At 59.7% G+C, this 114,641-nt stretch carries 97 protein-coding genes, 10 tRNA genes, 3 rRNA genes and 2 pseudogenes (2 of these 112 only partly in view); 49 read left to right on the top strand and 63 right to left on the bottom strand.

The genetic code is table 11. The features are described from left to right. On the bottom strand, positions 1-18 hold the 5' portion of the coding sequence (locus tag IH404_RS10390; RefSeq protein ID WP_005786648.1) for a hypothetical protein. Its footprint begins 741 nt before the window's first position; 18 of the gene's 759 nt are visible here — the first part of the coding sequence; it begins with the start codon at positions 16-18; its stop codon lies off the left edge, out of view. 369 nt (positions 19-387) lie between these two features. On the opposite strand from IH404_RS10390, the gene IH404_RS10395 reads away from it, so the two are divergent. The 4 genes from IH404_RS10395 to IH404_RS10410 all read left to right on the top strand — a co-directional run bounded on the left by IH404_RS10395 (position 388) and on the right by IH404_RS10410 (position 802). Next, positions 388-463 (top strand) — tRNA-Glu (locus tag IH404_RS10395). 3 nt (positions 464-466) lie between these two features. Next, positions 467-542 (top strand) — tRNA-Gly (locus tag IH404_RS10400). A 105-nt stretch (positions 543-647) separates the two neighbouring features. Then, a tRNA-Glu gene (locus IH404_RS10405) sits at positions 648-723 on the top strand. Between the two features lie 3 nt (positions 724-726). Then, positions 727-802: transfer RNA gene (locus tag IH404_RS10410), tRNA-Gly, on the top strand. Between the two features lie 78 nt (positions 803-880). Here the strand turns inward: IH404_RS10410 and IH404_RS10415 are convergent. Further along, positions 881-1,672: a helix-turn-helix transcriptional regulator gene (locus IH404_RS10415; protein ID WP_194440373.1), complete on the bottom strand. Its 792-nt coding sequence runs from the start codon at positions 1,670-1,672 to the stop codon at positions 881-883. A 136-nt stretch (positions 1,673-1,808) separates the two neighbouring features. On the opposite strand from IH404_RS10415, the gene IH404_RS10420 reads away from it, so the two are divergent. Together IH404_RS10420 and IH404_RS10425 are read left to right on the top strand one after the other, a co-directional pair. Then, positions 1,809-2,912 carry a polyamine ABC transporter substrate-binding protein gene (locus IH404_RS10420; RefSeq protein WP_005786653.1) on the top strand — a complete coding sequence of 368 codons (1,104 nt, stop codon included), beginning with the start codon at positions 1,809-1,811 and terminating at the stop codon, positions 2,910-2,912. Between the two features lie 48 nt (positions 2,913-2,960). Next, a complete protein-coding gene (locus tag IH404_RS10425) occupies positions 2,961-3,248 on the top strand; it encodes a hypothetical protein (protein ID WP_005786654.1) in 288 nt (95 codons plus the stop codon). 60 nt (positions 3,249-3,308) lie between these two features. Here IH404_RS10425 and IH404_RS10430 read toward each other — a convergent pair whose 3' ends face one another. Next, positions 3,309-5,489 (bottom strand): hypothetical protein, encoded by a 2,181-nt coding sequence (locus tag IH404_RS10430; protein ID WP_194440374.1) that lies wholly within the window; start codon positions 5,487-5,489, stop codon positions 3,309-3,311. Positions 5,490-5,602: 113 nt separating this feature from the next. Next, the gene (locus tag IH404_RS10435) at positions 5,603-7,093 is read right to left on the bottom strand and encodes a PLP-dependent aminotransferase family protein (RefSeq protein WP_005786658.1); all 1,491 of its coding nucleotides are present in this window, start codon (positions 7,091-7,093) and stop codon (positions 5,603-5,605) included. A gap of 78 nt (positions 7,094-7,171) precedes the next feature. Between IH404_RS10435 and IH404_RS10440 the strand changes: the two genes are divergently transcribed. Beyond that, a complete protein-coding gene (locus IH404_RS10440) occupies positions 7,172-8,833 on the top strand; it encodes a M24 family metallopeptidase (RefSeq protein ID WP_194440375.1) in 1,662 nt (553 codons plus the stop codon). A gap of 177 nt (positions 8,834-9,010) precedes the next feature. Here IH404_RS10440 and IH404_RS10445 read toward each other — a convergent pair whose 3' ends face one another. The 6 genes from IH404_RS10445 to IH404_RS10470 form a co-directional block, all read right to left on the bottom strand. Beyond that, on the bottom strand, positions 9,011-10,750 hold the full coding sequence (locus tag IH404_RS10445) for a dipeptidase (protein WP_194440376.1): 1,740 nt from the start codon (positions 10,748-10,750) through the stop codon (positions 9,011-9,013). 95 nt (positions 10,751-10,845) lie between these two features. Continuing rightward, entirely contained in the window at positions 10,846-12,063 is a 1,218-nt protein-coding gene (locus tag IH404_RS10450; protein WP_194440377.1) for a phospholipase D-like domain-containing protein, read from the bottom strand. A gap of 56 nt (positions 12,064-12,119) precedes the next feature. Continuing rightward, positions 12,120-12,767, bottom strand: a complete 648-nt coding sequence (locus IH404_RS10455) for a MotA/TolQ/ExbB proton channel family protein (RefSeq protein ID WP_194440378.1) — start codon at positions 12,765-12,767, stop codon at positions 12,120-12,122. Positions 12,768-12,791: 24 nt separating this feature from the next. Continuing rightward, on the bottom strand, positions 12,792-15,077 hold the full coding sequence (locus IH404_RS10460) for a TonB-dependent receptor (protein ID WP_194440379.1): 2,286 nt from the start codon (positions 15,075-15,077) through the stop codon (positions 12,792-12,794). A 24-nt stretch (positions 15,078-15,101) separates the two neighbouring features. After that, complete coding sequence (locus tag IH404_RS10465; protein ID WP_005786668.1) at positions 15,102-15,833, bottom strand: energy transducer TonB; 732 nt, start codon at positions 15,831-15,833, stop codon at positions 15,102-15,104. Positions 15,834-15,835: 2 nt separating this feature from the next. Beyond that, a complete protein-coding gene (locus tag IH404_RS10470) occupies positions 15,836-16,243 on the bottom strand; it encodes a biopolymer transporter ExbD (RefSeq protein WP_005786670.1) in 408 nt (135 codons plus the stop codon). 190 nt (positions 16,244-16,433) lie between these two features. On the opposite strand from IH404_RS10470, the gene IH404_RS10475 reads away from it, so the two are divergent. Both IH404_RS10475 and IH404_RS10480 read left to right on the top strand, forming a co-directional pair. Continuing rightward, positions 16,434-16,988, top strand: coding sequence for a GNAT family protein (locus IH404_RS10475; protein WP_005786672.1), 555 nt, complete (start codon positions 16,434-16,436; stop codon positions 16,986-16,988). Continuing rightward, positions 16,985-18,559 carry an alkaline phosphatase D family protein gene (locus IH404_RS10480; protein WP_194440380.1) on the top strand — a complete coding sequence of 525 codons (1,575 nt, stop codon included), beginning with the start codon at positions 16,985-16,987 and terminating at the stop codon, positions 18,557-18,559. Before IH404_RS10475 ends, IH404_RS10480 begins: the two co-directional genes overlap by 4 nt. 65 nt (positions 18,560-18,624) lie before the next feature. On the opposite strand, the gene IH404_RS10485 is transcribed toward IH404_RS10480, so the two are convergent. Next, positions 18,625-19,305: an alanyl-tRNA editing protein gene (locus IH404_RS10485; RefSeq protein WP_194440381.1), complete on the bottom strand. Its 681-nt coding sequence runs from the start codon at positions 19,303-19,305 to the stop codon at positions 18,625-18,627. A gap of 89 nt (positions 19,306-19,394) precedes the next feature. Between IH404_RS10485 and IH404_RS10490 the strand changes: the two genes are divergently transcribed. Beyond that, on the top strand, positions 19,395-20,342 hold the full coding sequence (locus IH404_RS10490) for a LysR family transcriptional regulator (protein WP_194440382.1): 948 nt from the start codon (positions 19,395-19,397) through the stop codon (positions 20,340-20,342). A gap of 86 nt (positions 20,343-20,428) precedes the next feature. On the opposite strand, the gene IH404_RS10495 is transcribed toward IH404_RS10490, so the two are convergent. Both IH404_RS10495 and IH404_RS10500 read right to left on the bottom strand, forming a co-directional pair. Next, entirely contained in the window at positions 20,429-20,836 is a 408-nt protein-coding gene (locus IH404_RS10495) for a PA2817 family protein (protein WP_003190109.1), read from the bottom strand. A 75-nt stretch (positions 20,837-20,911) separates the two neighbouring features. Beyond that, on the bottom strand, positions 20,912-23,359 hold the full coding sequence (locus IH404_RS10500; protein ID WP_005786682.1) for an acyl-CoA dehydrogenase: 2,448 nt from the start codon (positions 23,357-23,359) through the stop codon (positions 20,912-20,914). 191 nt (positions 23,360-23,550) lie between these two features. Between IH404_RS10500 and IH404_RS10505 the strand changes: the two genes are divergently transcribed. From IH404_RS10505 to IH404_RS10520, 4 genes are all read left to right on the top strand, one after another. Further along, complete coding sequence (locus IH404_RS10505) at positions 23,551-24,210, top strand: transglutaminase family protein (RefSeq protein WP_005786684.1); 660 nt, start codon at positions 23,551-23,553, stop codon at positions 24,208-24,210. A gap of 56 nt (positions 24,211-24,266) precedes the next feature. Next, entirely contained in the window at positions 24,267-24,884 is a 618-nt protein-coding gene (locus IH404_RS10510) for a glutathione S-transferase (protein WP_005786686.1), read from the top strand. Positions 24,885-25,019: 135 nt separating this feature from the next. Then, positions 25,020-25,952 (top strand): ABC transporter ATP-binding protein, encoded by a 933-nt coding sequence (locus IH404_RS10515; RefSeq protein WP_005786687.1) that lies wholly within the window; start codon positions 25,020-25,022, stop codon positions 25,950-25,952. Further along, positions 25,949-26,728 (top strand): ABC transporter permease, encoded by a 780-nt coding sequence (locus IH404_RS10520; protein WP_005786689.1) that lies wholly within the window; start codon positions 25,949-25,951, stop codon positions 26,726-26,728. The genes IH404_RS10515 and IH404_RS10520 overlap by 4 nt, the downstream gene beginning before the upstream one ends. An 81-nt stretch (positions 26,729-26,809) precedes the next feature. Here the strand turns inward: IH404_RS10520 and IH404_RS10525 are convergent, their stop codons facing one another. Next, positions 26,810-27,349, bottom strand: a complete 540-nt coding sequence (locus IH404_RS10525; protein ID WP_032877039.1) for a TetR/AcrR family transcriptional regulator — start codon at positions 27,347-27,349, stop codon at positions 26,810-26,812. A gap of 91 nt (positions 27,350-27,440) precedes the next feature. On the opposite strand from IH404_RS10525, the gene IH404_RS10530 reads away from it, so the two are divergent. The 3 genes from IH404_RS10530 (at position 27,441) to IH404_RS10540 (ending at position 31,822) form a co-directional block, all read left to right on the top strand. Further along, positions 27,441-28,628 (top strand): MFS transporter, encoded by a 1,188-nt coding sequence (locus tag IH404_RS10530; protein ID WP_194440383.1) that lies wholly within the window; start codon positions 27,441-27,443, stop codon positions 28,626-28,628. A 111-nt stretch (positions 28,629-28,739) separates the two neighbouring features. Beyond that, on the top strand, positions 28,740-29,888 hold the full coding sequence (locus IH404_RS10535; protein ID WP_194440384.1) for a TDT family transporter: 1,149 nt from the start codon (positions 28,740-28,742) through the stop codon (positions 29,886-29,888). A gap of 59 nt (positions 29,889-29,947) precedes the next feature. Next, on the top strand, positions 29,948-31,822 hold the full coding sequence (locus IH404_RS10540) for an MFS transporter (RefSeq protein ID WP_194440385.1): 1,875 nt from the start codon (positions 29,948-29,950) through the stop codon (positions 31,820-31,822). A 107-nt stretch (positions 31,823-31,929) separates the two neighbouring features. Here the strand turns inward: IH404_RS10540 and sugE are convergent, their stop codons facing one another. The 3 genes from sugE to rdgC all read right to left on the bottom strand — a co-directional run bounded on the left by sugE (position 31,930) and on the right by rdgC (position 34,335). After that, entirely contained in the window at positions 31,930-32,244 is a 315-nt protein-coding gene (gene sugE / locus IH404_RS10545; RefSeq protein ID WP_010211634.1) for a quaternary ammonium compound efflux SMR transporter SugE, read from the bottom strand. A 112-nt stretch (positions 32,245-32,356) separates the two neighbouring features. After that, a complete protein-coding gene (locus IH404_RS10550) occupies positions 32,357-33,316 on the bottom strand; it encodes a bile acid:sodium symporter family protein (RefSeq protein WP_005786701.1) in 960 nt (319 codons plus the stop codon). Positions 33,317-33,414: 98 nt separating this feature from the next. After that, positions 33,415-34,335, bottom strand: a complete 921-nt coding sequence (gene rdgC / locus IH404_RS10555; RefSeq protein ID WP_005786703.1) for a recombination-associated protein RdgC — start codon at positions 34,333-34,335, stop codon at positions 33,415-33,417. A gap of 159 nt (positions 34,336-34,494) precedes the next feature. Between rdgC and IH404_RS10560 the strand changes: the two genes are divergently transcribed. From IH404_RS10560 to IH404_RS10575, 4 genes are all read left to right on the top strand, one after another. Further along, positions 34,495-34,570: transfer RNA gene (locus IH404_RS10560), tRNA-Val, on the top strand. A gap of 19 nt (positions 34,571-34,589) precedes the next feature. Continuing rightward, positions 34,590-34,666: transfer RNA gene (locus IH404_RS10565), tRNA-Asp, on the top strand. Positions 34,667-34,842: 176 nt separating this feature from the next. Next, positions 34,843-34,918: transfer RNA gene (locus IH404_RS10570), tRNA-Val, on the top strand. 19 nt (positions 34,919-34,937) lie between these two features. After that, positions 34,938-35,014, top strand: a tRNA-Asp gene (locus tag IH404_RS10575). Positions 35,015-35,103: 89 nt separating this feature from the next. Here IH404_RS10575 and IH404_RS10580 read toward each other — a convergent pair. After that, positions 35,104-36,237 (bottom strand): catalase family protein, encoded by a 1,134-nt coding sequence (locus IH404_RS10580; RefSeq protein ID WP_005786705.1) that lies wholly within the window; start codon positions 36,235-36,237, stop codon positions 35,104-35,106. Between the two features lie 29 nt (positions 36,238-36,266). Continuing rightward, complete coding sequence (locus IH404_RS10585; RefSeq protein WP_005786707.1) at positions 36,267-38,075, bottom strand: di-heme-cytochrome C peroxidase; 1,809 nt, start codon at positions 38,073-38,075, stop codon at positions 36,267-36,269. A gap of 247 nt (positions 38,076-38,322) precedes the next feature. On the opposite strand from IH404_RS10585, the gene IH404_RS10590 reads away from it, so the two are divergent. The 4 genes from IH404_RS10590 to IH404_RS10605 all read left to right on the top strand — a co-directional run bounded on the left by IH404_RS10590 (position 38,323) and on the right by IH404_RS10605 (position 40,614). Continuing rightward, a complete protein-coding gene (locus IH404_RS10590) occupies positions 38,323-39,063 on the top strand; it encodes an FKBP-type peptidyl-prolyl cis-trans isomerase (RefSeq protein WP_005786709.1) in 741 nt (246 codons plus the stop codon). 291 nt (positions 39,064-39,354) lie between these two features. Continuing rightward, positions 39,355-39,810 (top strand): DUF1232 domain-containing protein, encoded by a 456-nt coding sequence (locus IH404_RS10595; RefSeq protein ID WP_005786711.1) that lies wholly within the window; start codon positions 39,355-39,357, stop codon positions 39,808-39,810. A gap of 97 nt (positions 39,811-39,907) precedes the next feature. Then, a complete protein-coding gene (locus IH404_RS10600) occupies positions 39,908-40,246 on the top strand; it encodes a helix-turn-helix transcriptional regulator (RefSeq protein ID WP_005786712.1) in 339 nt (112 codons plus the stop codon). Then, positions 40,243-40,614, top strand: coding sequence for a hypothetical protein (locus IH404_RS10605; protein ID WP_101268243.1), 372 nt, complete (start codon positions 40,243-40,245; stop codon positions 40,612-40,614). The genes IH404_RS10600 and IH404_RS10605 overlap by 4 nt, the downstream gene beginning before the upstream one ends. Here the strand turns inward: IH404_RS10605 and IH404_RS10610 are convergent. The 8 genes and pseudogenes from IH404_RS10610 to IH404_RS10645 form a co-directional block, all read right to left on the bottom strand. After that, positions 40,611-41,651: pseudogene (locus IH404_RS10610) on the bottom strand (GGDEF domain-containing protein); the annotation flags it as partial. The gene IH404_RS10605 and the pseudogene IH404_RS10610 overlap by 4 nt on opposite strands. Positions 41,652-41,831: 180 nt before the next feature. Beyond that, on the bottom strand, positions 41,832-43,913 hold the full coding sequence (locus IH404_RS10615) for a carboxy terminal-processing peptidase (RefSeq protein ID WP_228309648.1): 2,082 nt from the start codon (positions 43,911-43,913) through the stop codon (positions 41,832-41,834). Positions 43,914-44,274: 361 nt separating this feature from the next. Further along, positions 44,275-44,928 carry an HAD family hydrolase gene (locus IH404_RS10620; RefSeq protein WP_103735456.1) on the bottom strand — a complete coding sequence of 218 codons (654 nt, stop codon included), beginning with the start codon at positions 44,926-44,928 and terminating at the stop codon, positions 44,275-44,277. Between the two features lie 33 nt (positions 44,929-44,961). Then, the gene (locus IH404_RS10625; protein WP_194440386.1) at positions 44,962-45,951 is read right to left on the bottom strand and encodes an ABC transporter ATP-binding protein; all 990 of its coding nucleotides are present in this window, start codon (positions 45,949-45,951) and stop codon (positions 44,962-44,964) included. Continuing rightward, on the bottom strand, positions 45,948-46,748 hold the full coding sequence (locus IH404_RS10630; RefSeq protein ID WP_032876990.1) for an ABC transporter permease: 801 nt from the start codon (positions 46,746-46,748) through the stop codon (positions 45,948-45,950). The genes IH404_RS10625 and IH404_RS10630 overlap by 4 nt, the downstream gene beginning before the upstream one ends. Further along, positions 46,735-47,571: an ABC transporter permease subunit gene (locus IH404_RS10635; protein WP_194440666.1), complete on the bottom strand. Its 837-nt coding sequence runs from the start codon at positions 47,569-47,571 to the stop codon at positions 46,735-46,737. Before IH404_RS10635 ends, IH404_RS10630 begins: the two co-directional genes overlap by 14 nt. 5 nt (positions 47,572-47,576) lie before the next feature. Next, entirely contained in the window at positions 47,577-48,383 is an 807-nt protein-coding gene (locus tag IH404_RS10640) for an alkaline phosphatase family protein (protein WP_005786725.1), read from the bottom strand. A gap of 177 nt (positions 48,384-48,560) precedes the next feature. Beyond that, on the bottom strand, positions 48,561-49,637 hold the full coding sequence (locus IH404_RS10645) for an ABC transporter substrate-binding protein (RefSeq protein ID WP_005786727.1): 1,077 nt from the start codon (positions 49,635-49,637) through the stop codon (positions 48,561-48,563). A 351-nt stretch (positions 49,638-49,988) separates the two neighbouring features. Here IH404_RS10645 and IH404_RS10650 point away from each other — a divergent pair, with 351 nt between their 5' ends. Next, positions 49,989-50,714, top strand: a complete 726-nt coding sequence (locus IH404_RS10650; RefSeq protein WP_005786728.1) for a UTRA domain-containing protein — start codon at positions 49,989-49,991, stop codon at positions 50,712-50,714. Here IH404_RS10650 and IH404_RS10655 read toward each other — a convergent pair. Genes IH404_RS10655 through IH404_RS10690 form a run of 8 tightly spaced genes read right to left on the bottom strand, consistent with a single transcriptional unit; the run spans position 50,695 to position 56,848 of the window. Continuing rightward, on the bottom strand, positions 50,695-51,657 hold the full coding sequence (locus tag IH404_RS10655; protein WP_005786730.1) for a zinc ABC transporter substrate-binding protein: 963 nt from the start codon (positions 51,655-51,657) through the stop codon (positions 50,695-50,697). The genes IH404_RS10650 and IH404_RS10655 overlap by 20 nt on opposite strands. Next, positions 51,657-52,556 (bottom strand): metal ABC transporter permease, encoded by a 900-nt coding sequence (locus tag IH404_RS10660; RefSeq protein WP_005786732.1) that lies wholly within the window; start codon positions 52,554-52,556, stop codon positions 51,657-51,659. The genes IH404_RS10655 and IH404_RS10660 overlap by 1 nt, the downstream gene beginning before the upstream one ends. After that, positions 52,553-53,299, bottom strand: a complete 747-nt coding sequence (locus IH404_RS10665) for a metal ABC transporter ATP-binding protein (protein ID WP_005786733.1) — start codon at positions 53,297-53,299, stop codon at positions 52,553-52,555. Before IH404_RS10665 ends, IH404_RS10660 begins: the two co-directional genes overlap by 4 nt. Then, on the bottom strand, positions 53,296-54,216 hold the full coding sequence (locus IH404_RS10670) for a metal ABC transporter substrate-binding protein (RefSeq protein WP_005786735.1): 921 nt from the start codon (positions 54,214-54,216) through the stop codon (positions 53,296-53,298). Before IH404_RS10670 ends, IH404_RS10665 begins: the two co-directional genes overlap by 4 nt. A 19-nt stretch (positions 54,217-54,235) precedes the next feature. Next, complete coding sequence (locus IH404_RS10675) at positions 54,236-54,796, bottom strand: DUF6162 family protein (RefSeq protein WP_005786737.1); 561 nt, start codon at positions 54,794-54,796, stop codon at positions 54,236-54,238. Then, positions 54,793-55,116, bottom strand: a complete 324-nt coding sequence (locus IH404_RS10680; protein WP_005786738.1) for a hypothetical protein — start codon at positions 55,114-55,116, stop codon at positions 54,793-54,795. Before IH404_RS10680 ends, IH404_RS10675 begins: the two co-directional genes overlap by 4 nt. After that, positions 55,113-55,649, bottom strand: a complete 537-nt coding sequence (locus tag IH404_RS10685; RefSeq protein WP_005786740.1) for a hypothetical protein — start codon at positions 55,647-55,649, stop codon at positions 55,113-55,115. Before IH404_RS10685 ends, IH404_RS10680 begins: the two co-directional genes overlap by 4 nt. Further along, positions 55,646-56,848 carry a PepSY domain-containing protein gene (locus tag IH404_RS10690; protein WP_005786742.1) on the bottom strand — a complete coding sequence of 401 codons (1,203 nt, stop codon included), beginning with the start codon at positions 56,846-56,848 and terminating at the stop codon, positions 55,646-55,648. Before IH404_RS10690 ends, IH404_RS10685 begins: the two co-directional genes overlap by 4 nt. Before the next feature lie 781 nt (positions 56,849-57,629). Here IH404_RS10690 and IH404_RS10695 point away from each other — a divergent pair. From IH404_RS10695 to IH404_RS10710, 4 genes are read left to right on the top strand one after another with little or no spacing between them, the layout of a single operon-like run. Continuing rightward, positions 57,630-58,766: a radical SAM protein gene (locus IH404_RS10695; protein ID WP_236648024.1), complete on the top strand. Its 1,137-nt coding sequence runs from the start codon at positions 57,630-57,632 to the stop codon at positions 58,764-58,766. Then, positions 58,763-60,130 carry an ATP-grasp domain-containing protein gene (locus tag IH404_RS10700; protein WP_194440387.1) on the top strand — a complete coding sequence of 456 codons (1,368 nt, stop codon included), beginning with the start codon at positions 58,763-58,765 and terminating at the stop codon, positions 60,128-60,130. The genes IH404_RS10695 and IH404_RS10700 overlap by 4 nt, the downstream gene beginning before the upstream one ends. Positions 60,131-60,134: 4 nt before the next feature. Then, entirely contained in the window at positions 60,135-60,851 is a 717-nt protein-coding gene (locus IH404_RS10705; protein WP_005786749.1) for a 2OG-Fe dioxygenase family protein, read from the top strand. After that, a complete protein-coding gene (locus IH404_RS10710) occupies positions 60,848-62,080 on the top strand; it encodes an MFS transporter (protein ID WP_005786751.1) in 1,233 nt (410 codons plus the stop codon). The genes IH404_RS10705 and IH404_RS10710 overlap by 4 nt, the downstream gene beginning before the upstream one ends. Positions 62,081-62,186: 106 nt before the next feature. Here the strand turns inward: IH404_RS10710 and IH404_RS10715 are convergent, their stop codons facing one another. Beyond that, on the bottom strand, positions 62,187-62,645 hold the full coding sequence (locus IH404_RS10715; protein ID WP_005786753.1) for a VOC family protein: 459 nt from the start codon (positions 62,643-62,645) through the stop codon (positions 62,187-62,189). Positions 62,646-62,719: 74 nt separating this feature from the next. After that, positions 62,720-63,175 carry a redox-sensitive transcriptional activator SoxR gene (gene soxR / locus IH404_RS10720; protein WP_005786755.1) on the bottom strand — a complete coding sequence of 152 codons (456 nt, stop codon included), beginning with the start codon at positions 63,173-63,175 and terminating at the stop codon, positions 62,720-62,722. 100 nt (positions 63,176-63,275) lie between these two features. Between soxR and IH404_RS10725 the strand changes: the two genes are divergently transcribed. Further along, a complete protein-coding gene (locus IH404_RS10725; RefSeq protein ID WP_005786757.1) occupies positions 63,276-63,641 on the top strand; it encodes an antibiotic biosynthesis monooxygenase in 366 nt (121 codons plus the stop codon). Here IH404_RS10725 and IH404_RS10730 read toward each other — a convergent pair. Further along, the gene (locus IH404_RS10730) at positions 63,630-64,733 is read right to left on the bottom strand and encodes a sigma-54 dependent transcriptional regulator (protein ID WP_005786759.1); all 1,104 of its coding nucleotides are present in this window, start codon (positions 64,731-64,733) and stop codon (positions 63,630-63,632) included. The two genes, IH404_RS10725 and IH404_RS10730, sit on opposite strands and share 12 nt — an antisense overlap. Positions 64,734-65,220: 487 nt before the next feature. On the opposite strand from IH404_RS10730, the gene IH404_RS10735 reads away from it, so the two are divergent. The 3 genes from IH404_RS10735 to IH404_RS10745 all read left to right on the top strand — a co-directional run bounded on the left by IH404_RS10735 (position 65,221) and on the right by IH404_RS10745 (position 68,741). Continuing rightward, the gene (locus IH404_RS10735) at positions 65,221-65,490 is read left to right on the top strand and encodes a hypothetical protein (RefSeq protein ID WP_005786761.1); all 270 of its coding nucleotides are present in this window, start codon (positions 65,221-65,223) and stop codon (positions 65,488-65,490) included. 232 nt (positions 65,491-65,722) lie between these two features. After that, a complete protein-coding gene (locus IH404_RS10740) occupies positions 65,723-66,883 on the top strand; it encodes an aminotransferase class V-fold PLP-dependent enzyme (protein ID WP_194440388.1) in 1,161 nt (386 codons plus the stop codon). Between the two features lie 49 nt (positions 66,884-66,932). Next, a complete protein-coding gene (locus tag IH404_RS10745; protein WP_005786764.1) occupies positions 66,933-68,741 on the top strand; it encodes an aminopeptidase P family protein in 1,809 nt (602 codons plus the stop codon). Positions 68,742-68,778: 37 nt separating this feature from the next. Here the strand turns inward: IH404_RS10745 and IH404_RS10750 are convergent, their stop codons facing one another. The 4 genes from IH404_RS10750 to rhtA all read right to left on the bottom strand — a co-directional run bounded on the left by IH404_RS10750 (position 68,779) and on the right by rhtA (position 71,576). After that, positions 68,779-69,369, bottom strand: a complete 591-nt coding sequence (locus IH404_RS10750; RefSeq protein ID WP_005786766.1) for a 2-hydroxychromene-2-carboxylate isomerase — start codon at positions 69,367-69,369, stop codon at positions 68,779-68,781. A gap of 35 nt (positions 69,370-69,404) precedes the next feature. Continuing rightward, positions 69,405-70,136 carry an SDR family oxidoreductase gene (locus tag IH404_RS10755; protein ID WP_005786768.1) on the bottom strand — a complete coding sequence of 244 codons (732 nt, stop codon included), beginning with the start codon at positions 70,134-70,136 and terminating at the stop codon, positions 69,405-69,407. A 108-nt stretch (positions 70,137-70,244) separates the two neighbouring features. After that, positions 70,245-70,526: a hypothetical protein gene (locus tag IH404_RS10760; RefSeq protein WP_003190182.1), complete on the bottom strand. Its 282-nt coding sequence runs from the start codon at positions 70,524-70,526 to the stop codon at positions 70,245-70,247. 162 nt (positions 70,527-70,688) lie between these two features. Continuing rightward, positions 70,689-71,576: a threonine/homoserine exporter RhtA gene (gene rhtA, locus IH404_RS10765; protein WP_194440389.1), complete on the bottom strand. Its 888-nt coding sequence runs from the start codon at positions 71,574-71,576 to the stop codon at positions 70,689-70,691. Positions 71,577-72,217: 641 nt separating this feature from the next. Between rhtA and IH404_RS10770 the strand changes: the two genes are divergently transcribed. The 6 genes from IH404_RS10770 (at position 72,218) to mrdA (ending at position 79,563) form a co-directional block, all read left to right on the top strand. Further along, positions 72,218-73,754 (top strand): 16S ribosomal RNA (locus IH404_RS10770). A 124-nt stretch (positions 73,755-73,878) separates the two neighbouring features. After that, positions 73,879-73,955, top strand: a tRNA-Ile gene (locus IH404_RS10775). Positions 73,956-73,965: 10 nt separating this feature from the next. After that, positions 73,966-74,041, top strand: a tRNA-Ala gene (locus IH404_RS10780). 247 nt (positions 74,042-74,288) lie between these two features. After that, positions 74,289-77,180 (top strand): 23S ribosomal RNA (locus tag IH404_RS10785). A 156-nt stretch (positions 77,181-77,336) separates the two neighbouring features. Beyond that, positions 77,337-77,452, top strand: a 5S ribosomal RNA gene (rrf, locus tag IH404_RS10790). The 16S, 23S and 5S rRNA genes sit together here with 2 tRNA genes alongside, the layout of an rRNA operon. A gap of 218 nt (positions 77,453-77,670) precedes the next feature. Beyond that, on the top strand, positions 77,671-79,563 hold the full coding sequence (mrdA, locus tag IH404_RS10795; RefSeq protein WP_005786773.1) for a penicillin-binding protein 2: 1,893 nt from the start codon (positions 77,671-77,673) through the stop codon (positions 79,561-79,563). Between the two features lies 1 nt (position 79,564). On the opposite strand, the gene IH404_RS10800 is transcribed toward mrdA, so the two are convergent. Continuing rightward, complete coding sequence (locus tag IH404_RS10800; RefSeq protein WP_005786775.1) at positions 79,565-79,966, bottom strand: GFA family protein; 402 nt, start codon at positions 79,964-79,966, stop codon at positions 79,565-79,567. Positions 79,967-80,065: 99 nt separating this feature from the next. Here IH404_RS10800 and IH404_RS10805 point away from each other — a divergent pair, with 99 nt between their 5' ends. Beyond that, the gene (locus tag IH404_RS10805) at positions 80,066-80,533 is read left to right on the top strand and encodes an SRPBCC family protein (protein WP_194440390.1); all 468 of its coding nucleotides are present in this window, start codon (positions 80,066-80,068) and stop codon (positions 80,531-80,533) included. 43 nt (positions 80,534-80,576) lie between these two features. On the opposite strand, the gene IH404_RS10810 is transcribed toward IH404_RS10805, so the two are convergent. After that, positions 80,577-82,790, bottom strand: a complete 2,214-nt coding sequence (locus IH404_RS10810; protein ID WP_005786778.1) for a TonB-dependent siderophore receptor — start codon at positions 82,788-82,790, stop codon at positions 80,577-80,579. Between the two features lie 212 nt (positions 82,791-83,002). On the opposite strand from IH404_RS10810, the gene IH404_RS10815 reads away from it, so the two are divergent. The 3 genes from IH404_RS10815 (at position 83,003) to IH404_RS10825 (ending at position 86,767) form a co-directional block, all read left to right on the top strand. Next, on the top strand, positions 83,003-85,360 hold the full coding sequence (locus IH404_RS10815) for a DNA polymerase II (protein WP_194440391.1): 2,358 nt from the start codon (positions 83,003-83,005) through the stop codon (positions 85,358-85,360). A gap of 49 nt (positions 85,361-85,409) precedes the next feature. Further along, entirely contained in the window at positions 85,410-86,042 is a 633-nt protein-coding gene (locus IH404_RS10820; protein ID WP_194440392.1) for a glutathione S-transferase, read from the top strand. A gap of 152 nt (positions 86,043-86,194) precedes the next feature. Further along, positions 86,195-86,767 carry a DUF4174 domain-containing protein gene (locus IH404_RS10825; RefSeq protein ID WP_005786783.1) on the top strand — a complete coding sequence of 191 codons (573 nt, stop codon included), beginning with the start codon at positions 86,195-86,197 and terminating at the stop codon, positions 86,765-86,767. Between the two features lie 59 nt (positions 86,768-86,826). Here IH404_RS10825 and IH404_RS10830 read toward each other — a convergent pair whose 3' ends face one another. The 15 genes from IH404_RS10830 to IH404_RS10900 form a co-directional block, all read right to left on the bottom strand. Further along, positions 86,827-88,233: a lipid II flippase MurJ gene (locus IH404_RS10830; protein WP_194440393.1), complete on the bottom strand. Its 1,407-nt coding sequence runs from the start codon at positions 88,231-88,233 to the stop codon at positions 86,827-86,829. Then, positions 88,233-89,054: an acyltransferase gene (locus IH404_RS10835; protein WP_005786788.1), complete on the bottom strand. Its 822-nt coding sequence runs from the start codon at positions 89,052-89,054 to the stop codon at positions 88,233-88,235. Before IH404_RS10835 ends, IH404_RS10830 begins: the two co-directional genes overlap by 1 nt. Continuing rightward, entirely contained in the window at positions 89,051-90,454 is a 1,404-nt protein-coding gene (locus IH404_RS10840; protein ID WP_005786790.1) for an O-antigen ligase family protein, read from the bottom strand. The genes IH404_RS10835 and IH404_RS10840 overlap by 4 nt, the downstream gene beginning before the upstream one ends. Further along, complete coding sequence (locus tag IH404_RS10845) at positions 90,454-91,557, bottom strand: glycosyltransferase family 1 protein (protein WP_005786792.1); 1,104 nt, start codon at positions 91,555-91,557, stop codon at positions 90,454-90,456. The genes IH404_RS10840 and IH404_RS10845 overlap by 1 nt, the downstream gene beginning before the upstream one ends. Next, positions 91,548-92,762, bottom strand: coding sequence for a glycosyltransferase family 4 protein (locus IH404_RS10850; protein WP_005786794.1), 1,215 nt, complete (start codon positions 92,760-92,762; stop codon positions 91,548-91,550). Before IH404_RS10850 ends, IH404_RS10845 begins: the two co-directional genes overlap by 10 nt. Before the next feature lie 22 nt (positions 92,763-92,784). After that, entirely contained in the window at positions 92,785-94,125 is a 1,341-nt protein-coding gene (locus IH404_RS10855; RefSeq protein WP_194440394.1) for a beta-xylosidase, read from the bottom strand. Continuing rightward, entirely contained in the window at positions 94,122-95,303 is a 1,182-nt protein-coding gene (locus IH404_RS10860; protein WP_194440395.1) for a glycosyltransferase, read from the bottom strand. The genes IH404_RS10855 and IH404_RS10860 overlap by 4 nt, the downstream gene beginning before the upstream one ends. Next, on the bottom strand, positions 95,303-97,282 hold the full coding sequence (locus IH404_RS10865; protein WP_005786801.1) for an exopolysaccharide transport family protein: 1,980 nt from the start codon (positions 97,280-97,282) through the stop codon (positions 95,303-95,305). Before IH404_RS10865 ends, IH404_RS10860 begins: the two co-directional genes overlap by 1 nt. A gap of 70 nt (positions 97,283-97,352) precedes the next feature. Continuing rightward, positions 97,353-98,180 carry a polysaccharide biosynthesis/export family protein gene (locus IH404_RS10870; protein WP_005786802.1) on the bottom strand — a complete coding sequence of 276 codons (828 nt, stop codon included), beginning with the start codon at positions 98,178-98,180 and terminating at the stop codon, positions 97,353-97,355. A 6-nt stretch (positions 98,181-98,186) separates the two neighbouring features. Continuing rightward, positions 98,187-99,098 (bottom strand): glycosyltransferase, encoded by a 912-nt coding sequence (locus IH404_RS10875; protein WP_194440396.1) that lies wholly within the window; start codon positions 99,096-99,098, stop codon positions 98,187-98,189. Next, entirely contained in the window at positions 99,098-100,558 is a 1,461-nt protein-coding gene (locus tag IH404_RS10880) for a mannose-1-phosphate guanylyltransferase/mannose-6-phosphate isomerase (RefSeq protein WP_005786806.1), read from the bottom strand. Before IH404_RS10880 ends, IH404_RS10875 begins: the two co-directional genes overlap by 1 nt. Continuing rightward, a complete protein-coding gene (locus tag IH404_RS10885; protein ID WP_032876885.1) occupies positions 100,558-101,997 on the bottom strand; it encodes an undecaprenyl-phosphate glucose phosphotransferase in 1,440 nt (479 codons plus the stop codon). Before IH404_RS10885 ends, IH404_RS10880 begins: the two co-directional genes overlap by 1 nt. A gap of 433 nt (positions 101,998-102,430) precedes the next feature. Beyond that, positions 102,431-104,917: a TonB-dependent receptor gene (locus IH404_RS10890; RefSeq protein WP_005786810.1), complete on the bottom strand. Its 2,487-nt coding sequence runs from the start codon at positions 104,915-104,917 to the stop codon at positions 102,431-102,433. 105 nt (positions 104,918-105,022) lie between these two features. Beyond that, on the bottom strand, positions 105,023-105,973 hold the full coding sequence (locus tag IH404_RS10895; RefSeq protein WP_194440397.1) for a FecR domain-containing protein: 951 nt from the start codon (positions 105,971-105,973) through the stop codon (positions 105,023-105,025). Then, positions 105,960-106,475 carry a sigma-70 family RNA polymerase sigma factor gene (locus tag IH404_RS10900; RefSeq protein ID WP_032876877.1) on the bottom strand — a complete coding sequence of 172 codons (516 nt, stop codon included), beginning with the start codon at positions 106,473-106,475 and terminating at the stop codon, positions 105,960-105,962. The genes IH404_RS10895 and IH404_RS10900 overlap by 14 nt, the downstream gene beginning before the upstream one ends. A 131-nt stretch (positions 106,476-106,606) precedes the next feature. Between IH404_RS10900 and IH404_RS10905 the strand changes: the two are divergent. After that, positions 106,607-106,777 (top strand): annotated as a pseudogene (locus tag IH404_RS10905) (LysE family translocator); the annotation flags it as partial. Between the two features lie 952 nt (positions 106,778-107,729). Here IH404_RS10905 and inhA read toward each other — a convergent pair. After that, positions 107,730-108,410: an isonitrile hydratase gene (inhA, locus tag IH404_RS10910; protein ID WP_005786816.1), complete on the bottom strand. Its 681-nt coding sequence runs from the start codon at positions 108,408-108,410 to the stop codon at positions 107,730-107,732. Between the two features lie 88 nt (positions 108,411-108,498). Between inhA and IH404_RS10915 the strand changes: the two genes are divergently transcribed. Then, complete coding sequence (locus IH404_RS10915; protein ID WP_194440398.1) at positions 108,499-109,467, top strand: helix-turn-helix domain-containing protein; 969 nt, start codon at positions 108,499-108,501, stop codon at positions 109,465-109,467. On the opposite strand, the gene IH404_RS10920 is transcribed toward IH404_RS10915, so the two are convergent. From IH404_RS10920 to IH404_RS10930, 3 genes are read right to left on the bottom strand one after another with little or no spacing between them, the layout of a single operon-like run. Next, entirely contained in the window at positions 109,453-110,364 is a 912-nt protein-coding gene (locus tag IH404_RS10920; RefSeq protein WP_194440399.1) for an alpha/beta hydrolase, read from the bottom strand. The two genes, IH404_RS10915 and IH404_RS10920, sit on opposite strands and share 15 nt — an antisense overlap. Then, positions 110,352-112,178: a glycoside hydrolase family 15 protein gene (locus IH404_RS10925; protein WP_005786821.1), complete on the bottom strand. Its 1,827-nt coding sequence runs from the start codon at positions 112,176-112,178 to the stop codon at positions 110,352-110,354. The genes IH404_RS10920 and IH404_RS10925 overlap by 13 nt, the downstream gene beginning before the upstream one ends. Then, positions 112,171-112,971, bottom strand: a complete 801-nt coding sequence (locus IH404_RS10930) for a glucose 1-dehydrogenase (RefSeq protein ID WP_005786823.1) — start codon at positions 112,969-112,971, stop codon at positions 112,171-112,173. Before IH404_RS10930 ends, IH404_RS10925 begins: the two co-directional genes overlap by 8 nt. Before the next feature lie 198 nt (positions 112,972-113,169). Here IH404_RS10930 and IH404_RS10935 point away from each other — a divergent pair, with 198 nt between their 5' ends. The 3 genes from IH404_RS10935 to IH404_RS10945 form a co-directional block, all read left to right on the top strand. After that, a complete protein-coding gene (locus tag IH404_RS10935; protein ID WP_087945280.1) occupies positions 113,170-113,544 on the top strand; it encodes a cytochrome c in 375 nt (124 codons plus the stop codon). A 98-nt stretch (positions 113,545-113,642) separates the two neighbouring features. Continuing rightward, entirely contained in the window at positions 113,643-114,140 is a 498-nt protein-coding gene (locus IH404_RS10940; protein ID WP_005786827.1) for a sigma-70 family RNA polymerase sigma factor, read from the top strand. 26 nt (positions 114,141-114,166) lie between these two features. Further along, positions 114,167-114,641, top strand: the 5' portion of a protein-coding gene (locus IH404_RS10945; protein ID WP_194440400.1) for a FecR domain-containing protein. 476 nt of this gene lie beyond the right edge of the window; the window shows 475 of its 951 coding nt (coding positions 1-475); its start codon is at positions 114,167-114,169; its stop codon lies off the right edge, out of view.

Here is a 114,641-nt window from a genome sequence, read left to right on the forward strand (position 1 = left end):
TACCAGCAGGGTGATCATGAGTGGTGTCACCGGTGTGACCTCTTTATAGGGTTTGCTGTGGAGTGTAGTGACTGAGGCATCCGGCGGATAGGACCGATCGACCAGTTGCCCGGGTAGTTTCTTCTATATAGGTAAGCGCTTCCGAATGGGTGCACATTGCCATCATTTGCCCAGGCAGACTATAACGCCTTGTTGAACGCCAGAATATAGGCGCCAAGGCTCCAGCGGCGACAATGCCCGCACGGGCCGGCAAACCATGGCGAAGTCATTGATTTAAATAAATTTATCCTTGGGGGTTGACGACCTTTCAATCCATCCATAGAATGCGCGCCACTTACAGCGTAAAGCACACAGCGAAACGCGGTAGGGAGTGAATGTTGTACGTGTGTCCCCTTCGTCTAGTGGCCTAGGACACCGCCCTTTCACGGCGGTAACAGGGGTTCGAGTCCCCTAGGGGACGCCATATGCGGGAATAGCTCAGTTGGTAGAGCACGACCTTGCCAAGGTCGGGGTCGCGAGTTCGAGTCTCGTTTCCCGCTCCAATTTACAAGCAGTGTGGCCCTCGGGCGGCATTGAGTGAAACCAGGACCAAGTCTTCGGACGAGGCCTCTGGGCACTGAAATACACACCATGTGTTTCAGTAGCGTGTCCCCTTCGTCTAGTGGCCTAGGACACCGCCCTTTCACGGCGGTAACAGGGGTTCGAGTCCCCTAGGGGACGCCATTTGCGGGAATAGCTCAGTTGGTAGAGCACGACCTTGCCAAGGTCGGGGTCGCGAGTTCGAGTCTCGTTTCCCGCTCCATATTTAACGAAAACGCCGATCAGCAATGATCGGCGTTTTTGTTTGTGCTGAATTTGGCCCGATACGGTTTTGCCGCGTTCAAATGGCCGCATGGGCTTGCGGCCTTGGCATAAAAAACCGGGCAAACAGTTCGGACTGCGATTTTATATTGAGCTTGTTGTAGAGGTTGCGGCGGTGGACTTTGATGGTTTCAGTCGACAGCGCCAGCTTCCCGGCGATTTCCTTGTTGGAAAAACCGCTGAGCAGCAACTTCAGCACGTCTTTCTCGCGTGCTGTTATTTGTGTGTCCAACTGGGTCAGCGCCTCAGTCCATGAGGCCGGTTCGGCGAAGTTCTTTTGCGGGTCAATTTCAAAGCACATGCGTTGATGCATCATTGCCGTCACCCATGGCTTGATCATGTCCAGTAGCGTGACTTGCGCCTGGGTGAAGCGCACGTTACTGCCGAACGACATGCACAGGGTTCTGTCGGCATCGAGTTGCACGTTGTACTGCGCCTCATCGACCGAGATGTATTGCGCGAAATATTGCTGGTAGTACTCGGTTTCAAGAAAGTGTTCCGGCGCAATATCGAGCAGATGGAAGAACCCGCTCTGCGGGTTTTCCCGATTAGCGATATAAAACGGGTCCAGCAGGTAAAGACCTTTCACATACCGATGAATAAAGGCATCCACTTCTTCGCTGTCTGCCACCTCCGGCAGGCTGATCACCCGCACGGCGTGATCGCTGAAAACCAGCACAACCCAGTTGTCTATCTGCACATATTCATTCAATACGCGAATCAATGAGCTCCAGAACTCTGGTCGATCAAGCTGCATGATCAGTTTGCCAACCGATCGGTGCCAAGCCAGGTTGTGAAGGTCAAGCGACATGTTCTACCCCTTTAGGGTTAGGGATTTGCAGGCCAGGGCTAAGTACTTGTAGGTATTTACTATTCGACAACGCCCGGTATATTCACCCCGAGCTTACGATAGCCATGAAGGCGCTTCGGGTAACAGGGATAGTCATATGAGTCGATCACACTTGCGAGCTATTTTTTTAGCCTCGCTGCTTGGCGCCGCCATCAGCACGCCGGCCAGCGCCGCGCAATCTTCGGTGTATCTGTATAACTGGTTCGGGTTTCTCGAGCCGCAAACCCCGAAGGAGTTCCAGCAGGAAAGCGGGATCAAGCTGCATATGGATGCCTTCGACAGCGCCGAAACCATGCAGAGCAAAGTCATGGCCGGGCGCACCGGTTATGACCTGGTCGTGGCTACTTCCAATGTGCTGCCCGGCCTGATCAAGGCGGGGGTGTTGCAAGAGCTGGACCGCTCGCAACTGAGTAATCTGTCGCATATCGATCCCGATATCCTGTCTCTGCTGGCGGTCAATGACCCCGGCAATCGCTACGCCGTACCCTACGTCTGGGGCACCACCGGCATTGGCTACGATGTGGACAAGGTCAAGGCCGCCCTGGGTGATGACGCCCCGGTGGACAGCTGGGACCTGATCTTCAAAGAAGAAAATATCAGCAAGCTCAAGGCCTGTGGCGTGGCCATGCTCGATTCGCCCAGCGAAATCATTTCGATCGCCTTGCACTACCTGGGGCTGCCCAGCAACAGTACCAACCCTTTGGACTACCAGAAGGCCCAGGCCCTGTTGCTAAAAATCCGTCCCTACGTGCTCTATTTCGATTCCTCGCGAATCGACACCGATTTGGCTGACGGCAATATTTGCGCAGTTGTAGGCTGGGCCAATGGTGCGCTGGCTGCGCAGGCGATCAATGAAAAATCCAACAGCGGACGCAAGATTGCCTACAGCCTGCCTCGAGAAGGCGCATTGGTCTGGTCTGAAAACTGGGTACTGCTCAAAGACGCTCGACACCCCAAGGCCGCGCTGGAGTTCATTAATTACATGCTGCGCCCCCAGGTGATTGCCAAGACTTCCAACTACATGCTCTATCCCAACGCCAATAAAGATGCCACGCAGTTCGTCGAGCAGAAGTTGCGCGATAACCCGTGGATTTATCCCGATAAAAAGACCATGGCCACGCTGGTTCCGCTTGAGCCGTTGCCGTTGAAGGCGGAGCGTATTCGCACCCGGGTCTGGACCAAGGTCAAGAGCGGTACGTGAGTGTAGGCCTATTGGGCGGTTGACCCAGGGGCCGGGGAGGGCAACAGCATGCGCCAAGGCGGTGATCAGTGCTATTTGGAGTCAGACGACTACAAAGCGTACAAAGAGATTGAAGAGCAGATCGGCCTCTGCACGCCGGAACAAGCCTGGGCCATGTATTACGTCTCGACGGGCATGGTGCGAGAAAACATCACCCTGGCGGTGATGGAGCACATCGGCAGGGGGAATCGCGCCTTGTTGCTTGAATTCCCCGACCTGGTACGGGTCAGGGGCCGAGACTATGAGCCCGGAGCACTCGCGTCCAACTGGCCTTTGTTGCGCAGGCATCGTGGATAACTCCCTGCGCAGTGGATTGCGGCAGCGCAGCCAGCCGGGCCGCCGCCGACAACAACGACGTCAAAGTGACTCATCGAGGTGTCGCCAGGGTTCCCCGTCCCGGCGGATAAGCAGCGCGTCCTGGCTCATATACAGTTCGATCTCTTGCTCTATTTCCACATGACGAAGTTTGAAGTCGTGCGCTGGGGTGCTGATCGCGCCGTGTTTGTAAAGCCTGTAGTACGCCACCTCGCCTTCCAGTCGCAAACCGGCCTCTTGCTGTGCGACTTCGAAAGCTTCGTCCGGTAATTGCACCTGAAAAAACGACAGCAGCGGCCAGCGTTTTCGTTGCTCGGTGTCTGAGCCCGCACCGACTGCTTGATATGCGCGGCGCATGCCCAGGACGCGCTGATGGTACTGCTTGGTGCTGGTCTGCCCGGTCGCGGCCAGTGAGATCCGGCCATCCAGCGCGGCCTGGGTGTAGTCGCCGTATTCATAAGCCTGGTATTGAACCAGCGTGCGCCCCTCCAGTTCGATCAGTGAGGGGCCGCTACGCCCATCCCAGGCAGGCTGGTCTAGCAGGCCGATTTCGTTGTCAGTCAGCGGGATGACCGTAGCAGAGACATTGCGCGGTTCGAACGTACGGGTTGAATCAGGCGCCACCCCTGGCCAGTACGAACCCAGCGCAGCACAGATGCGTGCATCTTCCGTGAACGGGCTGGCCAACTGATAGCCACACAGCATATTGGTGAATGGGGCATCTACCAAGCCACGGCCGACTTCCCAGCCAGGCCCGAAGACCCCGCTGGCGAAATCCGGCAGCCAGGATTGTCGCTGGGCATAGGCCGCCGGATGTCCGGGGCTTGGAGTCGTGGACGTTTGGGGGTGCGAGACGATCGCAGTGGCGCCGCGGTCTTCAGCGGAAAAATAACCTCCCCTGAGCGACTGATTGATGAAAAAACGCACATCGGACAGTGGGTTGACTCGCGTGTGCCATACCTGCGGACAGGGTGGGGTAGGGCAAGGAAAAACCTGCGGGTCGCTGGACCATTGCTTGAGTTCCCGTTGTCCACACAACGGGTAAAAATCCGGTGCTCCGATAATCGAATAGGCGGCGATGCTCTGCAGTTGCAGTGCTGGACAGAGTGCGCGCACCCAGCCATCGGCCATTGCGTCCTGATAGTGCAGGGCTCGGTAGCCTCCGGCCTTGACGATGGCATCGACATCCTCACGTTGATTCAGGTCTTCAATCGAGCCGTCGTCACGCACATGATGGCGCCCATGCACCAGGCCGCCGGTGCCCGGGGGCATCATGAAGGACAGCGGACGACCTTGGTAGTGAGCCAGCTGCACCAGCCGCTCCTTGGCGTCGGGCACCAGCAAGCCAGGTGCAAAGCCATCGATATCCGCCCAATGACATAACCCCTCGGTAATGACGAAAGGTGCGTTGAGAATGTCAGGCTCTTGCCAACCGGTATTGCGAAAGCGTCTGTGGATTTGACCGATCTTTTCATTGACCTGGTGATTGACCAACTGAACGCTCAGGTCCATCCCCGCCACGCACTCATCGCCATCGAATACCTTATGCAAGGGCACCCAGAACTCAAGATCATGGTCGATGGATTGAGCATTCATCGGGCCGAACCGCTCGGGCTGACCCACATGCCGTGCCGCTATGAACGCGCCGTAGCGCGCCGGGATAACGCGCATCTGATTGGGCTGGTCCTCGACAAAGGGCAAAAAGCCCCTGCGTTGCGGGTCATACAGCGCTGGCGCCGTACCGACCCGGGCGATTCCGGTGCGGGAAAAGCACAGGTCGGCCTGGCGCCCATGCACGGTCTCGGGGCGGGGGCGGTATTCATAGGCAAACACGGCAATCGCCAGCTCTGCATCACCGGCGGCCAGTTGCAAAACCTCCATGCTGGGAGGATTGGCACCGTAGACATAATTAAGGATGTGTTCGGTTTCAGCAGGGGTAGGGAAGGCTGTGAGTGTACTGCCGTTGATTCCGAGGTTCACATTCGGCGAGGCGAATGCATGAAACAGCAGGCTGGCGGCTGGGTGCCCAGGCTCAACGCCACGTATGCCATCGGCCGAAAAGTCCTCAAAGCCGGGCTGGGTACGATCGATGAGCAGGGGTTTGGCGAGTTCATCGCGCAGGGTTGTCGAGGTTATGTCCAAGCCATGGTGCAGCAACAGATCACGCCAGCCGGTGGGAGCCAGGCGTGTGCAGGCGCGTTCGACAGCGTTGATCAGCGACATCCCGAGTGCTCCGACAGGTTCAGAGGCCAAGGTACGTTAAAGGGGGCGGTGTGGTAACTGACCGAACGGCTAGGTAAGCGGGAAAGGAACCGTTGCACCGGGCCATCACGCGTTCAGCGCCTATCTATCGCTTTCATAGCCTGGGCCAGCCGTTGTGTTGCGTGATGGATCTCATCCCGGTCCAGGGAGGCAAAGCCCAGGCGCAGGGCGTTTTCCGCTTGGTCGTCGGGTGAAAACTGACGACCGCTGCGTACCACCAGCCCATGCTCCAGGGCGGTGTGCACCAAGCGATCCACGTTCACGCTATCCTCGAAACGTACCCAGAGCGCCAAGCCACCTTCGGGCTCGCGCACCTGTATGCGCTCACCGAATGCCTGGTCCAGACATTCGCGCAACACGGTCCGGCGCGCCAGGTACTCTTTGGAGACGCGGCGCAGGTGTTTTTTCAACTCACCGTGATTGATCAAGTCCGCCAGCATGGTCTGTGCGACCGCATCGGCGTCGCCCAGCATCAGTGCGGCATTGCGCTGCAGGGCTTCAATCACCTGCGTGGGGGCCACGATGTAACTGCAACGAAACGTCGAGCCCAGCACCTTGGATAACGAGCCGATATAGATCACATGGCGCTGGGCACGGTCACTGGCCAGCGGCAGGTAAGGGCGGCCGCTGAAGTGATATTCGTGGTCGTAGTCTTCTTCGATCACGCAAAAGTCATGTTGCGCGGCCAATGCCAGCAAGTGTTGTCGACGTGCGGCATGCAGGCTCACGGTGGTGGGAAATTGGTGGTGGGGCGTGAGGTAGATCATGCGCACGTTATGCTCGCGGCATAAGCGCTCGACCTGGTCGGTGCGGCAACCTTCATCGTCGATGTCGACCGTGACCAACTGCGCGCCGAGCTTGCGGAAAATTTCCCACGCCGGCGGGTAGCTCAAACGCTCCACCAGTACCACGTCGCCAGGCTTGATCAGCAGGCTGGCGCTCAGATACAGGGACATCTGCGTGCCTTGGGTCAGGCAAATATTCTCGGCAGTCACTGTCAGCCCGCGGTTATTGCGCAGCATCTCGGCCAGGGCGCAGCGCAACTGATAGCCGGTGCCCTCACTGCCGTAGCGCACCGTGTTGGAGGCAAAGCTGTTGCGCAGCGCATGGCGATAGTAGCGATGCAAAACGGCCTGGGGCAGCAGGCGATGGTCGCTGGTGCCATTGTCGAAGAACAGCGCACTGTGCCGATGCTGAAGCGCGACCACCTGGGCGTTATGGGTGAAATACGGTACCACCGGCTGGTCCAGCAGCAGTGGGGCGAAAGACGGTTGCGCCGCACAGGGCAGGGGCTTTGGGGCCAATTGCGCATTGACGAATGTGCCACGGCGCGGCTCGCTGATCAGCCAGCCTTTGGTCATCGCTTCCTCATAAGCCAGGATCACTGTCTTGCGGTTGACGTCGAGCAGTTGTGCCATCTCTCGTGTGCCCGGCAGCAACGTCCCTGGCGGCAGGCGCCCTTCGACAATCGCGGTGACCAAGCCTTCGGCAATCTTGCGATAGGACGCCTGGCGGGTGTCTTCGTCGAGTTTGAGCAGGGGGTGCCATTTACGCAACTGGACCATCTGAAGTATCCAAATCTGGAGGTTTTAATGGTCCTAGTCTAGCGTAACAATCCAGGCCTCACTTACCCCGAGGTCTTTATGAACACACGCCATGTCATCGAACTGTCTCCCTCGGGAAAAACCTTGGAGATCGGCGACGAACTGTTGCTCGACGCCATGCTTGCCAGCGGCCTGGCTGTGCCGTTCTCGTGCCGCCGTGGTGCGTGCGGCTCGTGCAAGGTGGTGGTCGCCGCAGGTGAGTACCGGGCCAAGCGCCTGGCGCCGGATGCGCCGGCGCCGTGTTACCCCCTGGCCGCCAATGAAATGTTGCTTTGCCAGAGCCATGCCTGCACCGACATGCGCCTGGAGATTCCCGGCTGGTCCCTGGATACACCTGCGTTGGTCGTTGGCGCTCAGGTCATTGGCAAGCGCGCGCTCGGGCCCGATGTCATTGAGTTGATACTCAAGCCCGATACACTTTTGAAGGTGCGAGCTGGTCAATACCTCAAGTTCTACCTGGCAGACGGCGACACGCGTTGCTTCTCGGTTGCCAACCTGCCAGCCGAGAACGAGGGGCGTTTGGTCTTCCAGGTTCGTCGGGTGAGCGGCGGATACTTTTCCGAAGGCGTTCTGGATGGCTTGGTCGTGGGGGCGCGCATGCAATTGGAAGGACCGTTTGGCGCCTGCACCTGGCAGGACGATGACGCAGCGCCCGTCGTGCTGTTTGCCACGGGTACCGGTTACGCGGGCATCAAGCCGATCCTGTTGACCGCGCTCAAACGTAATGTCCAGGTGACGTTGTATTGGGGCGGCGCGCAGTCAACCGACTTTTATGACGGCGCCTTTCTGGATGAATCGATGCTTGAGCACCCCCGTTTTCGCTGGCACTCGGTGCGATCATCCGAGGGGCGGGTGCAGGAGGTTGCATTGAGCCACGGGCATCATTGGGAGGCGGCGCAGGTCTATGCGTGTGGTAACGGCACCATGCTTAGCCAGGTGCGTGCCCATTGCGTCGAGGCGGGGTTGCCGAGCCATCGGTTTGTCGCGGAGGCGTTTGTCGCCAGTGGCCGGTCAAGCGCGCAAACGGTGTTGCTGTCGTTCGACCCGATCTGGGAAAAAGTCGGCCCACGGTATTCCCTGGACGGCATGTTGGCGGCGCGAGAAAAATCCATACGCGCCCTGGCGGCCATCGCCAGCCGGTTGACGGTCGGCATGACCACCGGCGAAGCCCTGGAGATGGCCGCCCAGCAACTCACGGCCATGGGCGCCTCGCACACCTGGCATCCGACCTACATTCGCTTTGGCCCCGACACCATCCGGCCCTCCCGCGAGGGTGTTGATCGTCAGCGCAAACTGCGTGCCAGCGATATCGTCGTGGTCGACCTGGGTCCGGTATGGGACGGCTATGAAGGGGACTACGGCGACACGTTCATCTTCGGTGAGTTACCGCTGCATCTGGCGTGCAGGACTGCGCTGCATGAGGTGTTCGATGAGACCCGCCAAGCGTGGCTGCGTGGGCTGACCGGGCGCGAGCTCTACGACTTCGCCGAACAGAGCGCCGTGTCGAAAGGCTGGAGGCTGGCACGCAATCTGGCGGGGCATCGCCTTGCGGATTTCCCCCATGCCTTGTTCGAAAGCAAGGAGTTGGCTGACCTGGAGATCCCACCGAGCGAAATGGCCTGGGTGCTGGAGATCCAGTTGTGCCATCCCACTGAGCCAGTGGGTGGGTTCTTTGAAGACATGCTGATGTTGCAAGCCTGAAGAGCCTGCCATTGCTGCCGAGAAGTGCGCTTGTCGCGATGAACCGAGATCAACCCAGCACTGCCGATCTCCTGTGGGAGCTGTCGAGCTTCAGCGAGGCTGCGAAAACGGTGGTTCAGGCGATGAAAATGTTGCCTGTGCCGCCGCCATCGCAGCCTCGCTTGGGTTTCACATGGGTCAGAGCTTCGGCAACTGCCCGACGCGGCCCATCATTTCAGTGACGATCTGCAGGTCCAGCAGGAACTGCTCAACCGTTTTGAACTCACTGTCGGTGTGCCCGGTGTACTTCTCTTCCGGACGGGCCAGGCCAAATTGCACCCCATTGGGCAAGTCGTGCACCGAGGTTGCACCGGCCGAGGTGCCGAACTTGTGCGGCATGCCCAGGTTTTCCGTGGCGACCGCCAGCAAGGCTTTGACCCACTCACCTTCAGGGTTGCGGTACATCGGTGTATCCAGCGAATAGGCGAAGCTCACGTTGACCTTGGCTTGCTGGTTCCAGGCATTCAGTTTCTGTTCGATCTGTGCCTTGAGTGCCTCCGGGGTTTTACCCTTCGGCGCCCGCAGGTTCACCGCCAGCTTGAAGGCTTTGTCATCCAGGCCGACAAAGGTCGGCGAGGTGGTCAGCGGCCCCATGAAGTCATCGGCGAAGCCCACGCCCAATTTGCCGCCCAGGTAATCCAGGCCCCAGTTGTCGGCTGCATAACGCGCCGCATCAGTGATGTGATTGTGCTTGAGGGCAATCTTGCCGTCCACGCCGTGGATCAGTTCCAGCATACGAGCCACCGGGTTGACCCCGGTTTCGGGTTCGGAGGAGTGGGCGGATACGCCGGTGACAGTGAGTTTGACGTCCTTGCCATCGACCTTGGCGCTGACCTGGAAATTGCCGCCGTTGCGCTTGGCATAGTCATTACCGGCCTGCTGCAGGCTGGCCGCTAACTCAGCAGGCTTATCGCTGACCAGCGTGGCCACCGAAACCGATGGAATCTGGTTGGTGGCCTTGCCGCCGGTCATTGCGATGATTTCTGCGCCTGTGCCTTCACCTTTGCGCACCGGAAAGGTCGCCATAACGGTTCCCGAGCCTTTCTCTGCGATCACCACCGGGTAGCCGCCATCCAGCGCCAGGTTGTATTGCGGCACCGGGTTGCGTTCGAAGTAGTAGGGAATCGCGTCACCGGCGGTTTCTTCGGTGGTGTCCACCAGCAGCTTGAACGTACGCACCAGCGGCAGTTTTTCTTCCTTGATCACCTTCATGGCATACATCGCCACGACGATGCCGTTCTTGTCATCTTCGGTCCCACGGCCATACATGCGATCGCCGATCAGCGTGACCTTGAATGGGTCGAGCTTGGTGCCGTCTTGCAGCACCCAGTTTTCCGGCGTGACCGGCACCACATCGGCATGGGCATGTACGCCGACGACTTCATCACCGCTGCCTTCCAGGGAGATCTCGTACACACGGTTATCGACGTTACGGAAGTTCAGGTTGAAAGATTTGGCCAGGGCCTGGATCTTGTCGGCGATCTTGAGGAATTCCGGGTTTTTGTACTGTGGCAGCCCGTCTACGTTGAAGGTCGGAATCTCCACCAGTTCGCGCAAGGTTTCCAGGGCAGCCTTGCCGTACTTCACACGGGTGTAGATACCGAGCAGCCGATTGATTTCGTTCTGCTGCTCGGCGTTCAGGGTTTTGTTGTCGAGAAAGGCGCTGATAGCCGGGCCGACGTCAGCCGATTTACCCAGCTCGCCCTTGGCGAGGTTGCCGAGGAAACTGCGGAAATCGGTGACCGATGTCTCGCTGAAGCTCTTCACAATCGCCGCGCTTTGGTCTGCGCTGATGTTGGCGAAAGCGGGGGTGGAGAGGGCCGAAAGGCTAGCCGCGAACAGGGTGGCAACGGCCAATTGCTTGAGTGGAAAGTGCATTGTTTAAGGCATTCCTTTGCAGGTAGTGAGTAGGGTGTTTCTGACAGGTAAGTCGGAAACATTTCCACACACTACCACTACTCAGGTGCCCAAGGTCAATGCTGGCCAGGATGGGGCTCAGGGTATTCATCCGTCACGCTCAAGGCTCTGGCGTAGGGCCCGTCCCACAGTTGCTCATGCAATTGCCCTACACGGCTGGCCATCGCTTCACTGCGCATCACCACCTCCAGATTGCGCGAGTTATCCAGGTAACCGCCCAACCAGTTGCTGGTGCCGATCCACGCCACTTGCCCGTCGATCTCCATGGTCTTGCTGTGGATCACTCGCGCATAAGGGATAAAGCCTTGCCTGGCTTCGGGCAGGGTGACGATCTTGATTTCGACGTTGGGCAATACCGCCAGGCTCTTGAGGTAGGGCAGTTCCAGCTTGTCGGTGTTCCAGTTGGACACCATCAGTTTGATCGACACCCCGCGGGCAGCAGCGGCACGCACGGCGTTGTCGATCACCGCGTAGTACGGGCGGGTTCGATCAGGCCCGTAGGACAGTGGCGCGTAATCGAGCAATTGCACACGCACTTCTTTTTTGGCTTCGCTTAGCAGGCGTGGCAGTTCCAGCTGTGAGTCGCCTACGCCTGGCGGGTTGTAGCGTTGCGGGCTGGCCACCAGGTAGTTGCCGGTGCGTGCGGGCGCCTGGCCGGTGGCCGGCAGCGGCACCGGTTGTTTATCGGCGAGCGCGGCCTGGGCTTGCCAGTCTTGATCGAAGATCGCCTGCACCTGGCCTACGATGGCTGCGTCACTGATACGCAGCCCGGTTTCGTGGATATGTTCCAGGGAGCGCCAGTCGAAATTCTGGCTGCCGATAAACGCCTGCTTGCCATCCACCAGCAGGTATTTGGCATGGATGATGCCGCCGCTCAGTTGCCCGTAGGGCAGCACCCGCAAGGTCAGGTTGGGGATCGCACGCAGGCGTTCCAGGGTGGCAGCTTCTGACAGCCTGATGCCTTTTTCTTCCAGCAAAAAACGAATTTTCACGCCGCGCTTGCCGGCAGCCTCAAGGCGTTCGATGACCGTGTCCATCACCGAGCCGGGATGGTCGACGGCGTAGAACTGGCCGATATCAATGCGGCTCTTCGCACTGTCGAACAGCTCGATCCATACCGGGCCGGTCTGGCGCAGATCGGCGGTGCCCAGGGCGGTATCCACCGGCACGGTGTGCACCAGCTCAAACCCCGGAATGGAAAAGTCCGCCTGGGCCAGCGGGCTGAACAACACGCCGGCGAGGCTGGCGATACGCAACTTCATCGAAAGGGACATAGGCGTCTCATCGGACAAAACAAAGGGGCGGGCGTATTACGCGCCCGCCCGACGGGTCACGCTGTGCGGCTGTGCAGGGAGGTCGGTACAAGGTGCGGCACTTCGCCTTGTACGCGGGCTCCGCTGGCCGCGCGGATCAACAGGATCTTCAACTGGTCGTTGATGCGTTCCAGGCTGTCCTGGAAAAAGTTGTGGAACACCACGCAGAACAGCGCGATGGCGATACCCAGGCCGGTGGCGAACAAGGCCGTGCCGATACCACCGGAAATCTGCCCTGGGTCGGAAACACCCGCCGTGGCCAGTGCCTTGAAGGTGTCGATAATGCCGAGGATGGTACCCAGCAAACCCAGCAGCGGGGCGGCGGTGGTAATGGTCTCGATGATCCACAGGCTGCGGGCCAGCGGGGCACGGGTCTTGAGGTATTGGGTGTCGATTTCGTCGTCCAGGTCCTTGCGTGAACCGTTGGAGGCTTTCTGCGCCAGCACCGGCAGGATCATGTTCAGCGGCAGGCTGTCGCGACGGCTCAGGTTTTCCGGCAGGTCACGCTCGCTGTGCACGGGGGCGTCGAGGGCGTCGATCAACGCCCGAGCCTGGCGGCGCACGTAGGCAAAGTAGATGCCGCGTTCGATGGCGATGAAGATCGCAATGGCCATCGCCGCGTACATCACATAGAAGGTGACGTCGTGGAGCAGGTTCATATCCATGCTGGTGTTCCTCTTGGGTCAGTCTTAGAAATTCGCTTCCAGCGAAACCGTTACGGTGCGGTCCAGGCCAACGATGTAGGCCGGGTCGCCATCGCGAAAACCGCTATAGCTGGCCGCGTTGGTCTTGGTGGTGTACACGCCGTCCAGGTACTTCTTGTCGAACAGGTTGTCGACGTTCAGGCGCAGGGTCGCGTCCTTGACGACTTTCTTGTCCACCGGCAGGTAGATACCGGCGCCAAGGTTGAACACGGTGCGTCCGGAAATGGCTTCGTCGTTGGTCAGGTCGCCATAGAGCTTGCTGGTGTACTTGCCGCCGAAGGTGCCGTAGAAGCGCCCGTCGTCGTAACCAACGTTGGCCGCCAGCATGTTCTTGGGCACGTTGGCGAACTGCTTGCCGCTGGTGGGCAGCACGATGGGCTTGCCGGCGTTGTAGACGGTCATGTCGTCTTGCTGCTCGGCCTTGGTGTAGGTGTAGGAGGTGTAGTAGTTGAAGTGGTGGGGCAGTTGGCCGCTCCATTCCAGCTCCAGGCCTTTGTTGGTCACGGCACCGACGTTGATGTCGGCGGCGTCGCCGTTGATGTCTTTGGATGAGACCTGGCGGTTCTTGAAGTCCATGTAGAACAGGGTGGCGGCCAGGGTCATGTCGTCGCCGCTGTAGCGCCAGCCCAGTTCATGGTTCCAGCTGGTTTCCGGCTCGAGGTTGATCGAATCAACGCCCTTGTCGTAGAGCGCATAGTTCTGCGGTACGCGCATGTTTCGCGACAGGCTGTAGAACAGTTGGTCGCGCTCGTCCAGTTGGTATTTGAGGCCGACATTGGGCAGCAGTTTGTTATAGGTCTGGTTGCGTTTTTCCGGACGCTCGTTGAGGCTGCCGTGGTTGGTACCGTCCCGCTCGACGTTCATGTAGGCAAGGCCGGCGATGAAGGTCCAGTCCGGGTTGATGTACCAGGTGTCCTGGGCCCAGACCTTTTGCGCCGGGGTCACGGTGAAGCGGTCGCGCCCCTGGACCTGATTGCCGTTGGCATCGACGATGGCGCTGTTGGAATCCGGCCAGGTGTCCACCGGCTTGCCGTTGCTCTTTAGGGGAATGAACGGCTGGGTCTGGCTCTGGCGTGCGCGCTCGTACCAGTAGCCGAATTGCAGGCTGTGGTCGCCCAGGTCCCAGGTCAGTTTGGTGGTGATGCCCGGCCGCCAGGTTTGCGTGCGAGAAGGGCGGTAGTACACGCCGCTGTTCGGTGTGCCATCGGCGTTGTACTGGGCGGCGGTGGGTAGGTTGCCGAGGTCGAACACGCCACCCTGGTTGGAGCCACGGTTGAGTGCGTAGGCGGACGAGCCGACGCCGCTGCCGTTGCCCCAGTAGTAATACGGGATCACCGACAGCGCCAGGTTGTCGGCCAGTTTGAACTGGGTGTTGAGCACGGCGGTGAAGGTCTGGAACGGGTTCTGCGCCAGGGCGTAGTAGCTGTTGTATTTGCCGTTGCTGCCCACGCTCGGCGTGGCCGGGTAGGGATCGTACTTGCGGCCGTTCTGCTGGAACTGCGCCTTGGTCAACTGGCTATAACTGTTGTTGTCCTGCTCGTGGTACTTGAGGATCAGGTTGGCGGTGTTGCCGTTGCCGGCGTCGAAGAAGCTGTTCCACTCCACCTTGTCTGCACGCACCGCGCCTGAGCCACGCCACATTTCCCCTTCGGTATGGGACACCGACAACCAGTTGCTAAGACCGTTGATTTCACCGGTATTGAGGCGGGCGAAGGTCTTGCGCGTGGCGTTGCTGCCGACCACCTGTTTGACGAACGCGCCGGTTTCCTTGGTCGGGCGAATGGTCACGATGCCGATGTTGCCGCCGCTGGAACCGATGTGCGGGCCATCGGCCTCCGACGCGCCCTGGGTGACGAAGATCTGGTCGATGTTTTCCGGGTCGCCCAGCAGGTTGGAGTACAGCGCGTAGTTACCGGAGTCGTTGATCGGCATGCCGTCCACCGACATGCCCACCTGGTCGGAGTTCATGCCGCGCATGGTGAAGCGAAAACCCGAGAGGCCGGTGTTGTCTTCACTGGAGATGTTCAAGCCCGGGGTGTACTTGAGCTTATCGATGGCATTGCCCGTTGCTGCCTGCTTGTCCAGTGCTTCCTTGGTCACCGTGGAGCGGCCCTTGATGCTTTCTTCCGGGACCATGTAACCGCCCCCTGCGCTCGCCTTGCCTTGTACCCCAATGGTGCCGACATCACTGTCGCTGGTCTCTGCCATGACCAGTCCCTGGCTCATGCTGGTCGCGGCAACGAGTGCCAGATGAATGCGGGTGAACTTCATCACTGTCGTCCTGATGTCGGGTGCTTATTGCACGCTGTAGTTGAAGGTGGCGGTGAAGCGCTGCTCATTGCGGCCCCCGAAGGCTTGTTCGGGGAACGGCTTGACTTGCTTGATGCGACGCAAGCTGTTGGTGGCGGCCCGGTTGAGCAACATGCTTGAGGCCTGAGTCTGCAAGCCGGAATCGAGCACACGGCCCTGGCGGTCCACCAGCAACCACACCACCACCTCGCCGCTGGGGCGTTCGAGCGACGCCTGGCGCCCGGTGGGGTACTGCTTGTAGGTGTCCAACTCGTTGCGTAAGCCTTTGAGGTAACCGCCTTCCAGGGCCTGGCCATCGACCTTCGGTGGCGCCGGTGGGGCGGGCGTCGGTGCCGTTTGGGCGACGGCGGCCGGGGCTGGCTTGGCGGCCACCGGTGGCGGCGTTGGCGCGGGCTTGGCGACCACGGGCGCCGGCTTGGGCACAGGTTTTGGCTTAGGTTTGGGTTTGGGTTCGGGTTTAGGCAGCGGCTTGGGCGGTGGCGGTGGCGCCGGCGCGGCCTCTTCCTCTTCTATTACCGGCGGTGGCGGTTCTTGTTCCACCACCGGTTCCGGTATGACTTCCGGTTCCGGCTCGACCAAGGCCAATTCGACCGCCGACTCGTCATACACCGGCTCGACCTTCAAGGTCTGGGACTGGATACCCAGTGCAATCAGCACCAGGGCGATCAGGGCCGGGACACTGCCCAGCAGCTGACGCGCACGAAACAGAACGTACATGATCAAGACTTACGCGTAGCAATGGACACGGAGGTGAAGCCACCCAGGCGCAGGGTGTCCATCACTTCCACCAGGCGCGAAACCTCTACGCCTTTGTCGCTGTTGACGATGATCGTCGACTTGGTGTCGGGCTTCTCGGCCGCCTTCAAGGCCGGCACCAGGGCATCCACCGTCAGGTCCTTGCCGTCCAGTTGCAACTGGCCTTCCAGGCCCAGGGTGAGGATGAATTTGTTTTGCGGTTTGAGCTGCTGCGAGCTGCTGGCGCTGGGCAATTGGGTCTTCATGCCGAGCGCGGGAATCACGTTCAGGCTCACCAGTACGAAAAACACCAGCAGGAACATCATCACGTCGATCATCGGGATCAGTTCGATGTGCGCCTTGCGTTTCTTGGGTTCGTCCCAGGTTCTCATTCCGTTACCCCGTTATTGAATTAGGGGCAACACGCTAGCAAGCAAAAATGACCGAATGGTTAACTTTAATTGACGGTTTAAAGGCTCTAGGACGGGTCTTTCAGAAAACTTACCGGTCAGTTTCGGCACGTAATGAAACTGACACTCGGGGCGTACATGCTTGAGAAATTTATCTTGAGAACCAGCGTCCATGGACACAGCATTGCCTCAATTGACTACCCCGCGGATGCTGTTGCGAGCATTGGAAATGCACCAGGCCCAGTTGCTTTTCACGCTCGCCAACGGCCCGAAAATTGCTGACAACACGGCAAATATTCCATCGCCCTACACTCTGGAAACCGCCGAGGATTTTATTGCAGGGATTGCCGATAAATACCGCACTGGTGAACTGCTGAACCTGGGGATGCATGTGCTGGGCACACACGAGTTGATTGGCATGGTCAGCCTGCGCATCAATGCTCGGCATCACTATGGGCACTTGGGTGGCTGGGTGGCGGCGCACTGCCGTAACCAGGGGTATGCGGCAGAAGCGGCAAGCGCGGTGATGGACTTCGGCTTCGGCGAGCTGGGGTTGCAGCGCGTGGGCAGCCAGTGCTTTGGTCGCAACAAGGAATCGGCGCGGGTCATGGAAAAGATCGGCCTGCGCTATGAAGGCTGCATGCGCCAGGCGTTTCTAAAGAACGGCGTGTATGAGGATTTGCTCGGGTTTGCCACCGTACGTGACGACTGGGAGCGCTGTCTGTGAGCGGCGGGGTAGACCACGACCGGCGCCGGATACTTGGCGGGCTGGCGGTCGCTACCGCGTTTTCGATCCTCAGCCCGTTTGCGCGCAGTGCCGGGGTGGATTATCCGTTCACCCTCGGCGTGGCTTCCGGCGACCCGTTGCCGGATGGCTTTGTGATATGGACGCGCCTGGCGCCGTTGTTCAACGCCGCGGATGGCCGTGGCGGCCTGAGTCGCTCAGTGCCAGTGCGTTGGCGGGTGGCCAGCGATGCGGCGATGACGCGTATTGTGAGGCAGGGGGAGGTGCTGGCGACGCAGCGTTTCGCTCACGCAGTGCATGTCGAAGTGGCAGGGCTGGCGGCGGACCGACCCTATTGGTACCAGTTTGAAGGGCTTGGTGCGCAGAGCGCGGTGGGCCAGTCGCGCACGACGCCAGCGCCGCACGCCATGGCCTCGGCCCGGTTGGGGTTTGTCTCTTGTTCGCACTGGGAACGCGGCTATTTCAGCGCCTACCGACACCTCGCCGCGGAGCAGCCCGACCTGGTGTTTTTCCTCGGCGACTATATTTACGACAGCTCCTACGCGGCGGATTCTGGCAAGGTTTTTCGTTCTCACGGCAGTGGCAATGCGCGAAGCCTGAGCGACTATCGCAACCGCTACGCGTTGTACAAGACCGATCCGGACCTGCAAGCCCTGCACGCCGCCGCACCCAGCGTGGCGACCTGGGACGATCATGAAGTGCAGAATGACTATGCCAACCGCTGGTCCCAGGATCCCAAGGTTGCGGTGGCGCAGTTTCTCCAGCAACGGGCGGCGGCTTACCAGGCGTTTTACGAACACATGCCCTTGCGCGCCAGTAGCGTGCCCAAGGGCGCGGACATGCGTATTTATCGACGTCTGGACTACGGCCGGCTTGTACGTTTCCATGTGCTCGACGGGCGTCAGTACCGTTCCGAGCAACCGTGCATCGCAGCCAATGGCAGCCACCAGGGGCATGTTGTCACCACCCCTTGCAGCAACTTGCGCGACCCCGCCCGCACGTTGCTCGGCTGGCAACAAGAAGCCTGGCTGGACCAGGGTTTTGCCCAGTCGAAGGCGCAATGGAATGTGATCGCCCAGGATTTGCTGGTGGCGCCGCTGATCCAGCGCGATCTCACCAACCACAAGCCGGGGCGCTGGACCGATGGGTGGGATGGCTACATGGCTAACCGCTCACGGATGCTGGCGTCGATTGTGCGCAATCGCGTGAAGAACCCGGTGTTCTGGGGCGGGGACATTCATTCGTTCTGGGCCACTGACCTGCATGCGAACGCCGACAACCCGGACTCGGCGGTGGTTGCCACCGAGTTCGTTGGTTCGTCGGTGACCTCCGACGGCCCGCCCTATGACGCGTTCATGAAGATCATGCCGCTTAACCCCCATGTGAAGTTCTTCGACAGCCGCCAGCGTGGGTATGTGTCGGTGGAGTTGGCGGCCGACAGCATGTTGACGAATTTTCGGGCGATCAGTGACCCGCGTGACCCGGCGGCGACGGTGTCGACGTTGAAGTCGTTCGTGGTCGAGCCGGGCAGGGCTGGAGCGATTGCCGTCTAGCCTATTTCTCTGTGGCGCATCGGTCCACTGTGGGAGGGGGCTTGCTCCCGATAACGGTGGATCAGTTACAGGTAAGCTGACTGACACCCCGCTATCGGGAGCAAGCCCCCTCCCACATTAGTTTCAATTTCATAGCGCACCGACAATGCGCCCTTTTTCTCCGATAGCGCCAGGATCGTCACCTGGCCCAGCTCGCTCAACGCTTGCACATGAGTGCCGCCACAGGCGTAAGCCGGCAATTCACCGAAGCCGACTTCGCGGGTGCCTTCATCCAGCGTCATATGCCGTGGATAGTCAGCGGCGATCCACTGGTTGACCCATTGCTGGAGCGTTTGCGCATCCATGTCTTGCGCGCTTTGGCCACGGATAAAGGTGATCTTGCCTTCGCCTGGCCAGTGGTGGGCCTTGATCGGCATCCAGCCCAGACGTTCGCCGGCGTTGCCGATCAAATGGCCCGCCGAATGCAGGCGGCTGTGCAAGGCGCGACGCTGTGCGTCGACTCGTGCAATGGCCGGTCCAGGTTCCAGAGGTCTGTCGACGTAATGCACCACCTGTTCGGCTTCCTGCACGACCCGCAGTACCTGGCTATCGCCGAGCCAGCCGGTGTCGAACGGCTGGCCGCCGCCTTGGGGATGAAAAATCGTCGACTGCGCAATCACGGCGAATTGCTCTTCATGCGGGGTGCAACTGAGCACTTCCAGCTCGGCTGTCAGGTGGTCATGGGTAAAAAACAGGCGCTCGGTCATGGTCTACATCCGCATCAGGGTTCTGTGGGCAGTATAAATAGTGCGCAGATGAGTGATAATCCGCTCAATTATCAATGGACCTGTGCGTCATGAGCATCAATCTTCCTTTGCCGTTGTTGGGTGAAATGGCGATTTTCGTCAAGGTCGTGGAAGCCGGCAGCTTCTCTGAAGCGGCGCGGCAACTGAGCGTTTCACCTTCGGCTGTAAGCCGCAGCATTTCACGCCTGGAGCAGGCCCTGGCCACGCGCTTGCTGCAACGCACCACGCGCAAATTGCGCCTGAGCGAGGGCGGTGAAGAGGTGTTCAAGCGTTGCCAGGAGATGGTCAACGCGGCGCGCTCTGTGATGGAAATCAGTGGCCAGTTCAACCATGAAGCCGAGGGCCTGGTGCGGGTCAGCGTGCCCAAGGCCGTGGGGCGGTTCGTGGTGCATCCGCATATGCCGGAATTTCTGCGGCGCTACCCCAAGGTGGATGTGCAATTGATCCTTGAAGATCGGCATGTGGATCTGATCGACGACAATGTCGACTTGAGCATTCGTATCACTGACAGTCCACCTCCCGGCCTGGTCGGGCGCCAGCTATTGCCCATCGAACACCTGCTGTGCGCGACGCCGCAGTACCTGGCCGAGCATGGCACCCCATGCCATCCCCACGATTTGCTTGAACACAGTTGCATCTACCTGGGGGAAACCCCGGGCGATTCGCGTTGGAAATTTCGCCAGGCCGGCAAGGCGGTGACGGTTGGCGTACGCGGGCGTTATGCAGCGAACCACACTGGGGTGCGGTTGGATGCGGTATTGCAGCATGTGGGGATTGGCAGCTTGCCGTATTTCACGGCGCGGCATGCCATGGAGGCGGGGCAGTTGGTGCAGGTGTTGCCGGGGTGGGATTTTATTGCCTCGTACCATGGCGAGGCGTGGTTGCTGCATTCGCCGACGCGGTACCTGCCGCCGAAGTTGCGGGTCTTTATCGATTATCTGGTGGAATGCATGGCCAAGGAGCCAAAGCTAAATGTGGGAGGGGCTTGCCCCCGGTAGCGCTCTGTCAGTCACCCTTACGTTGACTGACCCACTGCTATCGGGGGCAAGCCCCCTCCCACATTTGAATCTCAGTGCTTGAAAAGTCAGTGCTTGCTCTGGTCCTGGGGCATGGCCAGCAGTTGCTTTTCCTGGTTCCAGTCGAACGGTTCGTCGTTCTGTTCGGCCTCATAGCGACGTTCTTCCAGGGCCTGGTACAGGTCCAGTTCTTCGTCGGGCATGAAGTGCAGGCAGTCGCCGCCAAAGAACCACAGCAGGTCGCGTGGCACCAAGTGTGCGATTTGCGGGTAGCGCAGGATGACCTGGCTCATCAGGTCCTGGCCCAGGTACTGGCTTTCGATCGGATCGATCGGCAACAGGGCGCGCAGTTCGTCGAAACGCTCCAGGAACAGCGAGTGGCTTTCCTCGGGTACCTGTTCGGCTTCGCCGACGGCAACCAGGATGCTGCGCAAGTGGTCGAGCAAGACGAGATGATCGGCAACGACGTTGGACACGAGATAAGTCCTCTAAAGCAAAAACGGGCGCGAGAGTATATGCCTCTCGCGCCCGTTTTTATATGACCGCCGGTATCAGCGGACTTTACCCTCAGCCTGCATCAGCTCTTCCTTGCTGAAATCATCCACGTCGATCACCTTGCGCCGTGCCGCTTCGGCATCGCGCAGGGTTTGCGCTTCACCCGGTTGCAGCACGCCGGCGTGCAGCGCGGCATCGATGGCAGACTCACCGGCAGTCGGTTTGACCTGCCCGCTTTTAAGCGCGGTATGCAGTTTTTTCTGCAACGGATGGCTGGCGCCGAGCAAATCGTAGGCATGTTGCAGGGCGCCTACTGGATCTTCCGCCGCTTGCGGGCGGTAGCACCCGGCCAGCAGTTCTTCCAGGGTCGGGTCGCCCTTGGCCCGACCGATCACCGCCGCCACTTCGGCATCCAGCGCATCGGACGGCCCGGTATGCCGACGCCCGAACGGGAATACGATTACCCGCAGCAGGCAGCCGAGTACCTTGTTCGGGAAGTTGCTCAGCAGTTCATCCAGTGCGCGTTCCGATTCACCCAGGCTCTCTTCCATGGCCCAGGCAAACAGCGGCTCCAGATGGTCTGGCGAATCCAGGTCGTGATAACGCTTGAGCGCTGCGGACGCCAGGTACATATGGCTCAGTACATCACCCAGGCGGGCGGACAAGCGTTCGCGGCGCTTGAGCTCACCACCCAGCAGCATCATGCTCAGGTCGGCCAGCAGGGCAAATGCAGCCGCCTGGCGGTTCAGGGCACGGAAGTAGCCCTGGCTCAAACGGTTGCCGGGGGCTTTTTCGAAATGGCCGAAGCCCAGGTTCAGCACCAGGGTGCTGGCGGCGTTGCTCACGGCAAAACCGATGTGTTGCATCAGCAGGCCGTCGAACTCTTTCAACGCCTGGTCATGGTCTTCGCGACCGGCCAGGGCCATTTCCTTGAGCACGAAAGGATGGCAGCGAATTGCACCCTGGCCGAAGATCATCAGGTTGCGCGAGAGAATATTCGCGCCTTCCACGGTGATGAAGATCGGCGCACCTTGCCAGCTGCGGCCCAGGTAGTTGTTAGGGCCCATGATGATGCCCTTGCCACCGTGCACATCCATGGCGTGGCTGATGCACTCGCGGCCACGCTCGGTGAGGTGATATTTGAGGATCGCCGACAACACCGAGGGCTTCTCCCCCAGGTCAACGGCATTGGCGGTGAGCATACGCGCGCTGTCCATCAGCCAGGCATTGCCGCCGATGCGCGCCAGGGCTTCCTGGATACCTTCGAAGGCTGACAGTGGCACATTGAACTGCTCGCGCACCTGCGCGTATTGCCCGGTCACCAGGCTGGTGAACTTGGCGGCGCCGGTGCCGACGGCAGGCAGGGAGATCGAACGGCCGACCGACAGGCAGTTCATCAGCATCATCCAGCCTTTGCCGAGCATCTCCTGGCCACCGATCAGGTATTCCAGGGGAATGAACACGTCCTTGCCGGAGTTGGGGCCGTTCATGAAGGCGGCGCCAAGCGGCAGGTGACGACGGCCTATTTCTACGCCGGGCGTATCGGTTGGAATCAGCGCGAGGCTGATGCCCAGGTCTTCTTCTTCGCCCAGCAAGTGGTCCGGGTCGTGGGCCTTGAACGCCAGGCCGAGCAAGGTCGCGACCGGGCCGAGGGTGATGTAGCGTTTTTCCCAGTTCAGACGCAGGCCGAGGGTTTCCTTGCCTTGCCATTCGCCTTTGCAGATCACCCCGGTGTCGGGCATGGCGCCTGCATCGGAACCGGCCAGCGGGCCGGTGAGGGCAAAGCACGGGATGTCGTCGCCACGCGCCAGGCGCGGCAGGTAGTGGTTGCGTTGTTCTTCGGTGCCGTAGTGCAGCAGCAACTCGGCCGGGCCCAGGGAATTGGGGACCATCACGGTGGACGCAAGGTCACCGCTGCGGGTCGCAAGCTTCATCGCAACCTGAGAGTGCGCATAGGCAGAGAAGCCCTTGCCGCCATACTCCTTGGGAATGATCAGGGCGAAGAATCCGTGGGTCTTGATGTGCTCCCAGGCCGCTGGCGGCAGGTCCATGGCTTGACCGATCTCCCAGTCGCTGACCATGGCGCAGAGTTCTTCGGTGGGGCCGTCGATGAACGCCTGTTCTTCTTCGGTCAATTGAACCTTGGGGTAGGCCAGCAATTTATCCCAGTCGGGGCGCCCGCTGAACAGTTCGCCGTCCCACCAGACGGTGCCGGCATCGATCGCATCGCGTTCGGTCTCGGACATCGGTGGCAGTACTTTCTGAAACCAGCTGAACAGCGGCTTGGTGAAGTATTGGCGGCGCAGGTCAGGCAGCAGCAACGGCGCGGCCACCACGGCGATGAGCACCCAGAAGATCAGCAGCAGCCAGCCCGGCGCGTGGCTCCAGGCGCCCATCGCCAGCAGGTAGACGGCGACCACGCCCAGGGCGGGAAGGGGGGCAGTTCGGCGGTGTGCCAGGTAGGCAATGCCGACCACCAGCACCAGTATCCACAACAACAGCATATGCAATCCTCCGTGAAACCAGGGGCGAAACCACCAGGGAGCTTAGTCCGCATCCGAACAAGCCGGGTGATCAGGGTGTTACAAGTTGTACTGGGGATACCCATCAGCAGGCGCCGACATTTGGCGTAATCGTCGTTATCTCTGTGGCAGGCCTGTCGTTAAACTCCAGGCTCACTTCGGAGATCAAGCTTATGAATGCGTACTTGAGTCCCAGCCGCTTCATCGATAGTGACCACCCTGCGGTGGTGGAGTTCGCCGAAAAACATCGCGGAACCCGCACGGATTTAAGTGACCAGGCAGTCAGTCTTTATTACGCCGTACGTGAGGCGATTCGCTACAACCCCTACACCTTCAGCCGCGACCCCAATACATTGAATGCCAGCTTCGCCCTGGCTGCCGGCGAAAGTTATTGCGTGCCCAAGGCCACCTTGCTGGCCGCCTGCGCCCGTCACTGTGGCATCCCCGCGCGCATTGGCTTGGCAGACGTGCGCAACCACCTGTCCACACCGCGCCTGCTTGCCCTGCTCAAAAGTGACGTGTTCGCCATGCACGGTTATACCGAGCTGTACCTGAACGGTCGCTGGGTCAAAGCGACTCCGGCGTTCAATCAGCAACTGTGCGACGTGTTTGATGTGCCGCCACTGGAATTCGATGGCTTGCATGACAGTGTCTTCCACGCGTTCAATCGCCAGGGCCGTCGCTCAATGGAATATGTGGTGGATCACGGGCAATTTGCTGACGTCCCCGAGGCATTCTTTTTCGCGCATATCCGCCAGTGTTACCCGCACTTGTTTGCCGACAATGCGCCGACCCTGCTGGGCGATCTGCAGGGCGATTTAAGCCGTGGCTGATCCGGCGTATGCTGCTGCCTTCATCCAGCCAAGTTCATCCACAATAAGGCGCGGTCATGCTGAAAATCTGGGGTCGTAAAAATTCATCAAACGTCAGGAAAGCACTGTGGTGCGCCGAGGAGCTCGGCCTGGACTATGAGGCAATTGATGCGGGCGGGGCTTTTGGTGTGGTCGACACCCCGCAATACCGGGCGCTGAACCCCAATGGCCGGGTGCCGATGATCGAAGATGGCGATTTTGTGCTGTGGGAATCCAACACCATCGTGCGCTACCTGTGCGCCAAACAGGCATCGGACTTCTACCCCAGCGACCTGCAAGCCCGGGCCAATGCCGAAAAGTGGATGGACTGGACCACCTCCACGCTCGCCGACCCGTTCAAGGCGGTGTTCTGGGGGATCGTGCGCACCCCGGCTGACAGGCAAAACTGGGACAGTATCAATGCCGGGCGCCAAGCCTGTATCGACGCGCTCAAAACCGTCGACCAGGCCCTTGCCGAGCAACCCTACCTGTCCGGTCAGGCGTTCGGCATGGGTGATATCCCTCTGGGTTGCTTCATCTATGCCTGGTTCGAGATGCCCATCGAGCGGCCGGCCATGCCCCATCTGGAGGCCTGGTACCAGCGCCTGCAACAGCGCCCGGCGTATCGCAAAGCGGTGATGACCGCGTTGACTTAATACACACTATTAATACGGGTGACTGTACTTGTGCGGCATGGGCAAGCACCATGCCTGCATTGCATCGCCGGTTGAACTACCTGCGCTGCGCCCTCATCTATTCTTTCTATTCCCTTCTTTGGTGCGTATTCCGATATGAGTTCCGCTCTGTCCATCCGGCAGCTAACCAAAACCTACGGCAACGGTTTCCAGGCCCTGAGTGGTATCGATCTGGACGTCGCCGAAGGTGATTTCTTCGCCTTGCTCGGCCCCAACGGCGCCGGCAAATCCACCACCATCGGCATTCTCTCCACCCTGGTCAACAAGACCAGCGGCACGGTGAACATCTTCGGCCACGACCTGGACAAGTCCCCGGCGGCGCTCAAGCGCTCCATCGGTGTGGTGCCCCAGGAATTCAATTTCAACCAGTTCGAAAAGACCTTCGACATTGTCGTGACCCAGGCCGGCTATTACGGCATCCCGGCGAAAATCGCCAAGGAACGCGCCGAGCAGTACCTGACCCAACTGGGCCTGTGGGACAAGCGCGATGTGCCTTCGCGCTCGCTGTCCGGTGGCATGAAGCGGCGTCTGATGATCGCCCGTGCGCTGGTGCATGAGCCGCGCCTGCTGATCCTCGACGAACCCACTGCAGGTGTAGACATCGAACTGCGTCGCTCGATGTGGGCCTTCCTCACCGAGCTGAACGAGAAGGGCATCACCATCATCCTCACCACCCATTACCTGGAAGAGGCTGAGCAGTTGTGCCGCAACATCGGCATCATCGACCACGGCACCATTGTCGAGAACACCAGCATGCGCAACCTGCTGGGCCAGTTGCATGTGGAAACCTTCCTGCTCGACCTGAAGAACAATCTGTCGGTGGCGCCGCACCTGCTGGGTTACCCAAGCCGCCTGGTAGATAGCCACACCCTGGAGGTGCAGGTGGACAAAGCCATGGGCATCACCGCGCTGTTCACCCAGTTGGCGACTCAGAACATCGAAGTGTTGAGCCTGCGTAACAAAACCAATCGCCTTGAGGAGTTGTTTGTGTCCCTGGTGGAGAAAAATCTGGCGAAGGTGGCGGTATGAGTTCCGAACTGCAACCCAACCTTGTCGCGCTGCAAACTATCGTTTATCGCGAAGTGAAACGCTTTACCCGGATCTGGCCGCAGACCCTGCTGCCGCCGGCGATCACCATGGTTCTGTATTTCGTGATCTTCGGTAACCTGATTGGCCGGCAGATTGGCGACATGGGCGGTTTCACCTACATGGAGTACATCGTGCCGGGCCTGATCATGATGTCGGTGATCACCAACTCCTACGGCAACGTGGTCTCCAGTTTCTTCGGCAGCAAGTTTCAGCGTTCCATCGAAGAACTGATGGTCTCGCCGGTGTCACCGCACACCATCCTGATCGGCTATACGCTGGGCGGTGTGCTGCGTGGCCTGATGGTCGGGGTGATCGTGACGTTGCTGTCACTGTTCTTTACCCACCTGCAAGTGCATCACCTTGGGGTCACCATTCTGGTGGTGGTGCTCACGGCGACGATTTTCTCGCTGCTGGGCTTTATCAACGCCGTGTTCGCGCGCAACTTCGATGATATTTCGATCATCCCGACGTTCGTGCTGACGCCGCTGACCTACCTGGGCGGGGTGTTCTATTCCATTACCTTGCTGCCGCCGTTCTGGCAGACCGTGTCGCTGGCCAACCCGGTGCTGCATATGGTCAACGCCTTCCGCTACGGCATTCTGGGGGTTTCGGATATCAAGATCAGCGTAGCGATCACCTTTATGATCGTGGCGACCGTGGTGCTGTATATCGGTTGTGCGCGGCTGCTGGTGAGTGGGCGCGGGATGCGTACATAAGTACTGAGCTTAATGCAGTAAAAATGTGGGAGGGGCGGTGCGACGATTCGACTTGCTCCCACATTTGGTTTGTGTAGGTTTTTAGTTTTTCAGGGCCAGCTCTATCAGGGCATGCAGTTCTTCAACCGCCAAAGGCTGGGCCGAAAACAGAATACGAAACACCGTCGGCGCCGCGAGCAGGTTGATCAGCCGGTCCACGCTCGGTGGCGCTGATAGCGGATAGCGATCAACCATCACCTGTAACTGCCCGCTCAGGATGCTCACGCAATACCCCGGCGTCGGGCTGCTTTGCACGTCGCGCATCATATTGCGGCCTACGTCCGAACTCATCTCATCCAGGTATTGCTCGGCCCAGGCTTGCAGGTCGCCGCGCAGGCTACCGGTGTTGGCCGGTTCGGTATCGGGGCGCATACGTGCCAGGGCGACGTCGGCGAGCAGTACTGACAGGTCGCCCCAGCGCCGGTAAATGGTCGACGGCGTGACGCCGGCGCACGCCGCAATCATTGGCACGGTGACACCGGAACGCTCATGGGTTTCCAGCAATTGGCGCACCGCCCTGTGGACGGATTCTTGTACCCGGGCACTACGGCCCCCCGGGCGGAGGCCTTCTTTGATTGCCATGGCTAAAACCTTAACACAAAGAATTTGCTTTAAGCGCCAGCGAGTAGCACACTCCACAAAAGCAAAATATTAGCTTTAGCGGAGCGTGCCCATGATCAGCGTCATTTCACAGCGGTCCAGCCTGACGTTCCTCGTGATCACAGTGTTGACCTTTCTCGCCGCCTCCAGCGCGCCGACGCCGTTGTACCAGGTGTATCAGGACAACCTGCATTTTTCGGCCGCGATGCTGACGGCTATCTTTGGCGTCTATGCCCTAAGCCTGTTGGCGGCACTGCTGACGGTGGGCTCGCTTTCCGATTACCTGGGGCGCAAGCCGGTGATCTTTGCCGCGTTGCTGCTGAATATCGTGGCGATGCTGCTGTTTATCAACGCGGACAGTACGGCCTATCTGCTCGCTGCCCGTGCATTACAGGGTTTTGCGACCGGTACTGCCACAGCGGTGCTGAGTGCGACGCTGCTCGATACTGACCGGGTGCGCGGCCCGATGCTCAACAGCCTTGCGCCGATGCTGGGCATGGCCAGTGGCGGGCTGGGCAGCGGTCTGCTGGTGGAGTACGCGCCACGGCCGACGCAATTGATCTATCTCACTCTGCTGGGTTTGATGGTGCTGCAGGCCGTGTATGTCTGGCGGTTGTCCGAAACGGTCAGTCGTATACCGGGGGCCTTGAAGTCCCTGGCGCCCACCCTGCATGTGCCACCGCAAGCGCGCCGGGCCTTGTGGTTGGCGATGCCGTTGAATGTGGCGGTATGGGCGCTGGGTGGGTTCTTTTCTTCTTTGGCGCCTTCGCTGGTGCGGGTCGCCACCGGGTCGACCTCGCATTTGATCGGCGGGGGGCTGGTTGCGGTGGTCACGTTAAGTGGCGCGGTCATGATCTACAGCCTGCGCAACCGTGCGGCTGACAAGGTCATGCGCCTGTCGGCGGCCCTGCTGGCCGTCGGCATGGGGCTGTTGCTGGTTGCCGTGCAGACGGCCAGCCTGTGGTTGTTCTTTGTCGCCAGTGTGATCGCCGGCTTTGGTTTCGGCGGCGGCTTTATGGGCAGCGTGCGCAGTATCGTCGGGTTGGCGTTGCCCCATGAGCGCGCGGGGTTGATGTCGGCATTCTACGTACTGAGCTACCTGGCATTCTGCGTACCGGCGTTGGTGGCGGGCAATCTGAGCCGGGAGTTTGGCCTCGTCGTCACCACCGATGGCTACGCTGCGGTCCTCATCCTGTTGGCGTTGGGCGCTCTAGGCGGGCAGTTGTGGCAGGGCTCTGCGCGGAGCAGGGCAGCTGCGTAGGCAAGGCAAATATCTATAAAGTAGATAACAGTTAGAGATATTACCCGTTATATAGATATTCATTCAGGTTCTACCATGGCCTCAACCTCATGCGAGGAAGAGGATCAAATCATGACCTGTTCGACCACCCACTGTTTCAAACCTTTCAGCCACCTGACCCGTCTCCGGGAAGTGATTCGCCAGTTCACCCCGAACTGGTTTGCCGCCACCATGGGCACCGGGGTGCTGGCACTGGCCCTGGCTCAGTTGCCGGTCACTGTGCCAGGCTTGCACGCTGTCGCTGAAGGCCTGTGGATGTTCACCATCGGCCTGTTCGTGTTGTTCAGCGTGTTGTATGCCGCCCGTTGGGTGATGTTTTTCCACGAGGCGCGGCGCATTTTCGGGCACTCCACGGTTTCGATGTTCTTCGGCACCATCCCCATGGGGCTGGCGACCATTCTCAACGGATTGCTGTTGTTCGGCCTGCCACGTTGGGGCAGTGATGTCATCCCGTTGGCCGAAGCCCTGTGGTGGCTGGACGTGGTCATGGCCCTTGCCTGCGGCGTACTCATCCCGTTCATGATGTTCACACGCCAGGAGCACAGCATCGACCAGATGACCGCCGTCTGGCTGTTGCCCGTGGTGGCGGCCGAAGTGGCGGCGGCCAGCGGCGGCTTGCTCGCGCCGCACCTGGCCGATGCCCATTCGCAACTGGTGATGCTGGTGACCAGCTACGTACTGTGGGCGTTTTCCCTGCCGGTGGCGTTCAGCATCCTGACCATCCTGATGCTGCGCATGGCTTTGCATAAGTTGCCCCACGCCAATATGGCGGCGTCGAGCTGGTTGGCGCTGGGGCCGATTGGTACCGGTGCCTTGGGCATGTTGCTGTTGGGGGGCGATGCGCCGGCGATCTTCGCCGCCAATAGCCTGGAGAATGTTGGTGAAATGGCCCATGGCCTGGGCCTGATTGCAGGTATCACCCTATGGGGTTTTGGCCTGTGGTGGATGTTGATCGCCGTGCTGATCACCCTGCGTTACCTGCGCGCCGGAATCCCGTTCAACCTCGGCTGGTGGGGCTTTACTTTCCCGTTGGGGGTGTATGCCCTGGCCACGCTGAAACTGGCGAACGTGTTGCATTTGGGGTTCTTCAGCATCTTTGGCAGTGCGCTGGTGGTGGCGTTGGCGTTGATGTGGCTGATCGTGGCCAAGCGCACCGTGCAGGGGGCTTATAAAGGCGAGCTTTTTGTTTCGCCCTGCATTGCAGGACTAGCGAATAAGTAAGCAGGATTAGGTAAAGTCGTGGCCTGATAAATAAAGGCCACGCAGGAACACGGACGACGATGAGCCATCCTTCCCAATTCACCTTGCTGCGCACGCGGCGTTTCTTGCCGTTTTTCATCACCCAGTTGCTGGGCGCGTTCAACGACAACATCTTCAAGCAATCGCTGATCCTGGCCATCCTTTACAAGCTCAGCATCGAGGGCGACCGCTCCATTTGGGTCAACCTGTGCGCCTTGTTGTTTATCCTGCCGTTCTTCCTGTTCTCGGCGTTGGCCGGGCAGTTTGGCGAGAAATTCAACAAGGACGCGTTGATCCGTGCGATCAAGATCGGCGAGATCGTGATCATGGCCGTCGGCGCGGCGGGCTTTCTGACCAATCATCTTGAATTGATGCTGTTGGCGCTGTTTGCCATGGGCACCCACTCGGCGCTGTTCGGACCGGTCAAATACTCGATCATGCCCCAGGCATTGCACGACGATGAACTGGTCGGCGGTAACGGCCTGGTGGAAATGGGCACGTTCCTGGCGATCCTGGCCGGCACCATTGGCGCCGGGGTCATGATGTCTTCCATCCATTACGCGCCGGTGGTGGCGGTGGCGATTGTCGGCGTGGCGGTGCTGGGCTACCTCGCCAGCCGCAGCATCCCGCGCGCGGCGGCTTCGACGCCGCAACTGCGCCTGGACTGGAATATCTTCACCCAGTCCTGGGCGACGTTGCGCATGGGCCTGGGGCAGACGCCGGCGGTGTCGCGCTCCATTGTCGGCAACTCGTGGTTCTGGTTTGTCGGTGCGATCTATCTCACGCAAATCCCGGCGTACGCCAAGGAGTGGTTGTACGGCGATGAAACCGTGGTGACCCTGATCCTCACCGTGTTCTCCGTGGGCATCGCCCTGGGCTCGATGCTCTGCGAAAAGCTTTCCGGGCGTAAGGTGGAAATCGGCCTGGTGCCGTTCGGCTCGTTTGGCCTAACGGTGTTCGGCCTGCTCCTGTGGTGGCACTCCGGCGGCTTCCCGCAGAATGTCCAGGCCAACGATTGGCTCGCGGTGCTCAGCTACGGCCAGGCCTGGTGGGTGTTGTTCGATATCCTCGGCCTGGGCGTGTTCGGTGGCTTCTATATTGTACCGCTGTATGCGCTGATCCAATCGCGCACCGCCGAGAACGAACGGGCACGGGTCATCGCGGCCAACAACATTCTCAACGCATTGTTCATGGTGGTCTCGGCCATCGTTTCGATCCTGCTGTTGAGCGTGGCCAAGCTGTCGATCCCCGAGTTGTTCCTGGTGGTTTCGCTGCTCAATATTGCGGTCAACACCTACATCTTCAGGATCGTCCCCGAATTCACCATGCGCTTCATGATCTGGCTGCTCAGCCATTCCATGTACCGCGTGGAACATCGCAACCTGGAGGCCATTCCGGATGAAGGAGCGGCGTTGCTGGTGTGTAACCATGTGTCGTTTGTCGATGCGCTGTTGATCGGCGGCGCGGTGCGTCGGCCGATTCGCTTTGTCATGTACTACAAGATCTACCGTTTGCCGGTACTCAACTTTATCTTCCGCACCGCCGGGGCGATTCCGATTGCCGGGCGCCATGAGGATATGCAGATCTACGAACAGGCGTTCTCGCGGATCGCCCAGTATCTGAAGGAAGGTGAGTTGGTGTGCATCTTCCCGGAAGGCAAGCTGACGGCCGATGGCGAGATCAATGAATTTCGTGGTGGGGTGACGCGCATTCTGGAGGAGACACCGGTGCCGGTGATTCCGATGGCGTTGCAGGGGCTGTGGGGGAGTTTCTTCAGTCGCGATCCGCACAAGGGCTTCTTCCATCGGATCTGGTCGCGGGTGGTGTTGGTGGCGGGTGAGCCGATTGCTGTGGAGGCGGCAACGCCAGTGCAGTTGCAGGCAGTAGTGGGTGGTTTGCGGGGGAGTGTCAGGTAGTTTTCCGTTGTTTGTCAGGGCCTCATCGCAGGCAAGCCAGCTCCCACCTTTTGAATTGTGAATACAGTCAAATGTGGGAGCTGGCTTGCCTGCGATAGCGTAGTGGCTTAAGTGGAAATCTTGAGCCCGATGAGCCCGCAAATAATCAACGCCACACTCGCCAACCGAAACAACGCCATGGACTCCCCAAACAGGATGATCCCGGCAATCACGGTGCCCACGGCACCGACGCCGGTCCAGATCGCATAGGCGGTGCCCAGCGGCAGCTCTTTCATGGCCAGCCCCAGCAACCCAAGGCTGACGGCCATGGCGGCAATCGTCAGGGCGGTGGGCAGTGGCTTGCTGAAACCGTCGGTGTATTTCAAGCCGACGGCCCAGCCAACTTCAAACAACCCGGCAAAAAACAGAATGATCCAGGACATGATGACCTCGCTTCTACAAAGTGGGGTCGTCCCCTGGTTAGCGCCTGATAGCGTCGCGAGGTCGTCCTCGCGAAGCTTGCTAGAGTGCCGAAAACGGCTCAGGCGATCAAGCTTACGGGGCGGTTTCCAGGGCGCGACGGTCTTCCTTTTCGCTCATGCGGCGGAAATACGTCGACAGCAATGCGCCGGAAATATTGTGCCAGACACTGAACAACGCACTGGGAACCGCCGCCAGCGGCGAAAAGTGCGCACTGGCCAGCGCGGCACCCAGCCCGGAGTTTTGCATACCGACTTCCAGCGCCAACGACTTGCGTTGCGCCAGCGGCAACTTGAACAAGCGCCCGGTGAAGTAGCCCAGCAGGTAACCGAAGCTGTTGTGCAGCATCACCACCGCCATGATCAGCAGGCCCGATTCGGCAATCTTCGCCTGGCTCGCGGCAACCACGGCCGCGACGATGATCACAATACTGACCACCGACACGAGCGGCAGCACGTCCACCGCATGGCGAACCCGCTCGCCCAACACCCGTTGCGCCACCACGCCGAGCACGATCGGCAGCAGCACCACTTGCAGGATCGACCAGAACAGCTCCATGAACGATACCGGCAGCCAGGCCGAGGCCAGTAGCCAGATCAACGCTGGCGTGAGCAGTGGGGCGAGGAGGGTGGTGACGGCGGCAATCGCCACCGACAACGCCAGGTCGCCGCGGGCGAGCCAGGTCATCACGTTGGACGAGGTGCCGCTTGGGCAGCAGCCGACCAGGATCACGCCGACGGCAATTTCCGGCGGCAGGTGAAAGACCTGGCACAACAACCATGCCACGCCCGGCATGATCACAAAATGCGCGACCACGCCCAAGGCCACGCGCCATGGATGGCGAGCGACTTCGGCGAAGTCTTCAAGTTTCAAGGTCAGCCCCATGCCGAACATCACCAGGCCCAGCAGCGGGACGATGGCGCTTTTCAGGCCGATGAACCAGCTGGGTTCGAGGAAGGCGACAACGGCAAAGATCAACACCCAGTAGGCGAAGGTATTGCCGACGAAGCGGCTCAAGGCGGCGAGTGCACGCATGGGGATGTCCTTGTTATTAGAGTGTTGAATAGGGCGACGCGATCAAATGTGGGAGCAGGCAAGCCACACTGACCGTGCCCACATTGGATCGGTGTTGTTTAGATGCCCTGTGGGGTTTCTTCCCCGCCCAGCGCTTCCACCAACGCCGGCAGGAAGTCGCCGAAGGTCAGCATCATCAAGGTAAAGCTGGCATCCAGTTGGCCCAGGGCTTCGTCGCCGCCGTCCTGTTCCGCCTGGTCTTGCAGCAGGTCTTCGAATTTCAGGCGTTTGACGGTCATCTTGTCATCGAGCATGAAGGACAGCTTGTCCTGCCACGCCAAGGACAGTTGGGTCACGACCTTGCCGGTGGTCAGGTGCAGTTGGATCTCTTCGCCGGTCAGGTCCTGGCGCTTGCAGCGCACGATGCCGCCGTCTTCATGGGTGTCGCGCAGTTCGCATTCGTCGAGGACGAAGAAGTCATCGGCCGGTTTCTGGGTAGTGACCCAGTCGGTCATGATTGCGGTCGGTGCGGTTTTTACCGTCAGCGGACGGACGGGCAGGGTGCCGATCACTTCACGCAAGGTCGACAGCAGATCTTCGGCACGCTTGGGGCTGGCCGAGTTGACCAGGATCAGGCCCTGTTTCGGCGCGATCGCAGCAAAGGTCGACGAGCGACGGATAAAGGCACGCGGCAGGAAGGCCTGGATGATTTCATCCTTGATCTGGTCGCGCTCCTTCTTATAGACCTTGCGCATTTGCTCGGCTTCGATCTCTTCGACTTTCTCTTTCAGTGCGTCACGCACCACGCTACCTGGCAGGATGCGTTCTTCCTTGCGCGCGGCGATCAGCAAAAAATCTCCACTGACGTGAACCAGGGGAGCGTCTTCACCTTTACCGAAGGGGGCGACGAAACCGTAAGTGGTCAACTCCTGGCTTGCACACGGGCGCGCCAGCTTGGTGGCCATGGCCGCTTCCAACGCCTCGGCATCAACAGGCAGATCTTGGGTCAGGCGATAGATAAGCAGGTTCTTGAACCACATGGGGTGAGTCTCTCCTCTATACAAAGGGGGGCATTATTCTCTTGATCACGCCGTAGGCCAACCCTGCCTAAGCCATTGGAAGGGCTGAAAAAAAAGATTTAAGAAAGTGCTTGCCAGACATAGGGTCGCTACGTAGAATGCGCGCCACACCGAAACGAAGGGTGATTAGCTCAGCTGGGAGAGCATCTGCCTTACAAGCAGAGGGTCGGCGGTTCGATCCCGTCATCACCCACCATTCGCTTCATGTGTTACGCGCAGCGGTAGTTCAGTCGGTTAGAATACCGGCCTGTCACGCCGGGGGTCGCGGGTTCGAGTCCCGTCCGCTGCGCCATATTCGGTAACCTGGAACGCTGAACGCCAGGTCACCACAGAAAGCCCGCTTAATCGCGGGCTTTTCTTTGTCCGGAATATGGCAAAAAATCGTGCGGAAAACTTTTTTTAAATAAATTGCATTTAAATCAAGACATTACGATTTTTTGGTGTATGATGCGCCCACACCGAAACGAAGGGTGATTAGCTCAGCTGGGAGAGCATCTGCCTTACAAGCAGAGGGTCGGCGGTTCGATCCCGTCATCACCCACCATTCGCTTCAAGTGTTACGCGCAGCGGTAGTTCAGTCGGTTAGAATACCGGCCTGTCACGCCGGGGGTCGCGGGTTCGAGTCCCGTCCGCTGCGCCATATTCGGTAACCTGGAACACTGAACGCCAGGTAGCCACAAGAAACCCGCTCATTGAGCGGGTTTTTTTTCGCCTGCGATTTACCGCTCCTTACGGTGCGTTGCGGCTGTGACGGTAATCGCTGACCGCTTCATACACCGCCTTGCGCAACCGATTGATACCGCCGATGGGACGGTGCGCTTCCAAACCAAACCACGGGTTGAACGACTGGTTATCGCAGGCCAGGTTCTGCGCGGGAGTGTCGAAATCCTGAGCGGGAATCCTGACCTTGGCTACGGTTTCATACGGCGCGTCGCTTTCCTTCCATTCGATGCTGGTGTCTTCGATGGGCATGAACTTTTGCGGGTTCTGCCGTTGGATCTGCAGCACGAAACAGGCCGCTACGCGGTCGGTGGACAGTTGCTGATTGAGGGCGCTGCGCAGGAAGTTCGGCAGGGCCTGGTTCTGTTTGGGCAGCGCATAATCCGGGCAGCTTTGCGGGTCGGGGGCGACGCGAAACTTGGCGTTTGCCGCGCCAAACTTGTAGGGCGACACTGAAAAGTAAGTCGTCTGCGTCGGGCTGGCCGGTGCGGGCGCCAGCGTTGCCAGGGCGATAAACAGGTGACGTACTTGCCAACTTCGCGGGTCGAGCTTGGGAAAGAACGCCAGGACCTTCTTGCCATCCGCTTGCGCGCCGATGTTCTGCGCATATTCCGCGACATCGCTGACAAAGAAATTCGGGTGGCTGAACATCACGAAATCCTGCTCAGTGCGGGCTTGCTGGTCGGCCATCAGTTGCTTGCCCGGCACATCCAATAGCTTGATCGCCATGCCGCGGGCATCGCGTATGCTGTCGAATTGCGGGTAGGCGTTGCCGTTGGACAGGCGCATCGTCGCCTGCCAGATCTTGCCCGGCTCTGCGAACACGCCCTGGCGCAAGGCCGGGTCGAGATCCGCCAGAACGCTGACCTCGGCTTTCACGCAACCATGGGCCTTGGCATGGGCATCGCGCAGGTAGCGTGTGCCTTCGCGGTGCTGGTCAACGATGCGTACGGCGGTCTGGATGATGCCTTGGGTCATCGCTGCTTCACCCGGCGGGATCTGTTCATCCGCTGACACCGGGCCACTGTGCTGCCAGGCGAACCATACGGTCGCCAGTAGCCACCCCAACAGCCCAACGCCCACCAGCCACAACAGGGTTTTGCCGAGAAAAGCGCCGAGACGCAGCCAGAGACGAGCGAGCATGGAACGGTCCTTGTTGTTCGATCGGATAATCATGGCAGTTGGTGCTCCAGCGGGCCGCCCAGTACTTTGAGGTATTCGAGCAGCGCCCAGCGCTCCTGGGGCAGCAAGCCACGGCCAATGACGCCATTGCCCCGTGCGCCAGCACGGAACTCGTGGCCGCTGTTGTGATTGCCGGTGATTCGGGTATCGAACAGGAAGGCATTCTTGAACGAGGCGGTTTCAAAGCCCAGATGGCGTGGATCGTAGTTGAACGTGCCTTTATAGAAGGTGGTGCTGCGCTCGTCCTGGGGCGAAAGCAGTTGGTAGATCGTCGGCACCGAACCGTTGTGCAGGAACGGCGGGGTAGCCCATACGCCTGCCAGTGGTCGCGCTTTATAGGCGCGTAATTCGCGCACGCCAATCGGCAGGCCGAACCCATCCAGGCTCGGGCGCTCGGCCGGGGTCACGCCGGCGGCGCGGTAGGCATGTTCTTCGACAAAGGCGGTTACGTAGGCCAGCCCCTGGGCCACGGACATTTTTTTCAGATCCAGTGGCGCGGTGGGCGAAGGGTGTAGTTCAACATTGAGTTGGGCCAGTTCGGCCGGGTCCCATTGCAGGGCGCTGAGGTCATAACGCTGGTCGGCAATGTTGCTGGCGGTGCCGGGGTCGGTGCCGATGTAGTCCACCGGCAGCATTTTCAACTGCTGCACCGGGCGGCCATTTTCCTCGGTGACCGCGGGTATATGGCAGCCAGCACAGTTTTCGGCGAAGAGTGCGCGGCCCTGGGCGGCGAGGGGTTTGTCGATGGCGCCGAACAAGTCCTCCGGCCAGGTTGGCGGCTTGAGGCGTTGCAGGGTTTCTTCGATCAGGTGCAGGTCCCGCACGCGTACGCTGGACGGGTAGCGAGCGTCGCCCTGGAGCGGTTGGCCGGCACTGTCGAAGAAGGCCAGGGTTGCGCCTACACCAAGGGCTTCACCGATATTGCGCGCCATGGGTTGCTGAGCCGAGCCATTCCACTGCACCCAGTCGAATGTCCAGATATCCCACAACTGCGGGTAGTCCACTGGGGCATTGGCGACACGATAATTGTCGGGGGAAATAGCGTCGCCAAAGCTGGCATTGGCGATGCGCCCGAAGGCGTCAGTACGACCGGGGCCTTCTTCGGTGGGATAGAGGCCGCGATGGGTATCATTCCAGGCGACTTTGAGGAACTGGTTCAGCGATTGTTTGAAGTCCTGGCGCAGCTGATTGTGCTGGGTATCGTACTGATCACCCAGGACTTTGCGGGCGAAGCGCTCGAACTTCCACGGGTTGTAATACGTAGCGGCAAGGCTGGCGACCAGGGCTTGGCCAAAACTGCCGCCCCGCAAGGTGGGTACGCTGGAGGGCAGCACGTGTTGCGCCGAGCCACCGTCGATACGCAGGGCCTGGCCCTTGAAGTGCAATTGACCGGTGTGGCAGGCCGCACAGGTGATATCCAGGTATTGAACCTGGCTGTCGGCGTTCTGGTGTCGGGCAAAGCCTACCGGCAGGTTGCCAGGGTTTTGCGGGGTGGGCACTTGCTTGGGGTCGACCAGAAAACCAAAGCGCGCCAGGTATTCCGGCGCGGCAAAGCGTTGCTCGGAGAACGGCAGCTCCAGGGCCGTGAACCAGTCGTAGTGCAGGCCCTTTACCTGGGTGCCCTGGGGCGTGAAGTAGTAGGTCTGACGGTCAGCGGCACTCCATTGATCCTGGTAGTGCACCTGCTTTACTGGCACGTAGTCCGGTAGCTTGGGGTTGAGGGTGTAATAGAGCACCACGGCCAGAATCAGGCCCAGGGCGATCAGTATCAGGAGTAAAACACGGGAAAAAGTGCGCAAGATAACTATCCTTGTCGAATTGTCGCGTTGTTATGCCACTGCGCCACAGGTGCGGCAAGTAGCGATGAGCCTGCTGGCAGGCGGTCCCGCGATCCGTCGCGGTGCCCCATGATAAATGGAAATGCTTTTAAACACGTGAACTTATCAGAAGTTTCCTGCTCACATGCCGGTAGCCATTGGTCGTGGCCGCCTGATAAGCTCGCGACTTTATTCGAATGCCCTTTTGGCGCATGAACAAGGAAATAGCATGAAACAGCATCGGTTGGCGGCGGCGGTGGCCCTGGTTAGCCTGGTACTTGCGGGTTGTGATTCGCAGACCAGCGTAGAGCTGAAAACCCCGGCGCAAAAAGCTTCCTACGGCATCGGCCTGAACATGGGCAAGAGCCTTGCCCAAGAAGGCATGGATGACCTGGACTCCAAAGCGGTAGCCCAAGGCATCGAAGATGCTGTCGGCAAGAAAGAGCAGAAGCTCAAAGATGACGAGCTGGTTGAGGCCTTCGCCGCGCTGCAAAAGCGTGCCGAAGAGCGCATGACCAAAATGAGCGAAGAGTCGGCAGCTGCCGGCAAGAAATTCCTCGAAGACAACGCCAAGAAAGACGGCGTCGTCACCACCGCTTCCGGTCTGCAGTACAAGATCGTGAAGAAGGCCGACGGCGCACAGCCCAAGCCAACCGACGTGGTGACTGTTCACTACACCGGCAAGCTCACCAACGGCACCACCTTTGATAGCTCCGTGGATCGTGGCAGCCCGATTGACCTGCCGGTCAGCGGCGTGATCCCGGGTTGGGTCGAAGGCCTGCAACTGATGCACGTAGGCGAGAAGGTCGAGCTGTACATCCCGTCTGACCTGGCCTACGGCGCCCAGAGCCCGAGCCCGGCGATTCCAGCCAACTCCGTGCTGGTATTCGACCTGGAACTGCTGGGCATCAAGGACCCAGCCAAGGCAGAAGCTGCTGACGCACCTGCTGCACCAGCCGCCAAGAAGTAATCGGCGCCTGAGCACACAACGCCCCGTCTCGACGGGGCGTTGTTGTTTCTGGGTAAATCCGATAGAACCCGCAGCATTGCGCGCAGTCTGATGTAAGACTCGAGCACGGGTAGCCGCACATACAGGCCAAGTCAATGAAATCTTGGGTTTTTTTTATGTGCGCAAAAAACGCCCGATCTGACTGTAAGCCTTATAAACCGTGGCTTTCAGCTGATAAAACAGGCTCTGTTCACAAGGTTATCCACAATTTGTGTGGATAACCTTTTACCTCGCCTGGAACTGGAGTGTCTGATGAAACCACCCTTCAATTTCACCCGTTTTCTGCCCATGGCCGCGCGCCTGCTGGGCCGTGGACGTTTGCCGACCTTGCTGTTTGCCGTTGCGGCCAAAGGCTCAAGCCAGGGCAATCGCCTGGGCCAGCTCAAGGATGATCTCAAATTGCTCCAAGCCCTGTGCCTGGCTTACTGGCGCGGCGAATACCGAGCGATCAGCCCCAAGGCGTTGATCTCGGTGGTGGCGGGGTTGATGTACTTTCTGAGCCCGATTGACGCGATCCCGGACTTCATCCCGATGTTCGGCATGTTCGACGACATCGCGGTGCTGGCATGGGTCATGAAGACCCTGAGTGGCGAACTGAGCGCCTTTCGCGCCTGGCGGGATGCGCAACGCCCGGAAAAACTCGCGGTGGTTGAGCGCCTCCCTGCAACCCCTGAGCTGCTGGCCCAGGAAAACCCACAAAAAAACTAATGATGCCGGGGATCCCCCAGCGACCTTCGTGGCTGTTAGGATTACACTTCTAAGGAAAGAACTTACTTAGTAAGTGTTTTTATCCTACGGGGCAGTCATGGATATTCAGATCATTTCACGCGATGGCGCACCCGAATATGCGGTGTTGCCATGGGACCAGTACCAGGCGCTGCTAAAAGCTGCCGGTCAGCAGCCACCTACACCCGCTTCTTCCCCTGCCGCCTCTGCCGCCATCGACCAGGACCTGCGACCGCTCGCAGACCTGCGCGGCTTGCGTGAAGCCAAGGGCCTGGCTATCGAGACCCTGGCACGCACGGTGGGGATCAGCCCCTCGTACCTTGGTTTGATTGAAAGTGGTGAACGCCAGCCGGATGCCGCCATTCGCCGCAGCCTGGCCTGGGAATTGGGCGTGGCAGGTTGGAGGGATGAGTCTTGAGCGTACGTATCAGCCGTCAACACTGGGACGGGTTGCTCAACGAATTGGATCAGGCGCGTCGCCAGCGCCATTTGCTGACGTACCGGGCGCTGCTTGAGCGCCTGCAATTTCCGACGCCAGCCATGCAGACCCTGGCGGCTGCCCTGGAGCATCTGGCGGCGCTGGATGCCAAGGCCGAGCAGCCGCTGCGCAGTTCCCTGGTGATCAGCCAGGGTGCCAGCCGCCTGCCACGTACCGGGTTCTTTGAGTGTGTGGAGCGTCTAGGGCGCTTCAGCGGACCCTCCGATGGCGTGGCGGCTGCGTCCTGGCACGCTTCGGAAGTGGTGCGGGTGTTCGAGTACGAATACCCGGAATCCGCCGAGGCTTAAAGCGCTGCTGAGTACATGTCCAGGCTGTCGATCACATGGATGCTGTAGCCGGCCACGTCCTTGGCGTGGTGCTTGGCTTGCGAGGCCAATTCCGCCAACTGGCTGGCATCGAGTTGCGCACAGGCCTGTGGATACAGATGCACCACACCGATAGACAGCGATAGCAAGGCGAACTCCTGGCGCACGCCCTGGCGGTTGAGTGACACGAAGCAACCAGCATCGACGTGCTCGGCGCGGTAAAAGCGTCGGCATTGGGTATGGAAGTCGTCCAGCAACTGGTTGAGCCGCTTGCGCCAATCCTGCGGGCCCAGCACCAGCAAAAAGTCATCGCCGCCAATATGCCCGACAAAGTCGCGGCTGGGGTCTACCTGGTCGTTCAGGCATTGCGCCAGGCACAGCAGCACTTCATCCCCACGCCCGTAGCCGTAGATATCGTTGAACGGCTTGAAACTGTCGATATCCACATAACAGATCAGCGACTCGCGCTGTTGCTGCAACAGCCGAGTCAGGCATTGCTGGATCGGTACGTTGCCTGGTAGCAAAGTCAGCGGGTTGGCGTAGCGCGCCTGCTGGATTTTCAGTTCGGTGATCAGCTTGAGCACGTCGATCACCCGGCCCAGGCCCAGATAGTCACCGTTCAACGTGATGATGAAATCTTCTTCGATGCGCTGCCGTGCGCGGCTGGTCAACAAACGGCTGACCTGTTGCAAGGATTGGCTCAATTCCACCGCCAGGAAATCATCGCTCATCAAGCGGCTGATCGGTTTGCGCGCAAACAAGTCGGTCGCGAACGGCTTGAGCAGCGCGTCCGACAGCGAGTGTCGGTGCACAATTCCGATCGGGCGACCGCCGCCATCCAGCACCGCCAGTGAATTGAGATTGGCCTGGTGATGGAACGCTTCCAGCACTTGAGCCGTGGCGGTGTCTTGATCCACCGCTGGCTGTTCGTTCAGCAGGGCGCTGAGGTCACTGCCTTCATCGCTGAGGGCAGTCGTGGCGTTATCCGGCTTGGGCAACATCTGGCGCGCTTCCTGCGGTGTGCAAACTGCCTTGAACCAGGATTGAGCCCAATGCATTCAGCGGTTCGGTCACGGTCATGACGATCTCGATCAAAAAAAAAGGACCGCAGGCGTCAAGCCTGCGGTCCTTTCATTTCACGACAGAATGATGTCTATATGATGACACTGCGTGGAGCGGTCACATTAAATTGCCATCATTTACTGCTTGGCCACCTGCTTGGTGATCTTCAGGTAGTCGAGGAGGATCCGGCCAGTCTCGGCCAAGTAGGCATCGTCTTCCGGTTTGGTTTTATCCGCTTCGGTCGGCAAGGCATCTTCATCTTCTTTCTTCAGCTCTTTGAGCGGATCTTCACCCTTGGCTTTGCGGCGGGTGTTTTCCAGCACCAATTGCTGATTCTCGATGCTGGAGTGCTGTGCACGGCGATCCGCTTCGTTGAGGCTGACGGTTTTCTCTTCCATCAGCTTCTTGGCCAGGGCCAGCTTGTCGCGGATAAACACGAACTCGGCATCCTTGGCAGAGCGGGTGTCGTGGTCTGCTTTCAACTGCGTCAGGAACGGCTTGAACGGATCCGACGCCGGCTTGATCGCAGGGCGGATGGTGTCCCATGGCATGGCTTCAGGCAGCGCGCTTTCGCCGATTTCCTTGGTGTCGATAATCGACGGGAAATCGATATCCGGCAGCACGCCCTGATGCTGGGTGCTCTGCCCGGAAACCCGGTAGAACTTGGCCAGCGTCAGTTTCAGCTCGCCATGGTTCAGCGGCTGGATGGTCTGCACGGTGCCCTTGCCGAACGTCTGGCCGCCGATGATCAACGCACGGTGATAGTCCTGCATGGCACCGGCGAAAATCTCCGAAGCGGAGGCCGAGAGACGGTTGACCAGCAACGCCATCGGCCCCTTGTAGAAGGCGCCCGGGTTCTCGTCTTCCAGCACGTCGACACGCCCATCAGCATTGCGGACCAATACGGTTGGGCCCTTGTCGATAAACAGGCTGGTCAGCTCGGTGGCTTCTTGCAGGGAACCGCCGCCGTTGTTGCGCAGGTCGATGACCACGCCGTCGACTTTTTCCTTCTGCAGTTCCGTCAGGATTTTCTTCACGTCGCGGGTGGTGGACTTGTAGTCCGGGTCACCGGCACGGAACGCCTTGAAGTCCAGGTAGAAGGCCGGGATCTCAATCACGCCCAGCTTGTAGTCCTTGCCATCCTGCTTGAGGTTGAGGACTTTCTTCTGCACCGCCTGGTCTTCGAGCTTCACCGCTTCACGGGTGATGGACACGATCTTGCTGGTCTGGTCGTTCGGTGCGTTGGTGTGCGGAATCACTTCCAGGCGCACCACACTGCCTTTTGGCCCTCGGATCAGCTTGACCACTTCGTCCAGGCGCCAGCCGACCACATCGACCATCTCTTTGTCGGCCTGGGCCACGCCAATGATCTTGTCTGCCGGGGCGACCTGCTTGGTCTTGTCTGCCGGGCCTGCCGGTACCAAACGTACGATCTTGACCTGGTCATTGTCGCTTTGCAGGACGGCACCGATGCCTTCCAGGGACAGACTCATGTTGATATCAAAATTTTCCGCGTTATCCGGTGACAGATAATTGGTGTGCGGGTCGTAGGACATCGCGAAGGTGTTGATGTAGGCCTGGAAGATATCTTCGGCACGGGTCTGGTCCAGGCGCGCCAACTGATTCTTGTAGCGCTTGGTCAACAGTTCCTGAATGGCCTTGGGCTCTTTGCCGGCGATCTTCAAGCGCAGCACTTCGTCCTTGACGCGTTTGCGCCACAGGTCGTCCAGCGCTGCCGTGCTGGTCAGCCAAGGGGCATCCTTGCGATCCACCAGAAGGGTTTCCTTCTGGGTGAAGTCGAGCTTGTCGATGCCTTTGTTCAGCTCACCCAGGGCGAAGTCCAGACGCGCTTTGACGCGGTCCAGGTAACGCTTGTAGATGGTGAAGCCGGGCTGCAGGTCGCCGCCTTTGAGGAAGTCGTCGAACTGCGTCTTCCACTTGTCGAACTCAGCGATATCGCTGGCCAGGAAGTAGCTGCGCGACGGATCCAGCAGCTTGAGGTAGCTGTCGTAGATGATCACCGAGCGAGCGTCGTCCAGCGGCGGCTTGCTGTAGTGATGGCGCTTGAGCAACTCGACAACGTTAAGGCTGGCAATCACCTCATCGCGATCAGGCTGAAGGTTGTCCCAGCTATTGGCTGCGAACGTATTGGTCGACATCGACGCGAAGCCGAGACCAATGAAAAAAGCGAGGGCGGTGCTGGGGAACAGATGCTTCATGCTGATTCGACGCGGGGGCAATTGATAACGCATATTAGGCCGTCTTTGAGGGAGCCGGTTCCATATGGTCCGGTCGCATAATGCAAAAAGCCCGACGCTACTGCTACGGGCTCAGTCCAGACTCACTATGGAGGCACTGTGAAAGCATTGCAAGGCGTTGAGGGGCATGTGGAGGGTTAGAAGAACCCAGTCCTACATTCGATGTAGTCCATATTGCCAACAGCCTGACCGAATCCTGGATTGAAATGCAGTCAGTGTGGGAGCTGGCTTGCCTGCGATAGCGGTGCACCAGATGAAGAATTCTTCACTGTTGCACCGCTATCGCAGGCAAGCCAGCTCCCACAGGTTGATCTCTATTGATTCAGGTCCAGTGGTGGATCGGCCAGCCGGCCTGTTCGGCGTGGGCGCGCAACACCGGGTCCGGGTTCACCACCTGCGGATGGTCGACCTTGAGCAATAGCGGCAAGTCATTGCGCGAATCCGAGTAGAAATACGCGCCCTCCAGCGTTTCCCCTTCCTGCTCCAGCCATTCCAGCAGGCGCGTGATCTTGCCTTCACGATAGGTCAGCACGCCTACGGTCTTGCCGCTGTACACGCCGTGGCCGACGTCCAGATTAATCCCCAACACTTCTTCAATACCGATACGCGCCGCAATCGGCGTGACCAGGTGAGTGCCCGAGGCGGAAATCACCAGGATCCGGTCGCCATTCGCACGGTGGCGGGCGATGGTCTTGGTGGCGTCGCTATAGATCAGCGGCTCGATCACGTCCTCGACCCACGGCTCCACCAGATGCTCGATTTCTTCCGGAGTGCGGCCGATCATCGGCTCCAGGCTGAAGTCCATGAAGTCTTCCATGCGCAACTCGCCTCGGCTGTAGGCGTCCATCAATTCGTTGTTCCTGCGCATGAACGACTCAGGGTCTACCCAGCCCAGGCGGCCCATCTGTTCGCTCCACAGGGTGGCGCAGTCGCCGTGGATCAGGGTGTCGTCCAGATCAAAAATTACCAATGCCATCCGTCATGTTCTCTCTCAATAGGTCGCTGCCTGTCAGGCTACTTCACACAGGGCGCTGGGGTCGATGGAAAGTGCCAGGCGCTGGCCGTCCGGGTGCAGGTCGTCGGCCGAGCGATTGAGTACGTCGACCACCAATTCCACGCCACGGGCTTCGATGCGGTAGCGAATCACGTTACCCAGCAAGCTGTGGCTGCGCACCAGCGCATCGAGCTCGCCGCTGCGGCTCAACTCGATGGCTTCAGGGCGAATCGCGATGCGCCCGCTGATCGGGCGTTGCAGTAACTGGCTGGCCTTGTCGGCGTCGAGCAGGTTGTAGTTACCGATAAAACCGGCGGCGAAGGCATCCACCGGCGCAGTGTAGAGGGTTTCGGCATCGCCGCTTTGTACGATCTTGCCCTGATTCATCAGAAAGATGCGGTCGGACATGGTCAGGGCTTCTTCCTGGTCATGGGTCACGAAAATCGTGGTCAGCCCCAGTTCGCGCTGGATCTGGCGGATCTGTTCGCGCAAGTGCTTGCGAATACGTGCATCCAATGCCGACAGCGGTTCATCGAGCAACAGCAGGCGCGGGCGGGTCACCAGGGAGCGGGCGAGGGCGACACGCTGGCACTGGCCCCCGGACATCTGGTGCGGATAGCGGCCGGCCAGCTCCTTTAGCTCAACCAATTGCAGCACTTCCTGCACGCGCTTGTGGCTGTCGTCGGCGTTGACCTTTTGCATGCGCAGGCCGAACGCAACGTTCTGCTCCACGGTCATGTTGGGGAACAGCGCGTAGCTCTGGAACACCATGCCGATCTGACGTTTCTGCGGGCTCAGGGGCACGATGTCCTGCCCATCCAGCAGGATTGTGCCGCTGTCTACCGAGGTTAACCCTGCGATGCAACGCAGCAGGGTGGACTTGCCGCAACCGGACGGGCCGAGCAGGGTGACGAACTCGCCCTTGGCGATTTCACAGTTGATATCGCTGAACACTGGCGTGCCGGAGTAGCTTTTTTGCAGATGTTGGACGCTGACGAAGCTCATTGGCTTTTGTCCTTGTTCAAGATATTGGCGGCCCAGGTCAGCACCAGCACAAAGAAGAAATAGGAGATCACAACGGCACTGGTGAAGTGGCCGCTGCTGTTGCGCATGTTGTTGAGGTACACCTGCAGGGTCTCGTAGCGCGTGCCGACGAGGATGTTGGCAAACACGAACTCACCGAACAGGAACGAGAACGACAGCAGCAATGCCACCATCAGGCCTTTGCGCAGGTTAGGCAGCACCACCAGGATCGCCGCTTGCCAGGTGCTGGCGCCGAGCAGTTGCGAGGCGTCCATCAGGTCGCGCAGGTTGATGGCTTGCAGGTTGTTGGTGATCGCCCGGTACATGAACGGCAGCGCCACGGTGAAGTAGCAACCGATCAGAATCCACGGCGTACCCACCATCGCCAACGGCCCGGAACCGTACAGTTGCAGCAAACCGACTGAAGACACCACCGGCGGCACCGCGAAGGGCAGCAGAATCAGAATGTTCATCAGCGCATCAAGCTTGGGAAAGTGGTAATGCACCACGAACAGCAGCGGCAAAATCAATACCACCGAAAGGATCAACGCGCCCACACACACCAGCAACGATTGCCCGAACGCCATCAGAAAGCGCGGGTCGCTCCACAGTTGTACGTACCATTTCACGCTGAAGCCGGCGGGCAGGATAGTCGCCGACCAACTGCTGGAGATCGAGTAGACAAAGGTGCCGATCAGCGGCAGTACCAGAATAAGGAACAGCAGGTACACCACTACCCGATGGTAGAGGGAGGCCGGGCCGGCATCAGCGCGAGACATGGTAGCTCCTCTTGAGCAGCAGTTGATGGACCACGGTGACCACCGTCATCAGCGCTACCAGCACCACGGCCAGGGCGCTGGCCATGTTCGGGTCCAGCGACACATCACCAGAGACCAGCCCCGCGATGCGGATCGGCAGCACGTTGAAGTTGCCGGTGGTCAGGGCGTAGACCGTGGCGTAGGCGCCAAGGGCGTTGGCCAACAGGATGACGAAAGTGCCAAGCAGGGCAGGGGTGAGCACCGGCAAGCCGATATGTCGCCAGAACTGCCAGCCATTGGCGCCGAGCAGCGCAGCCGACTCACGCCAGTCTTCGCGCAATGCATCAAAGGCCGGGTAGAGCAACAGCACTCCGAGAGGAATCTGGAAGTAGGTGTAGAGGATGATCAAGCCGGTCTTGGAGTACAGGTTGAAGTCCTGAATGATCCCGGCCTGCTTGAGCATGATGGTGATGCTGCCGTTGAAGCCCAGCAGGATGATGAACGCGAAGGCCAGGGGCACGCCGGCGAAGTTGCTGGTCATGTTGGCAAAGGCCGTGACGAAGTTGCGCAGCGGCGAATCCACCCGGCGCAACGAATAACTGCCCAGGGTGGCGATGATGATGCCGAAGATGCTGGAGTAGAAACTGATCTCCAGGCTGAGCTGAATCGCCTGCCGGTAGAACTTTGAACTGAAGATGCGGGTGAAGTTTTCCAGGCCCCAGCCGGACTCTTCGGTCTGAAGGCTGTTGATCAGCACCCATACCAGCGGCGCGATCTCGAACACGATAAAGAACAGTGCGAAGGGCACCAGGCACAGCAGGGCCAGCCATTTGCCGCGGGTCATCGAATTCACTTGAGCAACTCCCGGCACACCGGTTTGTCGTGCGGCACGCCAAGCAGCTCGCAGACGGTACCGCACAGATCGGTTTGTTTCGGCGCGGCGTCGGCATCCAGGCTGAAGGCGTCACCGAGGACAAACAGCGGCACTTCGCGCTCTTGCGGCAATAGGCCGTTGTGAGAGCGGTCGTTGTTCATGCCGTGGTCGGCCGTGACCAGCACCTGGTAGCCGGCGTCGAGCCAGCCTTGTAGGTAGTCGGCCAGGATAATGTCGGCCGAACGGGCGCTGTTGCGGTATTGCGCGGTGTCGAGGCCATGCTTGTGGCCGGCATCGTCGATATTCATCGGATGCACCAGCAAAAAGTTGGGCGCGTGCTTGAGCCGCAGGCTTTCGGCATCGGCGAACAGATGGGAATCCGGATAGTGGTCAGTCCAGTAGAAATGCCCGTGCTGGATCGTCAGCGCCTTGTTGTCGGTGTGGCGATCACGCGCGGCGACGAAGGGCGTGCGGTTGTACAACTCGCTGACCCAATGGTAAGCCGCCGCTGCCGTGGCCAAGCCAGCATCGGTGGCGTAGTGGAAAATGCTGCGCTGGTTGGACAGGCGCGAGACGTTGTTATGGACAATGCCGCTGTCAATGGGTGGCACGCCGGTGAGGATGCATTCATACAACGGGCGGGACAGGGCGGGCAGTTCGCATTCCAGTTTGTAGAGGGCTGCGCGTCCTGCGCCGACGTAGGCCTGCAAGTGCCCCATGGCGTGCCGGGCGACCTCGAAATTCAGGCCGTCGAGCACGACAAGGATGACAGTGTGCTTCATGGGGGCTGGGGCTCCGCAACAGGGGGTATGGCTCAGTATCAACTTGGAATGGGATCAAATGTGGGAGCTGGCTTGCCTGCGATGGCGGTGTATCAGTGGACACCAATGTTGAATGTCAGACCGCTATCGCAGGCAAGCCAGCTCCCACACTGACCGCACTTGTATCAGAGAGACCGATTACTTCATCTCTACGATGACCTGCTCGTTCCACATCTGCGGAAGCTTCTTGGACGTCGCTTCCCAGGCATCGGCATCTTTGATCGGCTGCGGGTTGGCCTTGGTGTATTGCTCGCCCGGGATCAGGTTCTTGGCGATATCGGCCGGCAGCTTCAGGTCGGTTTCCGCACGGATCGGACGCGCATTGCCCTTGGCCAGGTTGAGTTGGCCGGCATCGCTGAAGATGTATTCGCGGGTCAGCTTGGCGGCGTTCGGGTGCTTGGCGTATTTGTTGATGATGGTGGTGTAGCCCGATTTCACCGAGCCATCCGATGGAATCAGCACCACGTAGTCATCCGGGTTGGCCATCTTGGCTTTGTAGCTCAGGCCGTTGAAGTCCCAGACAATGCCAACTTCGACTTCGCCTTTTTCCATGGTGGCGATGGTCGGGTTGGACAGTGAGAGGCGACCTTGCTGGGCGATCCTGGTGAAAAACTGCAGGCCCGGTGCGATGTTTTTCTCGTCGCCCTTGTTGGCGATAGCGGCGGCGAGTACCGCATTGGAGGCTTGGGCTGCGGTGCTTACATCACCCACCGACACCTTGTATTTGCCGGTTTGCAGGTCGGCCCAACTGGTCGGCACTTCGGAGCCGTGCAGCAGCTTCTTGTTGACGATAAACGCGATGGTGCCGGTATAGGCCAGGGCCCAGTGACCGTCCTTGTCTTTTGCCCAATCCGGAACCTGCGCCCAGGTGGAGGGTTTGTAGGGCTGGGTGACTTCCTGCTTCACCGCGATCGGGCCGAAGGCTGCGCCCACGTCACCGATATCGGCACTGGCGTTGTCTTTTTCGGCTTTGAACTTGGCGATTTCCTGGGCCGAACTCATGTCGGTATCGATGTGCTTGAGGCCGTAGGTCTTGGCCAGGTCTTCCCAGGTGCCTTTCCAGTTGGCCCAATCATCGGGCATGCCGACGCTGTTGACGGCGCCTTCCGCCTTGGCGGCGGCTTCCAGGGTTTTTAGATCGGTATCAGCGGCCATGGCGGCGGTGCACATGGCAATGGTCGAGCCTAACAGTGATGCCAGGAAAAGCTGTTTCATCCGAAGCTCCTTTGGGCGTTTTACACGCGGCGTCTTATACGAACGTTGGCGAGGGTGTGGTCTAGGTCAGCAATACCTGAGCCAATTTAGGCCCGATGGATGACAGTTTCATGTCGATGTCGTTTTTGAAGCACGGGTGTCGCTCAGCTCAGACTTAGCGTAGACCATGCCCAACAGCCCGCAGGCCCTGGACTTGGCCGATGTATTGCAGGGTGTGGTGCAGGCGGTGGCTACCGGCTGTCATCTGTCGGTCATCTGTAATGCCTAGGCTGGCTCGCAGCAGCAAAAGCCCAGATAGAGCGCGATTTGTGCACCTGAACGGTGCTGGTCTAGTCCAGATAGGTAACGTTGATGCGGGATGAGGCAATCAAGGCGGTAACCTCCATCGGTCTGGCGCTGCAAGAGCAGATCGACCACGGCCTGTTGCCGCCAGCCAGCAAATTGCCCGCCGAGCGCAAGCTCAGCGAGTTGTTTGGTACCACCCGCATTACCGTGCGCGAAGCTTTGTTACAACTGGAGGCCCAAGGGCAGATCTATCGCGAAGAGCGCCGTGGCTGGTTCGTCTCGCCGCCGCGGTTGGCCTACAACCTGATGCAGCGCAGCCACTTTCACGCGATGGTCAGTGACCAGGGGCGTGTGGCCGCCACTGAAGTGATCAGCGCGCGATTGCAACCGGCGTCGGCGGCGGTGTGTGCGTGGTTGCAGTTGCCGGCGCTGTCCAGTGTGATCCAGATTTGCCGCAGCCGCAGGATCGACGGGCGCTTGGTGCTGTATGTGGAGCACTACCTGAACCCGCGGTATTTCCCGGGGATCCTGGCGTGTGATTTGAATCAGTCGATGACCGAGCTGTATGCGCGCAACTACGACTTGCACTATGGGCGGGTGCGTTTCGAGATTGTGCCGACTTCACTGCCGGTGGAAGCTGCGGCGGCATTGCGTGTATCGGTGGGCAGCCCGGGCTTGCGCATCGCCCGGGTTAACTATGACCAACACCAGCGCCTGATCGATTGTGACCTGGAGTTCTGGCGACATGATGCGATTCATGTTGGGGTGGATGTTATGGCGTCAGCGTCTTGATCACCTGATCCACATTGGTTTGCAACTCTGTCACCGGTTCGGCGCCGTCCACATTCAACACCAGCAGTGTGGAGCCACCTGCAGTGACAGCTGCTTTTACCGCGTCACTCGGCTGACGATGGTGCAGCACCACCGCCACTTCGTTGTCCTTGAGCTGCGCACTGAGTTTTTGCAGCGCTTCAGGCGTCCAGTCTGCGTCTGGGCGAGCATCGGTGCTGACCAGTTCCAGGTTCAAGCTGCTGATCAAATAGGCAAAGTGATCGCTCAAGCTGACTACACTCAGGTTATCGGCTTGGGCCAGGCGCGCCTCGCTGTCGGCGGTGAGCTTGAGCAGGCGTTGCTTGAGTGCAGCCAGGTTGGTATCGATTTTTGGTTTGGCGCCTGGGGCGAGACGGCTCAGGTCGGCGGCCAATACATCGGCCATACGGCCCAGATTGTTGCTCGATTGCCAGGGTTGGCTGTTGAGGCCATCGGTGACACCCGGTTGTACCGCAATGCCCGGCAAGCCACCGTCCACCGGGCGTGCAGCGTCCACTTCAACGATGCGGATATTGCTGCGCCGTGCCACGGGGTACAGCGGATCATCGGCCCACAGCGAGCGCAAGCCGATGGCGGCGTCGGCGTCCTGCGCCAAGGTGTTGAGTGCCGCCGCGCCGCGGCCGGTGAAGTAGGACACCTGCCGCGAGCCGGGTAGGTTGGCTGGCGCGGCGCGTTCAAGCTGCACGTCGGTATCCTTGAGCAGCACTTCGGCCAAACCGTAGGTAATGGGCAGCGAGGCCAGCACCTTGACCGGTTTTACCGACTTGGCCTTGGTCAGCGCGGCATGGCCGAGGCCGTGATTGGCCTTGAATTCCTTTGGATCGAAACCATCAACGGCAGCCTGTGCCGATGTACTGATCAAGCAAGCGATGGCCAGGGCCATTGGGCGAAAGACAGGGCGCATTATCCAAGATTCCCTTTGAGGCTGGGCACGGTGCCGCGAGCGATGGCGGCGAAGGCGAAGGCGATACCGGCAACCAGAATGATTGCAGCGCCGGACGGGATCGGCAGGTCGAAGATGATCGGCAGCAGGATGCCGCACAGGGTACTCACAGTGGCGATCAGCACCGAGACCCAGAAGAAGCCCTTGAGCGATTGGCTCAACAGACGCGCCGCGGCCGCAGGGATCACCAGCAGCGCACCGACCAGGATCGCGCCGATCACCTTGACCGCAGCCACGGTGATCAGCGTCACCAGGATTACGAACAGGTAGTCCAGCGTCTTCACCGCCACACCGCGCACCGCCGCCAGTTGCGGGTTGAAGCTGGCGAGCATGATGCGGTTGTACAGCGGCAATGCCAGGGCCATGACCAGCGAACCGACGATTGCCAGTACCAGCAAGTCATTGCCGTTGACCGTCAGTACCGAGCCAAACAAAACGTTTTCGAGGATATGCACGTTGATCTTGCCGGCCAGGATCAGCAGCAGGCTGGCGCCCAGCGCCAGCGACACCGACAGGAACACGCCGATCAAGGTATCCGGCGCCAGGCCGGTACGATTGCGCAGATAGTTGAGCAGGATGCCGAACAGCAGGCAGTAGCCGAACAGGCTGCCATAGGGCCCGGTGTAGGGTTCGCCCAGCAGGATGCCTACGGCCACGCCGGTCAGCGCAGCATGGCCGACCGCTTCGGAGAAAAACGCAAAGCGCTTGACCACCACCAGCGTACCCAGGCCGCCCAGTACCGGGCCGATCAGCAAGCCAGCGAGCAGGGCGTTGACCACAAACCCGTAGGCCAGGGCTTCCGGCAGGTAACCGGAAGACGCCCAGCCCTGGACCATCAAGCGAAAGGCTTCATAACTCATTGTGCCGGGCTCCGCGGGTGAGTGGAAAACAGGGTCAGCAGGCGGTCCGGGGTCAGCGCCTCTTTTGGCGTGGCGTCGAACAGCACGCGGCGGTTCAGGCCGGTGACACGGTCAGCCAGGCGGCCGACGGCTTCCAGGTCGTGCTCGATCCACAGCACGGTGATCCCGGCCAGGCGCCAATCATTGAGCAGCCGTTCGAACACCTGGATGCCGGCTTCATCAAGGGCCGACATGGGTTCGTCCAGCACCAGCAATTGCGGTGCAGGGATCAGGCCCTGGGCCAGCAGCACGCGCTGGCGTTCACCGCCGGACAACGCGCCCATGCGCCGCTTGCGTTTGTCATGCATGCCGACGCGCTCAAGTGCGTCACCGATCGCCGCTGCGTAATGCCGGGACAGGCCAAGGAACGCAGGCCGCCGTTGGCACATGGCAGCCATGAAATCGTCGACGGTCATCGGCAGGCCGCGGTCGAACTCCAGCGCCTGAGGCACGTAGCCAATGGTGCCGGGCGCGGCCGGCCACTCCAGGCTTAAACGGCCCTGGTGGGGCGTTTGGCCGAGCAGAGTCTTGATCAGCGAGCTTTTGCCGCCGCCATTCGGACCGACCAGCGCATGGATGCTGCCTGGCTGTACCTGGAAACTCACGTCGTCGAGGATCACGGTGCGCCCCAGGGTCAGCGAGACCTGGTCGAAGTTCAGGGTCGGGCCGACGCTGACGGCGTTCAGTTGTTGCGCCGCGGTCATGCCCCTGACTCCTGGATTGCGCGGACCACGGTGTTGAGGTTGCCGGTCATTTCCACTTCGTATTTTTCAGCGCTGTATTCGCCATAGGAAATATGCGACAGCGGGTACAGCTTGACCCCGGATTCACGCTGGATGGTCTCGACGTAGGTGGACGGGAAATCCATCTCCGAAAAGATCACCTTCACATCCAGGGCGCGCAGTTCATCGATGGTTTTCTTCAACTGGCTGGGGCTTGGCTCGATACCATGGGCCGGTTCTACCACTGCGGTGACTTCCAGGCCGAATTCGCGCAGCAGATAGTCGTAGGCTGCGTGCACCGTGGCAACGCGCAGGTCCGGGTTGGGGGCGCTGGTCAGCTTGGCCAGGGCGTCGGCGCGCATCTGGCGCAGGCGCTTGCCATAGGCGCGGGCGTTCTGGGTGTAGGTTTTGGCGTTGTCCGGGTCGAGCTTGCCCAACTCGCGGGCGATGTTGTTGACCTGGGCAATCGATGCACTGATCGACAGGAAGGTGTGCGGGTTGACCACCTTGCCCGCACCGCGCGCGGCATTGCCGGTGGCCGCCAGCAGCGGCACGTTGGCGTTGGCCTCGATCACCTTGATGTCCGGGCGCTCGCTGGTGGCGATCATGCGGTCGGCGAAGTCGTCATGGCCAACCCCGTTGAGCACGATCACGTCCAGGGTGCCGATGCGCTTGATGTCGTCGGCGCGGGGCTCGTAGGCGTGTGGATTGAAGCCGGCCGGGATCAGCGGTACCACTTCGGCCTTGTCGCCGACGATATTGGCCACGTAGCTGTAGTAGGGGTGGAGGGTGATGCCGATACGCAGGCGTTTCGCTGCTTCGGCATTCGCCAGGGGAGCGAGCAGCAGGCTGAGGAAGCTGACCAGTAACAGGCGCAACAGGGGCGATGAAATAGACATGGGCAATCGGTCTTCTCGTTCAGTGACGATGCTGGCGGGTCACGCCGGCATCGAATTGCGCAACCACTTGCTGCCAGCCGGCTGCGATCAGTGCCTGGTCAGTGAGGTCGGAGGGGGCGGCAAGATTGACGCTGCGGTTGAGCCAGATATCCGGCTCGTCGCTCTGCACGCGCATCAGCAGCGAGCCGCTGGTGGCCGGTGCCTGGCTCAAGCCCAGGTAGGCGGCCGAGGGGAGTAACTGCCAGCGATGGCCACCACGGCTGACCGAGCTGGCATCCTGGGCAAAGGGGGCGAAGCCTTCGTCGGCCAGTTGCTCAGGTGTCGGCAGGGCGCTTTGCTCCTGCTGCAACAAGTGGATTTCATCCAGAGTCACCCGCAGGTCGGCGTAGATGCCTTGCTCGGCGGCGCTCAGGTCACGGCGGGCGTCCAACTGGTGGCTTGGCAGCGCCGCAATTTCCTGGGTTTCACCGTGCAGCGCCACGACCGTGCCCGCCACCGCCAGGATGAGCAGGCACAGCAGCAGCACATAGAGCGTTTCATGGCCGGCACCGGCGGGGCGTACAACCTGTGTAGTACTCATTGCGCCTGGATATCCGCTTGGTCGATTTCCACCACGTGGCCGGGGCCTGCATCAAACAGCACATAGAACTCGGCTGCGGGCTTCTTGAAGGTCAGGGTCGAATCTTCACCGAGCTTGCCGGGCACCAGGATGGTTTCGTCGTAGCCGATCACATCCAGCGTCACGCCGGGTGCGCCACTGCCGTCGGAAAAGCCGCCCTTGCACTGGATCTGCTCGCCGGGGATTTCCTTGCATTCGCACATCGGGTTGTGGGCAAAGGCGGTGGTACTCAAGCCGGCGCACAGTAACAGTGCGGCGCGGGTCAGGCGCTTGAACGTCATGGTTTAACTCCTTGCTTGTTCAGCCAGGCAATGGTGGCAGGCGAAGCCTGGTTCAGCGGGATGGAACCCTGGTGCATGCTGCCGTCCCAGCCTTCCATGGTCACCCAGACTTCGGCGTCCACCGGTGTGCGTTCCGGCACTGGCAGGGCGGCGCCCATGCGGTATGGCGTACCGAAGAAGATCACCCCGGCGGCGCGCAGGCTGCGGGGTTTACCGATACGCAGGTAGGTGGCCTTGACTTCGTTGGCGCAGGTGTCACACAGGGCGGCGTTGAAGAATTTCATCGGCCCGGCCGGGTTCGGGCTCGGGCCTTCATTGCGGAACTCGGCCAGGGTCAGGCTCCAGGGGCCGACTTGCACTTGCCCGGCTACGCGCTCGCCGATACCGGTATCCCCGCGAAACAGTGCGGCGTCGGCGAAGTACTTGGGCATGAACCCCAGCGGTATCAGCAACAGCAGAACATTGATGTGAAAACGCCATTTCAGCCAGAGGGCGCGCAGTGGGGATGGCGGTACGGTCGCGACCTTGCTCATCGCTGTGCCTCCGAGGTTTTGGCGTGCATGGCCGGGATAGAAGCGGGTTGGCGTTGCGTCTTGGCTTCGCGCTTGAGGGCATTGAGGGTGGCCAGGGCCGTGCGCTTGGTCCAGATCAGCAAGCCGCTCAATACCATCATGCTCAGCACCAGGCCGAAGAAGGCCCAGATCAACTTGATCCACAAGCCGCCGAAGTCACCGGTATGCAACGGGCGCATCGACTCGGTGACGAACTCCAGGGGGGTGCGGTCGGACAACAGGTTCGAGACGGCAATTTCACCGTCATAGGGGTTCAGTTGCGCGGTCTGGAACATCAACGGGTACCAGCCGCGCCCGCCGATTTGCAGGTGGCTGTACGCGTTGCTTGGCATGAACACAAAGCTGGCGTCCAGCCCCGGGATTTTTTCGGCGGCGATGTCGATGGCCTTATCGATAGGGATCATCGGTGCCGGGACGCCCGACGCCGACAATGGCACCTTTTCACGGGCAATCACCGGCACGATGGGCTCACTGGAAATGGATATCTGGTTGTCGCTCAAGGCCGCCTCGATCAGGAACCAGGTGCCGGTGATTGAAATGACCGCGATAAACCAGATCGACCAGATGCCGCTCAGGCGGTGAAAGTCGCCCCAGAAGATCCGCGCACCGTGTCGGATACGCAGGGTAGGGCGCAGGAAACCTTTCCAGAAGCGTTTGTACACCACCAGCCCGGTGACCAGCGAGGCAAGCAGTGGCAAGCCCAGCGCGGATACCAGGTACCAGCCCCAGCTGTACCCATTGGTGAAAGGCACCAGCCACCAGCCATGCAGGGCGCGGGTAAATTGCTGAAAGTTGAACGAGGGGCTGATGCCCTGGATCGCTCCGGTATAGGGGTTGGCGTAGACGTCCACCGAGCGCCCATCCGGGTAGCTGAGGCCGACGCTCAGGGCGAAGTGCGACTCATCCGGGCGAATGATGGACTGGACGATTGCCTTGGGCTCATCGCGCTTGATGGCCGCGATCACCTGGTCAAAGCTCAGCGGCTGGGCGTCATCCGACGGCTTGCTCGCACGGATATCCGGGTTGGCCAGCCACACGATTTCCTGGCTCACCACGGCCAGGGTGCCGGTGACACAGACGATCAGTACAAAGAACCAGATGGGCAACGCCAGCCAGCTATGTACGAGAAACCAGAGTTTGGAGCGTGACTTCTTCGACATATGAATGAGGGTCTTGAGCGAAGGGGGCAATGAAAGCCCGGAAAAGGCCAGTCGTAGCTTTTGCTGACGCGACGGGCTGTATCTAAATTAAGACGAATGAGAATGAGAAATCCCTAAGGCGCATATGAAAGAAAATGTTTCAGGTTCACATTCAGGCCGGATTTGAGAGCTGATCGAACACGCAATACACCGGCCCCTAGGCGTTCAGCGGCTTGCGTGAGGCCGGGCCTGACCTCCAGGGACGTGATCATGCCGCTGGGTGATTTCGTCATCAGCCATGCGTTTGAGCGCCACTGCCTCGCGCCCAGCCCCTGGCTCAGCGGAAGTGCGGCTACGTAGTTATATAAGTAGAAATAACCCTCTCTATAACAGCGGCGCGCGTTGCTTTCAGTATTATTTGTTTTTCAAATAGCTTGGCTTGAACGAAAGCCCCCCTTGTCATTAAAGGGTGTTGGCACGGGTGCAGGTTAATTCCAGAAAAATTACAAGGTTATTGTATTGACACATTGGCGGGCATCGGCTTTAGTGAGTGCGGACTTGGAAGTCGGAATATTATAAAAAGGAAGTTGATTGCATGACCGTGCTAGTCGTTTATTCGCGTCATCACGTGGTGAACTGTTATATCTCTCTGGTGCCGGTGATCAAATTAGTTACTTGATCGTGGTCTGTCGCCTGCCCGTCGGTTGTCATTGTTGCGAATAATACTTTTCCTGCGCTGGAAAAGTACGCGTCCCTATGCCTTAACAGAGAGTTCAAACTCATGTCGATTTTTGATCAAGCCATGCATCGTTCAGTTCAGTGGCAAGACTGGCGTTGGCAGCAGAAGAATGCCATCCGCGATGAACCTGCACTGCGCAATGCCTGCGGTGGATGGGGCGAGGCCACAACGGCGCATATCGAGCACAACTTGCAAGATCGCAAGATGCAGATCACGCCTTACTACATTGATTTGATCAAGCGTTCACTCACCACCGGCGAGGTGATGGACCACCCACTGTGGCGCCAGGTAGTACCGTATTGGAGCGAACAGGTGCAGGGCGACTACGACGGCAGTTCCGAAAACTGGGAACTCAATCATGAGATGAAGACGCCCATCTGCCAGCACAAGTACGACAACCGCGTGATCCTGCGCACCACCAACACCTGCAATGCCTATTGCCAGTTCTGTTTCGAGGCGCTGCGCACGCTGCAGGTGGGCACCGACAAAGCTAACGCCAACACCGACTCGTTCAAGGATTCGGTGGAGTACATCCGCGCTAACCCGGCGATTGAAGAGGTGATTCTCAGTGGCGGTGACCCACTGATGCTGGCCGACCGCAAGCTTGAGGAGATGCTGGCCGCATTGCGCGGCATTCGTGATGACCTGCTGATACGCATTCATTCGCGAGCTTTGAGTTTCAACCCGTTTCGCGTGACCGATGAGTTGGTGGCGATGCTGCACAAGTACAAAGTCAATGCATTTGGTGTGCATGTCTGCCACCCGCTTGAACTCAGTGCTGATTTTGCCCTCGCGGTTAAACGGATTCAGGGCGTGGTGCCGATAGTATTCTCTAACATGCCGCTGTTGCGTGGCGTGAATGATGATGAAGCGACGTTGCATAAATTATTCATTGATCTTTATCGTCTGGGCGTAAAGCCCTATTACTTATATCACTTCATGCCGTTTTCACCCGGTGCTTCAGAGTATAAGGCCTCGATCAGCCAAGCCATCGTCATAATGGATCGGCTCAAACGCCGCGTATCCAATATTGCCCTGCCCGAATATGTACTTCCTCACGCACAAGGCAAGTTCACCGTGCCGTTGTTGGACTTTGAAAAACCTGAAGACTTACCGCATTTTGAAGTTCGCGATGGGCAGCGTACTTACCGTTTTCGCAACTGGGAGGGCCAATGGTGCAGTTGGCAGGATGCGGTATGAAACAGGGTGCGATTCTGTTTATTGATGTGGATGACAGCGCTTGCGCTCGCTACCGCTACCGGGAACCGCATTTCACGGTGGCCCGCGCCCACGGCTTGGCGTGTTTGACGGCCGCCGTGGCGGGGCGCAAGCAGCTGCAACGACTCACGGCCGACAGTGACGAAGTGTTCCTGCTCGAAACGCTCAGTGAGCAGTCCATCCTGGAGTTGGTCGGACAGTTGGACGGGCGTTATCAGGTGCGGGGGATTTTCTGCCAGGCCGGGCACCCGTCCGCACAAGGGGAGGTGGGCTGTATCGTTGCGCAGGCGTGTCAGCGGTTGGGCTTGGTCTACAGCCACCCAGAGGCGATTGCGGCGTGCAATAACAAGTTCTTGATGCGCCGCGTGTTGAAACAGCATGAGTTGCGTTCGGTACCGTTCGTGCTGTGCAACAACGAACCGGAACTCCAGCAAGGCGCCGAGCGCGTGGGTTATCCACTGATCGCCAAACCGCCCTTTGGCGGGGCTTCGGCGTTTATCAAAAAATGCTCGAACTGGGAGGAGCTACGCAGCCACTATCGGCATTTCGTGAGTGATCATGGCGCCGCCGCTTATGCGGACTTCTACGGCTGTGCGCACGCCCTGCCGCCTGAGGACGGGCTGCGGCGTGAATACCTGCCAGGGCGCAGCATTCTGTTGGAAGGTTATATTCCTGGCATCGAAGGCAGTGTGGAATGTGTGATTGCCGGCGAGCGTGTCCATCCGCTGCTGATCAATGAAAAACTGCTGCTGACCGAGCGCAGCGGCACGGTCCTTGAGAACCTGCTGATTTCCCCTCCGACGTCGTTCAGCCAGGCCCAGTGCGAGCAGATCCGCCAGTACGCGGTGGACTGCCTGCACGCGGTGGGCCTGACCAACGCCGTGGTGCATTTCGAGTTTCGCATGACGGACGCAGGGCCGGTGGTCATCGAGATCAACCCGCGCCTGGGCGGACTGTATGTGAACTCGGCGTTCCGCGACTTGGCCGGTATCGATCCTTATCAGTTGTATATGGGATTGTTGTTGGGCGAGAAGGGCATCAATGCACAGTTGGAGGCCGGCGCACATAAGAACGCCGAGGCGCGGCAACACTACGCGATGCTGGCGATTTATCCGCAGCACAGTGGCCTTTTCAGGGGCATTGACGGCCTGCAGTTCCTGGACCAACACCGCTCGGTGCTGGAATACGCCCCGCAGGACCCCGGCCACTACATTGACGCGGATATCGAGGAGCATTATTTGCTCAAATGCTGGGCCCAGGTTGGCAATGCCGCCGACGCCCATGCCTTGCACGATGCGTTGCAGCAACACCTGCGCATCCTCATCGATCCACCGGTTGCAGGATAGCGATATGGACATCCCTCAGATTTCGGCGCTTTTGCGCGAACATCACTTTTGTCATCGCCCGGACTTTCGCGAACTGGTCAAAGTTGAACCCGGTGAGGAGCAAAGCTTTCGCGCGTATTGGGATAACCTGGTGCGCGACGAGGCGTTCAGGACTTACACCCACCGCGAACGGCGCATCTTGCGCTATCGTCTGTTACCGTCACGGCAATTGCAGATCGACAGGAATACGGCGTTCAAATCGCCGGTCACCTACGCGGTGAACTATCGCCAGGGCGTGAACCACCTGAGCTACAGCGAGGAGGGCTTTATCGAGCACCCACTCATGCAGAAGCTGCTGGCGACGGACCTTGCAGTGATTGCCCCGCACCTGGGCGAACAGACCTATACGATCGATATCCATCAGTTTCGGGTGCGGGCGGATGGGCCATCGAGCAGCCCGACCACTTCGGGGATTCACCAGGACGGCCTGGATTGGGTGTTCATGCACTTTATTGGCGAATGCAACACGGTGCCGGTGGTGTCGGAGGTGTTTGCCGACGAAACGGAGCACAGCCGGCTGCTGAAACTGCCGATGGAGAAATTTCTGGAGACTATCGTGATCAACGACCGTGGGTTCTACCATCGGGCCGGGGAGGTGCGACCGCGGGTGGAGACGGCACCGGCCTGGCGCGATGTGCTCTTGGTAAGCCTGCGCAGTGTCGAGGAGGCACAGCCTGCATGAGCCACGATCAACAACTGAATCTGTCGACCCGCAACGCTCGCCTGATCATCTTTGCTCGCGGTGTGTCGGATTTTGGCGCGTTCCTCAACATGGTGGCGTTGTCCACTTATGTGTACTGGCTCAGCCAGAGCGTAGTGTTTGTCAGCATCTTCCTGGCGTGCCGGGTCACCGGCGGGATTGTCGCCAGCCTGTTTGGCATCCCGTTTTTCCGGCGGTTTGCCGGGCGTGGGACGTTGGCGGGGCTGGACCTGGCCCGGGCGCTGTTGCTGACGCCGCTGCTGGTATTGTTACCGGCCCATCAACTCACCCTTCTTCCCTTTATCGCCTTCGGCATCGGCCTGTGCAATTCGCTGTTTGCCATTGGCCTCAACAGTCAGTTGCCCACCTGGGTCGCGCTTGAGCAGCGGGTGAATACCAACGCATGGATCACCTCGGCGGCTGCCACCGGCGCGGTCTTCGGCAGTTTGCTCTCCGGCTTGCTGATCGCCACGGGAGGATTTGAAGCGGTGTTTGCCGTCAACATCGGCACCTATGTGATTGCCGCTTGCCTGGTCTTGCCCTTGCGCGCGTTGTTTAGCGTTGCTGTTGCCGCGCATCGCGGGCTGGCCGCCGAATGGCACGAGCTGACCAAGGGGTTGCGCGGTGCGCCGGTGCTGGCCGCGATGTTGTTGATCAGCATGCTCGACACCCTTGGCAGCGCGGCCCATAACGTCGGCTGGCCAGTGCTGTCGCAGTACATTTCACCGGACACGGCCAAGACGGTCATGGGCTATCTGCTGGCCGTGTGGGCCTGTGGCAAGTTTGTTGGCGCGCGCATCGCCAGTGCAGTGTTGAAAGGTCGTGGCACCCAAGGCATGGAGCGCTTGTTCATGCTCGGTGTGGCGTTGATGTCCAGCGGCTTTATCCTGACATTCCAGCAGACCGAACTGTGGCTGGCGCTGTTGCTGGTGGTGTGGGCAGGGCTGGGCGATGGATTGTCCGAGGTGGCGTTGATCTCCCGTGCGCAAAGCGAGCCCGATAGCTTGCGCTTGCCGCTGTTCAGCCTCTTGACCCTGATCCAGATGGCCGGTTTTGGCGTGGGCATGCTGGTGGTCGGGCCGTTCTATGTGACGTGGACGCCGGCCCAGGTGATCGTGTTGTTCCATGGGCTGCCATTGACCGCCTTGTTGGTCATGACGATATGGCTGGGGCGCAATGCGTACCGGGGTGTCAGATCGACAAACCCTTGAAGTGTTCCAGACTCCACGCAGGCCTTTAGCTTGCCGGAACAGGCCGATTGGAACCTGGGGCAAGGCGTGGCGTGTTGCAGGCGCGAGCAAGCTCACGCCCACAGGGTTAATTTTGCTTGAACATCTGCATGGCACGTTGGCGGATTTGCTCCTCGGTCAGGTCCTCCTTATGGGTGGCCAGGAACCAGAGATGACCGAACGGATCCTTCACACTCGCCGAGCGATCCCCATAGAACTGATCCTGCGGCTCGGACACTACGCTGGCGCCGGCATCAACCGCCTGTTTGAATTGTGCGTCCACGTCATTCACATACAGGTGCAAACCGACACTGGGATGTGAGTCGGGATTGCGCAGGGCCGTTTCGTCACAGGGCGTGCCCAGCATGATCACCGCTTCGCCAATACGCAGCTCCGCATGGCCGACCCTGCCGTCGGGCATGTCCAGGCGCATGAACACTGAGGCGCCAAAGGCCTTTTTGTAGAACTCGATCGCCTTTGCGGCCTCGTTGATGCCCAGGTAGGGAGTAATGCCGTGGTAACCCTCGGGAATAGGTTTAACGCTCATAACGTTCTCCTTTGATTGTGGTTATGGAGTTACAGCCTTTTCACTATAGGTCACGTTGCATTGCGCAACCGGCTTTACCGATCGGAATCAAGCGTGGGCTCCAGCAGTTGCGCACCGGGGCCACGCTCACCCAACTGGTCATCGTGATTGCGCAACGGGCACGCCTCCATCGACAGGCACCCGCACCCGATACAACCATTGAGCTTGTCGCGCAGCAGCATCAGCTTGTTGATGCGCTCATCCAGATCTTCACGCCACAACGCCGACAGCCGCTCCCAGTCGTGAGCGTTCGGTGTACGCCCATCGGGCAGGGCCCGCAATGCCTCGCCAATGGTCGCCAGCGGAATGCCCAGGCGTTGAGCGATTTTGATCAGCACCACCCGGCGCAGTACGTCCCGTGGATAGCGGCGTTGATTGCCGGCATTGCGATTGCTTTTGATCAGTCCTTTGGATTCGTAGAAGTGCAGGGCGGTGACCGCTACGCCGCTGCGGGCGGCCAACTGACCGACGCTGAGTTCGTTGCTGAGCATGTAAGACTCCCAAACAGTGCTTGACCTCGACTTAACTAGAGGTTTTACCCTGCGTGACATCGAATCGCAAGATTCTGCCTACAGAGAAAGGGGAGTGCTCATGCAGGTATCAGAGAAAAATCGCAGCTTCACTCAATTGATCGAATTTCAGATCGAGCCCCGCCAGCAATCAGCCCTGGTGGCGGCTTTGACCACCCAGAGCGAGCGCCTCGCTGCAAGCCATGGCGGCTTTCTGAGCGCCAGTGTGCAGGTCAGTGATGATGGGCGGCGGGTGCTCAATTACCTGCAATGGCAATCCCGCGAGGACGGAGAAGCAGCCTTCAAGCGTTTCGAGCACGGCGACGAAGATTTCTGGACACTGATCCGCGCGCATCAAGCGACGGCTGTGACCTTCGGATCATTCCAGGTGTTGCGCAGTTTTGAGCGCAGTCAGGACGATGCTTTGCACTGCCGCTTAAATGGATAAATGCAGCATCCGTTCGCCCTGCAGCGTTTGCCCGGGCCGGCGTTTGTTTACCGCCAGTTCGCCGATCTTGATCAGGCGCGTGCGCGTAACGTTGCGGCTCAGGCCCAGCAGGTTGGCGGTGTGCACCTGGTTGTAATGGCTGAAGCGGTAAGCGGCGCGTAATAAAGCGTCCTCGACTTTTTCATGCAGGGCGCCGGCCTGTTCCTCGAAGAGCTTTTGAAACGCCCGCGCAAGCAAGGCTTCGGCGCTGTTGTCGGTGGCGTGCTGGCTGTCGTCCTGGCGCTCGATGCGCATATTTGACAGGCGCAGATCGTCGCGTTCGATCACGCCGTTGCGGCAGATCAGCAAGGTGTGGTGAATCACGTTTTCCAGCTCGCGAATATTGCCCGGCCAACTGTAGCGCTTGAGTTTGTGCTCGGCCTCGCTGCTGATGGTGATCGGGCCGTAGCCCAGGCGCTGGCTGTAGGCTTGGATAAAGTGGCGGGTCAGCGGCAGGATATCGCCGGGGCGCTCGCGCAGCGGGCTCAGCTCCAGACTGACCACATCGAGGCGGTAGTACAGATCTTCGCGAAAATGCCCGGCGTTGATGGCCTTTTCCAGTTGTACGTTGGTGGCGGCCAGGATCCTTACATCAATAGGTATGCTTTTGCGCGAGCCCAGGCGCACCACTTCGCGCTCCTGCAACACCCGCAGCAGCTTGACCTGGATGGCCATCGGCAGGTCGCCGATCTCATCGAGAAACAAGGTGCCGCCGTCTGCCTCTTCGAACCAGCCGGCCTTGGCGCTGAGGGCGCCGGTAAACGCGCCTTTCTCATGGCCGAACAACTCGGCTTCCACCAGAGATTCAGAGAACGCCCCGCAGTTCACCGCCACGAACGGCCGGTTGCGCCGGGCGCTGAGGTTGTGGATATGCCGCGCCACCAGCTCTTTGCCGGTGCCGGTCTCGCCGATGATCAGCACGCTGGCTTCGCTGGGCGCCACTTGTCGGATATGGTCGAGCAGTGCCTGGGATTTGGGGTCTTCGAAGACCTGGGCCGTGGCGCGGATCGAGGTCGCAAGGGCGGGCGAGGGCGGTAGGGTCAAAAGCTGCATGGGCACCTCTTTCAGGAGTAGAACGTCGGGATCGGCAGGGACTGGCTCAATGCCCCAACGGCCCCGTCAGGCTGGCATACAGCTGCGGTAGCAACGGGAACACTAGTTAACAGCTCCTTTAACGGCGGGGTACTGAGCAACAGAGGCGAAGTAGGTTGAACAAGGGCTGTACCAACGGGTTCAGGCCTTGATCTGTATGGGTATGGCGCTCGCTGCCGAGAAAGGGAGTTGTTGTCTGACCGCAGTTTTGGGGTTGGCTGTTGCCACTGCACAGTTGCTGACGTGTGAAGCTATTTATAGAGAAAATGATTTATTCCGTAAATGGATGTTTTTGCATATTTATAGATCTTTAAGGAATATTGGCGGCCGATTGTTGAAGGTGGCGTGCCGGTTGATAGCGACTATCACGGGCGATGATTTTTCAGTGGAAGGGACCGGGAGTAGCCTGTGTTCATTGACTTGAAACCCCTCTCGCAGAGCCGCCGCCATGAACCGTTTCCTCGCTGTTTCGCTGCTACTTGTTACCTCTGTCCTTGCCGGATGTGCGTCCCATCCAGCCCCGGAATTGCGTCCATACACCGCCGAGGAGACCCGGCAATTGGCCCTGGAGGCGCTGAGCCGTCGCGGCTTGTCGTTTGACGAATATCAGCAGCAGCGCGCTACGTTGCTTGGCCAGCCACAGAAGCCTTTCTCTTTTGATCGCCAGGGTGAAATGAACGCCGAGCGCAGCGTAGTCCTGCATGGTCGCCCCAGTTGAGCCGGCCTTTTGCGATAAAAAGCCCGAGGATTCCCTTAAGGAACCTCGGGCTTTTTGTTTGCCATGGAGCTACTTCAGCCTGTTAAGCTCAATTCCAGGAGCGTTCCTACGCACATTTAAATAAAGTTACCTTCTTTAATGGCATTCGATCGGTTAAACCTGACGACCTCTGTTCCGGTCGATGCCCCCCGAGAGGCTGCTTTCGGGAGCACGCTCTGCGAGTTTTAACGTCATGAATAAACGTCCGTTGTATTTTGACTACGCCGCTACCACGCCGGTGGATGAGCGGGTTATCCAGGTGATGGTCGAGTGCCTGGGCTTCAATGCCAACTTTGGTAACCCGGCGTCCAGTTCCCATGCATTCGGCCAGGCGGCCCGGCACACGGTTGAACAGGCGCGTCGCCAGGTCGCCGAGCTGGTCGGCGCCCAGCCGGAGCAGATCGTCTGGACCTCCGGCGCCACGGAGTCCAACAACCTGGCGCTCAAGGGAGTGACCCAGGCCCGGGGTGTGGCGGGTGGGCATATCATCACCAGCCAGATCGAGCACAAGGCCACACTGGATACTGCGCGGCAACTGCAGGAAGCCGGCGTGGCGGTGACCTACCTGGTGCCGGATGCGGACGGCTTGATCAGCGTCGAAGCGGTCAGCGAAGCCCTGCGCGAGGACACCTTCCTGGTCTCGCTGATGCTGGTCAATAACGAGCTGGGCACCCTGAATGACATCCCGGCCATCGGTGCGCGGGTACGTGAGCATGGCGCGTTGTTTCATGTGGACGCGGCGCAAGGGGCTGGCAAGGTAGCCATCGACCTGGGCCTGTGGCCGGTGGATTTGATGTCGTTCTCCGCTCACAAGCTGTACGGCCCCAAAGGTATCGGCGCGTTGTATGTCGGGCCTTTGGCGCAACAGAAAGTGCTGGCGCAGATTCATGGCGGTGGACACGAAGGGGGCTTGCGTTCCGGCACCCTGGCGACCCATCAAATTGCCGGCATGGGGACGGCGTTTGCCTTGGCGGCAGCGTCCTTTGCTGATGAGAAGGCTCGTATTGTAGCGTTGCGCCAGCGCCTGCTGGATCACCTGACGTCGGTTACCGGCTTGCGCCTCAATGGCAGCCCAACCCAACGTATCCCACATACCCTGAGCCTCACGTTCAGCGAGGGTGAGTTCAACTCTGCCACACTGAGCGCGGGCATTGCCTTTTCCGCGACTTCGGCGTGCAATTCGGCGAGCAATGCGCCGTCCCATGTGCTCCTGGCCTTGGGGCATGATGCTCGCAGCGCCGGACGCACTATCCGCTTGAGCCTGGGCCGGTTTACCACCGAACAGGATATCGACGAAGCGGCCCGGCTGATCAAGGCCGCACTGGCCAGCGCACCGGCGTTTTGGGCGGTCTGATTTATCATTGGCAACATATAACAATTATTCGTGGTTAGCAGGAGACACAATGAGTACGCAGCCTTTGACCCATGGAACGGTTCCCCAGCGCCTGGCGCATACCCGTGAACTGATGCGCCGCGAGGGCATTCACGCCCTGCTGGTGCCATCGGCTGACCCGCACTTGTCCGAATACTTGCCGGGCTACTGGCAGGGGCGCCAATGGTTGTCGGGGTTCCATGGCTCGGTGGGGACACTGATCGTCACAGCGGATTTTGCCGGGGTCTGGGCCGATAGTCGTTACTGGGAACAGGCGACCAAGGAACTCAAGGGCAGTGGCATTGAGTTGGTAAAGCTGCAGCCGGGCCAGCCTGGGCCGTTGGAATGGCTGGCCGAGCAAACCCCTGAAGGTGGCGTAGTGGCTGTGGACGGCGCGGTCATGGCCGTGGCTTCGGCACGTACTCTGGGGGGCAAGCTTGCCGAGCGCGGCGCCCGCTTGCGCACTGATATCGACCTGCTCGACGAAGTCTGGCAAGACCGCCCGACGCTACCGAACCAGCCGATCTACCAGCATCTGCCGCCTCAAGCCACCGTCAGCCGTGGCGAGAAACTCGCCGCACTGCGCGCCAGCTTGAAAGACAAGGGCGCCGATTGGCATTTCATCGCGACGCTGGACGACATCGCCTGGTTGTTCAACCTGCGTGGCGGTGATGTGTCCTTCAACCCGGTGTTTGTATCTTTTGCGTTGATCAACCAACAGCAGGCTACGTTGTTTGTCGCGCTGGGCAAGGTCGATGCCGAGTTGCGGGCGATGCTCGAGCAGGATGGCGTGACGTTGCGCGACTACAGCGAAGTGGCCAATGCACTGCGTGCCGTACCGTCGGGGGCCAGTTTGCAAGTGGACCCCGCACGCGTGACGGCCGGCTTGCTGGAAAATCTCGATGCCGGCGTCAAGCTGGTTGAAGGACTCAACCCGACCACGCTCGCAAAATCCCGCAAAAGCCTGGCGGACGCGGAACATATCCGTCAGGCCATGGAGCAGGATGGCGCTGCGTTGTGCGAATTTTTTGCCTGGCTCGACAGCGCCCTGGGCCGCGAGCGCATTACCGAACTGACGATCGACGAACACTTGACTGCGGCGCGTACCCGTCGCCCTGGCTATGTGTCGCTGAGCTTCAACACCATTGCTGCGTTCAACGCCAACGGCGCCATGCCGCATTACCACGCGACTGAACAAGAGCATGCCCTGATCGAAGGCGATGGCTTGCTATTGATCGATTCCGGTGGCCAGTACCTGGGGGGCACCACGGACATCACGCGGATGGTGCCCATCGGTACCCCGAGTGATGAGCAGAAGCGCGATTGCACGCGGGTACTCAAGGGTGTGATTGCCCTGTCCCGTGCACACTTCCCCAAAGGTATTCTCTCACCGTTGCTGGATGCGATTGCCCGTGCGCCGATCTGGGCCGAAGGGGTGGACTACGGTCACGGTACAGGTCATGGCGTAGGTTATTTCCTCAATGTGCATGAGGGGCCGCAGGTTATTGCCTACCAGGCCGCTGCCGCGCCACAAACAGCGATGCACCCCGGGATGATTACTTCCATCGAGCCGGGGACTTATCGCCCTGGTCGTTGGGGTGTACGCATCGAAAACCTGGTGTTGAACCGTGAAGCGGGCAAGACCGAGTTTGGGGAGTTCCTCAAGTTCGAAACCCTGACCTTGTGCCCGATTGACACCCGTTGCCTGGAACCGTCGTTGCTGACGGCGGATGAGCGCGAATGGTTCAACGCCTATCACGCCCAGGTGCGTGAGCGCTTGAGCCCGTTGCTCAGTGGTGCGGCGCTTGAGTGGTTGCAGGTGCGTACCACAGCTATTTGATTGGCTGCAGCCGGCCTGTGCCGGCTGCAAGCGATATTTAGCTGAGGGCTTCGCGCACGAAATCCAGCCGGTCCTGACCAAAGAACAGCTGATTGCCTACAAAAAAGCTGGGGGCACCGAACACGCCGCGTTTAACGGCTTGTTCGGTTTTGTCCTTGAGCGCGCTTTTGACGGCTTCATCATTGGACAGGGCCAATACCTGCTCTGGGTCGAACCCATGCTCGGTCAGCACATGGGCCACGACCTCGAGATCGCCCAGGTGTCGGCCTTCCACCCAGAGGGCGCGGAACAGGCAGTCGATAAAGTCGGGGAAGCGCTCAGGCTCATGGATTTGTATGCCGGTGATTGCGCGCATCAGTACCAGTGTATTGATGGGAAAGTGCGGGTTGAACCTGAGCGGTACATTGTAGCGTTTGGCGTAGCGCGCCAAGTCATCCAGCATGTAGCGACCCTTGGCCGGCACAGTGATCGGTGAGGCGTTGCCAGTAGCCTTGAATACGCCGCCCAACAGCATCGGTTGATAGACCAGATGCGCGCCGGTCTCGGCGCAGAGTGCCGATAGTTGGGTATAGGCCAGGTAAGTCGCGGGGCTACCGAGATCAAAGAAAAATTCCAGGGTTTTACTCATGGTCGATACTCGCTGCTTATTGTTATAGGGGCGTGTTACCAGGGTTCGTTCCAGGGGCGCAGGTCCATCTCGAACGTCCAGGCGTCCCGGGGCTGGCTGTGCAGGTACCAGTAGTTTTCGGCGATGTGGTCAGGGTTGAGGAGGCCGTCCTGATCCTTGAGAGCATATTTTTGCGGGAAGTTCTCGCGGATGAACTCGGTATCGATGGCGCCATCGACTACTACATGGGCGACGTGGATGTTCATCGGGCCTAATTCCCGCGCCATGCTTTGGGCCAGGGCTCGGATACCGTGTTTGGCCCCGGCGAATGCGGCAAATCCCGCGGCCCCGCGCAAGCCGGCAGTGGCGCCGGTGAACAGGATGGTGCCGCGTTTACGGGTGGCCATACGCTTGGCGACTTCGCGCGCGTTCAAGAAACCGGAGAAACACGCCATCTCCCAAATCTTGAAGTACTTGCGTGCGGTTTCTTCCAGAATGCTGCAAGGCACATTGGCACCGATGTTGAAGACGAACGCTTCAATGGGCCCCAGCTCCGTTTCGATTTGCTCTACCAGTGCGATCACGTCTTCTTCTTTACGTGCATCACAGGCAAAGCCATGGGCTTGCCCGCCCGCCAATTGAATGCTGTCTACCAGTGGTTGCAGTTTGTCGGCACTACGACGGGTCACGCAGGCGATGTAACCTTCGCGGGCAAAGCGCTTGGCTATGGCGCCGCCGGTTGCGTCACCGGCGCCTACCACCAATACGATTTTGTTGTTGTGCGTCATGGGAACTCCATTGGCTCGATGATCGAGCAGGAGTTTAGTCGCCATGTCGTAAATGGCCTGGCCTGTGTGGAAATTTAAGATGAGCAGTCAGGGAGACTGCTCGGGCAGCTATTTGCAGATGACGATCATGCTGCGGCTGGTATAGCCGGCAGGGTTGAGACCGAAGGGATAGTCCCCTGGCTCTTCGGAGTTGTCGCCGGACTTGGCAATCACTCGATAACCCTTGGCGCCGCATGAATTGGCGGCACTGGTGTAGCACTGGTCCCAGGAGGAGGACAGGCCCGAACAGTTGATATGCAGTCCTTTTTTACCGCGTTTCACTTCTGTTTTAGTGGTGGCGGCACAACCCGCGATGCCTACAACCAGCAACAGTATCAAAATTCGTTTCATTCCCATCCTTAATAGCCGCCCTGCAAAGAACAGGGCTGCTTTACTCGCTCTCGAGCGAAGCGTTCATGCAGTCCGTGTCGAAATTCTCCATGAATGACATTCGGTTACGGCCTAAACATGGCCTAAATGAGCGGCAAATACCAGAGCTGGGGTTAAAGATGATCAGTCGGCGGGTACCAGTGGTTTGGATTCGTGGCGCATCGTCAAAGTGGCACCGACCGAGGCCAGGATAATGCAGGTGATGGCCAGCCACTGGGCGAGCGATAGATGCTCGTGCAGGAAAAACAGGCCGGAGAGGGCGCCGAACGCCGGCTCGATACTCATCAGTGTGCCGAAAGTACGGGCGGGAAGGCGTGTTAGTGCGACCATCTCAAGGGTGTAGGGCAGTGCAGTGGACAGAATCGCCACGCCGATGGCGACAGGGATCAGTGCTGGCGTCAGCAGCGCGGCGCCGGCATGCACGATGCCGATCGGTGCAACGAAGAGGGCGGCAATCATTACGCCGAGCGCGGCGGTCTGGACGCCATTGTCATTTCCCGCCTTTTGGCCAAACAAAATGTAGAGCGCCCAGCATACGCCGGCGCCCAGCGCGTAAGCGGCCCCTATCAGATCAACGCCGCTACTGGCCTTGTCCATCGGAATCAACAGAAGCAGGCCAATGATCGCCAGAGCAATCCACACGAAGTCGACAGCTCGGCGCGAGGCATAGATAGCTACAGCAAGCGGGCCTGTGAATTCGAGCGCTACGGCAATTCCCAGGGGGACAGTGCGCAGTGACATATAGAAGAGGAAGTTCATGCCACCTAGCGCCATCCCGTAGATGATCACTGTGCGCAGTGACTTGGCCGTCAGCTTGGCGCGCCATGGTCGCAATATGAGCAGCATGATCGCACTGGCAAAAATCAAACGCAGGGCGGTGGTGCCTTGTGCGCCGACAACGGGGAACATGCTCTTGGCCAATGATGCCCCGGATTGGATGGAGGCCATGGCGATCAACAGCAGGCCGACGGGAAACAGTGCCGAGGCCAGGCTGCGGGGTGAAGTGGTCATTGAGAGGGCTCTTCTGAGGTCGTAGTCAATAAGCAGAAGACGCTATGATGCTTAACTGTTAAGCGATGAGCAATATATTGCTCAAATCGCACGCAGTGGTTGTCTATATAGTGTAATTCTTGAGTTTGCCGCGGATTTAATAGAAAACCCAAATTAAGAGTTGACGGCAGATTCTGGAAGCCTATAATTCGCCCCACTTCCGGCGCAGTCGAAACGGAAAACTCATTGGTAAACAATGAGTTACGTAGTTTTCGGCAGTAGGTTGCTTCAGTTCATCGAAGCCAAAAGGAAGTTGAAAAAGAGGTGTTGACAGCAGCGTGTAACGCTGTAGAATTCGCCTCCCGCTTCGGAGAGATCTTAAGCGCAAGTGGTTGAAGTTGTTGAAGAAATCTTCGAAAGCTTCTGAAAATAATCACTTGACAGCAAATGAGGCTGCTGTAGAATGCGCGCCTCGGTTGAGACGAAAGATCTTAACCAACCGCTCTTTAACAACTGAATCAAGCAATTCGTGTGGGTGCTTGTGGAGTCAGACTGATAGTCAACAAGATTATCAGCATCACAAGTTACTCCGCGAGAAATCAAAGATGTAACCAACGATTGCTGAGCCAAGTTTAGGGTTTCTTAAAAACCCAAAGATGTTTGAACTGAAGAGTTTGATCATGGCTCAGATTGAACGCTGGCGGCAGGCCTAACACATGCAAGTCGAGCGGTAGAGAGAAGCTTGCTTCTCTTGAGAGCGGCGGACGGGTGAGTAATGCCTAGGAATCTGCCTGGTAGTGGGGGATAACGTTCGGAAACGGACGCTAATACCGCATACGTCCTACGGGAGAAAGCAGGGGACCTTCGGGCCTTGCGCTATCAGATGAGCCTAGGTCGGATTAGCTAGTTGGTGGGGTAATGGCTCACCAAGGCGACGATCCGTAACTGGTCTGAGAGGATGATCAGTCACACTGGAACTGAGACACGGTCCAGACTCCTACGGGAGGCAGCAGTGGGGAATATTGGACAATGGGCGAAAGCCTGATCCAGCCATGCCGCGTGTGTGAAGAAGGTCTTCGGATTGTAAAGCACTTTAAGTTGGGAGGAAGGGTTGTAGATTAATACTCTGCAATTTTGACGTTACCGACAGAATAAGCACCGGCTAACTCTGTGCCAGCAGCCGCGGTAATACAGAGGGTGCAAGCGTTAATCGGAATTACTGGGCGTAAAGCGCGCGTAGGTGGTTTGTTAAGTTGGATGTGAAATCCCCGGGCTCAACCTGGGAACTGCATTCAAAACTGACTGACTAGAGTATGGTAGAGGGTGGTGGAATTTCCTGTGTAGCGGTGAAATGCGTAGATATAGGAAGGAACACCAGTGGCGAAGGCGACCACCTGGACTAATACTGACACTGAGGTGCGAAAGCGTGGGGAGCAAACAGGATTAGATACCCTGGTAGTCCACGCCGTAAACGATGTCAACTAGCCGTTGGAAGCCTTGAGCTTTTAGTGGCGCAGCTAACGCATTAAGTTGACCGCCTGGGGAGTACGGCCGCAAGGTTAAAACTCAAATGAATTGACGGGGGCCCGCACAAGCGGTGGAGCATGTGGTTTAATTCGAAGCAACGCGAAGAACCTTACCAGGCCTTGACATCCAATGAACTTTCTAGAGATAGATTGGTGCCTTCGGGAACATTGAGACAGGTGCTGCATGGCTGTCGTCAGCTCGTGTCGTGAGATGTTGGGTTAAGTCCCGTAACGAGCGCAACCCTTGTCCTTAGTTACCAGCACGTCATGGTGGGCACTCTAAGGAGACTGCCGGTGACAAACCGGAGGAAGGTGGGGATGACGTCAAGTCATCATGGCCCTTACGGCCTGGGCTACACACGTGCTACAATGGTCGGTACAGAGGGTTGCCAAGCCGCGAGGTGGAGCTAATCCCACAAAACCGATCGTAGTCCGGATCGCAGTCTGCAACTCGACTGCGTGAAGTCGGAATCGCTAGTAATCGCGAATCAGAATGTCGCGGTGAATACGTTCCCGGGCCTTGTACACACCGCCCGTCACACCATGGGAGTGGGTTGCACCAGAAGTAGCTAGTCTAACCTTCGGGAGGACGGTTACCACGGTGTGATTCATGACTGGGGTGAAGTCGTAACAAGGTAGCCGTAGGGGAACCTGCGGCTGGATCACCTCCTTAATCGACGACATCAGCTGCTCCATAAGTTCCCACACGAATTGCTTGATTCATTGAAGAAGACGATAGAAGCAGCTTTAAGCTCCAAGCTGATAGCTCTTAGCTAATCAGTTACGCGCTCGAAATTGGGTCTGTAGCTCAGTTGGTTAGAGCGCACCCCTGATAAGGGTGAGGTCGGCAGTTCGAATCTGCCCAGACCCACCAATTTTGTTATGGGGCCATAGCTCAGCTGGGAGAGCGCCTGCCTTGCACGCAGGAGGTCAACGGTTCGATCCCGTTTGGCTCCACCACTACTGCTTCTGTTTGTATAAAGCTTAGAAATGAGCATTCCATCGTTGTGATGGTGAATGTTGATTTCTAGTCTTTGACTAGTTCGTTCTTTAAAAATTTGGGTATGTGATAGAAAGATAGACTGAACGTTACTTTCACTGGTAACGGATCAGGCTAAGGTAAAATTTGTGAGTTCTCTTAATCGAGAAATTCGAATTTTCGGCGAATGTTGTCTTCACAGTATAACCAGATTGCTTGGGGTTATATGGTCAAGTGAAGAAGCGCATACGGTGGATGCCTTGGCAGTCAGAGGCGATGAAAGACGTGGTAGCCTGCGAAAAGCTTCGGGGAGTCGGCAAACAGACTTTGATCCGGAGATGTCTGAATGGGGGAACCCAGCCATCATAAGATGGTTATCTTGTACTGAATACATAGGTGCAAGAGGCGAACCAGGGGAACTGAAACATCTAAGTACCCTGAGGAAAAGAAATCAACCGAGATTCCCTTAGTAGTGGCGAGCGAACGGGGACTAGCCCTTAAGTGGCTTTGAGATTAGCGGAACGCTCTGGAAAGTGCGGCCATAGTGGGTGATAGCCCTGTACGCGAAAATCTCTTAGTCATGAAATCGAGTAGGACGGAGCACGAGAAACTTTGTCTGAATATGGGGGGACCATCCTCCAAGGCTAAATACTACTGACTGACCGATAGTGAACTAGTACCGTGAGGGAAAGGCGAAAAGAACCCCGGAGAGGGGAGTGAAATAGATCCTGAAACCGTATGCGTACAAGCAGTGGGAGCCCACTTTGTTGGGTGACTGCGTACCTTTTGTATAATGGGTCAGCGACTTATTTTCAGTGGCGAGCTTAACCGAATAGGGGAGGCGTAGCGAAAGCGAGTCTTAATAGGGCGTCTAGTCGCTGGGAATAGACCCGAAACCGGGCGATCTATCCATGGGCAGGTTGAAGGTTGGGTAACACTAACTGGAGGACCGAACCGACTACCGTTGAAAAGTTAGCGGATGACCTGTGGATCGGAGTGAAAGGCTAATCAAGCTCGGAGATAGCTGGTTCTCCTCGAAAGCTATTTAGGTAGCGCCTCATGTATCACTGTAGGGGGTAGAGCACTGTTTCGGCTAGGGGGTCATCCCGACTTACCAAACCGATGCAAACTCCGAATACCTACAAGTGCCGAGCATGGGAGACACACGGCGGGTGCTAACGTCCGTCGTGAAAAGGGAAACAACCCAGACCGTCAGCTAAGGTCCCAAAGTTATGGTTAAGTGGGAAACGATGTGGGAAGGCTTAGACAGCTAGGAGGTTGGCTTAGAAGCAGCCACCCTTTAAAGAAAGCGTAATAGCTCACTAGTCGAGTCGGCCTGCGCGGAAGATGTAACGGGGCTCAAACCATACACCGAAGCTACGGGTATCACGTAAGTGATGCGGTAGAGGAGCGTTCTGTAAGCCTGTGAAGGTGAGTTGAGAAGCTTGCTGGAGGTATCAGAAGTGCGAATGCTGACATGAGTAACGACAATGGGTGTGAAAAACACCCACGCCGAAAGACCAAGGTTTCCTGCGCAACGTTAATCGACGCAGGGTTAGTCGGTCCCTAAGGCGAGGCTGAAAAGCGTAGTCGATGGAAAACAGGTTAATATTCCTGTACTTCTGGTTATTGCGATGGAGGGACGGAGAAGGCTAGGCCAGCTTGGCGTTGGTTGTCCAAGTTTAAGGTGGTAGGCTGGAATCTTAGGTAAATCCGGGATTCTAAGGCCGAGAGCTGATGACGAGTTAACTTTTAGTTAACGAAGTGGTTGATGCCATGCTTCCAAGAAAAGCTTCTAAGCTTCAGGTAACCAGGAACCGTACCCCAAACCGACACAGGTGGTTGGGTAGAGAATACCAAGGCGCTTGAGAGAACTCGGGTGAAGGAACTAGGCAAAATGGCACCGTAACTTCGGGAGAAGGTGCGCCGGTGAGGGTGAAGGACTTGCTCCGTAAGCTCATGCCGGTCGAAGATACCAGGCCGCTGCGACTGTTTATTAAAAACACAGCACTCTGCAAACACGAAAGTGGACGTATAGGGTGTGACGCCTGCCCGGTGCCGGAAGGTTAATTGATGGGGTTAGCTAACGCGAAGCTCTTGATCGAAGCCCCGGTAAACGGCGGCCGTAACTATAACGGTCCTAAGGTAGCGAAATTCCTTGTCGGGTAAGTTCCGACCTGCACGAATGGCGTAACGATGGCGGCGCTGTCTCCACCCGAGACTCAGTGAAATTGAAATCGCTGTGAAGATGCAGTGTATCCGCGGCTAGACGGAAAGACCCCGTGAACCTTTACTATAGCTTTGCACTGGACTTTGAATTTGCTTGTGTAGGATAGGTGGGAGGCTTTGAAGCGTGGACGCCAGTCTGCGTGGAGCCAACCTTGAAATACCACCCTGGCAACTTTGAGGTTCTAACTCAGGTCCGTTATCCGGATCGAGGACAGTGTATGGTGGGTAGTTTGACTGGGGCGGTCTCCTCCTAAAGAGTAACGGAGGAGTACGAAGGTGCGCTCAGACCGGTCGGAAATCGGTCGTAGAGTATAAAGGCAAAAGCGCGCTTGACTGCGAGACAGACACGTCGAGCAGGTACGAAAGTAGGTCTTAGTGATCCGGTGGTTCTGTATGGAAGGGCCATCGCTCAACGGATAAAAGGTACTCCGGGGATAACAGGCTGATACCGCCCAAGAGTTCATATCGACGGCGGTGTTTGGCACCTCGATGTCGGCTCATCACATCCTGGGGCTGAAGCCGGTCCCAAGGGTATGGCTGTTCGCCATTTAAAGTGGTACGCGAGCTGGGTTTAGAACGTCGTGAGACAGTTCGGTCCCTATCTGCCGTGGACGTTTGAGATTTGAGAGGGGCTGCTCCTAGTACGAGAGGACCGGAGTGGACGAACCTCTGGTGTTCCGGTTGTCACGCCAGTGGCATTGCCGGGTAGCTATGTTCGGAATAGATAACCGCTGAAAGCATCTAAGCGGGAAACTAGCCTCAAGATGAGATCTCACTGGAACCTTGAGTTCCCTGAAGGGCCGTCGAAGACTACGACGTTGATAGGTTGGGTGTGTAAGCGCTGTGAGGCGTTGAGCTAACCAATACTAATTGCCCGTGAGGCTTGACCATATAACACCCAAGCAATTTGTTTCTCGAAAGAGCATCAGATTGCGGTGTGTGAAGACGCAATGAACCGAAAGTTCGACGCTCACAAAACACCGAAAGCTGTCACATACCCAATTTGCTGAAGCGAGACCAACTGGTCGCGACTCAGTACCCGAATTTCTTGACGACCATAGAGCATTGGAACCACCTGATCCCATCCCGAACTCAGCAGTGAAACGATGCATCGCCGATGGTAGTGTGGGGTTTCCCCATGTGAGAGTAGGTCATCGTCAAGATTAAATTCCGAAACCCCTGTTTGCTAACGCAAACAGGGGTTTTGTTTTGGGCGGTTGAAAAGCCGGCTGCCTCTGGGACTCTCGCTTAAATAACGTGCCGTTGGGGAAATCAATGCAAAGTGTTTCTGCATTTTTGGTATGGTGCAGCACATTTTCACAAGGACTGATCGTTACCCGCAGGAGGCGGCGTCGCTATTTTCCAACGAGATGCTGTAGAAATGCCTGAACCGATACCTATCAAAGATCACGAAAAAGAAAACCGCCTGGTCAACAAGCGCTTGCTGGCCTGTGCACTGCTAGTGGTAGGCATCACCTGTGCCCTGGTGGGGCGTATGTATTTTCTGCAAGTGGTGCAGTACGACTACCACTCCACGATCTCGGAAAACAATCGGGTTCACGTACTGCCGATCACGCCAACTCGCGGCTTGATCTATGACCGTAATGGTGTAGTCCTGGCCGACAACCGTCCGAGTTACAACCTGACCATCACCCGTGAACGCACCACCGATCTCAAGGGTGAGCTGGACGCGATCGTCAATCTGCTGCATCTGCCTGCCGAAGACCGAGCGATGTTCGATAAGGCGCTTAAGCAGGCTCGTCACCCGTTTGTTCCGGTCACGTTGTTCTATGAGTTGAACGAAGAACAGATCGCCGTTTTGGCCGTCAACGAGTTCCGTCTACCAGGGGTGGACGTCGAGCCCCAGTTTGTCCGCCACTACCCGCTGGGTGCGCACTTTGCCCACTCCATCGGCTATGTCGGCCGCATCAATGAGAAAGAATCCAAGACCCTTGATTCCGTGGAGTACCGCGGTACCCAATCCATCGGTAAAACCGGGATCGAGCGTTTTTACGAGGCCGAGCTGCACGGCCATGTCGGTTATGAAGAGGTCGAGACCAATGCCCAGGGGCGCGTACTACGCGTGCTCAAGCACACCGATCCGATCCCTGGCAAAAACATCGTCCTGAGCCTCGACGTCAAGCTTCAGGAAGCCGCCGAAGAAGCCCTGGGCGACCGGCGTGGTTCGGTCGTGGCTCTGGACCCGCAAACCGGTGAAGTACTGGCTATGGTCAGCAAACCGAGTTTCGATCCGAACCTGTTCGTCACCGGCATCAGCTTCAAGGAATACGCCGCGCTGCACGATTCCATTGATCGGCCGCTGTTCAACCGCGTGCTACGTGGGCTCTATGCGCCGGGTTCAACCATCAAGCCGGAAGTGGCGATCGCGGGTCTCGACAGTGGCGTTGTTACCCCGCAAACCCGGGTGTTCGATCCCGGTTATTACCAGCTGCCGGACTTCGATCACAAATACCGCAACTGGAACCACAGTGGCGACGGTTGGGTAGACATGGACGCCGCCATCATGCGTTCCAACGACACTTACTTCTACGACCTGGCCCACAAGCTAGGCATCGATCGCCTGCACGACTACCTCGCCGAGTTCGGCCTTGGTCAGAAGGTGTCCCTGGACATGTTCGAAGAGTCCGCAGGTCTGATGCCCTCTCAGGCCTGGAAGCGTGCGACCCGTCGCCAGCCCTGGTTCCCAGGCGAAACCGTGATCCTCGGCATCGGCCAGGGCTATATGCAGGTGACGCCGCTGCAACTGGCTCAAGCCACCGCATTGATCGCCAATAAAGGCATCTGGAACCGTCCGCACCTGGCCAAGACCATCAACGGAGTGCCTCCGGTGGATGAGAACCCGATGCCCAACGTAGTCTTAAAAGATCCGCGTGATTGGGAGCAGGTCAACCATGGTATGCAATTGGTGATGCACGACCCACGCGGTATCGCCAGGGCGGCAGCGCAAGGCGCCCAATACCGCATCGCCGGCAAGAGCGGCACCGCCCAGGTAGTGGCGATCAAGCAGGGTGAGCGCTACAACCGCAACAAGACGCTGGAGCGTCATCGCGATAACGCCTTGTTCGTCGGTTTTGCGCCGGCCGAACATCCGAAAATCGTGATTTCCGTCATGATTGAAAACGGTGAGGCCGGAGGCCGTGTGGCTGGGCCGGTAGTGCGGCAAATCATGGATGCCTGGTTGCTTGATCAGGAAGGTCATCTCAAGCCGCAATATGCGACGCCGGCCAAAGCGCCAGGCGACCCACGCGTCTGACTCAGGCCTGCCACTCGACCCAGCGCTCTACGCCGTCATAGGCCAGCCATGGCACCTCATGGGCCATCCAGATATGCGAGGTGGGCCTGACGCCGGGATCATCGTCCAGCGTCGCCACCCGCACGATCACGTGGGGCTGATGCCCCCGTTCGGCAATCAGATGTGAGCCGCAGCGCGAGCAGAAGCGTCGGAGTTTCCCCGGCGAGGATTCAAAGGATGCCAAAAGCTCTTCACCGTGCGTCCAGCGAAAATGCTCGCGCATCACCCCGGCAGTGGCAACAAACGCAGCTGCGTGTGCTTTGCGACAGCTGTCGCAATGGCAGTGGCTGATGGGCATGTCCAGGCTGTCCACCTGATAGCGCACACCTTTGCACAAGCAACTTCCATTCAATGGGTCAGTCATAACCTATGGCCAGGTCAAGGAGGGGGTCATCATCATCGCGCACAATGCAAGGTTGCGCATTGGTCGATGTCGCCTACTGTTCAAAGAAGGAGGTGACTCATGCACGTATTAGATCGAATCGAACGCAAAGTCCTGCTCAATGCATCGCGTAAACAGGTTTGGGAGGCTCTCACGGATGCCGAGCAATTTGGCAGCTGGTTCGGTATCGCGCTCAAGGGCAAAACCTTTGTTGCCGGGCAAACCATCGAAGCGCCAATTACTTACCCAGGTTACGAACATGTAGTCTGGGAGGCCAGGATCGAACGCGTCCTGCCGCAAACCCTGTTCTCTTTCTGGTGGCATCCTTTCGCAGTGGAAGAGGGCGTCGACTACGACAACGAAACACCGACCCTGGTGGAGTTCACCATCGAGGATCGCGCCCCCGGCATCCTGCTGCGGGTTGTCGAATCCGGTTTCGACCAGGTTCCCGAGGCGCGGCGCCAGAAGGCGTTCAAGATGAACTCCCGTGGTTGGGATGAGCAGATGGGCAATATCGAAACCTATCTGAGCGAAACCCGACCAGTATGATGGTGGGAAAGGGGGCAGATCAGCCCCCCAACGTAATCACGTTCTAGAAATCAATCGACGCCGACAACTTCGCCACTCGCGGATCACCCTGGCTCAGGAACCCGCCCTGGGCCGACTCCCAGTATTTCTGGTTGGCGACGTTCTCTACCGTGGCACCCAATGTCACCTCGCGCTTGTCCACGGCGAAGGTGTAGCGCGCACCCACGTCGAAGCGGTTCCAGGCCGGCAGGCTCAGGTTGTTGGCCGCGTCGGCGTACTGCCCGCCGGTGCGCAGCATACGCCCGCTGAGGCTTACGCCTTGCAGGCCGGGCACATCCCAATCCACCCCGGCATTGAGCTGGAATGAGGGTACGCCAATGGCGCGGTTGCCATCGTTGGCGCCGTTGAGGGTACCCTTGAGTTCGGTTTTCATCAGGGTTACCCCGCCCAGCAAGCGCAGGCCGCTGACCGGTTCGCCGAATACGTTGAGCTCGACGCCCTTGTTGATCTGCTGACCTTCCCGCACATAACGGGCGGTGGTGGCGTCGATGGCTTCGGCATAACCCGCGCCGGGCTGCTCGATACGATATACACCCAGGGTCGCGCCATAGGTGCCCATGTCCACTTTGACACCCGCTTCGATCTGCTTGGACCGAGCAGGCGCATAAGCTTGCCCGCCACCGATGACCGTCAGGTTGCCTGATTTGAGCGGCGACGTCGGGCCCTGAGCCAGGCCTTCAATGCGGTTGGCATACAGAGATACGTGCTCCCACGGTTTGAACACAATGCCGTAGACCGGTGTGGTGATCGATTCGTCATAGTTGGCGGTGCGGGTACCGCTCATGTAGTTGTAACTCTGCACCACCATCTGCTGGCGACGTGCACCAACGGTCACTAACAGGCGGTCATCGAAGAACCCCAAGGTGTCGGATACCGCGACGCTGCGCACGAATGTCTTGCCGGTGATGGTCGGATCGCTGAAGTCGGTGCCTGGGGTATTGCGTGGGCTGTTGAGGGCCGGCGGCGCGCCGGTTACGGGGTTGTAGATATTGGTCGGGTTTTTTGCGCTGGCAAATACATAGGCGTTGCGCGCCTCGGTCCAGATGCCTGCCAGGCCGAAGTTAAGCCGATGGCTCACCGGGCCGGTGTGGAACTTGCCATTGAGGCCACCCATGGCACTGGTATTGTTTTCTTCGTGGGCGATAGTCGAGCCGCTGGCGCTGGCATTGCCGAGATTATCGCTCAAGGTCACCGACGAGTAGCGCCCCATTTCACGGCTGTGCTTGGCACCGGTTGCCGCGTAGGCGGTCCAGTTTTCATTCAGGTCATATTCGGCGCGCAGCATCCCCAAGGTGTCTTCAAGGTTGGTACTGCTCCAGCTTGGCGCGTAGTTGGTGTCTGCCGACGGCGCATCCGGCACCTGGGTGATGGTGCCAAGGAACACCGAGTTACGCCCACCGTTGATACGCTGCTTCTGATACACAAAATCACCGGACAGCCGCAACGCATCGCCGCGGTAATCAAGGCCGACGGCAAACAGCTTCGAACGCTGGTTTTCATCATCAATCCCGGTATCGCCTTCGCGCTGGGACAGGTTGACCCGTGCGCCAAACCGGTTGTCTTCGCCGAAGCGCTGGCCAATATCCAAGTGTTCGCCAATCCGCCCATCACTGCTGATGTCGGTACTGAAACGACGCAGTGGCACATCATCGGCGCGCTTGGGTTGCAGGTTCACGCCGCCACCAATCCCCGAGCCGGTGGGGGTGACGCCGTTGATAAAGGCGTTAGGGCCCTTGAATACCTCCACGCGCTCCAAGGCGTCAGTGGAAATGATCTGGCGCGGCAGGACACCGTACAAACCATTATAGGAAATGTCATCGCCATTCAACGGCAGGCCACGAATCATGAACGTCTGTGACTGGTTCGCATACCCCGAGGCCTGGCGCACCGAGGAGTCATTGAGCAACACGTCGCCGACGGTTTCCGCCTGCTGGTCGCGAATCAGCTTTTCGGTGTAGGAGGACATGCTGAAGGGCACATCCATGATGTCCTGGTTGCCCAGCACACCCAGTTGGCCGCCGCGTGCAACCTGGCCACCTGCAAACTCAGGGGGCAGCGCCGTGGGCGCGGGTGCTTGGGCATTGATGTTGGTGGCGCCCAGTTCCAGCACGTTGTCTGCGGCCTCGGGGGTTGCCGCCTGTGCAGCAAGGCTCACGGAGCAGCAAAGGGCGAGCAGGGTCGGGCGAAATGGCGCAGCGAAAAGATTGCAGAGGGGCATGGTCGATCCAGACGGCTAACTTATGAGGAAGGGGGCAGCGACGTTGCGCTTCCTCACTGCGCGGATACGACTCCGACGCAAATGATAGTGATTGTTATTAATGTCCTGCAACAAATTTATTCGATTGCGCACTGCGTGTGCGTTTACCCGACGCGTTTGCCCGGATGCCGAGTAGAATCACGCCCTGAAAGCGATTCCTGAGGTGCGGTACGGTGGATTTACAGCAGGGTTTTGTCCTGACCCGGCATTGGCGCGATACCTCGTTGGGCACGGAGGTCAGTTTCTGGCTGGCCACCGACCACGGGCCTCGGTGTATTCGCCTACCCGTGCAAACCTCGGTGATGTTCATCCCCGAAGTCCATCGCAAGCCGCTTGATTGGCTGCTCAAGGGCGAGCGCGATCTTGAGCTGCGCCCGTTGCAACTCTGCGACTTCCACCATCGCCCGGTCCTGGGCCTCTATGCCCGCCAGCACCGCCAATTGATGGACATCGAAAAGCGCCTGCGCAGCGCCGGGGTCGATGTCTATGAAGGCGATGTGCGACCGCCCGAGCGCTACATGATGGAGCGCTTTATCACAGCTCCCGTGTGGTTTGGCGGCACTGCGGATGCCAGCGGTACCTTGCTGGATGCGCAGATGAAGCCCGCGCCCGACTACCGCCCGCGCTTGAAGCTGGTGTCCCTGGACATCGAAACCACCGCCCAGGGCGATCTGTATTCCATCGCGCTGGAAGGCTGCGGCGAACGCCAGGTGTATATGCTCGGCCCGCCAAACAAAACCGATGCCGTGGACTTCAAGCTCGACTACTGCGACACCCGTGCGCAACTGCTCGAACGCCTCAACCAATGGCTGGCCACCTTTGATCCCGATGCGATCATCGGCTGGAATGTGGTGCAGTTCGACCTGCGCGTCCTGCATGAGCACGCCCAACGTTTGAACGTGCCGCTGTTGTTGGGGCGTGGCGGTGAAGCCATGACCTGGCGCGAGCACGGCAGCCGCAATCACTACTTCGCGGCAGCGGCGGGGCGCTTGATCATCGACGGGATCGAAGCACTGCGCTCGGCGACCTGGAGCTTTGAATCCTTCAGCCTGGAAAACGTCGCACAAACCCTGCTCGGCGAAGGCAAGGACATTTCCACCCCGTACCAGCGCATGGACGAAATCAACCGCATGTTCGCCGAGGACAAGCCCGCCTTGGCGCGCTACAACCTCAAGGACTGTGAGCTGGTCACACGGATTTTTGAAAAGACCGAGTTACTCAAGTTCTTGCTGGAGCGTGCCAGCGTCACTGGCTTGCCGGCCGATCGTAACGGCGGTTCGGTCGCCGCCTTCACCCACTTGTACCTGCCGTTGATGCATCGCCAGGGTTTCGTCGCGCCGAACCTGGGCGACAAACCGCCCCAGGCCAGCCCTGGCGGGTTTGTCATGGACTCACGCCCGGGCCTCTACGAATCGGTGCTGGTGCTGGACTACAAAAGCCTTTACCCATCGATCATCCGCAGCTTCCTGATCGACCCGGTGGGCTTGATCGAAGGCCTCAAGCATCCCGACGATAGCGACTCGGTAGAGGGCTTTCGCGGCGCACGTTTCTCCCGCACCCGGCACTGCCTGCCGTCCATCGTCACTCGCGTATCCGAAGGCCGTGAAGAGGCCAAGCGCGAGCACAACGCGCCGCTGTCCCAAGCCTTGAAAATCATCATGAATGCCTTCTATGGCGTGCTCGGCTCCAGTGGCTGTCGGTTCTTCGATACGCGGTTGGCGTCGTCGATCACCCTGCGTGGGCACCAGATCATGCGCCAGACCCGCGAGCTGGTGGAGGCCCAGGGTTATGAAGTGATCTACGGCGACACCGACTCCACCTTCGTCTGGCTCGGCAGCGCCCATTCTCCGCAGGATGCCAATCGCATCGGCCAGGCGCTGGTGCAGCACGTCAATGATTGGTGGCGCGCCCACCTGAGCACGGAGTACGGCCTGCGAAGTGCTTTGGAGCTGCAATACGAAACCCACTTCAGCCGCTTCCTGATGCCGACCATCCGTGGCGCGGAGGAGGGCAGCAAGAAGCGCTACGCCGGTTTGGTGGTGCGCGACGATGGCAGCGAAGAGATGGTCTACAAAGGCCTGGAAACCGTGCGCAGCGATTGGTCGCCTCTGGCCCGGCAATTCCAGCAGGAACTCTACCGGCGCATCTTCCATCGCCAGCCCCATCAGGACTACATACGCGACTACGTGCGCCGTACCCTGAGCGGCGAGTTCGACGAGTTGCTGATCTACCGCAAGCGCCTGCGCCGCCCCTTGCACGACTATGAACGCAACGTTCCGCCCCATGTGCGCGCGGCACGTTTGGCCGACGAGTACAACGACCGCCTGGGGCGCCCGCGCCAGTACCAGCGCGGTGGCTGGATCAGCTACGTGATCAGCGTCAACGGCCCCGAACCCTTGGAAGTGCGGCAAGCGCCCATCGACTACGACCACTATGTGACCCGGCAATTGCAGCCCGTTGCTGACGCGATCTTGCCGTTTGTGAATGATGACTTCGGTACCCTGGTGGGCGGGCAGATGGGGCTATTCTAGGCAATGGACCACACTGTCCCTATCGCCCATCGCTCAGGAGGCAACGCCCATGTACACACTTTATGGCACCGACGAATCCGGCTCCTGCATGATCGAAATCGCCCTGCAGCGCTGCGCCGTGCCGTGGCATCGCGTGGACGCCAGCTCCTGGCAGGACGGCGAGGGCAGCGACGCTCTTGCACGTATCAATCCACTCAAGCAGATCCCCACCCTGGTCACCCCCAATGGCCAGGTGCTGACCGAAAGCGTCGCTATCCTGATCCACCTGGGCCTGGAGTACCCCAAGGCCGAGTTGCTGGCCGGCGATCGTGCGCAGATCCTGCGCGGGCTGCTGTACATCGCCGCCAATTGCTATTCGGCGATCGGCATCATCGACTACCCGCAACGCTGGTTGGGTAATGCCGATGAGGCGCAGCAAGCGCAACTGGTCAGCGGCACACGGCGCTACCTGTACCAGGCCTGGGTCGTGTTTGCCGATCAGTTTGCCGACCAGCTGTTTACCCCGGGCAATGTGCCGAATGCACTGGGCATCATGGCGGCGGCGGTGTCGCGCTGGGATGACGCGCGCGAGGTGCTCGGCAACCTGGCGCCGGGCTTTGCACAGAGCCTGGAGCGGGTAGACGCCGACCCTGTCGTGGCCCCGGTTTTTGCCCGTCATTGGCCGCAGTGGACGGTCTCGTAACCGGAAGAAACAATGCTCCGGCCACTGTCCAAGCCCTTGCGTAGCGGGCGTCCTGACCTACTCTTCTCAAAGTGATGTAGGAATCATCCTTGAATTTGACTGTCGCAGACATGAAACTCAAGAACCCTGCATGGAATTCAAAGGAGGTGCGCATGCTCATCCGGTCGCTGACCCTGGCTACCTTGATGGCTTTTACGGGGCCGTTGTTGGCCGCTGATGATAATCCGCTCAAGCAGGAGTTGGGCAAGACGCGCCCGCTGGTGGTCGTGGAGCTTGATGCTGGAAACCCGACACTGGCAACGCTGAAGAAACAACTGGAAGAGGCTGCCACCAAGCAGTCCTTCGAAGAGCGCAGCATGGTGTTCTACACCGTCAAGTTCGGTAGCATTGGCGCCGAAGGGGAGAAGTTCGCCAAGGACCCAAAGGACAGCAAAAAGCTCACGCCGCCTGAAACCAACGCGCTGATCCGTGCCCTCAAGCTCGGCGTCGGCAGCGGCACCAAGGTGATCCTGATCGGCAAGGATGGTGAGAAGAAAGTTGAGAAGACCGTCCCCCCGGATACCCTCGACCTGAAGGAATTTTTCAGCACCATCGACCAGATGCCGATGGCCGAGAAAGAAGCGGCTGCTCCGGTTGTGCCAGAACCGGCGCCTGCGCCTGGCAAGAACGCTACCAAAGCGGGTAAGGCAACCAAGCCGGCTGCGCCTCAACAGTTGGATGACTGAGTCCGTGCAGGAGCTGGCTTACCAGCTCCTGCGCAGGCCATTGCGGTGGTGGCTCCAGTTCACTGTTTCCACGGCTTGAACCACCCAGCCAACCCTCCCAATACCAGGGCAGCCGCCAAGGTACTCAAGCCCAGTTGCCACCCATCATTGTGCAGCGGGTGCAATATCACGGCTGCAAAACCCAGTAAAACCGCACTCAGCCCCCATTGCAGCGGCCAGCCCAGTTGCCCAAGCAATTGCTGGCGCTGCATCAGCAGCAGGTTGGTGACGATAACCCCGCCCAACGCCGCCAGGGCGATACCCGGCAAACCCAGAAAGTACGGCAGCAGCACCAACAGCAAAGCGTTGACCCCGCTGCCCAGCAATTCGCAGCGCAAGGGCAGGCGCGTGTCGCCGCTGGCATAGGCGTAGCGGGCGAGCATAGCGTTCCAGGCGCCGAACACCAATGGCGTCGCGAACCAGGCCAGCAGGGCGGGCAGTGGGCTGTCGGCGCTTTGGGCGGGCATCAGCAGATGAATCAGCACCGGGCTGGCGCCGATCAGGCCGAGGGCGGCCGGCAGGCTGAGCAGGGTCGCAGCATCCAGGCCTCGGCGCAGCAGGGCCAGGCGCTGCTGGCCTTGTTCGCCGCTCATCATGCCCAGCAGTACCTGGTTGAGGCTCATCAGGGCGATCAAGGGCAGATTGATCAGTTTGCGTGCAAGGTTGACCCACGTGACGGCGCCTTCCCCCAGGTAACTGGCGATCAATCGCTCAAGCAGCGCCAAACCCTGGCTGGCGACATTGCTGGCCAACAATGGTCCGATGCGCCCCAACAGTTCGCGGCCCGCCAGCTTGTCGCCAGTGACTTGCCACGGCCGCCAGCCGAAAGACCAGACCGGCGCCAGCAGCGGCAGGCACATCAACACACTGCCGGCAAAAAAGCTCATGGCCAGTTCGCCGCTGTCGCTTGCGCTGCCGCGGATAAACAGGTACAGCACCGGCGGCAGGTTGAACAGCAAAGAGCCCAGCCCCGGCAGCACAAAACGCTGGCGTGCCTGCAAGGGAATACTGAACAACCCATGCATCACCAGGCCCGGCGCACAGGCCGCCAGCCAGCGCAAGTTAGCGGCAGCTTCGGCATGGGCTGCGGCGTCCAGGCCGGGGCCGATCAGGCGCACCCACAGCGGCGCGCCCAGCGCCAATACGGCAAACAGGGCCAGGCCTACTCCCAGCAGGCGTGGAGAAAGGCTGGCCAGCCAGGCTTGCTGGCGTTGTGGGTCGCGTTGTTGATAGAGGGGCAGGGCAGCCGCCGCAAGCAAGCCGGCGGCCAGGGTCATGCGCAACGCTTCGGGCAAAAACACCGCCACCAGAAACCCGTCGCTGCGGCTACCTGCGCCCCAGGCCGCCACCAGCAGCCATTCGCGGGCAAAACCGGCGACCAGCCCGGCGAGGGTCGCGACGGTCAGCCAGAGCGTGCTGCCGAACATCAGTGGAACAGGGTGAACAGGCCCTTGCCACCCACCTTATAGTTCAGATCATGGCAACGTTCGCCCATGATTTTGGCCCCGGAACCGCCAATGATTTTATAGGGGGCCACAGCCTTGGCCACCACGGTATTGGCGCTGATCACCGAACCATGACCCAGGTGCGTGCCGTAGCCGATCAACGCCCGGCTGCCGATCCACACATAGTCGTCGATGTAGATCGGCCCGGAAATCGACCAGAACTCCGGTGCCTGCAAATCATGACTGCCGGCGATGATCAGCACGTGGGAGGCAATCGCCACGTGGTTGCCGATCACCAGCCCGGCGCGGGCGTCTACTTGGCAATGCCAACCGATCACCGTATCGTCACCGACTCTCAAGTTGTGGATGCCCAACACTTCGGTGTTACGCCACAAGCTTGTGCCCTTGCCGATCTTCGCGCCGCCCAGGCGCAGCCAGGCAATGCGCACATGGTGGCTGGGGATCTTGTTGATCAAAATGTTGTAGGCCATGTCCCAGGCGTTGCGCCAGCGATCCTTGATCGTTGCCCAGTTTTTGCCATAGCGCGGCAACAGCTTGCCCGGCAGGTCCTGTTTCATACGGCGGAACAAAAGGCGGGCCACCGGGTGCTCAAGGGCGGGTTCCAGGTCGATGGAGTTTATCCAGAAGCGCTTGTTGTCGCCTTCGCCCTCTTCAAACACCACGTCGTTGGCCAGGCACCAGTCCAGCGCCTCTTCCAGGTCCGGCAGGCTCACGCCCAGTTCAGCGGCCAGTGTGGGGAGGCGATCGCGCAAATCGGTGGAGTGAATCATCCGGTGCTTCATGGTTGGTTATCCTTTGGCGCAATAGCAGCAACAGGGGCGGTAATGGAGGGGCGCAGACGCACCTGTTGCAGGCTCATGCCCATCAACAGCCAGAACAGCGCGATCAGTACAAAGGTGAAGCTGAAATAGTGGTCGAAAATCCCCGTCAACAGCGCTGCCATCACGCCGCAGATACACCCCAGCCACAGGGCGTTGTCGGCGGTGACCTTGCGCACCTGGCCCAGGGGGCGCACTTCACGCCACCACAACACCGTGACGGTGATAAACAACAGCATCCCCGGAATGCCGACCTTGTAGATGAAGTTCAGCCACAGGTTGGAGATGCCCAACAGGTTGGTGCCGGGTACGGGTGGGTCGATCTTGAAGCCGATCCCCAGGGGGTATGTCGACATGGCCTCGGGGAATCTTGCGTACTCGTCGAAGCGGATTTCGGTACTGGCATTGGTGGACGAGAAGATGGTCAGCAAGCGCTCCTGCAACGGCGGATAGAACATCACCAGCGCAACCCCAAACGCCACGCCGATACCGATGATGCGCCCGCTGTTGGGTACGCGCTTATAGGTCAGCCAGATCAGCACCAGCGCCAGGGCCACGATGGCGCCACGGGAAATACTCAGCAGCAGGCCGGCGCAACCCAGCACCGCCACCGCCAGGCCCAGCGCCCGGCGCCAGCCGCTGCGGGTCCAGCCGTAGAACAGCGCCAGGGGGATAAACAGCACCAGCACGCCACCCGTCAGGTTTGGGTGCACCCAGGGCGAGGCCATGCGCGTGTAGTTGGCGGAAAAAATATCCTTCACCGCTTCCGGGTGGGCGTACTTGAGGTCGGTGAGCACCTCGATCATCGACATGGCGTTGCGCGTTTTCAAAAACATGAAAATCGACAGCAACAGCATCGCCAGGTTGCCCAGCAGCAGGGCGACCACCACCTTGTCGCGGTCGGCGTCGGTGCGCAGCAGCAACGGCACGATAAACAGCAACGACAGGTTCATCAGCCAGCGTACCCAGTTCACCGGCCCGTTGCCTTCGGCATGGATGATGACCATGCCCCAGATAAACGGAATAGTGCTGAACAGCATCAACCACATCAGCGCGCGCTCGGTCGGACGCCACAGGATCAAGCCGCGGGTCTTGCCGATAAACGATTGCCAGAACACCCCGACCCAGGTCAGCCCCAACACGGCTTCGCTGATGGTGGTGCGGATCCCCAGTTCCAACGTGGTGTAGGGAATGCTGGTGGCCAACACCGCGAAAATCAGCAAGCCCCACAGGGGAAAGCGGATCAGGGTCAAGGCCACACCCGCGCCGGCCACGACCAGCAAGGCCTTGATCGGCGACAGGGCCAACAGCAAAATGCCGAAGACCAGGCCCAGGAGCAGACTGATGAGTTTTCCTGGCAGCATTAGCGGTCCAATTCCTTGAGCAAAGTATCCAGGCGCGAGCGATAGGCCGGTTCGGCAAATTGCCGGGCCCAGGCGCGCTGCGTTTCGGCGTCTGCCGTGTCGCCCGCGGTTGCCAGTTGCTGCATGACGTTCTGCAATTGCCTGGCATCGTGTGGGTCGAAGCGCGGGGCGCCGGGCGGCGCGACTTCATCCAGGGCGGAACCGCGTGCCACCGCCACCGGCGTGCCCACACTCAAAGCTTCCACCACCGGCAGGCCAAAGCCCTCGGCATAAGACGGCTGCCATAGGCAGTCGGTATGACGGTAGAGGGCTTGCAGTTGGCCGTCCGATAAGCCGCTGCACCAGTGCAGGCCCGGCAGTTCGCCAAGGGCGGACGGTACATCGCTGGCGTGGCCCACCAGTACCAGGTCCGGCACCTCAGGGTTCGCCGCACGGCAGGCCTGCCATTGACGCAGGAAAAATGCCATGTTCTTGCGCGGCTCCCGTGTGCCCACCACCAGCCAGTAACGCGCCGGCAGGTTGTCTGGCAGCGGCTCTGGCGCTGCATTCAATTCGGGCACCAGGTTGCTCAACACCCGGAACTTGGCCCGGGCCCAGGGGAATACGCGGGCGGCTTCGTTGCAGGAAAACTGCGAAGGGCACCACACCCGGTCAGCCTGCCACACCGACCAGGCAATCGAGGCGCCGTCGATCAAACGATAGGCCAGGGCCTTGAGCCTGGAGCGATGGAAGTTACGCTGAGTCAGCTGAAACAGGTCATGCAGCACCAGGACATAGCGGGTGCCGGCGGGTTTGCGGCACAGCGGCAAGCCCATATTGGCCGTGGCGATGTGCAGGTCGATCTGTTGCTCGTGCAGGGCTCTGGGCAAAAATTTGCGCTCGAACCGCAAGCGTACCTGCGGCCGTTGCAGGCCATCCAGCGGGCTGGCCCAGGGTGGGCAAATGGCGGTCTGGCGTTGCGGGTGGTCCAGGGGCGCCTCAGTGAACAGCACCACCTCGGTGTTGCCCCGCGCGCGCAGGGCATCTTCCAGCGCCAGGACCTGGCGGGCGATGCCCGACGAGGGCGCAACCGTGGCGGGGCGATAGTCCAGGGCTACGCGCATGGCTGAGACTCCTTAGAGGCGATCAAGGTGCGGTAGATGTGCTCCAGTTCGTCACCGGCCACCGCCCAGTCGTGGTAGTGCCGCGCATAATCGCGTGCCGCATCGGCCAGTTGCCGGGCCAGCAGCGGCTGATCCAGCAGACGCACGATGGCGTCGGCCAGGGCCTCGGCGCTTTCGCCCGCCAGGTAATGCGCCTGTGGTTGCACCGCCAAACCGGAAACACCCTGGGCCGTGCTGACCAGCGGCAAGCCGGCGGCCATTGCCTCCAGCACCTTGAGCTTGGAGCCGCCGCCATGGCGCAACGCGGCGACAAAACCGGCGCAGCGCCGTTGCAGGGCGCACAGATCAGGAACAAACCCCAGCCACTCGACACGTTCATCCGGCCAACGGTCGCGCCAGTGTTCGGGCAAGCCGTAACCGGCCACCGCCAGGCGCGCGTTCGGACACTGCAGCCAGACCCGGGGGAATATCTCTTCAAGCAACCACTGCACAGCGTCCAGGTTCGGTGCGTATTCGTAATTGCCGACAAACAACAAACGCTGGCTCTGCGTATCGGCACTGACCTGGGCGAAGGCACGGCTGTCGACGCCATTGACTACCACGCTTACCGGCGTTGCAGTCAACGGCCGCATGGCCTGGGCGTCCGCGTCGGTCACCGCGATCACATGGGCGGCGGCATCGAACGCCTTGCGCTCCCATTGCCGGCAGCGCCATTGGTCGTACTGCACGAACGGCGCAGCCCACTTGGGAAAACGGTCATAAGTGGCGCCGCCCAGGCTTGATTCCAGGTTGTGCTCGGTCAGCACAAACTCGCGCTGGCGCTGCTGCAAGGTGCGCAGAAACGGTTGCAGGCTGTAGCTGTGTTCCACTTGAATCACGTCCCAGCGCTCGTTCAACAGTTGCGCAAATTGGGCTTGCAACGGTGCCGACAGGCCATTGACCGTGGTCAACAGCGGCCACGGTGCGAATACGCCCGCGAGCAGGGTCATCGGGTGTTTCAGCGGCCGGCGCGGCACCACGATCAGGCGTTCGAGCAACGGTTCAAGGGCTGCGTGCACCGCGTCATCGGCCGGTGTCTTCGATTGCGCCAGCAGCGTGATGCGATGCCCGCGCTCACTCAAGGTGCGCAGCAAATGATACTGCCGGGTCTTGCCGCCGCTGGTGGTCGGCCACGGCAGGTAGGGCACAATCCATAGGATTCTCATGTACAGCTCTCCATGCCCGGGGCTACCACACCAGTATCTGCAAACTCGGCTTCACCGCTGGGCGAATACCGTTGTCGTCGTTCAGGGGCTGCCGAGTTCCGGTCAGCGGGTCCAGCAGTTCTGCGTGTTTGATGTCCGGCAGGCTGATGCTGCTGCCTTTGGCACTCCAGTACATCAACAGGTGTTTTCCGTCAGGCCGAGTCCAGGCCACGCTGTAGAAACTGTCCGGCACATCCTCAAGCTTTGGCGTGGTGCCGGGTTTAAGGGAGGGGCCGGTGATCTCGAGGAAGCGGGCGAGGGCGGTGTAGACCGGCTTGGGTTCGCCGTCCAGGTTCAGCAGGCCGTAATGCTGGTCGCGTGGCGAGGCGCGTTGGTCGAGGTCGGACAGCGCGAACAGGAAAATCTTCTGATAGTCCTGGGACGCCATCAACGCCAGGCGGCGCAAGGTGTAGTCGGCCTGCCCGTCGATACCGATCAGGTCCTGCATCTCCTTGGGGCCGGCATAGCTGGACCAGCCCCACTCGGTAGCCCATACGTTCTTGATGCCGGCGCCGTGCAGCATGGTATTGAGTTGATCGCCGCGCAGCAGCACTTCGTTCTTGCCCGGTTCATCGGTTTCCGGGGTCATCGAATAAGGGTGATAGGCCGCGACCATGCCCAGGTTTTGCACGCCCAGCGCGCCAAGCGCTTCGAACATCAGGGTTTTGCCCCGCGGCGGCATCTGGCTGTAGTACGCCATGCCGCCCATGACCTGCAGTTTGCCGGGCGCGGCAATATTCAACGCCTGGTGACTGGCCAATAACAATTGCCCGTACTCCTTGGCGTTGACTTTGGGGCGCCAGTTGTTCGGCAGGTTCTGCTCGTTCCACACCTGCCAGGCATCGATATTGGGGTAGCGCTTGGCCAGGAGTGCCAGGCGCAGCGCGTAGATTTCGGGGCCCCGCGGGCGATACTGGTCCTGGAACTGCGCGCCCTTGGGGGCGGTGGTGATAAAGGGCGCCGAGCCCACCAGGTAAAACACCGAGCGGATTTTTTCAGCGCTCAGGGTGCGGTCCAGTTCATCGAAGGTGCTGAGTTGATAACCGTCTTCTGTGGGCTCCAGGCGATCCCAGTGCAGGTCGACCCGCACCCATTGCAACCCAAGTTTCTTGTATTGCTTGATCTGCTGGCGGTACTGCTCGGGCGTGAACCACAGAAAGTGCGCGTTCACGCCAAGGAAGTCCTTCCATACCACAGTGCGCTCCGGGGCCAGATTCACCGGCTGCGCATCGACTTTTTCACTCGACAGCAGGGCGCCACCCACGGCGATTGCCAGCACCAGCGGCAGATAGCGCCACATCGGGCGAACAGATGAAATATTCATCGCAACGGCTCCTCACAAGCATCCCGAAATAATTCGGCAAAACGTTGGGCCGTGGTGGCCCACTGGCGTTGGTGGCCGATTTCCGCTGCCCGGGCAGCCCATTGCCGGGCCTGCTGCGGGTCGAGGATCAAGCGGTTCAAGGCGTTGCTCAAGGAATCGATATCGCCCTGCTGATAGGTGATGCCATTGCCGCCGGCCACCTCTTCAGCAAAGGCACGCGCATTGGAGGTGATCACCCCGCGCCCGCAGGCATTGGCCCACGACAGCGCGCCACTGGTGCCACGCATCTGTCCCAGGAAACCGAGTTTTTTCGATTCACGGTAGGGCAGCACCATCACATGGTGCGCCTGGATCGTAGCGGCGATCTGCGCCGATGGCAGGTCCAGCTGCCAGTCCACCACATCCTCCAGGTGCAGCGCGCTGATCTGTTGGCGCAGGCCGTCGAGGTAGTTGCCGGCCGGGTCGAAGGTCATTTCCGGGGCGGTGCCGCCGGCCAGGGTCAGGCGCACCTGGCCTCGGCATTGCGGGTGAGCGGCCAGTGACTGGGCCAGGGCCTGGAGCAGATCTTCAATGCCCTTGCCGCGATAGATAAAGCCGAAATACAACAGACGCAGCGGCGCAAGCGGCGGCAAGTCCTGGGGCGCGATGGGCAGGTTGCCGTGAGCAATCACCGCCACTTGCTGCGGGCGCAGGCCCATGCGTTGGCGCAGGCAGTCGCCTCCCAGGCGGGTTAGGGTGATCAGCCGGCGCATATCTTTGGCCAGGCGTCGTTCTTCGTGCAAGGTCAGCGGGTCGGCCAGCAGCGCCGCCGCCTGGGGCAGCGGGTGGGGCAGGCGTTCGAGCAGGGTCAAGGGGAAAAACAGCTTGGCCCGGCGCCAGATCAAGCGCTCCGGGTCATGCACCGTGGCAGTCAACGGCAGTTGTGGGTGTGCCCGGCGCAGGTAGTCAAGCGCCTGGAACTCACCGAAGCGCCCACCTCCCAGTTCGGCATGGACCAGATCCACACCGTGCCAGTCAAAGGCTTGCAAGCGCCGCAACTGTTCAGCCAGGTCCTGGCAACCCGCGAGGGGGGTCACCACTTCAAGGCCCAGTTCGATCAACGCGTTGCGCAAATGCGCGGCGTAATCGGCGATCCCGGTCTGCTCCGGCGGCAGAGGTGCCAGCAATGCAATACGCATCAGGCCGCACCGCGCCAGCTGTTGATCCGCGCCAGGACCTTGGCCGGTACTTCGAAGCGGCGGCGGTTGAGGATCATGCCGTCGACTTTGCCGAACGCGGTGGTCAGCAGCGACACCGCGTTTTCGATGGTCGGTACGGTACTGGTGCGGGCTTCGATCACCAGCACGATCTGGTCGGCACGGCGTAGCGTCAGGAAGGCCTGTGGGTTGGACGACAAGGCCGAGGCGTCCAGCAACAGCACTTCACCCGCCGTGGGCGCGTTCGCCCCGTCGACCGAGACGCGATGGCCACGTTCTTCCAGCAGGCGCTTGAGCTGCTCGATGATAAACGTCACGCCCTCGCCATGCCGCGCCGAGGTCAGGCCCAGGGCAAAGCCTTCACTGGCGATGCGCTCCAGGGGCAGCAGGCTGTACAGGCGATAGAGGCTGGCGGTGACGGCGGCCGGCGTGGCGTCTTGCACGTCGGGGATGCTGCTCCACAGCGGCACCTGGAACATCTCCTGCAAGCGGGTGCCATCGTGGATGCGCTGGTCCAGCAGGTACAGCACATAAATGGTCAAAAAGCCCACGGCTACGCCGGCGGGAATGGCGAACAACAGAATCAGCAGGCTCTTGGGAAACACACGTGACGGGTTCAGGGTGGCGTGTTCGATCAGCGCGATGTTGCTGATCTGGCTGTTGTCCAGTTCGTGATCGATACGCGCCTGTTCAAGATTGTCCGAGTACAAGGCGTAGCTTTTTTCGGCGGCGCGCAGTTGTTGGCTCAGCTTGTTGAGTTCCGGCTCATCGGTCATCGCCTTGTCACGCTGGTCACGCAGTTCGGCGAGGGTCTTGTCGTAGTTCTCGATTTCCCCGGCCAGTTTGCGCTCTTGCAATTGGGCGTCGATCACTTGCTGCTTGACGTTGATCACCAAGCTGTTGGGCGCAGTGTTTTGCGAGCGTTCCAGGCGCGTAGCTTCCTGAGCGCTGAGGGCTTCAATGTCGCGGATGTTCTGCTCGATCTGATTGACCTGCGGCGTGCCCGGCAGGTAGGTGCGCAACAGGCGTGCGCGTTCCACTTGCAGCGCATTGAGCTGGCGCTTGAGGTCCAGTTGGGTGGGGTTGAGGCTGGTTTCGCGCATCGTCACCACGTCTGCCGGCTGGCTCTTGATCTGCTGGCTGGCATTGGCCAGGAGGCTGCGAATGCCCGAGATCTGGTTCTGTGCGCTGACCTTGGCGTCGGTGACACGGTCGATCTGACTGGTGAGGTTCTTCAGGCGCGCATCGACACTGATCGAATCGATCTGCTTCAAACGGCCTTGCAGTTGGTCCTTCAGGCTTTGGATATTTTCCGCCACCTTGGCGCGTTCGGTTTCGTAGAAGGTATGCAGGCTCTTGCGCCCGAGAATCCGCGCACGTTCCTCAAGGTAGGCGTTGACCCATTCCTCGACGATTTTTTGCGCCACCGCCGGGTCGTCCCAAGTGAAGGAAATCTCGATCACCGAAGAGCCCGGCTCGTGACCGGCTTTGAAGTTCTTCTCCAGCGAGGTCGCGAGGCGCTCCAGCGGGCTTTGTTTCTCGGCAAGGCCCACAAACTGCAGCACACTGCGTATGCCATTGATGACTTCGCCAAGGCCCTTCTTGATGTAGAACTTGGTGACCTTCCAGAAGCCCTGCGGCGGCTCGGAGGTCATCGCCATATAGCGCTCGGCAACGATATGCACGATGGGCCGGCCCGTGAGCATTTTTTCTTCGTCGACAATCGGGTCGTGCTGGGTGCTCGGGGCAATCAGCGTCTGGCGGTTGCCGGCTTCGATCGGCACGGTGGTGTTGTCCCGCCCCGGCTTGACCAGCAAGCGCGCGTCGGACTCGTAGCGAGCCGGCAACAGGAAGGCACCCAGCACCGCGACGACGATCGTGGTGATCACTGCCAGTTTGAATTCGCGGCGGTAGATGAAAAACAGCCGCAGCAGGTCGCGAAGAGAGCGGATTTCGATCACAGGATCACTCCATTGCATATGGGGTTTACGAAAGACGGGAACGCTTGGTTCGAGTGATACGACGCCCGCTTCATAATCCTTGGCCTGCGTTGATGGTTGGGTTGTTGTAGATGGTGTTGCCGCTGTTTTTCACGTCGCTCTTGTTCAGGTCGTAGTTAAAGCCCACGCCAATCCCTTTGTTGATGGGAAACAGCTTGGTGAAGTACATATCCACGGCTTCCACCGTCGCGCCGATGCCCGACTGCGGCACAAAGATCAAGTCGCCGCGCTGCAACGCCACCCGCGGGTGATTGGGGTTGGTCAACATGCTCTCCAGGCTGATGAAGTACGTCCTGTACTTGCCATCTGGCCCGGTGCGCAGCAAGGCCACGTTGGAGGCATCCGCCGAGGGCAATACACCACCGGAACTGAGCAGCGCCTGCTCGACGCTGACGTTGCCGGCCAGGTCGAAAAACGCCGGGTTGGACACCGCGCCGCCGATAAACACCTTGTTGCTCGGTGCGCTGGCGATGTTCACCGTCACCGCCGGTTCGCGGTAGATGCGCTTGTACTTCTCGGTGATTTCCTTGCCCAGGTCTTCGGGCGTGCGCAGGGCGGCCTTGACCCGGCCAATATTGGGCACCGAGATCACGCCGTCGGGGCGCACGACGAATACGGTCATGTCATCGGCCGCCGCCGGTTCCTGGGCATCGCGCACGATCCGCAGCGAGTCGCCGGTCTGGATCAGCACCTGCGGTGGTGGCAGGTCGGCCAGGGTCAGCGCCGCTTGATGGCCGGCCTTGAGCGTATTGTTGTCAGGAAGCGGCACCCGCGCGGGGGTCGAACAGCCCGCCAGCCAGATTGAGGCACTCAAGAGGCTGAGCAGGGTAAGACGGGAACGTCGGTTGGTAGTCTTCATGACGGCTCAAGTCCAGTAGGTGGAAAACATGCCCAGGCGCCGTTTAAGCGAGTTGGGCAAGTGGCGTTCAAGGTGGCCGAGGCGATAACCCAGCAATTTAAAGGCGCTGCGCACCACCACTTCCGGCGCACGGTGCAGCGCGTTGGCCTCGCGCAATGCGCGCAGTTCGGCCAGCACATAACGTTTACCTTCGCCGCCGGCGTCGCCGAACGCCTGGCGAATCCACGCCTCGCGGCCGTAGAACACACCGATATCGAAGTAGCGCTTGAACTCGTCCAGCAAGCGGTAATCATGGGAGTGATAAACCTGCGCGCTGGCGGCGTAGCGCACCTGGTAGCCGGCCAGCAACATGCGTGCGGCGACGTAGGCGTCTTCGCTGCCAATCACATCCTGGGGAAAACCACCCACCGCCTGCAGGGCGCTGCGTCGGTACACCGAAAACGAGTCGGAGCTGAAGCAGGTTTTGATCCCTAGCTGCGGTGCATCGGCCAGGCTTTTGCTGCGGCTGGCCGCCGGGTAGTTGAAGTGCCGCGACTGTGCCCCCAGCACCCCTGCACCGGGGTGCGGCAACTGCCGTCCATAGGCCACGCCATTGAGCGGCTCCAGTTGCAATTCGGCGATCAGGTTGGCGAAGGTCTCGGCCGTGGCGGGGATCGCGTCCTGAGTCATGACGATCAAAGCGTCGCCGCCCACCTGTTCACTGGCCCAGCGCCGGGTGCCGCCGTGGTTGAAGTCGCGGGCATCAATCACCTCCACACGCGCGCCAAACTCGCGAAAACGCGCCACGGTGTCATCGCTCGATGCGCTGTCGACCACCAGCATCTCGTCCGGTTGCAGGGTCTGCATGCGCAGCGCTGGCAGCAGGCGGTCCAGATGGCTGGCCGCGTTGCGGGTGGGGATGATCAGGGACGTGCGCATCAGGGTTTCTCTTCCACCGGCGCGCGGCCGTAGATGTCGTCATAACGCACGATGTCGTCTTCGCCCAGGTACTCACCGCTCTGTACCTCGATCATCACCAGATCGATGATGCCGGGGTTGGTCAGGCGGTGTTTGTGGCCGGCGGGAATATAGGTGGACTCGTTCATGTTGAGCAGGATTTCGCGCTCGCCATTGGTGATCATCGCTGCGCCGCTGACCACTACCCAATGCTCGCTGCGGTGATGGTGCATTTGCAGGGACAGCGAGCCTTTGGGCTTGACCACAATGCGCTTGATTTTGAAACGCGTGCTTTCTTCCAGCACCGTGTAGGTGCCCCACGGGCGGGTGACCGTGCGGTGCAGACTGAACGCCGGGTGATTCTGGCGCTTGAGTTCGGCGACGATATAGCGCACGTCCTGGCTGCGGTGGGCGTCGGCGATCAACAGTGCGTCCGGGGTGTCGACGATGATCAGATCGCGCACGCCCACTGCACCGAGTACCCGCTTGGGCGAGTCGATGTAGCAGTTATGCACGTCGTGCAGGATCGCCTCGCCATTGATCTGGTTGCCATTGTCATCACTGGGGGTGAGTTGGCGCAGCGCTTCCCAGGAGCCGATATCGCTCCAGCCAATGTTGCAGGGCACGACCGCGACCTTTGCGGATTTTTCCATCAGGGCCACGTCGATGGAGATGTCCGGCGCGGTACCGAAACCTTCCGGGCTCAGCTCACGCTGGCGACTGCTGCTGTTCTGCAGGCTCTGGCTGTGCTCGAGTGCGGCCTTGGCAGCGTCCAGGACTGCCGGGGCGTGGCTGGCCAATTCTTCCAACAGGCTGGCCGCCTTGAAGCAGAACATGCCGGCATTCCACAGGTGCTTGCCGCCGTCCAGATAGCCTTGGGCGGTGGCCAGATCGGGCTTCTCGACAAAGCGCCGGACCTGAAACCCGGCCCCCAACGCTGCGCCTTGTTCGATATAGCCAAAGCCGGTTTCGGCACGGTCAGGCTGAATGCCGAAGGTCACCAGGTAACCGGCCTCGGCCAGCGCACGGGCTTTTTCCACCGCTTGGGCGAAGGCCGTTTCATCCAGGATCAGGTGATCGGCGGGCATCACCAGCAACTGTGCTTCAGCGCCGAAATGCTCCTGCACATGCAAGGCGGCCACGGCGATGGCGGCGGCGGTGTTACGGCCAAACGGCTCCAGCAGCAGCTCCAGGGCCAATCGCTGAGTGTTCACCGCACGGTAGTCGTCGAGGGTGCGAAACAGCAGGTCGCGGTTGGTCACCGTCAGGATGCTCTCCACCCCCGGCAAGTGACTGGCGCGCAGGAAGGTCTTTTGCAGCAGGCTCTGGTCATCGCGCATGCGCATGAAGGGTTTGGGCATGTTCTGCCGCGAAACCGGCCACAGCCGCGTGCCCGAACCACCGGAGATGATGCACGGGATCAATCCGTTAAGAGGGTTCATCAATAGACTTCCTTGGTGGAAAGGACGGCCGGAACCGTCATGAAAACGATGTACAGATCCAGCCACACCGACCATTTGGCGATGTATTCCAGGTCGTATTCGACGCGCTTCTGGATTTTGAACAGGGTGTCGGTCTCGCCACGGTAGCCATTGATCTGTGCCCAGCCGGTGATGCCTGGCTTGACCCGGTGGCGTGAGCTGTATTCGCTGACCGCTTGCTCGAACGGAATCCCGGCGGCCTTGGTGGCCGTGGCGTGGGGGCGCGGGCCGACCATCGACATATTGCCCAGCAGCACGTTGAACAGTTGTGGCAGCTCATCGATGCTGGTCTTGCGAATGATCCTGCCTACCCGGGTGATGCGCGGGTCCTGGCGTGTGGTCTGGTTCTCGGCGTTGAGGTCGGTCTGTTCCACGTACATCGAGCGGAACTTGAACACCCGGATCAGGTTGTCGTTGTAGCCAAAGCGCTTCTGGCGAAACAGCACCGGGCCCTTGGAATCGAGTTTGATCGCGATGGCCGTCGCCAGCATCACCGGTGACAGCAACAACAGGCCGAGGCTGGCCAGCAGCAGGTCTTCGCAACGCTTGATAAAGGGCGACCAGCCGCGCAGCGGCAACTGCGAGGTGTTGAACATCAGGATGCCGCCCACATCGGTGATGCGGTTATGCCCATAACGCAAGGCCGCCATGTCGGGCACCAGCATGACGTTCACCGACATCTGCCGCAGGCGTTTGACCAGCCCGTTGATACGCTGCTCGGCAGCCCAGGGCAGGGTGATCATGACCTGGTTGACCTGTTCGGAGCGGATCAGCTTTTCCAGGTCGCGGGTATTGCCCAGCAAGGGCAGGCGGCTCAGTTCCTTGGGAATGCGCTCGGTACGGTCGTCGATAAAGCCGATCAGGCCGGAACGGATATCGCTGTTGCGCGACAGGTGTTCAGCCACATGCACCGCCGTCTCGGTAAAACCCAGGATCACCGTACGCTGCAAGAATTTGCCGTTCTTCATCAAATGGCGATACAGGCGCAGCATCAATATCCGTTCCACGCCAAACAGCACCAGGCTCATGGAGAACCAGGCCGCCAGGTTGCGTGGGCTCAACTGTGGGAACAGCAGCAGGATCTGGTACATGAACAGCAGGATGCAAAACGCCGAGACCCAGGCCACCAGCATCACGCGAAAACGCAGGCGATTGCTGAACAGATCCTCGGAGTACACCCCCAGGGCCTGGAACAGAATGATGGTCAAGAGCGCAAAGAATACCAGCAGGCCCAGGTAGTGGTTGCGCATGTGCTCGGCGACGGGTTCCGGGTAGAACAACAGGATAATTGCCGGCACCACAGCAGTGAGGCCGTGGATCAGTTTTACGAAGACGACAAAAAACTCAACGAAACCGGGACGAGTCAAAAACAGGCTATCGACCGACGATTTACCGCGCATAGATCAGATCCTCAATACACCACCAGAACGTTCCTATTCGTTTTGCTCATCCATAAGGCAGGTTTGCTTTACAAGTGGTGCAAATCGAACAACTGCAGTTGCTGGGTAATACGTAATGCCTGTTCAGACGCAGGAATTTACGGAGTGATGGCTAAATAGTGGCTTCCTTGAGGTTCCGTGTCAATGATTTGGCTTTTTTCGCCGCTGCCTTCAATGGCTCTCATGAGGCCCCCATGATATGACGATTTATTGACATGAGAGGCCATGCTTTCAGAAAAATCGAGAATCGATGATGGCTTTTTGGAGTGTAGGAACAAACGTGGGGATTTGCCTGCCAGCGAAAAAAGCTTTTTTTTGACAGAAGCAGGGCGGGGGAAGGGGGGTTGTCGAACCAGGGCCGGCTTGCCGGCTCTGGTGCAAGGACTGCTGATGTTTAGAAGTTGCCTTTGAGGCTCAGCGTAAGGTTGCGCGGCTCTCCATAAAGATTACCCCAGCCTGAGGTACCCACGGTCTGGTAGTAGTTTTTATCGAACAGGTTGTTGCCGTTGAGCGCCACAGTCCAGGTGTCGTCCACCTGATACGCAATGCGCGCATTCCACAACGCATACCCGGCCTGTTCCAGTTTGATGGTTTGCAACCGGTAATTGCTGCTTTGGGCGTTGACCCCGGCGCCGACTGTCCATTTTGACAGTGCACCGTCCAACTGGTAGTCGCCCCACAAACGCAGCATATGCCTTGGTACGTAGGTGTTGGACACCGCGCCTTCGGCTGCGCTGTCGATGTTCTTCAGGTTCTTGGTTTGCGTGTAGGTGTAGCCGCCAAACACTTGCAGGCGTTCAAGCAATTCGCCGCTCAGCTCGGCCTCGACCCCTTGGGCGCGAACTTTGCCCGTGTCGGTGTAGCAGTAGCCGTCGGAGGAGCTGCCGCAGCGGGTCTCGAAATCGGTTTGGGCGGCGTTTTTTTCGATGGCGCGAAACAGCGCCAGGGAGCTGTTGAGGCGCCCGTCAAACCATTCGCCCTTGATACCCAGCTCGTAGTTCTCACCCATTTTCGGCTTGAGCGCCGAACCGCTGACCGTGGCGTAGGAGCTTTGTGGCTGGAAGATATCGGCGTAGCTGGCGTACACCGAAAGGTTGTCATTGAGGTCGTAGATCAGCGCGGCAAACGGCGTGACCACGCCGGTTTCCTTGGTGCGTGCATCCTGGTCGGCCCACTCGCCCCAGGCCAGGTTCAAGGACTCACGGCGGTTTTCATACCAACTGACGCGACTGCCCAGAACCAGCATCAACGGTTCGGCCAGACGCAGGCGCAAGGTGGCGTAGGCGCCGTATTGGGTGGCGGTTTCCTTGACCGTGCCGCCACGGTACATGTTGGGCCAGAAGGTATCGTCGGCAGGTTCCGGGAAGTGGTGGTTGGGGTTGAAAACGCTTTGGCGCTGGGGCAGGTTGCGGATCGCGTAGACATCGTCCTGGGTGCCACGACTGCCATTGGCGCCGAGGATCAACTCATGTTGCAGGCCAAACGCTTCGAATTGACCATCAATGTAGGCATCCAGGCCGTAGTCCTTGTGATCGTAATCCAGCAGCGCGGCGTAGCTGGTGAGCGTAGGGGCCGGGTTGCCATAGTCCACGGTGCTTTCGCTGGCGGCGTATTTGATGTCTTGCAGGTTGCGGCTATGCACGGCGCTGACTTTGAGCTTCCAGTCGTCGTTGAAGTGATGGGTCAGATCGGCGAACAGCGTGGTGCGCTGGCTTTGCCAATCGTTCCAGGCCTGGCCCAGGCAGGTGGAGCGGCTCAGGCCGAGGCTTTTGCCGTCGCGGTAGCGCGGCAGGCCGCTCCAGCACGGTGTGGCGTCGACATCCTCATAGCTGGCGCCGAAGCCTAGGGTGGTGTCAGGGCTGACATCCATGTCCAGCGCCGCGTAAAACGCCTGGTCCTGGCGCTTGGCAAGGTCCATGTAGGAGCCACGATTCTGCTGGCTGACCGACGCACGGCCGCGCACCGTGCCGCTGTCGTTCAACGGGCCGCCGGTGTCGAGTTCGGCGTGGTAGTTATCCCAGGTGCCCGCCGACAGCCCGAGGCTGGTGGTCGGGGTGGCTTGGGGCCGCTTACGCACGAAGTTCACTGCACCGCTGGCGGTGCCGGCGCCCTTGAGCATACCGGCGGCGCCTTTTAGCACCTCTACCCGGTCATAAATCGCCATGTTCGCGCTGAAACTGTCGGCCTGTATGTAGTCCTTGCCGATGTCCAGCGGCACACCATCGAACTGGTACTGACCGAGCATCTTGAAGCCCCGGGAGTAAAAATACTTGCCGCCCATGGGCGACTCGTAGCTGGTGATCCCTGGCGTGCGCTCCAGCAATTGGTCGATGGTGGTGATGTTCTGGTCATCCATCAGCTTGCGGGTCATCACGCTCACCGATTGCGGCGTGCGTCGCAGGCTATGTTCGCCCTTGCCGATGGTCACCGCACCGGTGGTGTAGGAACCGCTGCCTTCGGTGGTGGCGCCCAGACGATCACCAGTGATGGTGGTGGCGCCCAGGCTCAGCGCCGAGCCGGCTTGCTGCTGAGGTAGCAGTAACCAGGCGTTCTGGCCCTGGCTTTGCGCCTGCAAACCCTGGCCCTGAAGCAACTGGCTCAGGGCCTGTTGTGGGGCCAGGGTGCCGCTCAGCCCCGGGCTGCTTTTGCCGGCCACGCTGCCCGCGTCATACGACAGGCTGATACCGGCCTGCCGCGCAAACTGATCAAGGGCGCCCGCCAGAGGCCCGGGCGCAATATTCCAGGCGCGGGCCTGGCGCTCGCTGCGGGGTTCCTGGGCTGTTGCGGTATACGGCAAAGCGCTGGCTGCCACGCACGCGCCAAGAAGAGTGGCATTGAGGGCGTGTCTGAGGGGGGAACGTTTGGAGGGGAACGCTTGCATGACCGCGGGATGCTCCTGAAGGAAGTGGACAACACCGGCCTGTTGATCGGCCTTTCCTTACAGGTCGAATGGCAATGAGAATTCACCTCATTTATTTTCGGCCGCTCAAACCCGAGCGGAGACGGTCACCCAATAGGGGCTGCGGTAGGTCACATTGATCGACAACGATTGCGCCACCAGCTTGAGTACCTGATCGGTGTCTTCCAGTTGATAGGTGCCCGAAACCCGCAGCCCCGCGACGGCTTCGCTGCAACGGAGCAAGCCGTTGCGGTAGCGGCCCAGTTCGGCCAGGAAGTCGTCAAGGCGCATATTGTGGGCGCTGATGACGCCGTCGCTCCAGGCCCAGGGATCCAGGCCATTGGTGGGAGAAGGGCGAATGCCGCTACGGTTGAACAGCACCTGTTCGCCCGGCTTGATCATTTGGCGTGCGCTGGCGTCATGGCTGTCGGCATACACCGCGACCGCACCCTGCTGCACAGCCAGCAGCGTACCTTGGGCTTCTTCACGTACCACAAAGCGCGTGCCGAGGGTGCGCAGGTAACCATCGCGGGTGTGCACCCAGAACGGACGGTTGTCAGCGCCGGTATTGACCAACACTTCACCCTGACGCAGGTTCACCAGACGCCGCTCGGCATTCAGGGTGATATCGATGGCACTGGCGCTGTTGAGCTGGACCTTGCTGCCATCGTTCAACACCACCCAGCGCCGCTCGCCGGTGGCGGTGCAATAGTCGGCCATCAGGGCGGGCAGGGGCGTGTAGTCGCGACCCAGCCAGGCCAACCCGGCGGCGCCGGCCAACAACCCCAGCAGCTTCAAGCCTTCACGCCGACTGATACGTTGGCGCGCGCCATCGAGGGCATGGCGACTGACATGCGCCGGCAGTTGGGTGAAGTCGTCATTCATGGTCGCCACGCGCTGCCACGCCAGTTGATGCGCGGCGCTGGTGTGCAGCCACTGTTCGAAGGCCGCCGTACTGGCGTCGTCAGCGGTGTTGAAGCGCAGCTTGATCATCCACTGGATGGCCTGGTCCACCAGGCGCGGATCAGCATTCGGCATAACGTAACCGATAGCAGGCGTGCAATGCCTTGGACAGGTCACGCTCCACCGTGGCCTTGGACACGCCCAGGCGCAAAGCGATTTGCGCGCAGGTCAGGCCGTCCAGTTGGGCCAACAGAAACGCCTCGCGCACCCGTGGCTTGAGCTGGTCGAGCAAACGGTCGATGCGCGCCAGGCTGTCGAGGATCAGCAGGCGGGTTTCTTCGCTCGGCACCTCGACTTGGGGAAAGTGCGCCAGGCTTTCCAGGTAGGCACGTTCCAGTTCGCGGCGTCGGTACTGGTCGATCATCAAACTGCGTGCGATGCTGCTCAAGTAAGCACGCGGCTGCTGCAAGGTCTGTTGCTTGCGCGCGTTGAGCAGGCGCACGAAGGTTTCCTGCGCCAGGTCAGCGGCGTGTTCACGGCAGCCGGTGCGTCGGCTCAACCAGCCGCGCAGCCAGGAATGGTGGGCTTGGTAAAGCTGGCCGATGGCGGCATGGTCCAGTGGGTGATCGCTCGACATGGTCATCCTGGCGCAGCAGGCTTAATTGATAATGTTTCGCATTCTAGACGTTGGTTGTGGCATTCAGCAATCACTGGTTCGCTGCGTCAGTAATGTATCCAGCACAATTTTTTGTAGAGCCTGCGAGCGCCGTGCTGACGCTGATCGCGAGTGTGTTTCACCTACTGCTGGGCATGTTTGGCGGGGCGCTCAGCCGCTTCTTCGCCAAACGCACCAAAAGCGCCTGGCTGCAGAAGTGGGGGTTGGCGGCAGTGTTGATGGCGCTGGCCGTGCGCTTGGCGGTGATGTCACGTCCTGCCTGACGACACGCGGGAAGCCAAGCAGGTTTCTGTGTGGCGAGGGAGCTTGCTCCCGTAACGGCCTGCCAGTCGATGCTCATTTACCTGACACCTCACACTCCAATTGTGGGAGCTGGCTTGCCTGCGATAGCGGCCTGACAGGCGATGCTTCTCTACCTGACACCCCGCGATCCAAATGTGGGAGCGGGCTTGCTCGCGAAGGCGGCCTGACAGCCAACACAGTCATACCGAGTACATATCCATTCCTGCGGTAACGGCCACTTAGGGTTCCGCCCTGACGGCGGCTCACTTTTGAAAAGCGCAAAAGTAAGCAAAACGCTCTTGCCCCACCACTCGGCACCTCGCCTGGGCTCGGTGTGCCCGTAATCCGCCAGGGATTTGGGGGGGCCGCCGCCACGCGCCATCCATGGCGCGGGGCGGCTAAACCGGCATCCCTGCCGGTTTACCCCCCAAATCCCTGTCGAATTCCGGCCAGCGTGGTTTAACGGGGCGCTTAAGATCAAGATCACAAGCAGATCGAGATCAAGAGCGGCTCGCTTCGCATCGTGGTTACTGTCGGCTACAACCGGACAGGCCGTTTACCCCCGAAAGAATCAAAAGAAGTTTCGTACAGCAGCCTAGGACTCACCTTGCGTCCAGGCGCTGAAGCCGGTTTTTTCCCACAACCCTTTAAGGTTGCTGCTAGAAACAGTCGTCACTAGTCTTGCCCAGTCGCTGCCAATTCAGCGACCGGACGTGAGAAATCCGAATTACTCCAGTAGTCCATTACTCTCAGGAACTACATCATGATCAAAGACATCTCCAATCCTCCTTCAGATTCAAACCTTCTCTTCACCCTCCGTCCCAACCGCGACACAGAAACCCTGCTGGTCAATGCTTCCCAGGATCTGGAATCCATCAATGCCATAGCGGCGCACCTGGCCTTTGAGGTTGATGGCTCGCCACGGATGAACATTCACCCCAACCGCGCAGCCGCCCGCGCAACAATCTCCCCACGCACTCTGCGTGACTCCACCGTGCGCTTGTTGGCTTCCTCCAGTACATATCGGGGCGCAGTCTCCGGGCGGCCGGAGTCAAACGGTGGGGCCGGCGCATATTCGATTTGCAATTGCACCAGTTGCGCCGCCGCTTCGCTGTACAACTCTGCGGCCAGGGTCAGGGCAAAGTCGATGCCGGCGGTGATCCCGCCGCCGGTAAACAGGTTGCCGTCACGCACCACGCGCTCCTGCACGGGAATAGCACCGAGCGGGGCGAGCAGGTGGTGGTAGGCCCAGTGGGTCGTGGCCTTGCGACCGCGCAGCAACCCTGCCGCGCCCAATACCAATGAGCCGGTGCACACCGAGGTCATGTAGCGCACTGTCTGTGCCTGGGCCTTGAGAAAATCCAGGGTTTGCGGGTCTTCCATCAAAGGGCCCACACCGGCGCCACCGGGTACGCAGAGCACATCCAGGTTCGGGCAGTCGGCGTAAGTGATGGTCGGCGTGAACACTAGGCCAGTGCTGGAGGTGATCGGCGCGAGGTCTTTCCACACCAGGTGCAGCTTCACGTCTGGCAGCGAACCGAGGACATCATAGGGGCCGGTCAGGTCCAGTTGCTGGATGCCGGGGAACAACAGAAAGCCGATCTGCAAGGTCATGGTGCAAGCTCCGAAAGAAATGGACGACCTCACTGTAGAAGCCTAGGCTTTGGCGGGTACGCCATTGAACCCACTAATCACGCCAATCATGCCCAAGATTATTCATGTACTCGCTTTTGAAAATGCCCAGGTGCTCGATGTCACCGGGCCTCTGCAAGTGTTTGCGTCGGCTAATGACCTGTTGCGCCAACGTGGTTTACCGTTGCCCTACGCGGTGAACGTGATCGCCGCTCAGCCTGAACCGGTGAGGACTTCTGCCGGCCTGGCGCTGCTGGCTGAGCCGCTGCCCGCCATCGACGCGCCTTGCGACACCCTGGTGATCGCCGGTGGCTGGGGCGTGTACGCTGCCGCCGAAGACCCGACACTGGTGCAATGGGTGCGCGATAAATCCCGGCACACCCGGCGCATGGCTTCGGTGTGCACCGGGGCCTTTCTGCTGGCCGCCAGTGGTTTGCTCGATGGTTGCCGAGTGGCCACGCACTGGACGCGGTGTGAAGAACTGGCGCGCAAGTTTCCCGCACTCACGGTGGAGGCCAATCCGATTTTCATCCAGCAGGGCGCCGTGTGGACGTCTGCTGGTGTGACCGCCGGGATCGACCTGTGCCTGGCCCTGGTAGAGGATGACCTGGGTCGCGCCATTGCCTTGGAAGTGGCGCGCCACTTGGTGGTCTTTCTCAAGCGCCCTGGCGGTCAGTCGCAATTTAGCGTGACGTTATCCCTGCAAAAGAGCGACAGCCGCTTTGCCGACCTGCACGCTTGGATCGCCGACCATCTGACGCTGGATCTGAACATCGCCACCCTTGCGGCCCAGGCTGGCATGAGCGAGCGTAGCTTTGTGCGCCATTACCGCGCCGAGACCGGCCAGACCCCGGCCCGGGCCGTGGAACTGATCCGTGTCGAAACTGCGCGCCGGCAATTGGCAGACAGCACGACCTCCATCAAACGTATCGCCATGCAGTGCGGTTTTGGCTGTGAAGAGACTTTGCGCCGCAGCTTTGTGCGGGCCTTGTCAGTGACGCCTCAAGCTTACCGGGAGCGTTTTTCAGCGCTCCAGTAGTTCCAGCAATGCTTCAAGCGTGACCAGGGGCGCTTCCTGGAAAACATTATGACCAATGCCTGGCAAAACCTGCCGGCGATAAAAACCGCTGAAGTGCTCCACATCGTCATCCTCAAGTGGCGGCGGGCCCACACCGTCGTCGGCCCCGCATAACGAAATGCTGGGCACCGTTATCGCCGGTTGGGGCACCAGCGCCTGTTCGATGTACTCCAACGCGGGATCACCCGGCGCATACATGAAACGATGGCGGTAAGAGTGGATCACCACCGCGACAAAGTCCGGGTTATCAAATGACGGCGCAGTCTTGCCATACAGACTTGGCCCTTCACGCCAGGTCGGCGACCAAAGCCGCCATAACAACTCACACAGCTCTCGTCGATTGGCGGTCAAACCGTCGACCCCACGCTGGGTGTGGAAGTAATACTGGTACCACAATCGATGCTCGGTTTCCGGTGCCCGAGGCTCAAGGGACTTGGCGATGTCCTGGATGTTGTAACCGTCCCCCGTCACCAAGCCGCGTACCCGCTCGGGCCATAGCGCCGCGACAATACACGCCGCGCGCCCACCCCAGTCATACCCGGCGAGCGTGGCCTGCTTAATGGACAGCGCATCCATGAAATCCAGCAGGTCCTTGGCCAACGCCGCCTGTTGGCCGGAGCGCATGACCTGGTCGTTGATAAACCGCGTCGGGCCATAACCGCGCAAATACGGGACCAACACCCGATAACCACGCTCGGCCAGCACCGGCGCGATTTCGTCATAACTGCGAGGGTCATAAGGGAATCCATGCAGCAGGATCACCGGCTCGCCCGCGATGGGGCCGTGCGTCTCATAAGCCACGTCTAGCATGGACGTGCGCGCATACAACAGCGGGGCAGGGGTCGTCAGGGTTGCCATACAGTCTTCTCCCCACTGAGTTTGCGGTCCAGGAAGGTTGCCGCACTGATCAATGCCAAGTGGCTCAACGCCTGAGGTGTGTTGCCCAAGTGCCGAGCCTGGCTGTCGAATTCTTCGGCGTACAGCCCCAGCGGGTTGGCGTAGCGCAGCAGCTGTTCGAATTCCAGGTGGGCCTTTTCCACTTGTCCGGCGCGGGCCAGGCATTCCACGTACCAGAACGAGCAGGCAGCAAATGCGCCTTCTGTGCCTTGCAGCCCATCGATCTGGCTGTCGTCATTGCGGTAGCGGTAGACCATGCCGTCGCGCACCAGGCTTTTCTGGATCGCTTCCAGCGTCGCCAGCCAGCGCGGGTCGGTGGCCGCAACGAAGCGCACCAGCGGCATCAACAGCATCGAGCCGTCCAGCGCCGTACTGCCGATATGCTGGACGAAATGCCCGCGTTCTTCGTTCCAGAAGTTGCTCCAGATGTCGGCGTAGATAGCCTGGCGTGTCTGGTCCCAGCGCGCGAACGGGGCGGGCAGCGAGCGTTTGGAGGCGAGGCGAATAGCTCGGTCCAAAGCCACCCAGCACATCAGGCGCGAGTGCAAAAAGTGGTGTTGCTCGCCGCGCATTTCCCAGATACCTACGTCTTTGCGGTTCCAGATCTCACACACTTGGTCGACCACTTCCACCGTATGTTTCCAGCCTTCGTGGGAAATGGCTTCGCCGTACTTGTTGACCAGATACACCGCGTCCATCAATTCGCCGTAGATATCCAGCTGGATCTGGTCGAACGCTTCGTTGCCCACGCGCACCGGTTGGGCGTCGCCGTGGCCGCGCAAATGATCGAGGGTGGTTTCCGGCAACTCCTGGCGACCGTCGATGCCGTAGAGAATATTGATTTTGGTCGGCTGGCCGCAGCAGTCGCTGACTCTGCCTTTGAGCCAGCGCATATAGGCGTTGGCTTCCTCGACAAACCCCAGGCGCATGAACGCGTAGACGGTAAACGACGCATCGCGTATCCAGGTATAGCGGTAATCCCAGTTGCGCTCGCCGCCGGGGCTTTCCGGCAGGCCGAAGGTGGCGGCGGCGATGATTGCGCCGTGCTTGCGCGAGGTCAAAAGCTTCAACGCCAAGGCCGAGCGGTTGACCATTTCGCGCCAGCGCCCACGGTAATTGGACTGGGAGATCCAGCCGCGCCAGAACTTGAGGGTGCGTTCCAGGTACAGGTCCGTGCAGTCGTTGACCACCCGCGGATCATCCTGGCCGCCGAGCACAAATTCAGCGCCCTCGTCCTGGGCCAGGGTGAAGCGGGATACGACGGCATTTTCTTCGAGGGTCAGCGGGTGGCTGCCTACCAGGCGCAGGCCGGGCTGACCGTCGGCGCTGAACAGCACGCCGCTGTCATCGGCTGTGGTGTGGGTCTTGGCACGGGCGTAGTCGTGGCGCACGGCGCAACGCAGGTGCAGAGTTGCCTGGCCACTGACTACCCGTACGCGGCGAATCAGCAGCGGCAAATCGTCAACGTCTTCGCTGACGGCCAGCAGATCGGTGATTTCCACCACTGCCTCGTCACTCAGCCAGCGTGTTTGCAGCACGTTGGTGTCAGGCAGGTAGATCTGCTCGCGGCGGGCGTTGGGCAGGTCCGGGGTAAGTTGGAAGGTGCCGGCGTCGGGCGTGTCGAGCAGTGCGCAGAAGATCGACGGGCTGTCGAATTCCGGCCAGCAGAAAAAATCGATGCTGCCACGGTCGTTTACCAGTGCGGCACTGCGCATGTCGCCGATGATGCCATGGGCATCGATGGCGCTTTGGGGTTCTTTTTTCAGATCAACCATTGCCGCGAAACTCCGGATAAAGGCTCATGCCGCCATCGATGAACAACGTACTGCCGACCACGTAATCAGAAGCATCACTGGCCAGCCACACCACTGCATTGGCCACATCTTCTACATCGCCGACACGACCGTAAGGAATCAATTTGAGCAACTCTTTCTCCGCAGCGCCTTCAGTGGCTGCGCGGTTGATTGCTGTGCGAATCGCCCCAGGCGCAATGCCATTGATGCGGATGCGTTGCTCGCTGACTTCCTGGGCGAGGGTGCGCATCAGCATCTCAACGCCGCCCTTGGACGCTGCATAATTCACATGCCCGGCCCACGGAATGACTTGATGCACCGAACTCATATGGATGATTTTGCCGGCCGCTCGTGACACGCCCTCGCGAACGCCCTGACGATTGAAGATACGCACCGCCGCTCGGGCACAGAGGAACTGCCCGGTGAGGTTGACACCGATCACGGTGTTCCAGTCCTCGAGGCTCATGTCGACCAGGTTGGCGTCTTTTTGCAGGCCGGAGTTGGCCACCAGAATATCCAGGTGGCCGAAGGCATCGAGGGTCTGTGCGAACAGGCGCTCGACATCGGCCTCCTTGGACACATCGCCACCGATGGCAAGCGCCCGACCGCCGTTGGCATTGATCTGTGCGGCAAGGGCCTCGGCGGGGGCCGCCTGGGAGTTGTAGTTAAGCACTACCGCCGCGCCCGCGTCGGCCAGGGCTTTGGCTGCGCCAGCACCGATGCCGGAACTGGCGCCGGTGACCAGAGCTACTTGTTGCTGCAAGGAAATCTGCATCGCCCACCCACTGTGTTTATCAGAGTCCTTTCAGCTGACTGGCGGCGTAGAGCGGAAGTTCACCGCGCGGTTTGTACGCTCAGGCCGTGGGCCGCAGGTGTAGCGCCGGGGCGCAAGGCAAAGGTTTATCGTAATATGCTGAAAACAAAAGATAAGGGATGGAGCAAAGGAATGTGTATGTCGACACGCACCTCAAGGATGAAACGTTTACTCATTGGCTTATCAGCCGTTTTACCACTGGCTCAGACATCACTGGCCGTTGCGGAAAACAGCAACGGAAAAACGCTCTATCTACAGCGATGCGCCGTGTGCCATGGCCCCGATATAAAGGCCTCCGGGCCATTGGCTAAAAAAAGCAATCCCCCCACGCCCGACCTTACAACCGCCGCGTTCAAACAACGGCTGCATGATTATCCGGGCGTGATCGTGTCGTCGATAATACTTCGCCCAAATGGCAACCTGATTCCAAAGACGTTGAAGGACAACGGTGTGAAGATAGCGCCGCACGCGTGGAGCGTTCAGGATTTCCGCGATCTGCATCAATACATGAGTAGTGTGATTTCAAAAAGTTGAGGGGTTTGAGTGCGGCGGGCGTACCGCCGATGGACAGCAATTGCCCTGCTTAATAGGAAACATTACTATTCACGCCCCGCCTCCTCAGTGCCTTCGCGATGATTCCTCAGCCGCCCCGCAGAACAGGCTTTTTCGAGCACTACGAAGAGTTGATCGGCACGTGGACGCGCCGCTTGAGGAGCCGTCAGCAAGCCGAGGACCTGACCCACGACACTTTTGTGCGAGTGCTCGAGTCCCACGCCAGCGAGGTTGCACAACCACGCGCCTACCTGCATCAAACCGCGCGCAATATCGCGGTGGACGCCTACCGGCGCGAAGAACGTCGCGAGGCGTTGATGTTGCAGGCCGCTGATCACGCCCCCCACAGCGGTGATCCGGAGCATTACATGCACGCGATTCAGTTGGCTGACTCCATCGAGCGGGCCCTGGTCGAGTTGCCGCTCAACTGTCGCAAGATTTTTATCTGGCAGAAAATCGAGGGGCTCACCCAGCAGGAAATCGCCGTGCGCCTGGGGCTGTCTAAAAACATGGTGGAGAAGTATATGATCCGCACCCTGCGGCATCTGCGTGACCGCCTGGATGCAATGGCGCCATGACCCGCATTGAAACAGGATCTTCCACGATGGATAAGCGTGTCCGTGACGAAGCGGCACAATGGTTTGTGCGCCTGCAAGACGGCCCGTTGAACGCCGAAGAACGGCGACGTTTCGAGGCCTGGCGTGCCGAGCAGCCCGAACACCAATATGAATTCGATGTGCTGCAAGGGCTGTGGAGCGCCACCGATCTGCTGCCCCAACCCCGTTTGCAGGCTTTGTGCGATGCGCCGGCCGAGCGCCCCAGAGGTGGCGCGGTGCTGCGTTATGCGGTAGCGGCCGGTGTGGTTGCCATTGCCGTGGGCCTGGGTTTGTTCAGCGGGCTGGGCCAGTCCAAGCCGTACAGCGCCGAGTTCACTACCCGGGTGGGCGAGCAGCGCCAGGTGGCCTTGCCCGACGGTTCTGTGATGGACCTCAACAGCCGCAGTGTGGTTGCGGTTCACTACGAAAAAGGTCGGCGGGGCATTGAGCTCAAGCAGGGTGAGGCGATGTTCAGTGTCGAGC

Origin of the sequence: Pseudomonas sp. OST1909, assembly GCF_015277575.1 — a bacterium.
Lineage (GTDB): Bacteria > Pseudomonadota > Gammaproteobacteria > Pseudomonadales > Pseudomonadaceae > Aquipseudomonas > Aquipseudomonas synxantha_A.

Coding starts and splice junctions, on each gene's coding strand:
- soxR (WP_005786755.1), bottom strand. CDS start 63,175: ATGCTCAGCAACGAACTCAGCGTCGGTCAGTTGGCCGCCCGCAGCGGC.
- IH404_RS10440 (WP_194440375.1), top strand. CDS start 7,172: ATGAACACACGCCATGTCATCGAACTGTCTCCCTCGGGAAAAACCTTG.
- IH404_RS10490 (WP_194440382.1), top strand. CDS start 19,395: ATGAGCATCAATCTTCCTTTGCCGTTGTTGGGTGAAATGGCGATTTTC.
- IH404_RS10925 (WP_005786821.1), bottom strand. CDS start 112,178: ATGGTTGATCTGAAAAAAGAACCCCAAAGCGCCATCGATGCCCATGGC.
- IH404_RS10825 (WP_005786783.1), top strand. CDS start 86,195: ATGCTCATCCGGTCGCTGACCCTGGCTACCTTGATGGCTTTTACGGGG.
- IH404_RS10660 (WP_005786732.1), bottom strand. CDS start 52,556: ATGAGTTATGAAGCCTTTCGCTTGATGGTCCAGGGCTGGGCGTCTTCC.
- IH404_RS10485 (WP_194440381.1), bottom strand. CDS start 19,305: ATGACCGAGCGCCTGTTTTTTACCCATGACCACCTGACAGCCGAGCTG.
- IH404_RS10630 (WP_032876990.1), bottom strand. CDS start 46,748: ATGTCTCGCGCTGATGCCGGCCCGGCCTCCCTCTACCATCGGGTAGTG.
- IH404_RS10695 (WP_236648024.1), top strand. CDS start 57,630: ATGCATCGTTCAGTTCAGTGGCAAGACTGGCGTTGGCAGCAGAAGAAT.
- IH404_RS10590 (WP_005786709.1), top strand. CDS start 38,323: ATGAAACAGCATCGGTTGGCGGCGGCGGTGGCCCTGGTTAGCCTGGTA.
- IH404_RS10665 (WP_005786733.1), bottom strand. CDS start 53,299: ATGACCGCGGCGCAACAACTGAACGCCGTCAGCGTCGGCCCGACCCTG.
- mrdA (WP_005786773.1), top strand. CDS start 77,671: ATGCCTGAACCGATACCTATCAAAGATCACGAAAAAGAAAACCGCCTG.
- IH404_RS10830 (WP_194440393.1), bottom strand. CDS start 88,233: ATGTTCGGCAGCACGCTCTGGCTGACCGTCGCGACCCTCGCCGGGCTG.
- IH404_RS10800 (WP_005786775.1), bottom strand. CDS start 79,966: ATGACTGACCCATTGAATGGAAGTTGCTTGTGCAAAGGTGTGCGCTAT.
- IH404_RS10890 (WP_005786810.1), bottom strand. CDS start 104,917: ATGCAAGCGTTCCCCTCCAAACGTTCCCCCCTCAGACACGCCCTCAAT.
- IH404_RS10805 (WP_194440390.1), top strand. CDS start 80,066: ATGCACGTATTAGATCGAATCGAACGCAAAGTCCTGCTCAATGCATCG.
- IH404_RS10705 (WP_005786749.1), top strand. CDS start 60,135: ATGGACATCCCTCAGATTTCGGCGCTTTTGCGCGAACATCACTTTTGT.
- IH404_RS10700 (WP_194440387.1), top strand. CDS start 58,763: ATGAAACAGGGTGCGATTCTGTTTATTGATGTGGATGACAGCGCTTGC.
- IH404_RS10675 (WP_005786737.1), bottom strand. CDS start 54,796: ATGAGTACTACACAGGTTGTACGCCCCGCCGGTGCCGGCCATGAAACG.
- IH404_RS10465 (WP_005786668.1), bottom strand. CDS start 15,833: ATGTACGTTCTGTTTCGTGCGCGTCAGCTGCTGGGCAGTGTCCCGGCC.
- IH404_RS10420 (WP_005786653.1), top strand. CDS start 1,809: ATGAGTCGATCACACTTGCGAGCTATTTTTTTAGCCTCGCTGCTTGGC.
- rdgC (WP_005786703.1), bottom strand. CDS start 34,335: ATGTGGTTCAAGAACCTGCTTATCTATCGCCTGACCCAAGATCTGCCT.
- IH404_RS10415 (WP_194440373.1), bottom strand. CDS start 1,672: ATGTCGCTTGACCTTCACAACCTGGCTTGGCACCGATCGGTTGGCAAA.
- IH404_RS10875 (WP_194440396.1), bottom strand. CDS start 99,098: ATGCGCACGTCCCTGATCATCCCCACCCGCAACGCGGCCAGCCATCTG.
- IH404_RS10685 (WP_005786740.1), bottom strand. CDS start 55,649: ATGAGCAAGGTCGCGACCGTACCGCCATCCCCACTGCGCGCCCTCTGG.
- IH404_RS10845 (WP_005786792.1), bottom strand. CDS start 91,557: ATGCGCGTAGCCCTGGACTATCGCCCCGCCACGGTTGCGCCCTCGTCG.
- IH404_RS10520 (WP_005786689.1), top strand. CDS start 25,949: ATGAGTTCCGAACTGCAACCCAACCTTGTCGCGCTGCAAACTATCGTT.
- IH404_RS10840 (WP_005786790.1), bottom strand. CDS start 90,454: ATGCTGCCAGGAAAACTCATCAGTCTGCTCCTGGGCCTGGTCTTCGGC.
- sugE (WP_010211634.1), bottom strand. CDS start 32,244: ATGTCCTGGATCATTCTGTTTTTTGCCGGGTTGTTTGAAGTTGGCTGG.
- IH404_RS10860 (WP_194440395.1), bottom strand. CDS start 95,303: ATGCGTATTGCATTGCTGGCACCTCTGCCGCCGGAGCAGACCGGGATC.
- rhtA (WP_194440389.1), bottom strand. CDS start 71,576: ATGACCACTTCACCCCGCAGCCTGGCCTCGGCACTGTTTCCCGTCGGC.
- IH404_RS10450 (WP_194440377.1), bottom strand. CDS start 12,063: ATGTCCCTTTCGATGAAGTTGCGTATCGCCAGCCTCGCCGGCGTGTTG.
- IH404_RS10920 (WP_194440399.1), bottom strand. CDS start 110,364: ATGGCAACCCTGACGACCCCTGCCCCGCTGTTGTATGCGCGCACGTCC.
- inhA (WP_005786816.1), bottom strand. CDS start 108,410: ATGACCTTGCAGATCGGCTTTCTGTTGTTCCCCGGCATCCAGCAACTG.
- IH404_RS10445 (WP_194440376.1), bottom strand. CDS start 10,750: ATGCACTTTCCACTCAAGCAATTGGCCGTTGCCACCCTGTTCGCGGCT.
- IH404_RS10850 (WP_005786794.1), bottom strand. CDS start 92,762: ATGAGAATCCTATGGATTGTGCCCTACCTGCCGTGGCCGACCACCAGC.
- IH404_RS10915 (WP_194440398.1), top strand. CDS start 108,499: ATGCCCAAGATTATTCATGTACTCGCTTTTGAAAATGCCCAGGTGCTC.
- IH404_RS10470 (WP_005786670.1), bottom strand. CDS start 16,243: ATGAGAACCTGGGACGAACCCAAGAAACGCAAGGCGCACATCGAACTG.
- IH404_RS10615 (WP_228309648.1), bottom strand. CDS start 43,913: ATGAAGCATCTGTTCCCCAGCACCGCCCTCGCTTTTTTCATTGGTCTC.
- IH404_RS10535 (WP_194440384.1), top strand. CDS start 28,740: ATGACCTGTTCGACCACCCACTGTTTCAAACCTTTCAGCCACCTGACC.
- IH404_RS10475 (WP_005786672.1), top strand. CDS start 16,434: ATGGACACAGCATTGCCTCAATTGACTACCCCGCGGATGCTGTTGCGA.
- IH404_RS10510 (WP_005786686.1), top strand. CDS start 24,267: ATGCTGAAAATCTGGGGTCGTAAAAATTCATCAAACGTCAGGAAAGCA.
- IH404_RS10690 (WP_005786742.1), bottom strand. CDS start 56,848: ATGTCGAAGAAGTCACGCTCCAAACTCTGGTTTCTCGTACATAGCTGG.
- IH404_RS10625 (WP_194440386.1), bottom strand. CDS start 45,951: ATGAGCTTCGTCAGCGTCCAACATCTGCAAAAAAGCTACTCCGGCACG.
- IH404_RS10655 (WP_005786730.1), bottom strand. CDS start 51,657: ATGCGCCCTGTCTTTCGCCCAATGGCCCTGGCCATCGCTTGCTTGATC.
- IH404_RS10595 (WP_005786711.1), top strand. CDS start 39,355: ATGAAACCACCCTTCAATTTCACCCGTTTTCTGCCCATGGCCGCGCGC.
- IH404_RS10600 (WP_005786712.1), top strand. CDS start 39,908: ATGGATATTCAGATCATTTCACGCGATGGCGCACCCGAATATGCGGTG.
- IH404_RS10455 (WP_194440378.1), bottom strand. CDS start 12,767: ATGGATATGAACCTGCTCCACGACGTCACCTTCTATGTGATGTACGCG.
- IH404_RS10435 (WP_005786658.1), bottom strand. CDS start 7,093: ATGGTCCAGTTGCGTAAATGGCACCCCCTGCTCAAACTCGACGAAGAC.
- IH404_RS10640 (WP_005786725.1), bottom strand. CDS start 48,383: ATGAAGCACACTGTCATCCTTGTCGTGCTCGACGGCCTGAATTTCGAG.
- IH404_RS10870 (WP_005786802.1), bottom strand. CDS start 98,180: ATGAAGACTACCAACCGACGTTCCCGTCTTACCCTGCTCAGCCTCTTG.
- IH404_RS10425 (WP_005786654.1), top strand. CDS start 2,961: ATGCGCCAAGGCGGTGATCAGTGCTATTTGGAGTCAGACGACTACAAA.
- IH404_RS10760 (WP_003190182.1), bottom strand. CDS start 70,526: ATGAAACGAATTTTGATACTGTTGCTGGTTGTAGGCATCGCGGGTTGT.
- IH404_RS10645 (WP_005786727.1), bottom strand. CDS start 49,637: ATGAAACAGCTTTTCCTGGCATCACTGTTAGGCTCGACCATTGCCATG.
- IH404_RS10930 (WP_005786823.1), bottom strand. CDS start 112,971: ATGCAGATTTCCTTGCAGCAACAAGTAGCTCTGGTCACCGGCGCCAGT.
- IH404_RS10725 (WP_005786757.1), top strand. CDS start 63,276: ATGCAGGTATCAGAGAAAAATCGCAGCTTCACTCAATTGATCGAATTT.
- IH404_RS10460 (WP_194440379.1), bottom strand. CDS start 15,077: ATGAAGTTCACCCGCATTCATCTGGCACTCGTTGCCGCGACCAGCATG.
- IH404_RS10820 (WP_194440392.1), top strand. CDS start 85,410: ATGTACACACTTTATGGCACCGACGAATCCGGCTCCTGCATGATCGAA.
- IH404_RS10730 (WP_005786759.1), bottom strand. CDS start 64,733: ATGCAGCTTTTGACCCTACCGCCCTCGCCCGCCCTTGCGACCTCGATC.
- IH404_RS10740 (WP_194440388.1), top strand. CDS start 65,723: ATGAATAAACGTCCGTTGTATTTTGACTACGCCGCTACCACGCCGGTG.
- IH404_RS10715 (WP_005786753.1), bottom strand. CDS start 62,645: ATGAGCGTTAAACCTATTCCCGAGGGTTACCACGGCATTACTCCCTAC.
- IH404_RS10580 (WP_005786705.1), bottom strand. CDS start 36,237: ATGCTCGCTCGTCTCTGGCTGCGTCTCGGCGCTTTTCTCGGCAAAACC.
- IH404_RS10670 (WP_005786735.1), bottom strand. CDS start 54,216: ATGTCTATTTCATCGCCCCTGTTGCGCCTGTTACTGGTCAGCTTCCTC.
- IH404_RS10550 (WP_005786701.1), bottom strand. CDS start 33,316: ATGCGTGCACTCGCCGCCTTGAGCCGCTTCGTCGGCAATACCTTCGCC.
- IH404_RS10745 (WP_005786764.1), top strand. CDS start 66,933: ATGAGTACGCAGCCTTTGACCCATGGAACGGTTCCCCAGCGCCTGGCG.
- IH404_RS10935 (WP_087945280.1), top strand. CDS start 113,170: ATGAAACGTTTACTCATTGGCTTATCAGCCGTTTTACCACTGGCTCAG.
- IH404_RS10855 (WP_194440394.1), bottom strand. CDS start 94,125: ATGAATATTTCATCTGTTCGCCCGATGTGGCGCTATCTGCCGCTGGTG.
- IH404_RS10835 (WP_005786788.1), bottom strand. CDS start 89,054: ATGAAGCACCGGATGATTCACTCCACCGATTTGCGCGATCGCCTCCCC.
- IH404_RS10895 (WP_194440397.1), bottom strand. CDS start 105,973: ATGCCGAATGCTGATCCGCGCCTGGTGGACCAGGCCATCCAGTGGATG.
- IH404_RS10635 (WP_194440666.1), bottom strand. CDS start 47,571: ATGACCCGCGGCAAATGGCTGGCCCTGCTGTGCCTGGTGCCCTTCGCA.
- IH404_RS10530 (WP_194440383.1), top strand. CDS start 27,441: ATGATCAGCGTCATTTCACAGCGGTCCAGCCTGACGTTCCTCGTGATC.
- IH404_RS10505 (WP_005786684.1), top strand. CDS start 23,551: ATGAATGCGTACTTGAGTCCCAGCCGCTTCATCGATAGTGACCACCCT.
- IH404_RS10755 (WP_005786768.1), bottom strand. CDS start 70,136: ATGACGCACAACAACAAAATCGTATTGGTGGTAGGCGCCGGTGACGCA.
- IH404_RS10525 (WP_032877039.1), bottom strand. CDS start 27,349: ATGGCAATCAAAGAAGGCCTCCGCCCGGGGGGCCGTAGTGCCCGGGTA.
- IH404_RS10680 (WP_005786738.1), bottom strand. CDS start 55,116: ATGACGTTCAAGCGCCTGACCCGCGCCGCACTGTTACTGTGCGCCGGC.
- IH404_RS10735 (WP_005786761.1), top strand. CDS start 65,221: ATGAACCGTTTCCTCGCTGTTTCGCTGCTACTTGTTACCTCTGTCCTT.
- IH404_RS10650 (WP_005786728.1), top strand. CDS start 49,989: ATGCGGGATGAGGCAATCAAGGCGGTAACCTCCATCGGTCTGGCGCTG.
- IH404_RS10810 (WP_005786778.1), bottom strand. CDS start 82,790: ATGCCCCTCTGCAATCTTTTCGCTGCGCCATTTCGCCCGACCCTGCTC.
- IH404_RS10900 (WP_032876877.1), bottom strand. CDS start 106,475: ATGTCGAGCGATCACCCACTGGACCATGCCGCCATCGGCCAGCTTTAC.
- IH404_RS10880 (WP_005786806.1), bottom strand. CDS start 100,558: ATGAACCCTCTTAACGGATTGATCCCGTGCATCATCTCCGGTGGTTCG.
- IH404_RS10710 (WP_005786751.1), top strand. CDS start 60,848: ATGAGCCACGATCAACAACTGAATCTGTCGACCCGCAACGCTCGCCTG.
- IH404_RS10885 (WP_032876885.1), bottom strand. CDS start 101,997: ATGCGCGGTAAATCGTCGGTCGATAGCCTGTTTTTGACTCGTCCCGGT.
- IH404_RS10515 (WP_005786687.1), top strand. CDS start 25,020: ATGAGTTCCGCTCTGTCCATCCGGCAGCTAACCAAAACCTACGGCAAC.
- IH404_RS10540 (WP_194440385.1), top strand. CDS start 29,948: ATGAGCCATCCTTCCCAATTCACCTTGCTGCGCACGCGGCGTTTCTTG.
- IH404_RS10620 (WP_103735456.1), bottom strand. CDS start 44,928: ATGGCATTGGTAATTTTTGATCTGGACGACACCCTGATCCACGGCGAC.
- IH404_RS10750 (WP_005786766.1), bottom strand. CDS start 69,369: ATGAGTAAAACCCTGGAATTTTTCTTTGATCTCGGTAGCCCCGCGACT.
- IH404_RS10430 (WP_194440374.1), bottom strand. CDS start 5,489: ATGTCGCTGATCAACGCTGTCGAACGCGCCTGCACACGCCTGGCTCCC.
- IH404_RS10500 (WP_005786682.1), bottom strand. CDS start 23,359: ATGCTGTTGTTGTGGATACTGGTGCTGGTGGTCGGCATTGCCTACCTG.
- IH404_RS10940 (WP_005786827.1), top strand. CDS start 113,643: ATGATTCCTCAGCCGCCCCGCAGAACAGGCTTTTTCGAGCACTACGAA.